The following is a 112,578-nucleotide window of genomic DNA, read 5'->3' on the forward strand; positions in this document are numbered from 1 at the left end:
CCGGATCAGGCACGAAATGATGCTGTCGGAACAGCACGACGGAATCGTCGCCGCACGACTCGTACAGCTCCCGGAAATCGATCTGGTCGTAGTCGTAGTGGGCGTCTCCGGAGCCGCGACCGCGGAAAGTAGGCGCAAAGAGAATCTTCCTCTTGCCTTTCGCCGTCGGGAACTGCTTCTCGAAGTCGACAAGGACCTCTTCTGCACGTCCTTCTCTAAGGAAACCGTCGATACGGGGCAGACCGGTCGCGAGGACTGCTTCTCTCTCGATGCCGAAAGCTTCGCTGTAGACATCCCGCAGGTGCTGGGAACCGCAGATGGCATACGAATAGAGGCGATGGGCGTTTCGCAGATTCGGTGAACCGTACTGCCCGAACCGGCTGTAACCCACTGACTTGAATCCGCTGCCGGCATGCCACAGCTGGATGATCTTCTGTTCGTCTCGGTTGCCCAGGTCCTTGAGGATGGCGAAGTAGTCATCGATGAGGATGGTGTTCGCTTTGCCCATCTCCCAGGCCAGAGCGAACGCACTCTGACGGCTGCTGGTGCGGCCGGTACGGAACGAATAACCGAAGTTGAACTGCGAATCGAGACCGCGTTCGAGCATGCGGTCATGTACGGCCTTGAGGTTGCCCTGCATGTTCGGACGGGCCTCGGAGGCGAACAAGATGTTGCTTCCGTCAGACGGCCGTTTGTAAGCAGAGATGGCGAATACGGTGCGCAGAGCCTTCCGCTTGGTCTTCGTCCACTTCTTGCGAGCCTTCGACTTCAGGCGTGCCACGGTGGACGAGGGCTTGCCTCCGGAACGTCCGAAGGAATACGCACGCATGAGGAAATATGGAGCCGCCTCGTCGTCGGAGATGCCGAACGTCACGGTGTATGCGGAGAAGTTCTTGTTGTAGACGAATGCTCGTGAAGCATCCCCGAGCTCTTCAGCTCTCGCCAAGGGGTAGGCGGCAGGAAGGTTCTCTTCCCCGCGTCGAGCCACGAGGTAGTACGTCCCATTGGGAACCTGAGCACGACGATTGAACTGGGTCACGTTGATCGTAAGCTCGAAACGCCCCTCCCCCAGAGGTTCCGCACGAACCGGGAGTTCGACCTCATAAGGTCGCGAGTTCGGGGTCAGGAAGAACGAGTCAGGGGCATCGCCGGAAACCCTGACGACAAATGTCAGAATCACACGTTCCCACGAGATTCTTTCAATTGTCAGCTCATCTACCACAGGTTCCCCTCACCAGCATGATTTTGAAATGCTGACGCAACTCGTTCACTCTCAATTAACGTTGATAGCCTAGCAGTTTGCCTGTGGCAGTCGGTAACTTAACGACACGCCCGCGGACCGCATCCGAGCCGATGGCTTCGTGTTCTCATGGGCAGTCATGAAACGATATTCTGGCCGAGTCGTCGGTTGCATCTAAGGCATTGAGCCGTTGCGAATCCGAATTCACAACTGCAAGGAGTTCGAACAGTGGCTAACCCGGTCCGATGGGTCGCACGCACCGCGGTGCGTTCTAGCGCGTGGAAACGCACCAGCAAATGGATCAGGGGCGCTGAGAAGTGGAACCGCCTCGAAGACGAATATGACGGCAGCTATGTCAAAGCCGAAGTCGTCGTCTACTTCGGCGACCGCAGCTCGAAGTTCTACCAACTCGAACAGTGGATCCCGGTCCTCGAGCAGCTCCATAAGGAGCACAGGGTCGTCATCGTCGTACGAAAAGGTTCAGCCTTGACCAGCGTGCTGGAAACCACTCACCTCCCCGTGGTGTTCAAACGAAAGTTCGATCCCTTACAGACCTTCTACCACGCCAATGACTTCAAGCTCGCTCTGTACGTCAACAACGGAATGACGAATTTTCAGTCGCTCAGCTTCGCTCCGATGGTCCATGTCCATGTCAATCATGGCGAGTCCGACAAGCTGAGCATGGTGTCCAATCAAGCTAAGGCCTATGACAAAGTCTTCGTTGCCGGCGAGGCCGCTGTGGAACGACACCGCAGGGCACTCATCGACTTCGACGAATCCCAGCTTGTGCGAGTCGGCCGGCCCCAGTTGGACATCAAAAGGCCGCTCGAGCTCGAACCTTCGTCGGCTAGGACGATCATGTATGCGCCCACGTGGGAGGGCGAGAATGATGCGAACAACTACACCTCGGTCGATCGCTTCGGTCCGGAGATCGTCGAAGCCGTCCTCCGGATTCCCGGTGCGCGTCTGATCTACAAACCCCATCCGCGGGTCGAAACGTCCAAAGACCCGGACATGGTAGAAGCGAATGCTCGGATCCTCGACCTCATCGAGGCGGCAAATGTGTCGATCACCGACGAGACTCAGCAGCACCAGGTGCTCATGCAGGGAGACATCCTCGGCATGTTCGACACGGTCGACCTGCTCATCACCGATATCTCCAGCGTCGGCCTCGACTTCCTCTATCTCCACCCGAATAAGCCGCTCGTGCTCACCGACCGTCGCAATGACGCCGAATCACTCAATGCCGAGGCGCCGATCAGCCGCGCCGCGCCGCTCATCAACGATGAATCGATCGGAAGTGTCGAATCTCTACTCAAAGAGATGCTTGAGCGCGATTCTTCTGCAGAAATCAGGCATGAACTCCGCCACCACTATTTCGGCGACGGCGAACCCGGATCATCGACCGTCCTATTCACCGATGCGGTGTCCACTCTAATCGCCGACCGTGCGGTTGAATTGGAGAGCTTCCACACCGAGAGCGTCAACGCCGAGTCCGACGACGAATAGTCGCGACCGGACTCGGCCAGCGGGTCATCGCCGCAGTCAGCGCGTCATCGGAACGTGCGGACGCCAGAAGCTCGAATTACTTCCGAGCTCTCACCGAGAGGTTCCCGTGCTTCGTCGCATACCATTCGCTGGCTGTCGCAGTCGTGACGCGGAATCGCTTCGGAGTGCTGATTCTCCGTTTCGATGACCACAGATCATGGGGTCGGCGAAGATAGACGTCGAATGTCTCACCAGCGGACTCGGAAAAGCTCTCATCGTCCACGTCGAACGTAAGCACCGTTCGGTGCCCGAACCGGCGGAATGAGATCTCGGACTGGTCGCAGAGGAAGAACGTACTGAGCTCTCTGCCTGCGACGACCAACTGAAGTGTCTCTGCAACCGACTTGTGGATCCCGCCGATCTCGACCTCGACTCTGCATCCTCCCGTTGTCGGTGTGCAGGTCAGCTTCCTGGCCCTGACCGACGGAACCTCATATTCGCTGCCGACCGCGGGGAGATCAGCTAGCCTCATTTCGGCTAACGCTTTCCGCCAACGAAGGTATCCGGCTTCCGGGAGGTAGCGTTCGACGGAGCTCACCGCTGCCCGACGCATGGACTCGACTTCGCTGGGCTCCAGGGAGAGAAATTCCTCTATCTGGTCGGCCAGTGCGTCGATGTCGCTCCACGGCGTGATGAAGCCGTTGTCGCCCTGATCGATGAGATCTTGCGGCCCGTAGGTGATGTCATAGACGATGGGAACACAGCCGGCGCCCATCGCCTCCAGCAGGGACAGCGGCAGACCCTCGCTTGTGCTGGTGAGCGTGGAGAACGACGCCGACGTCAATCGTTCATGCACATCATTGACGTACCCAGGCAGTGCGACGCGATCGCCGAGGTCGAGTTCATCGATGAGGGTTTCAAGCTTCGGCCTCGCGGGTCCCTCTCCGAGCACGGTCAGGGAGACTGCTATACCGCGGTCGCGCAGCTTCGCGACCGCGCGAATCGGGTGCTCGATGCGTTTGAGGTCAATGAGGTTCGCGACCATTACGGCATTCCCAATGTCTCGCCGCATCGGCGGATCAGAGACGACTGATCCTTGCGGCAGCTCTCCAGTCAGCAGCCCGATGTTGTCGCCGGAGAAGCCCATCGCTCGAATTGCTTCGGCCTGTTGCTGTGTCTGTACTCCGACGATGTCGAATCGGTCGAAGTTGCGCATCGTATCCGTACGAGCCCTCAGTGGCTGCCCGTGATCGCCGTTCCACGGTCGACGGAGATGACTTCCGTGGAGGAAAAGGATGAGCGCGAAGTCACGGTCAGAGATCTCATGGATGAATTCACTGACCTTCTTGTCATCGACGATGACAGCTGCCGGCGACTTCGTCACGGTCGCTGTGATCCACGCATTGTAGAAGTCGCGCGGACGACGCCATTCGACCATCGGCTCCCCCGCCGGGGATTGCAGGATGAACCGTCTGCCCAGTTTCGGATCCTCGATGTCAGCTAGCAGCAGACTTCCGTCGCCCCGCAGGTAGTTGCGCCGGATGACACGACCGGTCCGCGAGTTTCGGAACACGTCGTAGAAAGCGTTGATGTTCTCGAGTTCGCCGTCTTCGTCGGGGATCGGCATCCTCGGGGGCTCACCCTCAAGGCGGGTCAGTTCGGCTTCGCTTCGTCCTCGAAGATCCTGCCAGATATTGACCAGTTCAACGTCCTCTCGCATCTTCCCCTGTGCGATCAGACGATCCCTGATCTCATCTGTCTCCATGCGCGGACTGAACGTGAGAATGGTCTGCGAGAGCGGGCTGCCAAAGTTCTGGAAGCTCCGAATCCGACGCAGCGCAGCCGTCGTCATGCCGCCCATGGACTCCGGAATGCCCCACAGCACGTTGTATACGTGGACTGCGTCGGTCCCAAATGCGGGACCGTCTGGTTCAACGTCCCGGCCGTTGCCGTTTGGGTTCGTTCGGGCTCGCAATCTCACAAGTGGTACCTTTCCTCAACGCTCATCGACGACAAACGGGCAATCAGCGCGTCAGCGCCATACGGCCGAAGTGGCGAGCCTGACGGCGCCAATTGACGATCTTGGGAACGTCCGATGCCTCCCACTGGGCTTGGATGTTCCAGTCATCGCCGAGGTCGGCATACCGGTCTCTCACGATCATCTGCATCGCATCGATATAGCTGAGGCCATTCTGCTGCACGAGACCGAGGACTCGTTCTACGACATCTTCGCTGCGCAGTCGAGCCAGATTGAGCACGGCAATCTGCGGATCGAACGGCACGAAGTCTTCGCTCATCCCTGCGTGGCTGGCGAAAACGAAGTCGAGGGCGCCCGTGTGATCGTCACCGAACGAGCTCGCGATCCGCCGCATCAGTGTGAGACCGCTGGAGCGATTCTTCCTGACGTCATGTTTCGCAGCCAGCAGCGTGTCCTTGAAGTCGACGGTCGAGAGCTCGGTGATGTCTGCGGATACCTCGGCGGCCGCAGGCACAACGACGACACGCTCATGGTCCGCAAACAGCGCAGGCAGAACGACCGACAGAACTTCGGACCTGTTCTTCTCGTCGCCCAATTCCACCGCCGGAAGGATGTCGATGCTCCCCTGGGTGAGCTCGCCTCGGATCTCGTCGACCTTGGTTGACGTCAACACACCGTTCGGCAGCCACACTCGGTATGCGGCTCCCGCGTGGGTCTCGATACTGCGGAGAGCCTGCCCGACCAAAGGCGCCTCGCCCTTCTCAACGGTCATGAAAATGTCGGTGACCTGCGCTTCGGGTACGGGCCGTTCGATCCCGTTCAGCGCCGAGACAACGGACCTGCTTTCCGCGACGGGTAGTCGGGCAGTGGCCAGGTACTCGTCAGCCAATGCCATCGCGTCTGCCGTGATCTCGACCCACTTCGCGTAGATCTCGTCTTCGGATGTGCCCGTTGCGATGAGGGGCAGCAGCACTGAGAGCTTATCGAGGATTCCATTGCGAATGGCATCGAACTCGGCAGCGTCGATGCCGATGAGTCCGCCGAACCGCGAATCGGACTTGTTCTTAGGTTCGAAGTCGACGTCGGCGCCGACCGATCGTGCCGGCAGATTCGCGTGCAGGCGGGAAGTGAGGACGTGCTTGTATTTGTAGGCATAGTCAGCAACCCAGTTGCGTGCGAGTTCCAGGTTCTCCGGGAACGATTTGTCGCGGATCGCGGTGACGGTCTGCTTCTTCTTCGGCCCCTTGTTGTCCTTCGTCCAGTCGACTCGCAGCGTTCCCGAACGACGGTCGGGTGAGGGTGCAGGGAAGAGAGTGTCGACCGTCGTCGTCAGGCATCCGGAGAAGAATGCGGGCACGCCGACTGCGCGCAGCACGGCGACGGACTGCCAGTCGCGGCAACCGACCGGTCCGTACTTCTTGAGGTAGGCGATGGCTTCGGGAGTGAGCATCTCGGGGTAGCGCACGAACACGGACAGCAGGATCGGGCGCAGATTCGGGTGGAACGGGATGTTAAACGACTTACCGAAGATGTCGTGCATGTACCAGCCGAACGCGATGTACCAGGTGTCTTCCGGAATGTCCTGATAGACGTTGCCGTCTCGATAGACCTCGACGAGGTTCAATTCAGCTTCAGGTCCGTCGTACTTTCGTTCCTCTTTGACTGACTTGCGGAACTTCTTGAAGAGCTCGGTCAGTCCCTGGTCACCCGAGAAGCTGAGATTTTCGTACCGCAGAAGATGGCCGATCGACGCGATAGTCTGGATGTAGTCGCCGATGTTACGCGAACGGATCCCCGGCTGGTCGTAGCTGAGGACACCGAAGTTGCGCTTGCCGGCAGTCGTCGGAAGCGATTCGAGGTGTTTTCCTCCCGGGAGCCAGTCGCGCATGCGGTTGAGTTCGTAACGCACGGCCGGATCCGCCTCGTCATCCATCTGGTCGAGACGCGTTTCGACAAGAGTCCGGACATGGTCGAAAGCGTCGATGCAGAAGGCCGATTCGGCGGTGCGCAGCACTGCCTTCGCACTCCACCGGCTGGTCTCGCCTGATTCTTCCGCACTCTCCAGGAGCGGGATTGCGTCGTGTCCGAGCGTGTCGATCGCGGTTGGGTAATACTCCTCGGCGGCCGCAACGATGATGTCCCGGTCATCGATCTTCTCGAACTGCGCCCAGGCGACCTCGGAGTCCGATGACCGCTGGTAGGCCATGCCTAGGAGAACCCTACCGGCTTCCTCGGTGGAGGGATTGCTGCGGAGGTTGAGCCCGATAGACACGGTGTCAGCCAGGTGCCCGGCAGCGACGAGTGACCGTCCAACCTGCACGGCTGCGGGACCGAACGATGATCCCTGAGTCAGTGCTTCGGACAGTGCCGCGTGCGCCTTGAGGCGCGCCAGCTGCCGTGCCTTGGTGTCGACCTCTCGAGTCGACGGCGCAACGGTCCATCCGTCGGTGTCCTCTGCTGTCGCTCCGCGCAATCCTGTTGCCAGTTTCCGGTAGGCACGAGCGGTCTCGGTCGCGATCTTCTTCGGTTTGCCGGACGACTTGCCAGTGCCGCCGGTTGCGCGCTCGCGCACGTATTTCGTTCCTGAGGCCCGCTCGACCACGGGCAGGGCACGACGGGCGATTCCGTGGACGACTGGCTTGACCAGTTCGCGTCCTTTACTGAAGTATCGGTCGGCAGCGTTTCGTCCAGTGGTCACTCGTTCAGTCCTTTGCAGAGGTTTCGGTGATCGGTCGTTCGTAGCAGTCGGTGGTCAAGAGCAATCAGGCACACGGTATACGACTTGACTGTCAGTTCGTTGAACCGCAGCGGTCTCAATCGAAGGTGCCGAGGCCCGTCTTGCGGAGGCTAGCGTCGAATTGCGGGGCAAGGGTCTGCGCATAGGTCGCGGTGATGTGGGCGGTGTCGAAATAGGTGATGACGCCGCCGATGACAGGCTCGCAGCGCCCCTCGGGGCAGAACCAGTCTTGAGGGTAGATAACCGACATCTTCTTCGAATCTATGGTCTTCGCGGAGGCTGCGAGCGGATCCATCCAGTGCCATGATTCCGGAGTTCCGGAGCACTCTTCGAGGTCGTCTTCATGCTTGGCAACGCAATCCGGCACGGTGACACCTGCCCCGCCTGGGTATGGGGTATCCCGAATGACCACAACATCCAAATCAGCATCGACCCAGCGCTGCAGGATTTCACGATGTCCTTCAGGCGCCTTCTTCTCTGTTTCTTCCCAGTCCATACCTTCCAGCGGCGTGGACTGCCGCTCGGAGGTGATCACTGCGTCGAATCCTCCTTCGGTCGTTCTCTTCGAGACCCAATCGGCGTAGTCCTGACACCCCTTGGTTTCGTCCGGCGTCGAAAGGTCCTGAGGCAGGGTAGAGATGCTGCAGTTCGAGGCGAGGAAAGTGGTGATCGTCAGATCTTGTTCATCTGCCAAGCGCTCGAGCGTCGGCAGCCAATGACCGGCATGTGAATTTCCAACCAGCGCGACATGTTTCGACCCGTCTCCATAGGTGCATTCCGGTTTGCTTGCGTATGGGGCACTGGCCCAACAGCCATCAGCGTAGGCTTTTGACTTGTCCTTCTTCGCCGCAGCGGGCTCCATCTGCAGCGAGTCCTTGTCTTCGCAGTTGGGATTGTCCTTGGCACTGGGGAGGAGAATCCCGGCGCCGAGGCAGGAGTCGGGATCGTCCAACTGGGCCCGCAGTTTGTCTTCGTTCTGCTCGACGATGGTGTTGGCGATGACCATCTGGCTGAGCCCCAGGGCAGCGACGAGCGCCATCGCCAAGGCTGCAAACGCGAAGGTCTTGTTCGAACTGCTGAAGAACGACGACTTGCGGAATCGGTTCTCGACCCAGGTTGTCGAAGCCCAGGCAGCGATGATCGAGACCAAGATGATGGCTATATTGTCCAGGACGCCGAGACTCTCCGAGCGTCCAAGCTTGGCCGAGAGGTATGGCACGAGGACGATGAGGGGCCAATGCCAGAGGTAGACGGAATACGAGATGTCACCGAGAAAGCGCACGGGACGCAGTGACAACAGTGGAAGCACAGACGCCCGGCCCCGGGAGTCGGCGATGATGACCAGTGCAGTCGACACCACCGGGACCAGCGCGATGTAGCCGGGGAACGGCATGTCTGCGCGGACGAGGAAGGTGGCAGCCACAATTCCGGCGAGACCGATCCACCCGAGCACTGAACTGAATGGAAGCCGCTCTGGTCGAACATAGAGCACGAAGACGGCGACGAGGCCACCGGTGGCCAGTTCCCACATCCGGGTTGGGGTGATGAAGTAGGCCATTGCAGGTTCGTTGGCGGTGTACCAAACAGAGAAGACGAACGAGGCCAGAAAGATCCCGAGGACGGTGAATCCGACGAACTTCTTGGACCGTCCGAGTTTCGTCCCTATGAGGAAAGCCAAGCCGATGATCATCGGCCAGACGAAATAGAACTGTTCCTCGACCGACAGCGACCAGAAATGCTGAACGGGCGACGGGGCGTTGTCCGCAGCCAGGTAGTCGACGCTGGAAACGGCGAAATCCCAATTGACGACGTAGAGTCCCGCGGAGAGGATCTGTCGTCCGGTGTCGGCCCAAATCGATTGTGGAGCAACGAGGAAGGTTGCGATGCCCACAAAGAACAGGACGAGCAAGGATGCTGGCAGCAATCGCCGAACCCGTCGTGCCCAGAACTTTGCCACGTCCCCCCAGCTCTGTGGCGGGGACTTGACGAGGTGGCTGGTGATCAAGAAACCGGAGATGACAAAGAAAACGTCGACACCGACGAACCCGCCGACGAACCGGTCGGGCCACAGGTGATAGAGCAGAACGATTCCCACGGCCAGGGCTCGCAGCCCCTGGATATCGGAACGGAAGCCCGAGGTTTTGGGCACGCTCGACCTCTGTGGGGAGTTTTCAGCGACGGGGGCTGTCGACTGCATCAATCGGCTCCACTCAGTTTCTCAGCCGGTTGGTTCGGACCCGACTGCGGTCCCTGTCATTACTCGCTTCTTTGGTACGCGGCAGAAAGCATGTTCCCCGGAGGCTCCTCCAGTTTGATTGCTGCTGTATCGACGCGCGCTGTTCCGCCGTAGCGGCGTGAGGTCACACGATGGGCGGCCGGCCGTGCCGGGACATTCGAAGTACACCTCTTCTTGACAGCTTCTGCCTGTCTTCGTCCTGACCCCACGGGTCGAGACGCCATCCGGCACGCCATCCTTCCATCCACGCTTTGAGTTGGTGTGGCTTATTGGCCCACTTGATGAACTGCATCAATGTCCATGAACCCACATAGGCCCAGCTGAACGGCCACGGCAGATTACGCCGCGCCAGCCATACTCGGTTTCTCGCATTCATGTAGAAGTATTCGTCGTGGCGCCTCGGGTCGATCACCGGGTGGGCGACGGCGAGGTCACCCATGTACCAAACGATGTAGCCGGCGTCCCAGACTCTCCACGCGAGCTCGATTCCCTCGTGCGCGTACCAGAACGGTGCCGGCCATCCTCCGCACTCGTCGAAGGCCCGGCGCTGCATGCAGACTGCGCCTTCCCACACCGAGAACACATTCGATGAATGGTCGGCGCTTCCCTTCTTCAGTCTGGGAATCCACCGTTTCGGTGCATCTGGCCCACCGGGCTCCTCAACCCTTGGCTGGATCAGTCCGATCTGCGGTTTAGTCCGCATCAGTTGTGCCATGCGCATCAGAGACGTGTCGTCCGGCAGCCATGCGTCATCGTCAAGGAAGAACAGGAACTCGCCGTCTACGTGAGGGACTCCGGCATTGCGGCCGGCAGGGATTCCGAGGTTCTCTGGCAATCCCAGTTTCTTGACCTGGTCCGGTATGCCTTCCGGCTCCCAGCCGTTTCCTACGCAGACGATGTCGAGATCGACGCCCTTCTGCGCCAGCAGTGACTCGAATCCTCGGTTGAGGTCGTCCAGCCGCTTGCCTTGGCTGAGAACGACAACGCCGAAGGTGTAACGTCGATTGTCTTCGAGTCGCTGGGAGAGGATCCTCGATGACTCGCTCATGACAGCCTCCTTGATGCCATGATCGACATGAAGTGGCCGATGACGGAGAGCAGGCACAGCGGAGCCATGATGAGGACGAGCCACCTTTCGCCGAATAGCGGCTCAGCTCCTGCCGATACTGCTATCGCGGTGACGATACTCGCCGCCAGTGCCATCAATGACATCTCTACCGAGTGGAAGATGCGGTGGAAAGGCACGAACCGAGCGATTCGTTTGAGAGTGGCAACAACTCCGGGGTTCAGCGCTGTGGCTTCCTTTGAATCCGCGAGCTTATCGAGTCCGTTGAATGCACGGGACACGTGAACCATGTCGTTGAGGGCTTTGTTGAGAAGCACCAATCCTGCCAGAACCGTTCCGGCAAGCAGGAGCGGATAGGAACCGGCGGGGTCGTCGATCAGATTGTTCCACTCGCCCACAGCTCGGATTCCGAGCGCAACCGCAACCAGGCCTTCGGTCGTATAGTGGCCGACCTTGTCCAGAAAAACACCTTTGGCGCCGCTGGTTCCGCGCCATCGGGCGACCTCACCGTCACAGCAGTCGATGTACATCTGGACTTGCGAGAAGAAGACAGCAAGGACCGCTCCCCAGATGCCCGGAATCAGAAGGCTCAATGCGATACACCAACCAGCCAAGATCATCAGGCCGGTGACGCCATTTGCGCTGATCCTCGTGCGCACGAGCAGCATCGTGAAATAGATCGAGATATGGCGGAGGTAGAGCTGTGCCGACCAGTGTTCCGCATTCTTGCGACTGCGAACCTCGATCGGCTGTGCTTTCGCCCGAAGCTCCGACAGCGTCGGATGTTTCGCCGGAGACTTTTCGGGCACGTCCGTTCCTCTCAGATCCATGGATGATGTCCAGCAACGATAGCGCGAAGTTCGCGCCGTTGCTGTCAGGACTTGCCCAGCTCGCTCTTGATCCGAGTGGTTGAGATCTCGGGCGTGCGTTCCAGATAGACGACTTCACACTTGTCTTTGAGGAAGTCGAACTTTCCGGCCCAGTCGTCCCCCATGACGAAGGTGTCGATATGGTACTTATCGATATCCGTCGATTTCTGCTCCCAGTTGTCCTCGGGCACAACGAGATCGACGTAGCGGATAGCTTCGAGCATGTGTTTGCGCTCTTCGTAGGAGAAGTAAGACTTCTTGCCCTTGCCAGCATTGAATTCGTCACTCGACAGCGCAACTACCAGGTAGTCGCCCTGATCCTTGCAACGTTGGAGCAGTCGAATGTGCCCATAATGGAGCAGGTCGAATGTCCCGTAAGTGATGACTCGTTTCATTGCTGATTCCGTCCAGAGGTCGAAGCTCACCTCGTGAGCCGCAGAATTAGTTCCGCGTTAGTTTATCATTCTGTTACTTCAGGTTAAGAAAATGTCATACGGCTCACTGAGCGTACTTCAGACGACGTTCTTCCGAGCGATCTCGGATCACGCGTTCGCTTGATTCGATGAATCGAGCAGTCTGCGCGCCGTCTGTTGTGTCGCCCAGATAGAACTGCGCTAGTTCTGCAACCGATCCACTGCGCGAGACGGCCTCGTCAATGAGATCGACAACACTCTCACGGCTCTTCGGGTCGACAGCTGGACAGCGATCCAGGAGCCCGCCATCGAGAACTTCTGCCTGGGGATCGTGCGGCTTGACCATGACCAGAGGCTTTCCGGAGGTTAGCCAGTCGAATGCCACGGATGTCATCTCGACGACCGCAAGATCCGCCTCATCCAACTGCCAGGACACGTCAGGTGATTCGTCGAGGAATCCTCGCGGATCGGATCGGACGATCTCGGCCACGTTTTCCACGGCCTTTTCGAACTCGCTGCGCATCACTCCCGTGCGGGGGTGAGGCCGGAAGATCACCCGGTAGCCGGCTTCCAGCAGCGAGGTGACGATATCTTCGCCGTTGTAGGCGATGGTTCCGTACGCCATCGCCGGGGAGTCTCCCTCCCAAGTCGGCGCATAGAAGACCACTTTGCCATCTGAGTTGTTCGTCTTGAACTCTTGCCATTCGGACGGGACCGATCGCGGACGGTCCAATTGTGGCCGTCCGACGTCGAGCATTCGATCATTACGCATTCCGTACAGCGTCTGCTCGATCCGATCTCTCGCGGCCTGGCCGGCGGTGAAAACGTAGTCGTATCCCTTGAGTTGGTTGGAGATCATCGAGATCTTCTCGCTCTCACCATGGCTCAAATGGACATGAGCGGGTTCCGGATAGCGCAGTGCCTGGAAGTTGCTTGTTCCCTGGTTGACGTAGAACACGGCTCGCAGGCTCGGTGACTGCATGAACTTGTCGAGTCCCTTGGTGAGCCGCGAGAACCGAACCGGAAAATCGGTAACGCCTTTGAGGTGTTTCGCGACCACAGCATTGCGGACGATGATGCCGAAGGGCTGCTTGCTGTGTCCCAGTTCCTTGAGACGTGCCTCAAGCTGCTTGAAGGGCCACAACCACTGTTCGAGCTGATAGACCGAGCTGAGATCACCGGCGAAATAGGCAGCCACAACGAACTCGTCGTCGTCCTGAGGGTGAAATTCGTCCGGCAGCCGTGATTCGCGAACACGCTCTCGGAGTCTCAGCGCAGCGAGTTTTGCCACCGATTGTGCAAAGTTGGCACCACGGACTGCGGTGTGCGGCAGATCTGCCGGTAGGAAGGTCATGGAGACTATTGTGCATGCCTATCTGTGTTCGACCTGAACTCGACCTCCGTTCCAGATGAACCTCAGTTTCATGGCAGTCGACTCTCACAAAGTCTTTCCGCTAGTTTTGGTTGGGATTCTGCGAAAGGGAGCACATGTCACCTGAAAGCCGTCAGCGGTTCGATCGACCGTCATTGCGGAAGCGCGCAGCGGTGCCCTCTCAAGAAACCGCGCCTCGGGCGGCGACACTATTCAGTCGCAGGATCGTCAACAGTGAGCCCCAAGATCTGCATGCCTCATTTACGTTCAGCGATGCATTGTCTGCACACACTGCTGATCGCTCTGATTCAGACTCGACAGGCACGATCACGCAGGTCGTCATTCCGCGGTCGACCCCTGAGCTTTTGGCCGATATCGCTTCATTCTGGGACCTGCATCCGGTGCTCGTCGACGACCTCTTCCACGCGAACCAGCGGGCCAAAGTCGAGCGCTACGGTGAGGTGCTCTTCGTTGTCTTGAAATCAGCTGTCTACATCGACGCGAAAGAGGAGGTCGAGTTCAACGAGTTCCACCTGCTGATGAAAGACGATGTTCTCGTCATCATCTGCCAGGGAGACCGGTTCATCGACGGTACCCCGATTCCTGATGAGACCAGCGGTGTCGAGGAGTACTTCACGAACGAGAAGCGCAGCTGGACGAAAGACCGTGATCTGCTCGCACTCGGTCCAGAGGCACTCATCTATCGTCTGCTCGATACCGCTGTAGACGGGTACTTCCCTGTGCTCGACGGGCTTCAGGACGACAAAGACGGGATCGAGAGGCAGGTCTTCAGCGGAGACACTGCTGCGGCCGAGCGCATCTATCTCCTCAGCCAGGAAGTCATCGACGTCCTTCACAACTCCACCCACCTCAATCGACTGACGCAGGCGTTGGGCAATGGGGCGGCCAAATACGCGATTCCCGATGACCTTCGTGCCTACCTCGATGACGTCACGGACCATCTCACCAGAGTCCTTGCCGAAGCCGGAGAACTGCGCGAATCTCTGTCGCAGATCCTCAACGTCAATTCCACCCTGGTCGCTCAACGTCAGAATGAGGATATGAAGAAGATCTCCGGATGGGCGGCGATCCTCTTTGCGCCAACTCTGATCGGTGCAATCTACGGAATGAACTTCGACGATATGCCTGAACTCCACTGGGCCTTCGGCTACCCGATGGCATTGGGGCTCATGCTTGGCCTAGGGGTCGTTCTCTACGTTGTCTTTCGAGTCAAGAAGTGGATGTGAGATCCATTCGGACGAGGCGACCACTGAAGTTCCCGTGCTTGGTCGAATAGAGATGCACCTTGTCTGAAGACTTGATATGGGAGTCTTCGACGCAGGCGGTGCGTAGTCGTTCAAACCCTCTCTCGAAAACGAGGTCAAGGGAGAAGTCAACGTATTCTTCCGTCATGTGTTCGATCCGAGAATGTGGAATCTCGGCCGTGATCAGGTCTCCACTCCGGCGAGCTTCGACTCGCCCATAGAAGGTGCCAGCCCGCGACTTCCAGGAGACGAACATCTGGCTGGGTGCGCTCTCCCCCAGGTCAAAGACTCTCAGAGTGATCGAGATTCCGTCGGCAGTCACTTCGGCAGATTGGACCTCGGCGCGCGCGTCCTCGGCGCGGATGATCGGAGCAAACGACCGTGCGGCCAGTGCCTCTCCCCACCGTCGAATAATGGGACGTTCGAAGAAGTCTGCTGCCCGGGATACGGCATTTCGGCGCATCGCCGAAACCTCGTCTTCGGACAGGGACAGGAATGTCGAGATCGCGTCGGCCAGTCCGTCGACGTCGCCCGGGTCGACGAGAAAGCCATTGACACCGTGCTCGATGATGTCTGCCGGGCCAAAGTCCACCGCGTAACAGATAGGAATGCAGCCCGCCGCCATGCTCTCCAGCACCACCAGCCCTTGCCCTTCGTATCGACTGGTCAAGAGGCTGAACGAGCTGGTGAGGAAGTTTGATTTCGCGCCTTCAACGTGGCCGTGCAGTAGGACTCGGTCGACTGCGTTCTTGCTCTGGATAAGCTCGCTGAGCATCGGCCTGTCCTCGCCGTCGCCGTATATGTCGAGCGTTACTTGCCTGCCATGGGCTGCGACGTCGGCAACTGCGACGATCGCGTCTTCCACGCGTTTCTGAGGAGCCAGACGAGCGATCATGGAACCCTTGTGGCGGGTCCGCGGTCGGTACGGATCTCCATGCAGGTCGTCCGTCAGGTTTGAAACCGTTGTGAGTTTTCCTGCCGACAGGTCCAGCCCCTCCATTGCGACTCTCTGCGAATCGGTGAGTGTGGTCGCCAAGTCGAAGCCGTCAAGATGACGGAGGTAGCCGAATTTGTCTTCAGCCAGTGCTCCGGTGGGCTCATCATTCGCATCAGCAAGAAAGTGATTGTGGTTGACGATGCAGAGAATCACATTGTCCCGCCGATATTCGTGGATGAAGTTGCCGACGAAGGCCGAGTCGCAGATGAGGTACGAATGCTTGTCCCCGATGACGACATCGAGCCAGGCCTGATAGAACTCACGAGCCGAGCCCCATTGGGCAATCACCTTCTGGTCACGGTCGAACAGTGTGATCCGGCGCCCGCCTCGGCGTCCGGATTTCTTCATGTCCTGACGATCGATGACAAGCAGATGCCCGCGATCGTGATATCGGTCAGCCTGGAGTAGGCGGTCGCCAGAATCTTTCCTCAGCTCGGTCCATTCCTGACCGGCCCGTTTGATGGCGTCATCGGCTGCTGTCGGATCGGGATCGACCGTGCCGACCATTCGACGCAGCTTCCTGTCGGGCCACGCGGTGAGGTCCTGCCACAGATTGTGAATCTTCACCTTGCGGTCGATGGTCCCCGACTCGCGGAGCTCACGCTCCCGATCCAGTTCTTTCATCTCCGGGCTCAGAGTCAGAATCTCAACACGGCGGTTGTCGAGCCGAGCGAAAGCGGAGCTCCGTTCAAGCGCGACTGTGGTCATGCCGCCGAAGTCGTAGCCGATTGTCCACGTCAGAGTGAAGTAGCTGCCTTCGGGCAGGAGTCCGCGATGAGGGAATCGGTGGGGATAGGAGTGGTTTGGGGATGTTTCGGGGATGCTGTTCACTACAGAAATATAAGTCGAACGCGGCAACGGCCACCGTCGACACACCACAACCGAAAAGTGATGCGCATTTCACGAGGGACCTTTGCAGATTCCGACGCACACTACGGTTCATTGCGCACCCGGCCGGTCGAAGAACAGTCGGCGTTCCTTGACGAGGATGATCGCCGAGAGGACGAGCATCAGGCCGGTCTGAATGATCTTCGAGTCAGGATCGGTCATGAAGATCTCCGCGGACATATTCGCAGAGGCGTGGAAGACCACCGGAACCAGGATGCTGCGTCCGCACCGGTAATACAGCCAGTTCATCACGAGGACGAACGCCACCATCGAGACCGGGAAGTTCAGGGTCTGCAGCACTCCTGATTCGACGACCTCGTTCTGGTAGTAGCCGTCGATGAATGACAACGGCACATGCCACAGCGCCCAGATGAGAGTGAAGAGCATCGACGCCGAGAACACCCGCATCTTCCTCACCAAGGTGTCAGTGCCGTAACTGTGCCAAGCAAGCTCTTCGATGACAGCGGCACCGATCAGAGTCACCCACACCGGCATCAGCCCCGTTGAGAACGTGAACCCGCCCCGAAGCTTGAACTGGCCGGGATCGTAGCCGAAGAACAGTGACAGCCCCTGCGCAGCCATGAGAGTGACGGGAACGAGGAACACCGCGGCGACAAGGAACGGCCACCGCGCGGAACTCGGCCACTTCAACCTGCTGACGATGTCGGCTCGCAGCTCCGGGCGGTGCCGGACGAAAGCGACGACTACGGCAAGAGGGGCGAACAGTCCCGCCAATGACAGCACCAAGGTCGCGACGAGCACCCCTTGATTCTGCTCAGGCAGATGACTGAGATAGGCGGCCGCGAACCAGAACACCCAGGGCAGCACGGTCGCCCACACATAGAACGCAACCGGGCGATCGTATTTGTGCAGAACCGCTTCGTCCTGGCGACCCCGTGTGATGTCGGGGTCGACCGGAACTCGGCCGAGGGCGGGGTCGGTGACCATAGCGCAAAGAATAGAGTCCGGCCGGGGCCGAAACCAGGGATGCACGTTCCTCAGCTCGATGCCCGCGAAGCAGGCGGACGGCAGTGGGGGCCGCCTCGGCGAGGTCAATCATTTCCCACCCGTTCGTCCACTCGGCCGATGACGTTCACGGCGGCTTCGCCACACGATCACTTGGGCTTCGTAGCGTCGCGGACGTGAATACACAGACAGAGACATCCACACGCACCCGTCCGTACACGATTCTCGCCACTGCAGTTCTCGCGGCCTCAGCCACTTTCGGCGCCGGCCTCGCCCCCGCGGCAGCCGCCGGGCTCGGCTCCGCCGGTGAAGCACCAGGACTCGGCTCCCCCAGCGGCTTCACCGCCCCGGACAAGGTCGCCGACATCGAATTCCCGACCACGATCTCCCACCGAGGCGGCGCCGACGTCTATCCGGAAGAATCCATGGAAGGATTCACCGCCTCGGCGAAGGACGGATTCCTCCCCGAGATGGACATCCAGTTCCTCGAAGACGGCACCCCTGTCCTCATCCACGACGACACCGCCGACCGCACCCTCAACGGCGCGACCGGACCCATCCGGGACCTCAGCAGGGAGGAATGGGACGCGGCCACGATCAAGCACCCGACCGGCGGAGAAGAAGCCGCCACCGTCACCCTCGACGAACTCCTCGACGAGATGGGCGGCGAGGTCGTCATGGTGCCCGAGATCAAACCCGGGGCCACCCCCGAGGAGGTCGACCGGGTTCTCGACGAATTCGACGAACGCGGGTTGAAGGATTCCCTCGTCGTCCAGTCTTTCGACTTCGAAGCGGCGAAGACGATCGCCGACCGCGGATACACCTCGCTCTACCTCATGGGCTCGACCATGCCGAAGGAATCACCGGCAGAGATCAAGGACGCCGGCATCGAATGGGTGGGACCGAGCAAGAACCTGCCGACGAACAAGATGCGCGAACTCGACAAGGCCGGCTTCCACGTCGCCCCGTACACACTGGCGACCGCGAAGGACGGACACCGTCTGCCAGGGTTCATCGACGGCTATTTCACCGACGACGCTTGGAGCAACTGAGTAGACTGCACGGATGGAGCCACTCGAACGCGGTGCCCCGATCCCGGACCCGCTGACACCCTATCTCGATGTCGACCGCACCCAGCCGCGACACGAATGCTGGGTGACCGGTCACATGGTGGCCGGTCTCGACGGGACGGCTGCCATCCACGGACGCGTCGGCGCACTGTCGACAGAACCCGATCAGGACCTGTTCCGACGGATGCGGCAGATCGCCGATGTCGTCATGGTCGGCGCGCAGACGGTCCGCAGCGAAGGCTATGCCCCGATGCGGCTGAGCGAGTCCGCCCGAGCGCAGCGTCGAACGCGGGGACAGTCAGAGATGCCGCCGGTGGCGGTGGTCAGTCGCAGCCTCGACCTCGACTGGTCCTCACAGGTCTTCGCTGCAGCACCCGAGCACGCGCGCACCATCGTCATCACGTGCGCCGGGGCCGATCCGAAGCGGCTGGCAGCCGCGGAAGAGGCCGCTACGGTCATCATCGCCGGTGACGACCGGGTCGAACCGGCGAAGGCTCTGCAGGCTCTCGCCGGTCTCGGGTATCAGGTCGTCCTCTGCGAAGGCGGACCGAGGTGGCTCGGGGAGCTCGTCGCCGCAGACCGCCTCGACGAACTGTGCCTGTCGATCTCACCGATGATGGGCGGCGATCCGCTGCCCGTGAGCGTCGCGCCGCCGGGAGCCGACATCGCACAGTTCTCTCTGAAATCGACGATGATCGCCGACGACACACTCTTCCTCCGCTACGAATCGAAGACGGCAGACGAGGGTCGGTCATGAGCACCCCCGGGCTCGACGACCTCATGGGATCGGTCGATTCCCCGCTCATTGTCGTCACCACCTCGGCGGAGGGTGAACGGGCCGGCTGTCTGGTCGGTTTCCATTCGCAGGCGAGCATCGATCCGGAGCACTACTGCTTCTGGCTGTCGAAAGCCAACCACACCTACCGGGTGGCGCTGCGTTCAGACCATTTCGCCATTCATTTCCCCACCACCGCGGGCAGTGAGCTGGCCCGGTTCTTCGGGTCGCGCTCCGGATCCGAGACGGACAAGTTCGCGGGACTTGACTTCACCGTCACCGAGGATGGGGTGCCGCTGCTGACTGCCCTGCCGAACCGCCTCATCGTCGAACGCATCACGATGCTCGACGACGGCGGCGATCACGTCTGCCTCACGGCCCGTGTCGCTTCGGTGGAGGTCGCAGGCGTTTTCACCGCTCTGCGTCAGTCTCAGCTGGGAGATCTCACCCCCGGTCACGGCAGCGAGGAACGGGCGGTCCACCCGTCGTACCCTTCGCAGTAGGGCTCGCCTCAGAGCCAGGGGCGCATCGGCACCAGGGCACGTTCGGCCAGCTTCGTCAGTCGGTGGCGATTGAGCCAGTCCCTGCCGAGCTCGGTGCAATGCGCGGAATCGCTGTCGAACACCTTCTCCATCTCGGCAGCAAATTCGGCATCGATGACTTCGACATTCGTCTCGTAGTTGAATGACAGTGACAATCTGTCGATATTCGCCGTGCCGACCGTCGACCATTCGCCGTCGACCGTAGCGACCTTCGAATGGATCATGCTCGCGGTGTAGAGCAGGATCGTGATCTTCGAGTTGATCAGCTGCTCGAAGAAGCCCCGGGACAGCCAGTCACCGAGGATGTGGTTGGACTGCTGCGGCACCATGAGCCGCACATCCACGCCGCGTTCGGCCGCCTCGATGAGGGATCGCAGCAGCTGCTGGTCGGGGATGAAATAGGGAGTCGTCAGCCAGATCCGCTTCCGCGCGCGGGCGAAAGCATTGATGTACATATTGCGAATCGGGTAGACCAGTTGGATCGGCAGATTCGCCGAGACTCGCACCTGCGATTCCCAAGCAGCGGGCCGGACCCAAGAGATCTGTTCGTCCGCAGGGTGGTAGGCGTTCCACACCTGCGCGACGGACTGTCGCAGCGCCCACGCACCGGTTCCGACCGAGCGCAGATGGGTGTCACGCCAGTGCCGGGCATAGAGAGACCCGATGTTGAACCCACCGACGAAGGCCACACCATCATCGACGACGAGGATCTTCGAGTGGTCGAATCCTGAATGGCGCAGAGGTCCTCTCCAGAACTTCCTCGTCATTGTCGGCATCCGGAACACATGGATATCGGCGGCCAGTTGGCGGTAGAAGGAGGAGGGGACAGCCAGATTGGCGAACCCGTCATAGATGAGGTGGATGTCGACGCCGCGGGCAGAGGCCGCGTTGAACGCGTCGATGAACTTCTGCCCCACCTCATCGTTCTTCCAGATGAACGTCTCCATGAGGATCGATTCCTGCGCGGAGTCGATCGCGGCGAGCATGTCTTCATACAGGGTTGAGCCATCGGTGTAGATGTCGAGCTTGGAGTCCTCGACCTGCGAACTGAATGTTCCCGGCCTGGGTGCCACCCGCGACTTCCGTCCTCGCTTCTGGATGAGATCGACGGCCATCGAAACAGCGACCGTCGCCGGGACTGCACTGGCCAGACCTGCGGCCGCCCAGGGCACGAGGCGCCGCAGACGGTCGAAACGGCCGACGGACTGAGTTCTCAGTGGAGACATCTGCTCACTCTAACTCGTCCGTCCTCCCACCACCTTCACCCGACCACAACTCGAAGATGAGCCTTTACACTGAGGCCGGAGCTGAATTGTTCTGACCATTTCGAGGCGAGGAGCCAGCCATGCCCCACAGCGTCTCACCGGCGAATTTCCTGCGGCGGCCCGAGTTCACCACCGATCTGCTCCAGATCGCCAAGGGAGTGATCGCCGCCACCGGCGCCTGGTGGCTGTCCGACAACGTGCTCGACAGCCAGATGCCTTTCCTCGCTCCATGGACCGCGCTGCTGACCGTGCACGCGACGGTCTACAGGTCGTTGTCTCGCGGAGTGCAGACGACGGTGGCGTCGGCCATCGGAGTCGGTGTCTCTTTCCTCATCGGCAGCTACCTCGGAGTCGGCCTGTGGACGTTCGCCTTGGCTATGCTCGTCGGTCTGGCCGGCGCCCGACTGTCGTGGATTCGTGACGAAGGCGTCGCGATCGCGACGACGGCGATCTTCGTTCTCGGTTCCGGTTTCGATTCGCAGCAGCCGCTGCTCGCTGATCGGCTGCTCGAGATCGCCCTCGGCGTAGCGGTCGGCATCGCGGTCAATCTCATCGTGCTTCCGCCTCTGCGCGACCGCCAAGCGAAGCGCTACATCGACAGCGTGAACCGCCAGATGGGTGAAGTCCTCATCGACATGTCGAAAGAGTTCACCAGCTCGTGGGACACGGATTCGGCCGAGGACTGGTTCGAGAGGACCGAAGCGATGAGTCGTGAACTCGACTCGGCCTGGCAGACCGTGCGGTTCGCCCGCGAGAGCCGCCGCGTCAATCCGCGGACGGCGATCCATGCGGAACGGCGAAATCGCCAGTCGAGTGCAGGAGAGGCGCCTGAGAAGGAAAGCTATGAGAACATCCTGCTCAGAGCCGATGAGGGCATTTCGCATCTGCGCAACCTCGCCCGAACTCTGCGCGATGCCTCATCGGCCGAAAGAGACTGGGATGATGAGTTCCGGGAGGAATGGGCGGCGATCGTCGCCGATGCGGGCCGTTCCATCGCTGATCCGGATGCCGAGGTCGGTCCGATCTTCGACCGCCTCGAGAAGCTGTCGGCGAGCATCTCTCAGGACAGGAGACTGTCGACGACCTCCTGGCCCATCTACGGCTCCCTCATCACCAGCCTGCGTCACATCGTCGTTATCGTCGACGATGTCGCCTCGGCGCGCAGCACCCGCGAATCCGTGTGAGTGAGCGACTCATCCGGACAGCACCTCGGTGCCGAAGCCGTGAAAGTCCTGTCGTCGGACGGGGCAACAGCGTTACCCTGAGTGACAACGTCAGACGGAAGGAAACTGTTCCACCATGCCGAAGACAACGAAGTCAGGTAAGCCGAAGAGTTCCGAACTGCCCTCGACCCTGAAGAAGTCGAGCAGTAAGGCTCAGCGGACCTTCGCCAAGGCCTTTGACTCAGCTCTTGCCGAATACGGCGATGAGCAGCGAGCGCACCAGGTCGCCTATGCCGCTCTCAAGCACAGCTATGAGAAGGTCGGCGACGAATGGGTGACCAAGGAAACGCCCGGTCCCTCGGACGCACAGAGCGCCGGCGGAAAGAACACCGACGGAGCAACGGCCGGCGGGGTGAACGCCAACGCCACGAAGGACCACCTCTACCAGCAGGCGAGAGATCTCGGCATCGCAGGTCGATCGACGATGACGAAGAGCGAACTCGTCGACGCCCTCGAAAAGGAAAGCAGCCGGAGGACGAAGAAGAACTCCTGAGACCGTCTGCTGCGGCACCAGTTCTGATCGCTTCGGCAATGCCGATCAGCGCCGACGGTCAGGTGGGAGTGCCGCCGAGCATACCGGCGACGAGCCCGAGCACCGCCAGTGCGGCCAGGACGATAATGACGACACGTTTGCGCATGGCCCAGATTCTACCGTGGCACACCTGGCCGCAGTCGAGTCCCGCCGATAAGCCGACCGTCACCACGGGTTGGCCTCCTGCCAGCGGGTGAACCAATAGCGGTCACCCTGGTAGTGCGATTTCTCCGGCTTGCACCCTTTGAGATCCGAATGCTCGCCCAGCCACGTCCGCACCAGCGGCATGACCTCGTCCAGACGATCGACCCAGTCATCGAGCGGCAGCAGCAGAACCGAACCGTCGTCGGAGTCCAGTCGACACGAATAGTTCGGCAGACCCTCGGTGATCTGCGAATGCGTGTACCTGATCTGATCGCAGCCGGTGGTGAGATAGAAGCGGATGAACTCACCGCAGACGTAGGAGCACAGCGTTTTGAAGTTCCGGTAGCGGATCATCCACGCCGGAGGATCATATTCAGACATGTGTTCTATTCTAGGTCTTCGATCTGACAGGGAACAGCGGATCAGTAAAATTGGTCCTACACTATCCCCCTGCCGATCCCCACTCACGGGACCTCGGCCCTCATCGTCCCTCGGAGGAATCTGTGCTCAGGTCGGAACGCGGCCCCATGTTCTGGCTCGTGCCCATCTGCATCGTCGCCCTCGCCGCCGTTCTCATCGGCGTGGTCGTCATCAACAAGGACGACTCCTCCGGCTCCGCTGCCTCGGAGACATCCGATGGTTCTGCTGATTCGTCCGGTGCGAGCGGCTCCGGGGATGGAACCGGTCAGACGAGCGACGAACCGGACTTCAGCTTCCTCGAACGCCACGACGCGGAAGACACTCGTGCCGTCGGCGATGACGACGCCCCGGTCACCCTCATCATGTACTCGGACTACCAGTGCCCGTACTGTGCGACCTGGAACGACGAGACCCTGCCGGAGCTCATGGACTTTGTCGACGACGGTGATCTGCGACTGGAGATGCGCGACCTCGCGGTCTTCGGCGAGGCCTCCGGAACAGCCGCCCGCGCTGCCTTCGCCGCCGGCGAGCAGGACGCCTACCTCGAATTCCACAATGCTCTTTTCGAAGACGGCAAGCACCGGTCGGAATCGAAGCTGTCCCAGGATGCACTCATCGCCCTCGCCGAGGACCTCGGCCTCGACGGGCAGCAGTTCCACCAGGACATGAACGCGGTTACGGCCCACGACGACCTCGACACCAATTCGTCGGAGGCCCAATCCATCGGGGTCACGAGCACGCCCGCGTTCATCATCGGCGGCACCCCCATCCTCGGGGCACAGCCGACGCAGGAATTCGTCGACGCCGTCGATGAAGCCCTCGCCGAGGCGGAGGCCACCGACAGCGCGGACGGCGCGGTTCGCGATGACGCAGACGGACAGTCCTGATGGCCAAGCACGCCGCACCCAGGGTGCACGTCCGGTGGTGGATCCCCGTCCTCGTCATCGCCACGGCCGCCTCCCTCATCGCCCTCATCCTCGTCAACGACACCGGTGAGGACTCCGCTTCCACCGCAGGATCGACCCCGGAACCGAACCCCGTCGTCACCGAGGTCGAAGACCCAGAACAGGCCGACGTCGACCAAGACGCCACCGCCAAGGACGATGACCCGCTGGCCGATGGACCGGCCGACGCCCCGGTCACCCTCGTCGTGTTCTCCGACTATCAGTGCCCGTTCTGCGCCGCCTGGAGCAAGGACACTCTGCCGAAGATGCTCGACTACGTCGACGAAGGGGATCTGCGCATCGAATGGCGCGAGGTCAATGTCTTCGGCTCCGCCTCGGTGCAGGCCGCGAAGGCCGCCTATGCGGCCGCCCTGCAGGACAAGCACTGGGAGTTCCACGCCGAACTCTTCAAAGACGGTGAACCCCGCTCCCCCGGTGAGCTCACCCCCGAGGCACTCATCGAGGCGGCCAAGACGGTCGGTCTCGACGTCGACCGGTTCACCAAGGATATGAACGCGAAATCCACCGCCGAGGCGGTCGAGGAGAACGCGTCCATGGGCACCGACCTCGGTGCGTTCTCCACCCCGACATTCCTGCTCAACGGCCAACCGTACGTCGGTGCGCAGCCGACCGACGTCTTCGTCGACGCCATCGAAGAGTCGAAGAAGGGAGCCAACTGATGGACATCACCCTGCTCAGCGCGTTCCTCGGCGGTGTGCTCGCCCTGCTCAGCCCGTGCGCCGCCCTCCTGCTGCCCGCGTTCTTCGGTTCCACCGTCGGCACCGGCTCGAAGCTGGTCGGCCATGGTCTCGTCTTCTACCTCGGCATGCTGCTCGTGCTCATCCCGCTGGGCATGGGCGCGGGCACGCTCGGGTCGCTGTTCTCCGACCATCGCAGCCTCATCGTCGGCATCGCCTCGGCCGTGCTCATCATTTTGGGGCTGGTTCAGTTCTTCGGGTTCGGCTTCGATCCGGCGAAGTATCTTCCCGGCGCCGAGGCGGCCCGCACCAGATCGTCGACCGCGACTGGGTGGACGAAGACGTTCCTGCTCGGGGCCACGAGCGGGATCGCCGGAGTCTGCGCGGGACCGATCCTCGGTGCCGTTCTCACCTTGGCCGCAGCCAAGGGGCATATCGTCCTCGGCGGGCTCATGCTCGCCATCTACGGGGCGGGCATGGTAGTGCCGCTGTTCATCATCGCCGCACTCTGGTCCCGGTTGGGTGCCCGCGGGCGGAAGGTGCTGCGCGGCGGTTCGATCACGGTCTTCGGTCGTCAGCTGCCGGTCGTATCGATGGTCACCGGGCTGCTGCTCATCCTCATCGGCGTGGTCTTCTGGGTCACGAACGGCCTGGTGTCGGCACCGTCGGTGGTGTCGACGAGTTCGCTGGCAAGGATGCAGGAGTGGGTCGGTTCGTGGTCGTCGACGACCGTGGACATCATCGTCGTCTGCGTGCTCGCCGCCGCCGCTCTGGTGTGGTGGTTCCTCCACGAACGCCGCCGGATGCGCAAGGCCGCTGAGGCGAGGCACTGATGCGCACTCGCAGAAAGTCCGGCCTGGCGGCCGGAGCGGCGACGCTCGCTCTGGTGCTCAGCGGGTGCTCCTTCGGCAATGCGCCTGAGGACTTCGACCGTACCCCGGAGGCAGTGGGCACCGACCTCAAAGCGGCCGATACCTCGGATCTGCAGCTGCCGCTCATCGTCGAACCGCTCGAGCTCGTCGAACCGGGCTGGGATCTGCCAGTGCAGTCAGCCGGTTCCGTCTTTCTGTCCGCCGAGTCCGGCGAGGAGTCACTGACGTACTCGGCGGTGGACACGAAGGGCAGGCAGCTGTGGCAAGCCGAGCGTCCGAGCGGGTGCACCGGCTTCACCGTCACCTCCGACGGAGACACTCCCCTGGCGGTGCTCACTGATTCGGAGTCGAGCACGGACTGCGATGACGATGTCACCGCCAACGCCTATGACCTCAAGTCCGGCAAGAAGGCGTGGGGCCCCGTCGACGTGCCCGGCCCGCTGCGTGGTCCGGGCACGGTCTTCGCCCCCGAGGATGCACCCGCGGACGAAGCGGTTGTGCTCGACCCGGCCACCGGGGAACCGGTCGACGATTCGGACGGCGAGGACGCTGGCGGGGTGCGCCACCTCGGCGAGTATCAGGGTCTGGTCCTCGACATCACGGGCGGCAAGCTCGTGGCCAGCGAGGATGGGACGACCGTGTGGGAGCATTCGCTGGCCGACAACGGCTGGGACGCCGAGGCGCTCACGGCGGCTGCGGGCGCGGCGACCGGGGAGGACTTCATCCACCTCGATGCCGGTGAAGGGGTCGGACCGGTGTTCGATCGGGAAACCGGCGATCTGCTCGATGACGATGCGCGCGGGGTTGCCCGTGATGCGAATACGCAGGCCGTGGTCACGCTCGGGAAGTCGGGGATCACGGTCATCGACGATCTCGGGAAGAACGAGCTGCCGGTGTCGGTGCCGCAGTCGGTGCACCTCGAGGCGGCGGCCGGTGGGCTGCTGTATCTGCGTGAGGGCGGGAAGCTGCGAGTGCACAATGCGACCACGGGCTCGTTGGCGCGCGGGTACAAGGCCGGCGAGTCGGGCATCGTCGCGATCCCCGATGTCTTCACAACTGCGGGCGTGGGCACCCTGCGCGCGGGCGATCGAACCCTGCTGGCCACCGATCGCGTGGTCGAGGAGTCGGGCGAGGGGTAGTTGCCGCTGGCAGTGGCCGGGGCCGCGCTGTCACCGGCGTTTGTCGTCAGCGGCGGGAACTCACACGAATGAGGATGAACGCGAGGATCACGCACAGCACATAGGTAGCACCTACGGCGATCCAGCCGAGGACGAACCCGCCGGGTGAGCCGACGATGATGCCCATGAGCAGCGGGCCCAGGGCGAAGCCGAAGAACATTCCGGCCGTGACCATGCCGCTGGCCGAGACCATCGAGGATGCCGGGATCGCGCGCATGAGTGCGGCCATGAGCACGACCGAGACGCCGAGCGCGGAGATGCCGTGGAAGGCCACTGCAACCCAGACGAGCAGGGCCCACCCGGCCGCGTCGGCGATGAGGAACAGCACCGCTCCGACCAGGGCGATGAGGGCGAGGACCAGAAGCAGGCGCGGCCCCGAGGCGCCTTTGGCCATGCGTCTGGCCCAGGTGACGCGGGCGATGACGCCGATGACGCCGGCCAGTGCAGCCGTGGCACCGCCGAGGACGAGGTTGAACCCCATCTCCCGCACGGCGAAGAGCGGTATGTACACGTTCGTCGCCTGCACGCCGATGCCGTTGATGAGCCCAAACAGCGCCAGGGCCCACACCATGCCGGGGTGCTTGGCCGGACGGGTGGGGGCAGGTTCGGGTTCGGTGTGGGCCGCCTCGGCGGGGGTGTCGGTTGTGTCGGTCTGGGCGTTGTCGTGGTCGGCTGCCTCGTTGGCGGTGTCGGTTGGGGATTTCGGAGCGGTCAACAGCGGGGTGGTGCGCAGGGAATACCAGGTCATCGCGAGCAGGATGAGCGGGATGATCGCGACGGTGAGTGCCGCGCCGCGCCAGCCGATGCCGAGCGCGAGGACGGGGAAGGCGAGGCTGGCGACGAGCTGGCTGACCTGGACTCCGGACTGTTTGATGCCGACCCAGCCGATGCGTTTCGAGTCCGGGACGCGTTCGAGGAGGATCCGATTGGTCACGCCGTTGGGGAAGGATTGGGCGATGCCGGACAGGGCGGCGGCTGCCAGCAGCATCCAGAATCCGTCGGGCACGGCCACAAGCAGGAGGGCGAGTGCGGCGAGGACGAAGATGAACGCCATGAGCGAAAGGTCGGAATGCCGGTCGGCGAGACGGCCGAGGGTGGCGTTGCCGATCGCGGCGGCGCCGAAGCAGGTGGTGGCGAGCAGGCCGAAGTGGGCTTCGGAGATGCCGAGCTCGGCGATGATGGAATCGCTCGTGGCGCTGAGGCCGTAGAGCATGATGGGCCCGGCGGCGACGGCGCCGAGGAGGACGGCGAGAAGACCGATGCCAGGTGTCTTCTGATCCGGTTGCTGGCCCTGGTCGGCCATTGTCCACCTCCTGTCGCCGGCATGCTTCAAGTCAGCATGCTAGCCGGAGGCTGACGACGGGTGTTGCGGTGTCTCAGGAGCGGTTATGCAACCGCGGTGGCACAGCGCTACGGGGGCAGAACGGGTGCAGGTTTGGGCAGGTCTGTCGCGGATTCCTCCGCGGTTCAGCTTTTCGAGCGCCGCACCGAAGATCGGTAAGCCAGGGCGATGTCAATGGCGAGGATGCCCGCACCGCCGACGAAGACGGCGAGCGCGACCGCCACCGGGTGCGGTTCATTCCATGCCAGCAGCCCGCACAGTACGGAGGCGAAGATGACGATGAGGGCACCGTTGCGGAATCGCCGGACCAGGCCGGCCTTCTCATCCGAGTTCTCAACGGCCTGCAGCGTGTAGGTCATCGTCACTCCATCTCGTTGTCGGCATCTCCGCCAGGTGCGGTCGGAATGCGCCGGGGTCTGTCAGCCGCGCCCGTTCCAGTCACACCGGACAGGCACCGACAGCAAGATTAGCCTGCGAGTTCGGGCTCGGATTGCCACATGAAGAAATTGTTGAATGTTTCAGAATTTTCACAAAAGCCGTACTACCGCGACCGGCTGGGCCGGACGCCTGCTCGCCCCTGGCAAACGTCCGATCGATCGTTATGACTGTGTTACCGAATTGCTGAGGGTTCGGGGTTCAGCGCCGAGGCGACCCGCAGAGCAACCGTCTGACAGGAGCAGCCACCAACTCCCGTCAGACGGTCGCCGTGTCCATCACAGCGTTGAGCGCCGTATCGACATCGGCCTCGTCGTTGAAGAGGTGGAAACCGAAGCGCATATTCCCTCCGGCCTGCGAGTACCTGACCCCGGCCGCGTCGAGTCGGTCGGGGGCACCGGGCCAGGACCGGTCAACGATCCCGAGGTCGATCGACACGATCGCCGAGTTCGACCCTGCAAGGCCGAGCCCGGTTCTGAAACGGTTGGCCAAGGCGAGGTCGTGAGTGTGGATCTGATCGACGCCGACGTCGAGCAGCAACTCGAGCGCTGGAGCCGTACCGACCCACGAGTGCCAGGCCGGTGAGATGTCGAAGGCACGAGCACCGTCGGCCAGATGCATCGGCATCCCGTAGCTGGCAGCTCCCCCGGCTGCGAACCAGCCTGCGGCCAGAGGCTTGAGCCGGTCGAAGAACTCCGCACGGCGAGGATGGGAGCCGTCGGCGGCTATCGCTTGCGACGGCATCGTGAGGAACGCTGTCCCGCGCGGGGCGCACAGCCACTTGTAAGCGGCGACGGCGAGGAAGTCGACCTCGGAGGCGTTAAGCGGCAGCCATCCGGCCGCCTGCGTGCCGTCGAGGACGGTGAGCGCTCCGACTTCGCGGGCGGCGCGGGTGATCGCTGGGATGTCGGCGACTTCGCCGGTCGCGGACTGTGCGGCGGAGAAGGACACGAACGTCGTGGACTCGTCGACCGCCTCGGCGAGGGTATTCAGCGGCGCGGTGCGCACCCGCACCCCACGGTCGGCGTGGACGGCGAACGGGTAGACCCCAGAGGTGAACTCGATGTCGGGGACGAGGACCTCCGCACCGTCGGGCAGCGCCGCGGCGATCGGGGCGAGCAGTTGGGATACGGCGGCCCCGGTGGCCACCTGAGCTGCAGGAACGCCGACGAGGCGACCGAAGAGTTCACGGCTGGTGTCGACCGATTCCGCCCATCGCGGCCAGGGCACGCTTCCGACCCGCCACTCGTCGAGGGACCGTTGCAGCGCATCCCATCCGCGCCGAGGCGGCGGACCGTAGGAGCAGGAATCAAGGAAGGCCGTCTGCACGTCCCATTCGGTGTGTGCCTGCGCGATGGTCAGGCGGGAGGTGAAGCCGGTGGGATCGTCATTGATGTCCATGCCAGCGAATCTAGCACCGGAAAGGCGGGGCCGCCTCGGGGAATTCAGGCCACGCGTTCTGGATACGAGTACGCGTTGAACTTGCCCTTGCGGTTGAAGCCGATAACGCTCACGCCGACGTCCTTGCCGTAGTCGACAGCCATCGCCGAGGGGGCGCTGACGGCCGACATCATCGGGATGCCTGCCATCGCGCATTTCTGGACGAGTTCGAACGATGCCCGCGCGGACACCTGCAGGACGGTCGATCGCAGCGGCAGGCCACGGTTGGCCATGGCCCAGCCGATGACCTTGTCGACGGCATTGTGCCGGCCGACGTCCTCGCGACCGACGAGCAGTTCGGGTTCTGTGTTCGGGTCGTCACCGACGGCGAAGAGCGCCGCAGCATGGACTCCGCCGGTCTTGTCGAAGATCTCCTGCGTCTGCCGCAGCCGATCGGGCAGCTCACCGATCCGGGCGGCGGAGAGCAGCTGCGGGAACTCGTACTCCCCCTGGTCCTCGACATGAAAAGCGGCGGGGATGAGCGGGAACGCGGAGGTCTTCGTCACCGCATCGGCGGCCGCGGTTCCGCAGATCCCGCACGAGGATGAGGTGTAGACGTTGCGGGCCGGAGCCGTCTCTGGATTCCAGATCCCAGGAGCCAGACGCACTTGGGCGACGTTGTAGTTCCGGCTGCCATCGGGGGCGAGCCCGGCGGAGAAATTGACCTCTTCGATATCGTCCATCGAGGTCACGACCGCCTCGGAGAGCAGATAACCGGCGATGAGTTCGACGTCGTGTCCGGGGGTGCGCATGGTCACGGTGTACTGCTCACCGTTGAGCTGGATCTCCAGCGGCTCCTCGCCTGCCAGGGAATCCGGACCGGCCGAGATCTCACCGGTGGCGTCGAACTTATAGACCCGGGCTCGCACGGCCTTGCGCATCTGCATTCTCCGTTCCTCTCTCAGACCCGGGGGCCGTGGTCGGTGGTGTCCTCGACGGAGGTCTGAATGTGCTCAAGGAGGTCGTCGATGACGGTGATTCCGTCCTTGACCCCGCCCTTCGAACCGGGGAAGTTGATGACGAAGCTGCGTCCGCGCACTCCCGCGACTCCGCGGCTCATCACCGCCGAGGATGTCGACTCGAGACCCTTGCGCCACATCGCATAGATGAGGCCCGGGGACTGGCGTTCGAGAAGTTCGGCAGTGAACTCCGGAGTGCGATCGTCGGGAGCGAGCCCGGTGCCGCCGCTCGTGACGATGACGCGAGGACGGTCGGCTTCCGGAGTGTCGACGAGGAGTTGCTTGAGTGCGTCGCCGACGGGTTCGCCGTCGCGGACGACGATAGCCTCGGGAGTCTCATAACCGCGGCCGCGCAGCCAATCGACGAGGGTGGGGCCCGTCGTGTCCGCGGCCTCTCCCCTGGCCGCCGAGGTGGAGGCAATGATGACCGCAGCCTTGCGTCCCGCCCCGAGGAGCTCGCTGTTCTCTTCGCTCACCTATCTGCCCTCTTCCCAATCAGTTTCAATCGCACCCGTAAGCGGCACATCTGGTACGTGCGCCTGCTCGCGATCCCTTGCGCTCACCCACGAGGCACGGCTACTGCCACCATTGTCCCACTCCGGTCGGGGATGACCAGAGACGGCACGACCCCGGGTCGCGGGGAAGAGACGGCAGCGCAAGGGACGAATCGTTGAGGGCCGCTCTCGCTGCATTGCCTCGTTGGCGATAAGGGATTGCCAGCGTATTGCCATGTTCGGCACATACCGTGTGATTACAATTTCAACCAATCATGGAGATCACCGTGTACGCAACGACCGGACTGCCGACCTTTGCCCGCGACATCATCACTCTCATTGCCCGGATCGGCCTCGGCGCGATCTTCATCGCCCACGGGTGGCAGAAGTTCAACGAGTGGACCATCGCCGGAACGAGCGATTCGTTTGCTCAGATGGGAGTGCCGATGGCCGATATCGCGGCCCCGGTCGCGACCTTCGTCGAACTCATCGGCGGAGCACTGCTCATCCTCGGTGCGCTCACTCCCATCGTCGGATTCCTGCTGGCAGCCAATGTCATCGGCGCCCTGATCATCGTCCACCTCACCCCGACCCCGTTCGTCGATCAGGGAGGCTGGGAGCTCGTCGCCTCACTGGCCGCAGGCGCTCTGCTGATTGCCGCTGCAGGTCCTGGCCGTCTGAGCGTCGACCGCCTCCTCTTCGCCGGCAAGGCAGGAAAGGCAGGCAAGGGACGTAAGCGCTCGAGCGCATCTCGCGCCGTGGCCGCTGACGCCTGAGCCACAGCAAACGCCAGGCACTTGGCTTGCCCAACGCCGTCACCACCCTCGCCGCGGACCATTTCCGACCCCTCGCACGCCGCAGGTAATGTGAGGGCAGGTCGGGATGGCCGCTCGCGGCGATCACGACGTCAGCGGCAGCTACGCGATCAGCAGAAGGAGAAGCGGTGGATGATCTGAGCCTGAGCACGCTGATCTGGCTGCGCATGGCCCGCTTCGTCCAGAACAGCAACCAGCTCTCCAATGAGCACCTGCGGCAGTTCGGGCTCACCGTCGCCCAGTTCGAAGCCCTTGCCCATATCCGCAATTTCGAGCCGATCACACAGTCCGCTCTCGCCGAAGGACTGACCGTCAGCAGCGGCGGGATCTCCCGCATGCTCGCCCGGCTCGAGTCCGAGGGCCTGATCTCTCGCGAACAGGACTGGAAGACCAAACACATCTCGCTGACACCCAAGGGCCGCGAACTCCTCGAACGGGCGTTTCCCTCGCAGCAGGAACAGCAGGCGTCTTTGTTCGACGATTCCTTGAGCGAGGACGAGAAGGTGCAGCTGCACGCACTGATGAAGAAGCTCTACGACACCAGCCGGAAGCGCGGCGAGAACCCGCGGGAATAATCCCGCAGCCGTCTCAGTTGACATGGCAAATGACATTTTCGTCACCGTCACGAGGAGACACCTTGAGCGAGTCCGCGCAGCTGCACACCACCCCTCAGCAGCATTCCGAAACGACTGAATCCCTGCCGTCACAGCAGCCGAACTATATGCACGAATTCGGTTTCGACCAAGGCCAGGGACTGCAGTTCGGCATCTACAGCCTCGGCGACCATCTGCCGGACCCGCATGACGGATCACGCGTCGACGCCGGCCAGCGCGTCCACGAGTTCATCGGCTACGCCCAAGCCGCCGAGGCAGCCGGACTCGACTTCTTCAGCCTCGGCGAGAGCCATCAGGAGTTCTTCGCCTCGCAGGCCCATGCCGTCATCCTCGGTGCCATCGCCCAAGCCACGGATACGATCCGCATCGGCAGCTCCTCGACGATCCTGTCGACCTCGGACCCGGTCCGGGTATTCGAGAACTTCGCGACGATCGATCTCATCTCCGGCGGTCGTGCCGAGCTCGTCGCCGGTCGCGCCTCCCGGGTCGGTCTGTTCGAGCTCCTCGGCTACGATCTGCGCGACTACGAGGAGCTGTACGAGGAGAAGCTCGACCTGCTGCTCAAGATCAACCGCGAGAAGCAAGTGACCTGGTCCGGGCAGTTCCGGGCACCGCTCAACGACGCCGAGGTCCTCCCCCGCCCCACCGGCCAGGCGCTGCGCATCTGGCGCGCCGTCGGCGGGGCACCGGCGAGCGCGGTGAAGGCGGGACTGGCCGGGGTTCCCATGGTCATGGCCCACCTCGGCGGGACCACCTCGGTGTTCAAGGGCACCGTCGATGCCTACCGTCGCGCGGCCGCGCATGCCGGATTCGATCCGGCCACATTGCCGATCGCCACGGCGGGATTCTTCCACGCCGCGGAGACCTCGCAGGAGGCGCTGCGTGCGATGTATCCGCACATCAACGAGGGGATGAAACGCACGAACGGGCAGGGCATGCCCAAGCAGCATTTCGCGCAGAGCGTCCACCCGGCGAGCATCGCGAACATCGGCAGCCCGCAGCAGATCATCGAGAAGATCCTCCACCAGCATGAGGTCTTCGGTCATCAGCGCTACCTCGCGCAGGTCGATTTCGGGGGGATGGCCTATGCCGACGTGATGAACCAGATCGAGATCATCGGCACCGACATCCTGCCCGCCGTCAAGAAGTACACCGCGACCGCGCCGACCGATAAGCAGACCGGGGCCGCCGGCTCTGCGTTCGACTCCGCCGAGGAGGCACTGTCATGAAGCTGGTTCTGCTGTCCGGGTCGAACGTCGGGACGAAGACCCGGACCGTGATCGATCACCTCGCCGAGGCGGTCACCGCCTCCGACCCGACCATCGAGCTGAACGTCATCGATCTGGCCGAGGTGGACATGGTCTTCGCCGACGGTCGGAACTTCACCGAGTACACCGGTGATACCGGTCGGGTGGCCCGGGAACTCATGGACGCGGATGCGATCATCATCGGCACCCCGATCTTCCAGGCGTCGATCCCGGCGGCGCTGAAGAACGTCTTCGATCTGCTGCCGACGAGTGCCTTCCTCGACAAGGTCGTCGGCGTCATCGCCACGGCCGGTTCATCGAAGCACTATCTCATTCCGGCCCAGCACTTGCTGCCGATCCTGACGTACATGAAGGCGCAGGTCGTCCAGCCGTATGTGTTCGTCGGCGAGAGCGACCTGCACCGCGGCGAGATCGTCAGCCACGACGTCCTCCAGCGCCTCGACCGTCTCGTCGAGGACACGATCGTGCTCACCCGCACTTTTGCCTCGATTCGGGAGGAGCGGGACGCCGCCTACGGGTTCTGATGAGAAACCTCGGCACCTTGTTCCTCGCTGGCTGGCCCGCTGTATGGAGCAGTGAGCGGCGGCGGTAGTGGTCCTTTGATTCTTCTGGCACCCTGACGCTCTTCCCACGCATGTGCCAGGATCCCCACGGATCGACTGAGCACGAAGAGTCCACGTGCGAGCTCAGCCGGACAACCCAACGTCGCATAGATGATTGCAGTCGCCCCGTCGATATTCATCGGAACCGGAGCCTTTCGCCCCTCGGCCAGCGCAGCCTCGAGCGCAAGGCCGCAATCGAGCACCTCAGAAGCAACGTGGCCTTGCTCAATCGCCTCCTCAACCAGAGCAATCAATGCGTCTCTGCGCGGATCTCTGGTATGGAAGCGATGCCCGAAGCCTGGGATAAAGGCTTTGCGAGTTCGATAGTCGGCAACGATCGAGCGCGCCACATCAATCGCGTCTCCCTCTCCCGCGGTGATTCTGCCTCGCATCTGTTCGAGTATTTCGACGCACTGCTGCCCAGCACCGCCGTGGACGTCACCGAGGGTATTTGCTCCGTTGGCCATCGCATTGTTGAGTCCCACTCCACAGGTGATCGCCATCCGCGCGCTCGCAATCGACGGGGCCTGGGGACCATGATCAGCCGCTGAGAGGAGAGCCGCGTCCAACAGTCGAGCCTCCCCCGGCGCCAGCTCACGCCCCGTCACCAACAGCCAGATAACCTTGGTGAAAGTCGAACCTTCGATCAGAGCTTCGATCGGTCGGCCGCGATATTCGATCACATTCGGTTCGATGCGACTGACAGAGGTCGCCCACCACTGGCGCACCTTTTCCACCTGCTCAGCGGCTGGGTCATTGGTCTTCACTGACTCTCCCGCACCTTGAGTCATGCGATACCTCCCTGATCACGCATTTCGTCGATCTGCTCTTGGCCGAGTCCCGCCTCGGCGAGAACCTGTTCTGTGTGTTCGCCGAGGAGAGGCGGACCCGAAAGCGGGGCGCTGATGTGCCCATTGACGCGGATACCGTTGCCGAGGACGGAGAGCGGATTGTCTTCGTCGACCGGATTGGGAACCTCGTGGATGAGGCCACGTCTGACGACGTGTTCGTGACTGAGCACCTCTTCGACCGTCAGCACGCGGCCAGCGGGAACACCGATTGCGGCAAACTTTTCTTCCCATTCCACAGCCCCCTGTGATGCCAGGGCTTCTTCAAGCTCGGAGGTCAGTTGCCCGCGATTAGTCTTGCGCTGTTCACGCTCAGAGAATCTCGGATCGTGAATGAGGTCCGCCCGGTTGAGACACCGGCACAGGTCTTCGAACTGTTCCTGCTTGTTAGCGGAAATGTTGATCTCACCATTGCCGGTCCGGAATGTTCCTGACGGAGCTGCCGTGAAGTTCTCATTGCCCAGTGGAACCGGAGTCGTGCCCGCCACCAGATAGTTCGAAACCACCCACCCCATCGCTGTAATGGCCGTCTCGAGCATGGACACGTCGATGGCGCTGCCACGCCCGGTCTGACCGCGATTGACCAGCGCCGAGGAAATCGCGAAAGCCGCAGCCATGCCCCCGAGAGTGTCGGCGACTGGGTATCCAGCACGCAACGGACCAGTCTCGCTCGTGCCAGACGACGCCATCATTCCCGACAGGCCCTGAACAATCTGGTCATAAGCCGGGCGGTCCCGAAGGGGACCAGACTGGCCGAACCCGCTGATCGCGCAGTAGACGATCCGCGGGTTGAGTTCGAAGAGCTTCTGCTCGCCGAACCCCAGACGATCAAGTACTCCTGGGCGAAAGTTTTCCAGCAGAACGTCGGACTCTTCGATCAAAGCAGTGAGGGCCTTTTTTCCGGCTTCAGTCTTGAGGTTGATGGCAATGGAACGCTTGCCGCTGTTCTGAGCAACAAATGACGCCCCGAGACCCTGGGAATTCAGAGGCTCTGAAGCTCCAAGAGTCCGAGCGAGATCGCCGCCTCCCGGAACTTCGACCTTGATCACATCAGCACCGGAAAGGCTCAGCTGATAGGCCGCAAAGGGACCGGCGAGGACATTTGTCATGTCGAGTACACGCACGCCGGTGAGTGCCCGATGGGAGGACGTCATAGATCGGATCCTTTCTTCTGACGCAGTTTCGTGATTCCCGCAATGATTACTGCGGCGATCATCACGAGGTAGAGGACTATTGATATTCCGCTGTCGAACAGTGCGCCCACTGACCCCTCGCTCACAGCCAGGGTTCGTCGCAGCTCGGTCTCCGCCAATGGGCCAAGGATCACAGCGATGAGCACGGGCGCCACGGGTACGTCGTACCGTCTCATCAGCAAACCAACGAGTCCGACGCCCAGCATCAGCGCGACATCGACGACGGAGGCGCTTGTCGAATACACCCCCAACGCGCAGAACATAGCGATTCCCGCGTAGAGGTACGGCCGCGGAATCAGCAGAAGCTTCGCCCACAACGGAGCGAAGGGAAGGTTGAGGATGAGCAAGACAACCAGTCCGATGAATAACGAAGCAAGAAGTGCCCATGTCAGGTCGCCGTTACGCTCGAACAGCAACGGCCCAGGCTGCATCCCATATTGCTGAAATGCTGCCATCATGATGGCAGCAGTCGCCGAGGTGGGAAGTCCCAAGGTGAGCAGAGCTCCCATGGCCGTGCCAGAGGTCGCGTTGCCTGCCGCTTCAGGTGCCGCGACACCTCGGATCGCACCGCGCCCGAACTCGGGCTCCGACGATTTGCGGTCGATGCGCCGCTCGTTTCCATACGCGAGGAATGTCGGAATCTCCGATCCGCCCACGGGGATGACGCCGAAAGGCAATCCAAATGCGGTCCCGCGCAACCAGGCCGGAAGAGCCTTCCGAAATTCACCGCGTGAGAGGAATGGGCGACGTCCGGCAGAGAGCGAACCGGTACTGGAGCTGCGACCGCCACGGGACGCGACATAGAGCACTTCGCCAAGTGCAAGCAGGCCGACGGTGATGACGATGATGTCAATTCCGTCGAACAACTGTGGGACGCCGAAGGTGAACCGAGACGCTCCCGATTGGGAGTCGATGCCGACGACGGCCAACGCCAAGCCGAGGACGAGCGCGGCCAGTCCCTTGACAAATGATTCTGCGACGACTGCCGATGTCGCTACGAACGCGAAAACTGCCAGTGCGAAATATTCGGCTGGACCGAAATAGGTAGCCAGCACCGCCATCGCCGGCGCCATGAACGCAACAATAGTTGTTGCGATGAGTCCGCCGGTAAAGGCCCCTATCGCTGAGGTGGCGAGCGCTTGAGGAGCACGCCCGGTCAAGGCCATTCGGTGGCCCTCGAAAGTCGATGCGATCGCCGAGGAGTTCCCGGGGGTATTGAGAAGGATCCCCGAGATCGAGTCGCCGAAGAGTCCGCCGTAGTAGACACCGGCGAACATGATGAAAGCCCCTGTGGGATCGAGGGTGAAAGTGATCGGCAGCAGAAGAGCGACTGCCATTGCTGAGCCGAGTCCGGGGAGCACGCCGACTGCGGTGCCGAGCAGAGCACCGATGAAGACCCACAGAAGGTTGATTGGTGCGAGAGCAGTCTCGAACCCGCCGAGGAGATGAGTAAGGGTATCCATGTCAGAAACCTCCGAGGAATCCGGTCGGAAGTGGCAGTCCGAGTCCACCCACGAACGCCAACTGCACAATTGCTGACATTGTCAGAGAAACGAAGGCCGAGGTGAACATGCTCTTAGCGCCGAGCCCCGTGGCTACTCCGAAGACGAGCAACGCTGCGCTGAGCAGCCATCCCAGCACGTTGAGAAGAAGTATGAAGGCAATGAAGCTGATGACGACGATTGAGATCATCTTCCAGTTCATCTGCTCGTCCTCGCCCTTGCCGTCACCGCTCTCTGATGAGTCCGCCGTTGAGATGGTCGCGTCACTGCTCACCAAGCCACCAGACACACTCAGTTCTGACGGACGACGAACAGCAACTGAGCGTCGGTCGGCGAGGAATTGCCGCATGCTCTGGACGATGAGCACAAGGACTACGGCGTAAGCGACGACGGTGATGATTGTGGGAAAGAAGCGAGGACCGGGTGATGCCACAGACTCCGGCACGTTCATCGTTACCAGTCCGATGGTCAGGTAGATCGCGACACCGAGAACCAACACCGTCAACGGAAATGAAGCTCCGGCGTATTGTTTTTCGCTCATAGTCCCAGCTCCTCGATGGTCTTGGTGACCCGACTGGTCTCGCTCTCGACGAACTCGCGAAACTCTTTGCCTTCCTGATAGGCATCGACCCATTTGTTCCTCTTGAGAGCGTCCTTCCATTCCGGTGTCTTCACGGTCTCGGACAGGATGGCCGTTAGCTCAGCCGCGTCTTCGGCGTCGAGGCCAGCAGGCGCCACTGCTCCTCTCCAGTTGGGGAGGTACGCCTTGTAGCCGGCCTCGGAGAAGGTCGGGCCATCAACGCCAGCAACGGCTTTGGGCGACGCGATGCCGAGAAGCCGGAGATTGCCTGCGGTCACCTGATCGGCGAACTCGTTATACCCGCTGACTCCTACGGTCACGCTGTGAGAGAGCAGCGCGGACACCGCTTCACCTCCACCAGCGAAAGGAACATAGTTTACTTCGGAAGGATTCACACCGACTTCCTGTGCGAGTAGTCCGGCGAGCAGATGGTCAGTTCCGCCCAGAGACCCTCCGCCAAAGGACACGGCCCCTGGGTCTTCCTTCAGCGCGGCTACCAGATCGTCGAGTGTTTTCAATGACGAATCGGCTGGAACGACTATGGCTTCGTAGTCGTCTGCGAGATGGGCGATTGGGGTGGTAGCAGTGAGATCGTGCGGCGAATCGTTGACCACGACTCCGCCGAGCATCACAGTCCCGGTGATCATCACAACATCACTTTGTCCGCGCATCTGCAGAAGCTGCTCCAACGCAATCGTTCCCGCGGCGCCGGGCACATTGACGACCTGCGGATTCGAAACGATGCCGTTTTCGCGCATTGCTGCTTGCAGTTCACGGGCCACTGTGTCCCACCCTCCCCCGGGTGCTGCACCGACCAGCAGTGTCAGCGCTGTGCGCGCCCCCGAGGCGGATCCGCTGATCGCGGCTTGAGTGCCCGCCGCCAATGTCAATGGAATGCTCAGACCGACGGCTAGCCATTGGCGTCTGGTGATTGCCATTCCTGTTCCCTTTCTCGTCTGGATCTTCATTGCCCATTCGTCTTGGCAACGGTTAAAGTGGAGCACACGTTCCGAATAGTGATCAACAAATTCCGTACAACGGAACTCTAGGAGTGAGCAATGACAGTCCTGTGCGTAGTCAACGACAGCGATCTGGGCGTGGAGGTGCTACGACTCGGACACCTCGCCGCCGAGTCAACGGGGCAGCCGCTCATTGTCGCGGCAGTCGAACGGACCCGGCACCCGAAAACCCCTGATGCCGAAGTTGTCTTCCTTGCCGAACATCAGGACGAGTCCGACGCTGTCCTCGATCTCGCAGCAGAGCACGACGCGAGCCTGATCGTCATAGGCGTCCGGAGACGTTCACCAGTCGGAAAATTCCTCTTGGGAAGCGCGGCTCAGAAGATAATTCTCGAAGCACCGATTCCGGTACTCACCGCAAAGGAACCAATCCGTGGCTGAGCCGTCCAACGCCTCCACTATTCGGAGCATTTCGCGCGCATTCGCCCTCATTCGCTGCTTCTCCCCCGGAGTCGAGTCTCTTACATTGCAGGAACTCGCCGCGCAAGCCCAGATCCCGAAAAGCACTGCAGTGCGGATTCTCGGAGCACTTCGTGCCGAAGGCATGATCGAGCATGATCCGCTTACTCGCACATATGCCCCGGGGCTCGGATTCCTCCATTGGGCCCAGATTGCCGGGCATCGGTGGGGAGTCCCGGCTGCGGTGAAAGCCCTCATGAATGACGCGGTCGCCGAGCGCGGGGAGTCTGTCAGCCTCTACATCCGCTCCGGAGATTCGCGCATTGCGATCGCACACGTTCCCGGCACACGGACTTTGCGACACGTGATCTCAGTCGGCGAACCTATGCCGCTGAGCGCGGGCGCGTCCTCATGGATACTGCTCCAGTCGGCACCACCGGAGATTGTCGAGCGAGTTGAACGTCAGCTCCGCGACCGCCGAGCTGATTTCACCGCACAGGAGAGAATTGCGCAGAGCATCAGACAGGGGTACGCAGCCAGTCGGGGCGAGCGTGAAATCGGCGTTGCCGGAGTCAGCGTGCGCATCGATCTCCCCGACGGACGACCTGTAGGTGCCTTGACCTTTGGAGGCCCCACCACCAGGATCGGTTCATCGGAGGCAGCAGAATTCGCGAAATGTCTGCAGCAAATAGCACCACAAGTAGGTGAGCACCTGAGCACCCGCGGCAGTGTTGCCGACCAGTGAGCTGCAACAGCCATCGGCGAACGAGAACTCAGGTTTCGAACTCGACGTGGACCGAATGTTCGAAAGATGCCTGAAACTGTTCATCGCAGGCCTTGCAGATGCAGAGCCAGAAGCTCGCGAGCACGCTCGGGGGCCAGGACCTCGGGGTGCAGCGCCGAACGCAGGGTCAACCCGTCGATGAGGGCAGCGAGCGTCTCGGCTTCGGCTTGAGCGTCGAGGCCCGCGTGCAGGACCCCGCGGGCACTCATACTCTCAACGACTCGGGCCATGAGATCACGAGTGCCGCGCACGGACGTTTCGAAGACGTCGGCAAGCTCTGGTGTCGTTCGAGCCTCCTCTTCGAAGGCCAGCCACACCACCGACTCCCGCCGCCGTGTCTCGTCGAGCGGCAGCAGTTCGGAGAGGAAGTCGACCGTCAGCTCTTTGGCCTGATCGTGATCGATGTTCCCTGAATCGAGTTTGGGAAGCATGTCGGCCAGTCGTGTTTCCAGCCGAGCCCCGACACGCTCGACGAGGGTTTCGAGCGCGAAACGCACGATCCCGTCGGCGCCGGAGAAGTAGTGCCTGATGGAGCCGATGGCCAAGCCGGTTTCATCGGAGATCGTCCGCAGCGAAACCTTGGAGAGTCCCTGTCTGAGGACGATGGCGAAGAGCGCATCGGCGATGAGCTCTCGGCGCTGAACAGGGTCGACGAATTTCGGCATAGATCTTTTATAGCACACCTCTGCCACGACGTGCTATCGTTTTAGCACGCACCTGCTAACAAATCAAAGGAGATCGCCCATGTCACCCCTCCTCATCGCCCTCGGAGTCATAGCCGTCCTCGCCGTCGTCATCGTTCGGCGCTTCTGCGGAGAGCCCGTCGACGCCAAAGATCTCGCAATTCCACCGCTGATACTGCTGGGGCTGGCCATCAAGGAACTGTGGGGATTCAGCCATTGGACACCGGCGAACGTCACTTTCTTGACCGCCTCGGTGGTGGTCGGTGTCAGCTTCGGAATGCTGCGCGGGGCTTCCACGGTCCTCTTCGAGCGAGACGGGGCTCTCCACCAGAAATACACGGTGAAGACGATGATCATCTGGGCATGCAGCCTGCTCGCAGGGCTGGGCCTGCATTTCGGAGCTCAGCTCATCGGCGCCGAAGAAGCCGTTCACCCCATGACACTGAGCATCGGATTGAGCCTGCTCGGCGAAGCGATCACCTGCGGCGGGCGGGGTCTGCAGTCGGGCATTCCATTCAGCAACCGCGACGCGATGCGCAACGGCTCCGACACATCAGCACTGAGCAGCCTCGTCGACCGCGCGCGACGGAAGTGATCGGCAACGTGGTGGCTGGCGGCACGGTTGAGAACGAGCAGCACTGTTTCAAACGTGGGCTGCTCAAACTCAATAGTGCCGTAGCGGCCACTCGATCCAGCGAATCGATACACCCTGCTCTGAATTTCACAGCAAGGAAAGTGGCCATTTCCGAGGACCCTATGCAGAACCAGAACGTGCGCTCCGACGAAAGGCTCGCGCCCACCAACGCGCACCCCAATTTGGCCGACGGCGCGCTCGAGCCGCACCCGCACCCCAAGCCATCCGGTGCCCCAGATCACCAGATTTGCCGGGCCAGGCGGGCCTGGATAACCTGAAAGCGGAAGGAACCAGTCGGGACGACCCGGCTGCGTGAGACTCACGATGAGGACGGCCTCAGAGACAGGAAGACCTTTCATGACCGCCGCCCTCCGCACCATCATCACGCCGACCGCAATTCTGCGACTCGTCCTCGGCTGGGGCGTGTTCATCGCCCTGCAGTTCATGGGCTCTCTGCTTGCCCCGCCGGTCCCCCTGCCGCTGCTCGTGACCGCACTCGTGGTCATCATCGCGGTCATCCTCATCTGCGCCTTCGGAGTCGTCACCGAAGCCGAGCACTTAGCGAACCGCCTCGGCGATCCCTACGGCTCGCTCGTGCTGACGATCTCGATCTGCCTCATCGAGGTCATCCTCATCGCCGCGGTCCTGCTGGGCCCCGGCGACCACGCGACGATCGCCCGCGACTCGGTGATGGCGGTGTCGATGATCATCCTCAACGCCGTCATCGGTCTCTGCCTGCTCGTCGGCGGACTGCGCCACGGCGCACTCACCCACAATCGCACGGGTGTCTCGAATTACCTGGTCATGATCGTCGTTTTCGCCGCCCTCGCCTTCGCCGTGCCCGCCCTCATCGGCACCCCGGACGGGGCCTACGAGACCTGGCAGGAGATCCCGATCATCGTGGTCACCGTCGGCGCCTACGTCTTCTTCCTCTACCGACAGATGGGCCCGCAGGCTCACGAATTCACCGAGGTGGCCCCCGTCGGGTCTGCTTCGGCGGGCGCCTCATCGACTGCCGGAACGACGCAGTCCTCCCCCACCGAGGCGGCCGGCCGGCCCGAATCAACCCGACCCGAGGCGGCCGACCAGACCGACGACGCGTCTCGCGGAATCGTCGAGATCCTCTCAACTCACCGCGTGGAGATCGTCCTCCGGCTGGTCCTCCTCGTCGCCACGGTGCTGCCGATTGTGCTGCTCTCCCACGACATGGCCACGTTGCTCGATGACGGCCTGGGCCGCCTCGGCGCTCCGGTGGCACTATCCGGGGTGGTCATTGCGATGATCGTGTTCCTGCCCGAGACCCTCACCTCTCTGCGGGCGGCCTGGAATGGCGAGATCCAGCGAGTGAGCAACCTCTGCCACGGTGCACAGGTCTCCACGGTGGGACTGACGATACCGACGGTATTGGTCATCGGTATGCTCACCGATCAGCAGATCGTACTCGCCGAGTCACCGATCAACCTCGCGCTGCTGGCGATCACGCTCCTGGTCTCCATCATCGGGTTCGCCGGCAAGAAGGTCACCGCCGTCCAAGGTGCCGCTCATCTCATCATCTTCGTCGTGTTCGGTCTCGCGCTCTTCGCGTGACCTGCCCAAACAGCGCGTGAGCTGCTGAACCGACGCGTGAGCAGCCTACGGCTTCGCCAGAGCGCCGGGGCCGGGAGGACTTACGCTCTCACTTCTGCACCGGGGCCGGGCGCTGTCTGGCCCTCGCTCGGCGAGGTGAGCTCGTGGCCGGCCGCGCACATGACTTTCGCCTCGACCGGTTCGCAGCAGTCGCGGTGCGTCACGTCTACCGGAGGGCCGTCCGGCCCTGAGCAATGCCTGTCGCCCCACTGGAGAAGTGCGATGAGCACGGGATAGAGATCGCGGCCCTTGTCAGTGAGTCGATATTCCTTTCGCGCTCGCCGACCCGGTTCACTGTAGGTCGCGGGCTCGAGGAGACCGGCCGCGACGAGTGTGCGGAGACGTTCGGCGAGCACCGGATCGGAGACCCCGAGGTGGTCGCGCAGCTGATCGAATCGCCGCACACCGTTGAACGCATCCCGCAGGATGAGCAACGTCCACTTCTGTCCGATGACATCAAGACTGCGTCGGATCGAGCAGGCAGCGGAGTCGTATTCGAGCCATTCCATGTCCCCCTCCTTCGGTTGACCGTCGTCGACGCCCTAGGCTAACTTCATAATAACAAGTCAGATCGAAGGAGAACACATGACTGATGACGCGCAGGCCGCCCAGACCCCCGATGTCTCGCTGGAGAAGGCAAGTCGATTCGTCGCGGCTTCCGGTTTCGTCGTCGAGGAGGTGACGGCCACCTCGGTGCGGGGATATGCCGAACTCGACGAGAATCACCACACTCCATGGGGCGTCATCCACGGCGGCGTGTACACGACCATCGTCGAAAGCGCAGGCAGCATCGGCGCTTCATACGCCGTGGCTGAGCGCGGCGAGTTCGCCGTCGGCGTCCACAACGCCACCGACTTCCTGCGCCCGAGCACGGGAGCCCGCGTCAATGTCGAGGGCAACGCTCTTCACCAGGGACGCACTCAGCAGCTCTGGGAGATCATCATCACGGATGCGGCCAGCGGCAAGCAGCTCTCACGCGGCCAGCTGCGCATCCAGAACGTCCCCATGCCCGAAGGGAGCAACTGAGATGAGCACCGGGGCTGAGCCGAAACTTCGCGAAACGACCGTGACCTGGGGCGATCCGGCCATCGGTCTCAAGCAGCTTCCCCACCTCGACGGATTCGACTTCCTCCAGAAGATCGCCGACGGCGAGATTCCCGGCGCTCCCATCGGAGCACACATCGGAATGGAATTCACCGAGGTGGAGCGGGGCAAGGTCACTTTCACCTGCCATCCCGACGAGTCCCACTACAACCCGATCGGAGTGGTCCACGGCGGTCTGGTCTGCACCCTGCTCGACTCGGTCCTCGGATGTGCCGCGCATTCGCTGCTGCCCGCAGGTATGGGCTACACGTCGATCGACATCAACGTCAGCTACCTGCGGCCCGTGACCGCCGACAGCGGCCCTCTGGTCGCCACCGGCAGAGTCACCAAACCGGGACGCCGGGTCACCTTCGCCGAGGGTGAGGTCGTTGACGCAGCAGGCAAGACCGTCGCGACGGCAACGAGCAGCTTGTTGGTCTTCCCTCTCGAATCGGCCTGAGCCTCAGCTCCCAGCCATCTCCCGCAGTGCGTTCTTGCGGATCTTGCCGGTCGACGTCGTCGGCAGCTCGTCGACGAATTCGACTCCGGCCGGAGCCTTATAGGAGGCGATTCGGGTCTTGACGAATGCGATGAGATCGGCTTCGGTCGCCTCGTTGCCGGGCGCAAGGACGACGTAGGCCAACGGTCGCTGTCCCCACTTCTCGTCGGGCATTCCGACCACGGCCGCCTCGGCGACGGATTCGTGGGCGACGAGAGCCTGCTCGACCTCGATCGTGGAGATGTTCTCTCCGCCGGAGATGACGATGTCCTTGGCACGGTCGAGGATCTGGACATACCCGTCGGGGTGCATCACGGCAAGATCACCCGTGTGGAACCAGCCGCCGCGGAACGCCTCGGCGGTGGCTTCGGGCGCGTTGAGGTAGCCCTTCATGACGTTGTTGCCGCGCATGACGATCTCGCCCATCGTCACCCCATCGCGAGGCACGTCGGTGAGCACATCGTCGTCGCGCAGCTCGACCACGCGCATACGTTCGGCGCTGATCATGCCGACCCCCTGGCGGGACTTCAGCTTCGCGCGCTCCTCCACCGGCAGGCCGGTCCATCCGGGCTGCGGTTCGCACGAGGAGTACGGGCCGTAGGATTCGGTAAGTCCGTAGACGTGGATGACCTCGATGCCGAGGCCCTCCAACAGGGCGATCGTCGTCGGCGACGGCGGGGCGCCGGCCGTGGTGATGGACAGCGATCCATCCAGGTCGTGGGCCTCCTTGGCCCCGGCGATGGTGTTGAGCACGACGGGAGCACCGGCCATCCGCGTGACCTTCTCCTCGTCGATGAGCCGCCAGGCTTCTGGTCCACGCACGGCTCGGATGCACACGTGCGTGCCCGACACCGCGGTCAGCGCCCAGGTCGTGCACCAGCCGTTGCAGTGGAACATCGGCAGCGTCCACAGGTACTTGGTCAGAGCCGGGAAGTCCTGCGTGATGACCTCGCCGAGCGAGTTCAGGTACGCCCCGCGGTGGGTGTACATGACGCCCTTCGGCCGCCCCGTCGTGCCCGAGGTGTAATTGACGGTGATCGTCGCCGTTTCGTCTTCGACTTCGTAGGCTCGCGGGGATTCCGGCGCCGAGGCGGTCCAATCGGCATACGCTTCCACGCTGAGATCCGCGGCGGCCACCTCACCTGGGGTGCCGTCCTCGTCGGGGTGTACGACGATGGTGTCGACGGCGTTCGCAGCCCCGGCATCGATGACCGGCTGGAGGAGTCCGGCATCGCCGAAGAAGAACTTCACTTCGCTGTGGCCGAGGATGTACTCCACCTCGGGCGGCGCCAGTCGGGTGTTGAGCATGACGAGCACGCCGCCGGCCAACGGGACCGCGTAGTGGGCGATGAGCGCCTCGGCACTGTTGGGTGCGAGCACTGCCACGGTGTCGCCGGCATTGAGCCCGCGTCGGACCAGTCCTTCGGCGAGGTTCTGCACGGTCTCGGCCATCTGCCGGTAGGTGAAGCGGCGGGGCCCGTCGACGATCGCCTCCCGTTCGGGGTGGGCTTCGAGCGAGCGTTCGAGGAAGCGCAGCGGAGTCAGGGCGGTATCGAGTCCCGACATGGGGATTCTCCTCTTCGTCGGTGGTCGTGGCGGCCGTCGACAGGCGCAGCTGCGACGGTGTTCGACTTCAGATTACCGAGCGACTGTGACCTCGTGCACACCACCCCTCGCCGAGGCGGCCGATCGTCAGCGCGACCGCTCCCTGTCCGCGCTTCGGCTCCATGCGACGATGAGCGCGACGCCCCCGCTATTCGCAGCCGATTCCGTCGCCGTCGCGGTCGAGGTGGGACCCGTATCCGGGGTCGCCTCGGCGAACGGGTGCGGCACCGGCTTCGCGGGCGGCCGTGCAGTTCTCGAAGTAGGACGACGAGCCGGAGCTGCTGGACGATCCACTCGTGGTTCCGCTCGACGACGAGCCCGAGCTCGATGAACTCGATGAGCCCGGGCTCGAGGATTTCTGGTTCGCCGGGCGGGTCTCTTCCTTCGTGGTGACATTGTCGCCGTCACCGGGGCCGGGCCAGTCGACATCCTCGGCGAAGGCGGGCTGGTCATCGCACTTCGCCAGCACGCGTTCCATGGCGGACTTCTCGGCCGGGACCACCCACAGCTCGTATTTGTGCTTCACGGCGATCTGTCGGGCGACGTATTCGCAGCGGTAGGACTTGTGCGGCGGCAGCCAGGTCGCGGCGTCGCCGTCGCCCTTCTGTCGGTTGAGGCTTGAGCTGACGGCGAGCAGATTGAGTGGGTCGTTGCCGAACTCTTTCAGCGTCTCGTCATCGAATTTGAAAGCCCCGGTCTGCCAGGCGTTCGAGCGGGCGACGACATGGTCGATGTCGACGGCGTTCGCACTGCGGTCGAAGTCGTAGGTCTCCCCGGCATAAGGGTCGTCAAGCGTTCCAGCCAGCACGATGCATCCGTGAGTTCCGGCCTTGAGGGTGATGGTCGTGAGGTCGCGGCGGAGCACGTCGTTGCGGGTGTCGCAGCCGTTGTGGTCGGTGTCCGACCGCCATTTGAACAGGTCACCGTCGTACCCGGTCTTCGGCGCCCGGCCCTTGACCGTGAGTTCAGCCAACATCGCCGAGGCGGTCCCCGTCGCCGCGCTGCCCGCGCGGCCTTCGTCCTCTTCGCCGGCTTCGTCGGTGTCATCGCTTGTCGCCGATGTCGAAGGGTCGGCGCTCGGCTTCGGGGCCTTACGTGTGGGTGTGGGGTCGGCGGTGCTGGATGAGGCGGTGTCCACGGCCGGTTGGGCATCCTCGGCGCATCCGGTCAGGAGGCCGAGGGACAGGACTGCCGCGAGTGCCGCGAGTGTGCGGCGTGAGGAAGAGAGCAAGGGCATGGGCTTTCGGGCGTGCAGGCTCGCCACTGGGGCGAGGTGGTTCAGACGTGGTCGTGGACCGAGCCGACACGAATGCCGCTGCCCGATCCACTCCGATCAGTGTAGGGCGGGCCGGGCGGCGATGGCACGGGATCGGCCGGAACGTATCCCATTCGTTAGATACGAGGAAAACTTGCCAGCAGACCTCCCACTGACCTTCCCATCTGACCCCACCGGCGGGCAGGTGCATGATGGGAGGGAAGGGTGGGCGGCCTCGGCGAGGAGGATTTTCGATGCGACACGATGAGGAGCGTCCGCGCACCAGCGGGTTCCTTGCCGATGGGACGGTGCCGGGGCACTGGACGCAGGTGCTCGGGTCGATGCGTGCGAATCCGTTCACGCGTCTTTCACTGGATGAGGTGCGCGCCGAGGCGGCATACCTCCTCATCGTCGCGCCCTCCCCCGAGGTGGCCCGTGCGTGCTTCGGGGAAATGCTCGATGAGTTCGGGGACTCGATTGAGATCGCAGTCGTCGACGAGGTCACGCCGGATCACGTCCCCGCTGGGACGTGGGTGTTCCTGCCACATCGGCAGGACGGGTGGACGGATCTCGAGGACGCCTCGGCGAAGGTGCGGGCGGCTTTGGTCAAGGAGAACTCGTCACGAGAGGCCTCCCACAAGCTGGTTCTCATGGAGTACGGGATCAACCTGTGGATGTGGGCCGAGCCGCCGTCGAGCGGAGGCGACCCCGTCTGCCATGCCGGCGAACTCATCAGCTGGGAAAGCGCCTGGGCGTTGGGGGCGGAGGCTGGTCCAGGTGACGCGGCCGTCGCCATTGGTGCTGGTCACCACCCCGGCAACGGAACTTTCGCAGACTCCGGCGCTGGCATTCCAGAGACTTCACCACTGACTGCCTTGGCCCGCCCGCCGATCTACTTCGGCCTGCCGCCGATCCTGCGCCGGCGCCGTTGGGATGGCTGAGCATATTCTCTGGCCCACCTTCGTAGGCAGCTCGAGTGAGCCTCGAGCACATAAACTATACGGCGAGCGGTCGACGCTGAAGCAAGCTGTCGGTGTGGACCCACGTGGCCGAGGTGAGCGCTCAGCGCTCATGCGAGCGGTCGGTGGCCAGGAACATGGCTGAGGCGAGGCGTCGAACAGCCTCGGTCAACCGGCCCGGTGGATCGTCAGGTCCGTGCGCCCGGGATGGACGCTGTCGATCAGCGCCCGAGTGGACCGGTCGTAGTCTCCGCCCAGCATTCGGCGGTAGGGACGCGCATGCTCCTCGGGCAGTCCCGTGATCCGAGAGGTCAGGCGCGCGGCCTCCCGTTCTCTGCCGTCGGCACCGAGCCCATCCGCGTCATAGACGACGTGGAGGTCGAGGGTTTCGATCCCGACGTACCACAGTGCACCGTGTGTCAGCGGAAAGAGCAGTGATTCGAGGTCGCCGCTGATTCCGCGTGGACCCAGTGTTCGACTATCGTCTCCCGCTGTGACGATGATCAGTGCTTTCCTGCCCATGAGCCGACCGTCGCCATATCGTCTCGGCAGACCGGTGGAGTCATCGATGTCGCCTTGCGCGAAACCGGTCTGCAGCACGCGGTCGATCCATCCTTTGAGCATCGCGGGAGGCCCGTACCACCACAGCGGAAACTGGAGAACCAGAAGTTCGGACGCCGCCAGCCGCTCCTGTTCGCGTCTCACCTCCGACTCGACCTCACCCCGGGCATATGCTTCGCCGGTCAGTTCCGCCAGGTTCCCACAGGCGCCGGACAGACTTCCGAGATCATGCTCACCGAGCGTCGGGTTGAAGCGATCGGCGTAGAGATCCGACACTGTGAGTTCGTACTTTTCGGCCAGCGCGGATCGACCGGCTTGGAGCAGGTGCCTGTTGAGCGAATCTGCTTGCGGATGCGTGTAGACCCAGTGGGCGTGACCGGAGATCGGTTCATGAAATGAGTTCATGAATCAATTACATACGAGGCGCACGAGACGGAGAATAGGTGGCACGATCAGATAGATGCTCCATCGTCTAAAATGGCAACGTGGATGCTCTGACAAATGTGCTCACACATATCCGGTCGTCCGGCGCGCTGCTGGGTAGGACTTTGGCGAATCCGCCATGGTCTGCAGTGTTCGCGGAGAAGTCCTCTCTTACGCTCGTCGCCATGATCCGGGGTGATGCGTGGATCGTCGATGGTGGACAGTCTCACCGACTCAAGCCCCATGACATCGCCGTTGTCGTCGGACAGGCCCCTTTCGAGGTCACCAGTGACCCCGGAATGTCTCCTGATCCCATGTACGTCCAGACGGAGTCGGGAGTCTGCCTTGCCGCAGACGGAGGTGTGGCCGACAGCATTGCGCTGGGGACCCGGACCTGCGGCACACAGTTGGATGCCGATGACACTATGCTGACCGGATCATTCACTGTGAACGGTCGCGTAGCCGACCGCCTGCTGACGACACTCCCTCGGGTATTCGTCGTGCCGCACGAGTCACAGCGCACGAAGACGCTGGGTCTTCTTGAGACGGAGATCATGCGCGAAGAGCCCGGACAACAGGTCATCCTCGATCGACTGCTCGACGTCGTGCTGGCTGCGGCGCTGAGGGACTGGTTCGCAATGCCCGAAGTTCAGGCCCCAGGCTGGTACCGCGCGAGCTCCGACCCGACCGTGGGCGCCGCGCTCAACGCCATCCATGATTCCCCGCAGCACCCATGGACCATCGCGACTCTGGCCGAACAGTCCAACGTCTCGCGAGCGACGCTGGCGAGACGTTTCACCGAACTGCTGGGAGAGCCCCCTCTGACATACCTGACGAGCTGGCGTCTGTGCTTGGCCGCCGACCTCCTTGAACAGAGCGACTCGACAGTCGAATCCGTGGCGCTCGAAGTCGGCTACTCCAGCGGATACTCACTCAGCACTGCCTTCTATCGCGAGTACGGGATCCGCCCCAGCCGGTATCGCAGGGCGTCAGCAGACGCCTGACTGCACCTGCTTCCTCACGCCACGGCGACGACCACCCCGGCCGCCACAAGCAACACGAAATACCCCCAGGCGTGGAGGATCTCGGGGATCTTCGGCACCCGACGGCGCAGGAACACGATGATCGGCAGTCCGCCGATGAGCAGCGCCGCGGCCGCCACCAGGTCGAGTGATCCCACGATGCCCGGGGCATCGATCGCCGCCGGGGTCAGGATCGTTACGAGCACGGCCGGGCTCATGATCACCAAGGTCAGGGGGTTGGCCAGGGTCGTGGCCACGGTCATCGTGGCCCCGGACCGGCGCATCATCGGTACCGTCATCACCGACCCGCCGACGCCGAGGAACGACGCCAGCCCACCGATCGGCACACCCCAGACAGCGGCGATTCCTCGGCCTCCCTCGCTGACTTCGCCAACGTCATCGACGACCGCGGCCTTGCGTCGGAAGAATCCGGGCCGGGCGAGCAGATCGATGGCAGTGGCCGCGATGTACGCGACGAACCCCCACTGCAGCAGCGCGTCCGGTGCGAATCGTCCTGCGAACGCACCCAATCCCCCGCCCAGCGCGAGCAGCCCGAGCAGCCACCATCGCCCTTTCAGGTGGGCGAGCGTGGATCGCTTCGTCGACACCGTCGCGACGATCGCGTTGACGAGCATCACCAGCGCCGAGGTGGCCGCCGCCACCCGTGCCGTGTCATGTCCGAGATCCGCATCGACGAGGGTGATGATCGGGACCGTGACGAAGCCGCCGCCGAACCCGAAGAGCACGGTGGTCAGGCCGACGAGGCAGCCGATGAGGACGAGTCCGAGGAATTCCATGACTGGCGGGAAACCTCAGAGCCGGGCGATGAGCAACGGCTGGGTCACCGATCCGACATATCCGTGCTCGTCGGCCAGATCACCGTCCGTGACACCGCGCCCATCAGGGCCGACGTGGGTGCGGGCATTCATGTTCAGCCACTCCGACCGCGGTTCGCGAGCGAAGGTCAGCGACAGTGACGGTGGAATGAACGTCCACTCGCCGAACGGAACCGCCGCCGAGACGCCGTTCGCCGAGTCCGCAGCGATGACGAAGCGTTGGATCGGGCTCGTCTCCTCACCAGCGACGAGCGGGATGCGCGGTCGCACCCAGACGTCGGCCGCCCCGAGTTCCTGGAGGCCGCCGGAGACGAAGCGCCACTCGATGGCACGCCCATAGCCCCAGTCGGGGCTGATGCCGGGGAAATACTTCTGCTCCTGCGGTTCCGGCACCGCCGAGGTGTCGAAGGTCGAGGCCACTTCGGCGCTGGATTCCGGGGTGGACCGCATCCTCCACGCTGTCGCGGTCACGGCGAGGCGGTCCTCGGCCCAGAGTTTGGCCTCGACGAGTTCGATGCGCTTGCCCGGACGCATGATCGTCGCCTCGGTGCGGATACGGCCCTGCGGGATGGGGCCGAGCATGTCGATCGTCAGCCGCCCGATGCTCATCGCCTCGTCCTCACGGACTCGTTCGACGGCCCTGGCCAGCAGCGCGGCGGGCGGGCCGCCGTGCTGCATCGCCTCATCCCACGGGCTCGTCGTCGCACGTGTGGAGTCGAATTCGTCCTCGCCGCGCGGAAGGTAGAAGGCCTCGGGAAGCGGGCTGACCTCGTTGTCTGTCATGCAATTTCCTCAGTCGTTGAGCGTTTCCACCATTCTGCCCGACCTCAGACTTTGCCCTCGGGGTCTGAGTCGCCCGAGCCGGGGTCGGCAGTCTCGTTCTTCGCGGCGAAGGCGAGCGCGAACTCCTTCTTGCTATCGGCAATCGCCTGCGCCTCGAAGGTGTTCTTCCACGTCCGCAGCAGTCGCTTCTGCTGCGCGATGACGGCCCGATCGGCGCGTGTGGTGTCGCGCAGCAGCTCGAGTGCGCGCTCCTCGACCGACCCGTCGACGGAGTCGTTGAGGAAGCCGCAGGCGAGCATGTCAGCGGCGGAGAAACAGTTGCCGGTGAGCACGAACTCTGTCGCCTTCGTCCAGCCCATCAGGCGGTGGAGATTGACCGATTCGAGCACCGAGGGGATGCCGATGCGCACCTCGGGCATCGAATACCAGGAGTCCTGGCTGCCGATGCGGAAGTCCGCGGCTGCGGCGATCTCGGCGGCCCCGCCGATGCAGTAGCCGTCGATGGCGGCGGCGACAGGAAGGGCGCAGTCCTTGATCGCTTCGCACACCTCGCCGAGGCGGCTGATCGTCGCGTACGCCCGCGACGCACTCGTGTGCGCGAATTGTGCGGTGTCCATTCCGGCTGAGAATCCGCGTCCGCCGGCCGAGGTAAGCAGGACCGCGCGCAGGCTCTCGTGAGCACCCGCCTCGGTGAAGGCGTCGATGAGCTGTCCGAGCATGTCCTCGGTGAGCGCATTCGCCTGCCCCGGATTGTCGATGGTGACGGTAAGAATGTCGTCGGTGCGGTCTTGCCTGATCATGCGGGCTCCTGCCTGTGAATGTGTCGCTTCCTCAACCTTATTCCGCCCCAAGGCTCGCCAACGCCGACTCAACAAAGGCCGACGCCGCCGGGCTCGGATTGAATTCGCTCCAGGCGAGGTATTCGACGCGCTTCGGCCCGTCGACCACGGGCACGGTGATCAGTCCTCGCCCCTCCGGCACAACTGCCGGGGCAAGCAACGCGATGCCGAGGTCGTGTGCGACGAGGTCGAGCATCATGTCCACAAGCATCGATTCGAACGCGACCGTCCGGGTCAGTCCCGCCTCGGCGAAAGCCCGATCCGACTGGGACCTGCCGGGGCTGTCGGCTGGGAAGTCGACGAATACCTCGTCGGTAAAATCGGCCAGCCGCAGGCGCTTGCGCCGCGCGAACCGGTGCCCGGGACCGAGCACGGCCACGAGCCTCTCCCGAGCCAGCACCTGACTTGCCACCCCGGTCGGCACCGCCGCCTCCGGCAATCCGAGGACTGCCGCGTCGAGGGACCCGGCACGGATCCGCTCGATGAAATCGACGCTGCCGCCCACACTCAATCCGACGCTCACCTGCGGATACGTCCGATGAAACCGTCCGAGCACGGCGACGAGGTCGAGTCGGGTCACCGTCGGGATCGCCCCGACCGTCAGATTTCCACGCATCTGCCCTGTCGCCGCGACCGCCTCGGTGACAGCCCGATCCGCGGCGTCGAGAGTCGCCCGGGCACCGGCGACGAAGGCGTGCCCGGCTTCGGTGAGTTCGACCCGTCGGCTGGTCCGGGCGAAGAGTTGGACACCGAGCTCGCGTTCGAGAGCCTTGATCTGATGGCTGAGTGCCGATTGCACGACATGGGTTTTCTGGGCCGCTCGGGTGAAATTCCGCTCCTCGGCGACGGCGAGGGCATAGCGCAGCTGCTGCAACTCCATTCATACATGATGACAGTTCATGGATTCGATGAAAACTATGTGTTGGACTCATGGCACGATTCAGGCAGACGCTGGAGTCATGACAACGACGACCACACTCACCCCATCCACCCCGACTCCGGCGAGCTCCCGGGTCGGCACCACCGTCCTCACCGCCCTCGCCCCTGCAGTGTGGGGCACGACGTACCTTGTGACCACGGAATTCCTGCCGACGGGCCACCCGCTCTTCGCCGCGCTCATGCGCGCCCTGCCCGCGGGCCTCATCGGTCTCCTCATCGCCCGCCGCCTGCCCACCGGGTCCTGGTGGTGGAAAGCAGTGGTGCTCGGGACCCTCAACATCGGGATCTTCTTTCCGCTTCTGTTCGTCGCAGCCGCTCGCCTGCCCGGCGGGGTCGCTGCGACTCTGGGAGCCGCGCAGCCGATCCTCGTCACCGTCCTCGCGGTCATCGTCCTCGGTGAGCGTCTGTCGGTGTGGCGATTGGGCTGGGGGTTCGTCGGCGTTGCCGGCGTCGGTCTCGTCGTCCTCGGCCCCGGTGCCGGCTTCGATCTGGTCGGCATCGCAGCGGGCATCCTCGGTGCCGCCTCGATGGGAACCGGCGTCATCCTCGCCAAGAAATGGGGACTGCCGCCGGGCATCGGACCGGTCGGGTTCGCGAGCTGGCAGCTGAGTGCCGGCGGACTCGTCCTCCTCCTGCCCACCCTGCTCATCGAAGGCGTCCCCGCACAGGTCGACGCCCCGGGCATCGCCGGCTATCTGTGGCTGGGCGGCGTCGGCGGACTGCTCGCCTACACCCTGTGGTTCCGCGGCCTCGGACGCCTGCCGGTCACCGCGACCGCCCTGCTCGGACTGCTCTCCCCGCTCGTGGCTGCCGGACTCGGCATCGTCTTCGCCGGTGAGAGCCTCAACCTCGCGCAGATCGCCGGATTCGTCCTCGCTCTGGCAGCACTAGCCTGCGGACAGCTCTCCCCGACCGCACTCAACCGTGCACGCACATCAAACCACACAGAGAAGGAACCCGCAGTATGAGGATCACCGTCATCGGAGCCACCGGAATGGTCGGCTCCCGCATCGTCGCCGAGGCGGCCGACCGCGGCCATGGCATCATCGCCGCCTCCCGCCACCCCGAACACACACCTCGCCCCGAGGTGCATCCGCTGGCGATTGACGCCAGTCGTTCGCAGGACCTCGACCGTGCCCTGCGCGGTGCCGACGCAGCCGTTCTCACTGTGCGCGCGACACCCGGTCAGACACAGCAGTTCCTCTCCATCACGGAGGAAGTGCTGCAAGCGACCGCTCACGCGAGGGTGCCGCTGCTCATCGTCGGCGGTGCCGGGCCGCTGCGCTCCCCGAACCGGGCCGACATCCTCGTAGTCGACGACCCGGAGTTCGTCGCCGCCGAGTGGAAGGAGCTCGCTGCCGCCAGCGTCGCCCAGCTCGACGTCTGCCGCAACCAGGGCGGAGACCACTGGACCTACCTCAGCCCGCCGGCGGTGCTCGAACCCGGCAACCGCCTCGGCGAGTACCAGCGCGGAACGACAGCCCTGCTCATCGGGGCGGACGGCCAGGCGCGCATCAGCGCCGAGGACCTCGCCGCTGCCGTCATCGACGAACTCGAATCACCAGAGGGCGACCGGCACTTCACCGTCGCAAGAGTCTGAGGTTCGCGCGGTCAGGCGAAGGGCATCGGCCGGCCACCACCTCGGTCGTCCCTGTCTGTCCCACCTGCGATCGCCTGTTGTATCCAAGATGGATCCAAGTTAACGTGGACGCACACTGACCACCACGACGACGTGAGACCACCATGACCAGCCACATCCGCGAACAGGCCAAACTCATCACTGCCCAGCTCCTCTCGGGAGCCGGCATCGCCTCCGGGTATGCCGTCGGCGGACTGCTCGCCGAGGAGATCACCGGGCAGACCTCGATGGCCGGTTTCGCGCAGATGAGCGTCATTCTCGGCGCCGGCCTCATCGCCTATCCTCTCGCCGTGCTCGCCGGTCACTCCGGTCGTCGTAAGGCGCTGACCTTGGGCTTCGGCATCGGCACGCTCGGCGCCGTGGTCGTCCTCATCGGCGTCGCCCTGCAGTTCCTCCCCTTGTTCATGCTCGGGATGATGATGTGCGGATCCTCGACCGCCTCCGGCCTGCAGGCTCGTTACGCCGCCGTCGACCTTGCCGACCCGGCCGCCGCAGGCCGAGCGATGTCCCTGGTGGTGTGGGCGACGACCGTCGGCTCCGTCCTCGGCCCCAGCTTCACCGCTCCCGGAGCCCACCTCGGCGAAACACTGGGCATGAACGGATTGGCCGGGCCCTACCTCATCTCCATGGTCGCGTTCGCCCTGGCGACGCTGTCGGCCTCGACGCTGACGAAGTCGGTGGCCGCCGGAACCGACCATCCGGGCGAATCCGGGGTCGACGACCCCGGCCACGATGGTGAAGGCACGACCGAGGACAGCGGCGGGGCCGCCTCGGCGAAGGATTCCGCCTCGACCAACAGATCCACCACCACATCCGCCACCGAGGCGACCGCCCCTCCCCCGATGAAACTCGGCGAAGCGCTGCGCTTCGCCCTGGCCCGCCCGGTGCCGCTGTTCGCGATGATCACGATCATCGCGGGGCAGATGATGATGACCAACGTCATGGTCATGACCCCGGTGCACATGGATCACCAGGAGTTCAGCCTCGGCGCCATCGGCATCGTCGTGAGCATCCACATCGCCGGCATGTACGCCCTGTCCCCTGTATTCGGCTGGATGGCCGACCGGTGGGGTTCGGGCGTCGTCATCGCAGGTGGGGCCGGTATCTTCGTTCTCACTATCGTCCTCGGCGTCATCGATGCGGTGGCCCCGGAGTCGTCGATGGTGCTGCTGTCGACCGCGCTGTCGCTGCTCGGAATCGGATGGTCCATGTTCCTCATCGGCGGCTCGTCCCTGCTCACCGCCTCGGTGCCGGCGCATGCGAAGGTGCCGCTGCAGGGCGCCTCGGATTCGGCGATGAACCTCGGCGGGGCGCTCATGGCGGCGATGGCCGGGTCCGTGCTCGGCGCCGGCGGATTCCTGTGGATCAACCTCATGGCCACGTTCGTCCTGCTCGTCGCCGTCGGATTCTCGATCCGCGCGATTCCGCTGATGAGCTGGCCCGGACGCCGCGCACCCGCTCCCGCCGAGGCGGCCGACCGGCCCGCTGCCGCCGCGAGACAGGACGGGGTGGGGAAATGAGCACGAATACACGATCCTCGAGAACGACGACGGAATCGATGAGCGCGGCCGAACGCGCCTATTCGGTCATCCGCGGGCAGATCCTCAACGGCTCTCACGTGCCCGGGACGATGCTCGGCGAGGCGGCGCTGGCCACCGAGATCGGCGTCAGCCGCACCCCGGTGCGCGTGGCCCTGGCCAGGCTGCAGGACGAGGGGTGGATCCACATCTACCCCAAGCGCGGCGCGATCGTCCAAGGCATCGACGAACGCACGGTCTCCGAGCTCGCCGATGCCCGTTATGTGCTCGAGACGACCGCTGTCGAGCGGGCATCCGAACCCATGCGGAAACGGTTGGCGGAGAAACTCGGCGCTCTCATCACGCAGCATCGAGCCGCTTTCGCAAAGGGGGACGTCGCCCGATTCATCGAGCTCACCCTGGAGTTCCACCGCGGCTTCGTCGAGGCAGGGGACAACCGGGTGATGCTCGAGATGTACTCACTGCTCTCCGACCGGCACAGATTCACCCTATTCATGAACAGCCGACACCTGCTCGATCGATCGGACGATCTCATCGCCGAACACGAGGCCCTCGTCGCACATCTGCGCTCCGGCGATTCCGCGGCATTCGCGGCGACTCTGCAGGGCCACATCGCGGAGAACGCCGGCCCGGCGCACTGACGGACGGATGCACCGGGCCCCTGTGGCGATTCGACTCGACGTCTCCTCGTAACGGCACAGTCTGAGTTGAGCAGCCCATGTTTGAACATGGGCTATCCACCTCGAACTGGGCCGCGACCGCACGGGCCGGCCGCTCGCGCTCGCTGCGCACTCACCGGTGGACTGAGTCCCGCCTCGGCGAGGGGTTCCCCACTTCCGCGCCCAGTCGTAGGCTGAGGTCATGGAGCACAGATATCTGGGAAACAGCGGACTCAAGATCTCCGAGATCACGTACGGCAACTGGCTCACGCACGGTTCGCAGGTGGAGAACGACACCGCCACGAAGTGCGTGCACGCCGCCCTCGACGCGGGCATCTCCACCTTCGACACCGCCGACGTCTATGCGAACACCGTCGCCGAACAGGTCCTCGGCGACGCGCTCAAGGGCCAAAGGCGCGAATCGCTCGAGATCTTCACGAAGGTCTACTTCCCCACCGGACCCAAGGGACACAACGACACCGGCCTATCGCGCAAGCACATGATGGAGTCGATCAACGGCTCGCTGCGCCGACTCGGCACCGACTACGTCGACCTCTACCAAGCCCATCGCTACGACTACGAGACTCCGCTCGAGGAGACGATGCAGGCCTTCGCCGACATCGTCCGCTCCGGCAAAGCTCTCTACATCGGCGTGAGCGAATGGAACGCCGACCAGCTGCGCGCCGCCCACCACCTGGCCAAGGACCTCGGCATCCAGCTCGTGTCGAACCAACCGCAGTACAACATGCTCTGGCGCGTCATCGAGGAACGGGTCGTCCCGACGTCGAAGGAACTCGGCATCTCGCAGATCGTCTGGTCCCCGATCGCGCAGGGCGCGCTGACCGGCAAGTACAAACCCGGCCAGCCGGTCCCCGCCGGCTCCCGAGCAACCGACGAGGACGGCGGCGGCGCTGAATCGATCAGGAGCCGCTATCTTCACGACGACAAACTGACGGCAGTGGCGAAGCTCGAACCGATCGCCGACGAGCTCGGAATCACTATGGCGCAGCTCGCGATCGCCTGGGTGCTGGCCAACGACAACGTCGCCACCGCCCTCGTCGGCGCCTCCCGTCCCGAGCAGATCGCCTCGAACGCCGAGGCCGCCGGGGTCACCCTCGACGCGGACGTCCTCACGCGCATCGACGACATCCTCGGCGACCTGCCGGAGACCGACCCCAACAAGACCCAGTCGCCGGCCACCCGCCTGACCTGATCCCTCACCGAGGCGGCCGACCGTCTTGATTCCGACCGCGGTCCCTTGGTGGGGCCGCGGTCGGAATCTTCCTCACCGGCGACAAAAGCTCCGCGGTGACGGGTGTCCGTCACCCAACCGGGAGATGAACTCGACGAATCTCACACCGACCCGGGGCCGCCTCGGCGAGGGTGGTGGGTTAAACTGCATGAAACGGTTATATAACCAAGGAATTTATTTCCGGGCGCAAAGAGGGGCCGATTCAGCGCACCTCCGCGGGCGGGCTGTTGCTGGAAGACAAGAAGAGACACAGACGACGAACAGGTGAGGGGATGCCATTGGCGAACGGAGACGACTTTCAGAAGGACCCGTCAGAAGGCACCCCGGTCAACCGGAACCTCGTGCTTGCGGTTCTCGTCTCAGGCGCGTTCGTCATCATCCTCAACCAGACGCTGCTCAACACCGCCCTGCCGGCATTCATGCACTACTTCGACATCACCTCCGGCGCCGCACAGTGGGTGACGACGAGTTTCATGCTCGTCAACGGCATCATGATTCCGGTGACCGCGTTCCTCATCGAGAAGTTCACGACGAGGGGCCTGTTCTTCACCGCCATGGGTCTGTTCATCATCGGCACCATCGTCTGCGCGATCGCTCCGGTCTATCCGGTGATGCTCATCGGCCGCGTCATCCAAGCCTCGGCCGGCGGAATCATCATGCCGCTCATGCAGACGATTCTCTTCGCGATCTTCCCCGTCGAGAAGCGCGGATCAGCCATGGGCACCTTCGGCCTCGTCATCGCCTTCGCACCGGCCATCGGCCCCAGCCTCTCCGGTTGGATCGTCGACCACCTTCCGTGGCAGACGCTGTTCTACATGATGCTGCCGATCGCGATCATCGATCTCATCGTCGCCTATTTCCTGCTCAAGAACGTCACCGAACGCACCTTCCCCCGACTCGACGTCCTCTCGATCATCCTCTCCACCCTCGGCTTCGGCGGACTGCTGTTCGGCTTCGGCACCGCCGGTGACGCCGGCTGGCTCAGCGCCGAGGTGCTCATCCCGCTGGTCATCGGCGCGATCTCGCTGACATTCTTCATCACCCGTCAGTTCAAACTCGAACAGCCGATCCTCGAGTTCCGCATCCTCCGCTACCGAATGTTCACGCTCAACACCCTGCTGGGCATGTGCGTGTTCATCGTCATGGTCGGCGGCATGATGGTCCTGCCGCTGTACATGCAGAACATGAATGACTTCTCGGCCATGGAGTCGGGCCTGGTCCTGCTTCCCGGCGCCGCGGTGATGGGACTGATGTCGCCGGTGACCGGTCGCGTGTTCGACGCCATAGGCGCCAAATGGCTCGCCATCGCCGGCTTCGTCCTGCTCACCGGAACCACGTTCCTCTTCGCTCGGCTGGAACCGGACACCTCGTTCGTCTACCTCGCCGTCGTCAACACGGTCCGCATGTTCGGTGTCGCCATGGTGATGATGCCGGTGACCACGGCCGCGCTCAACCAGCTGCCCTCGCACCTCATCCCCCATGGCACTGCCCTGAACAACACGCTGCGCCAGATCGCGGCGTCGGTCGGCACCGCGGCGCTCGTGACGATCATGGTCTCGGCCGCGCGGAACCCGGAGACCTACGGCATGGCGGGCCTGGTCCACGGCGCGAACGTCGCGTTCTTCGTCGCCGCCTGCGTCGGCATCCTCGGCGTCATCGGTGCGTTCTTCATCAAGAACTCCCACGGACTCGAACCGGGGCAGAAGAAGGTCGCCGGCAAGTGATTCCGGGGCACCGCAGGTGCCTCACCGCCATATAAACAGATCCGGCCCAGCCCCTCAGCGGCCCAGCCCCTCAGCGGCTCCTGTCGGCGCCCTCGACGAGGTGGCCCGCCACGATGCGCGCCTGTCTGAGTGCGTCTTCGGGCTCCACTGCTCCGCTGAGCACCAGAGTGGCGTATCCGTGGACGAGCGACCATGCCGCCACCCCGAAGTCGGAGTCCGGCCCCGATCTGGTCGTCGCCACTCCGACCGAGAGCGCCGCCCACGCCCGCTGACGGGCCGCAGTCAGTTCGCCGTCGTCATCGTGGAGCAGCCGGGGTTGGAACATCACCGTAAAGTGGGATGGGCAGGCGAGCGCGAATTCGACGTACGCGACTCCGCGGTCGATGAGTCCGCCGCCTTCGTCGACTCCGGACATCGCCTCCGCCAGGCGGTCGTATCCTTCTGTCGCCAGCGCCGTGAGCAGACCGGATTTGTCACCGAAATGATACGTCGGAGCGGCGTTGGAGACGCCGGCCCGCTTCGCCAGCGCACGCATGCTCAGTTTGGCCACGCCGTCTTCGGCAATCGCCGAGGCGGTCTCCGCCAACAGGGTTCGACGCAGATCCCCATGATGATAAGTCACAGTCCGATCGTACCGGAGCAAACTTTTCATTGACAAGATGCTTGTCGGCGATCTATCTTTTCACTGTAAAGATTCGTCGCGGCCGCAAGGCCTCGCTCATCGAAGGAGCCTCTCATGGCACCCTTGCTCTTTCTCCTCATCACCACTCTCGCCGTCTACGCCGTCGGACGCTTCAACTCGGCGGCGGCCGAACATGGCCTTGGTACATGGCCGGCGGCAATCCGGTTCGGGCTGGCCGTGATGTTCATCGTCACCGGCATCTCACATTTCGTCGGCATGCGCGAGGCTCTCATCGACATGGTGCCGCCATGGCTTCCAGCACCAGCTGCGCTCGTCACCGTGACTGGGGTGCTCGAACTGCTCGGAGCCTTCGGCCTGCTGCTGCGCCCGACTCGCCCGTGGGCGGCCGGCGGGCTGGGGCTGATGCTCATCCTCATGTTCCCGGCGAATGTGCATCTGGCGCTGACCGGCGAGAATCTGCCGTGGGACGATCAGCTGGTGCCGCGCACAGTAATGCAGGCCGTCTTCCTTGCCGCGGTCCTCGCAGTGCTCATTCCGGAGATCCGGGCACAACGGGGAGCACGAAGGCAGCGCACGTCGGGCACTGTGACGACATCGGACTCTGCGGCGGGACCGTCCGGGCGCTGACGTCCCGGGCTTATTTGTAGTAGCCCTCGCGGAGGTTGATTCCGTGCTCGATCCAAACCTTGAGAGCCGAGAGCATTCCGGTCCAGCCCATGCAGTTGCCGAAGGCGCCCTGAGCTCCGCCCTCGGTGAGCTTCCAGGACTTCTCCGTGATCGTCACGAGCGTCCGCGCACCGTCATCGACGGGAGTGAACTCGAAGGTCGTTGTCGTGTCACTCTCCACGGAATCGTCGGAACCCTCCCAGCGGATGACGATCTTCTCGTCCTGGAAGTTCTCGACGACTTCGACTGGGAATCGACCCGGGAAGTCAGCGAAGTCCCATGTCACGTCGGCCCCGGCCTCCAAACGGCCGCGGGCGCCGCCGGTCGTGAAGTAATGCGAGAGCTGCTCGGGATCAGCGACCGCCTCATAGGTCTCATGAGGAGTCTTCGAGATGTAGCCGGTGACCGTGAAGGACAGCTCCTCCAATGGACGGGACTGATCGTTCTGCTCGACGGGTGTGTTCTGGGTGCTCTGCTCATCTGTCATGTGATATATTTACCACATGTCACGGGAGTTGGGAACAGGCTCGGATGAATCCGACGATGCGGTCTTCAAGGCCCTGGCCAACCCCAACCGCCGACGCGTCCTCGACCTGCTGCGGACTCGACCGCGGACGACCGGTGAGGTCTGCGAGGCGTTTCCCGACCTCGATCGCACGACTGTGCTGCAGCATATTCGAGTGCTCGAGGGCGCTGAGCTGGTCACCGGCCGCAAGGAAGGACGCACCCGACTGCTGGCTCTGGCACCGCTCCCGATCAAACGGATCCATGATCGCTGGATCGGTGAGTACACACGTGCGGCCGTCGGACTGCTCGCGCAGCTCGATGAGGAGTCCCCGCACTGACGATCCAGCCCTGCCCTTCAACCACAGGCTCAGTCGCACCCCGCAGTCTCCGGGTCAGCAGCGCCCGCACTGACAGCTCAGCCGTGCCCGCACTGACAGCTCAGCCGTGCCCGTTGTTCCGCCTCTGCAGAGTCCGCGCGATCCACGACAGGGCACCGGTGAACAGCAGAAGCAGAGCACACACCAAGAAGGTCGACGACGACCCGAGATAGGTGAAACCGAGCCCGCCGACCACACCTGCGACGGCCAGCCCGATGTCGAAGTTCATATTCCATGCGACGCTGGCCCGGCTCGGCGAACTGACCGCGGCGAAGGCCATGACGAGACTTGCCGACTGCATGGCGCCCAATCCCAGTCCGATGACGAGCATCGAGGCGAACAGCGTCCCACCGTAGGAGACGACAGCGCAGACCAGCCCGATCGCCGTCAGGACGAGGCCCAAGATGTTGAGGGCGAACGGCGGGAAGCTGTCCGAAACGGCCCCGACGACGAAGCGTCCGATGACCGCCGAGATCTGCATCCCGGCGATGAACAGTGCCGCTACGGCGACGTCCTCGCCCGGACCGAAGCCGACGATGATCCCGAAGACGATCATGCCGACGAGGAACGGAGAGAGCATGAGGACGAGCCCGAGCGCTTCCCCCGCCCAGCGTCCTGCTTTTCGGAGGCTCCGCTTCTCGTTGCGTCCGGACCGAACCCCGACCGTCTCGTTGCCGCTCGGCGATGCTCCCGAATCGTCATTCCCACGCCGAGGCGGCCGACCGGGTACGTATTTGAGCACAGTGGGAATGGCCAGGAGGAGACAGGCGCAGACGATGATGCGGAAGGTCCAGATCGGGATCGTCTCAACCAACCACAGCCCCAGCGGAGCTCCGACGGCCGCGGCCAGGGAAGTGATCCCACCGAAGAAGCCCAGCGCCTTGCCGGTCCGTCCCGGCGCGGTCGTTCCTGGGACCGCGGCATTGGCGAGGACGACGAAGAGCCCGAACCCGACGCCTCCGCAGAGTCCGGCGAGGACGAGTGCCAACAGGGGCGGGGTGACGAAGAGTCCGAGGAGCTGGCCGAGGAACTGCAGGACTAGAGCCAGCATGAGCGAGGCCTTGAAACCGAAGACGCGACCGGCCCACGGGGCGAAGGGCTGGGCGACGATGACACCGATCATCATCGTCGTCAGCACGGACCCGCCGGTGACGGTCGACAGTCCGTCCGTCGCCGCAATCGTCACCATCGTCGAATAGCTGAAGAAGAAGGCGGAGAACCCGAACATCGCCGTCCACACCAGACCCAACAGCGCCGGGGTGTACGTCGCCTGAGACGGATGTTCGGGGTCCATAGTCCGAGGTTACGACATCGGCACTGCATCTGCCGTGCCCGCACCATCTGCCGTCCATCTGGTGCAGAAGTGTTCACCTCCACGTCAGAATGATCGCCTACCATCGGTCCATGAACTCATCGGAACTCGGCTCGGACCTCAAACGCGACGCTCCCAGTGGCACCATCGACACCGCATTCGTCCTCAAATTCGAACCGCTCTATGCCCTCACGGACCTCGAGTCGGAGATCTTCAGTGATATCGGCCCGAAGACGAAGGTCCGCGAATCGTTCAAACGCAAGCATTTCCTCAAGGTCGCCGAGTGGAAGGCCATCGGAGTTCTGCCGAGCCTCGAGGAGATCTCGTCCGATGACATCGACTTCGTCACCGGCGTCGCGCTCGACGATGACACACCCAACCGCTTCCGTCTGCCTTTGCTGCAGATGCTGCCCGGAGTGGGAATTCCGATGGCCAGCACCCTGCTCACCGTGGTCAATCCCAAGAAGTTCTCCATCATGGATTCCCGGGCGCTGACCGTTCTGCACGATTTCGCTCTCGTGCCCACGGACAATCCGGCGCAGATGGACTATCAGACCTACCGCAAACTCATGAAGTCCCTGGCCAAGGGCGCCAACTGCGCCCCGATCGACCTGTACCGGGCGCTCATCGCCTATTCGCGGCAGGAACGAGACTAAGTCTTCACCCCCACGGGGCGGATCTGCCGACAGCCAGCGGACACGATGCTCTGCCGGCGGCGTGGGAACGGAACTCTCTCAGGCGGCCAGCTCCTGCAGACGCCTCTGCCAGAACACGATCTCCTCGGTCAGTCGGGCCGGGTCGAGACCATCCGCATACTGGGTGAGCTCGTCCTCCTGCGTCGGTGACATGACTCCCGCTGCGCGCAGACGTTCGAACGGTGTGCGCGGTTCGTCGTAGATTCGCCGCTGGTCGCCGTCACCGTCATCGGCCCAGCCAGCCGGTTTGCGCGTGGGAGTGAAGTAGTTGAGCCGGTCATCGACCGCGCGCCAAAGTCCGTTGAGTGCAGACCGGGCCTCTTCGGTGTCATAGCGGCGGATATTGCCGTACTCATGGACGAGATGCTGATGCCGCGAGGCTTCCGGAAGCCGATCGCGGCGGAGATCTTTGAGCACCGGACTGAAATGGATATCCAGTCCCCGCGCCCACCGGTCGGTCGCCTCGTGGACGGTGTCATCGGCATTGCTCAGCTCGATGGCATTGACCCAGAAGGGAATCCCCTGCACCTCATCGAGCGACCACTGCAGCACGTCCACCATGGTGTCCGGAGCGTTGTCGGCGAGGCTGTGGGTGAAGACCCAACCGGTGTGCAGGCAGGAGGCGCTGATCGTGAACACACAGTTCGAGGCTCGGGTCGGTCCTGCGTGGGCGATGGTGTCGACGAGGAAGTATCCGGGTTCGTGCTCGTTCGGCCCCGAAGCGAAGTCGAGGAAGTCTTCGCTGGGACTGGTGAATCGTTTCGTCGACACTCGACGATCTCGGAAGTCCTCGGCTCGCGCGGTGCGCAGATACCGGTCGATCGACGCCGGACTGACGGCGAGCAGCTCGGACCGGACCTTGAGGCTGTAACCATCGCGGTCGGGCACCAGGGCGCCGTGTCGCTCGGCCGCATCGAGCAGCTGCGGCATCACAGCGGCCAGGTACTTTCCACTCTGGAACCCCGACCACTCCCAGATCCGGACGAGGAGTGCTCGCGATTCGGGTGAGTATTTGCAGCACCTCGACGACGGCTGGTCGGCGGGCGGATCGTCGTAGGCATCATCTTCTCCGATGCGGAAGGCCGCCAGGCGGCGCCGCGCATGGTCACGTGACCAACCGGTGAGGATCATGACCTCGTCGAGGATCCACCCTTTGTCCTTCTTCCGTGCCGACGAATACAACTCGAGATAGTCATCGACGTCGAATTCTGCTTCAGTTGTCTCTGTGGAAGGAATGCTCTGAATATTCTGCTGATCGTGCATCAATTTTGTTAGTTCCTCCGAATTCGGGGAAGCCACTTCTTTGTTTTCGCTCTGCCCCGGAACGATTTGCATAATGCTATTCTGAGTTCAGGCAGGAGGTCTTCCTAAACGACAGAAGACGCAGAGATGTCACAGACTGCAGCACGGCTGCTCGGGTTATTGTCACTGTTGATGGTGCCCCGAACCTGGTCGGGAACCGAATTGGCAGATCGCCTGGGAGTGAGCCCGCGGACCATCCGGAACGATATCGGCACGCTCCGCGATATCGGCTATTCGATCGACGGCACACGCGGAAACGAGGGCGGATATCGTCTCTCCTCCAACGGCGTGGGCATCCCGCCGCTCATGTTCGACGCCGATGAAGCGGTGGCGGTCGCCGTCGGCCTCCACTCGGGGCTGAGCTGCATCATCGGCGGAATGGAAGAGACTTCGGCACTGGCACTGGCGAAGCTCGAGACCATTCTCCCCACCGCAGTCCGGACACGGGTGCAGAGCCTCGCGCACTTCACTGTCCCGGTCGTCGGCAATCAGCCGATGCCGATTGTCGACCCCAACCTCATCGTCACTCTCATCGACCACTGTCGCCGACACGAACGCCTGCGCTTCACGTATCTCGGTGAACCGTCCGACCGCTCACCCGGCGGCACAGGCGACTCATGCGCCACCAGCCCAGTTACAGCCGACCCAGACACCGGCGACTCTCTCCTACCGAACGACCCGAGCAGCACCTCGGCACACGAGGTCCATCTGGAAGTCGAAGCCTACCGACTCGTCAATCGTCAGCACCGCTGGCACCTGCTGGCCTTCGAACCCCAGGCTGAGGACTGGCGAGTCTTCAGCGCAGAACGCATCGTGCCGAAGACCCCGAGCGGCCGCAGCTTCACTCCACGTCCGCTGCCGGCCGACGACATCGGAGAATTCGTCGAACGACACGCCACGGAACCCAGGTGGCGGCATTCGGCCCAAGTCATCGTCGATGCACCGGCGCCCACAGTGATGAAGAAGCTCGCGTCCGCCGAAGGCACTGTCGAAGCACTCGAGGACGACCGCTGTCTCGTCACCGTCGGCGGCCAGAGCCTCACCACGATGGCCCTGGCCCTGGCGCGCTTGGACACCGACTTCACCGTCATCGACAGTCCCGACCTCCGCGAATGCCTCCACCGACTCTCGGTCCAGCTCGGTCGGGCTGCCGAGGGCCATGCGGCACCCGACCTCGCACCTTCCCGAGCGAAGAATGCGGCTCCCCGAGCAGCGAAATAGGGATAAGGTCACAACCCGACATAAAAGCCTTTGTGCGAGTATGTGAAATTTCGCGGGCATGACCCGTGAGTCATGTCCATTCCTTGTCGCCCGAGAACACCGAGCGGTAACTTTCCTGGATACGTTTCAGGTATCGGTTCGCTTGATGGCGACTAATCCATTCGGGCCGCCGCCGACCACAATCCCTAATCCTCTGATCGGAGAAATGAGATGCTTCTGCCGTGCTTCGGCACAGCAACGAGTCCTCGTACCGCCATCCTCGATTCCGACGGCGGGCCGCAGTGACAGCAACAGATGACGGACGGTCGATGACGACTGGAAATCTCCGCAGCGCTGACGTCCTCGCCGAGCGCATCCGCCGCACGAACATCACCTATGCCCGCCTCTATGGGCCGCTGGTGGTGCTGGTGATCGCCGCTTCGTTCTTCCCCTACTACTCCCCCGAACCGGACAGTTCGGTCACATACGGGAACCTGTGGCAGGAAGTCCTCAGCATCGGACGGGGAGTCGACGTCTTCGCGCTCTTCGCTCTGCTGTTCACCACCGGGCTGCTGTGCCTGGCAGCGGTGGGTCGCACGACAATCGCCGTTCTGATCGCGATTCTCACCGGCGCGATCGTCATCGGCTGCACCCTTCTGCAGGCACCCGGCTATGTCAGCCCACCGGCGCTGACGATCTTCGGCATCATCGACATCTCGCTGAGCTTCCTCATCGCCGCGATCACCGTGGTGCATTCCCTGCACCTGTTCACCCTCGACCTCGGGTTCCAGCGTCGCACCGCATGAGACCAGCGCTGCCCAGCGTGAAAGCAGCATCGCACCGCGCAAGACGACGGCGCTTCACTCGGTCAACCAACCGATCTCCCCGCGGCCTGCAGCGCCGGGATGACCTCGTTGCGGGTCAGTGGCGCGAATTGGCGGATACCGGTGTCCGCGGGCAGCGGGTCGATGGGAAACCATCCGGCTTCGGCGATCTCGGCCAGATGCGCGATGTTCTCCACATCGAGTGCTGCCGGCAGACCGTCATAGCAGAACACGTCGCCGATGACACGGTGATCGGCTTCGTTCGCCGCCGCGGCAGCAAACGTGCCCAAAGCGTGCAGTCGGTGACGGTCCAGATCGAGTCCAAGCTCCTCGGCGATCTCACGGACGATGGTGTCCTCAGCGGTCTCCCCCTCTTCGGGTTTGCCGCCGGGCAGCATGAAGGAACTGGTCCCGGCCTTGCGCACCATGAGCAGTTCCCGGCGTTGCGGGTGGAGGAGGACGAGTGCGGAGACGCGGATGTCATTCATTCCGACCACACTCCGGACGCTCCTCGGCGGTGGGAATCGAGCAGGTGCGTATCGACCATGCCGATGGCCTCCATCAGCGCATACATCGTCGTCGGTCCCACGAAGCGGAACCCCTTCTTCTTCAGCGCCTTCGACAGCGCCACGGATTCCGGTCCGGTCGTCGGGATCTCGGCAATGGTACGCGGTCGCGGGGTCTGCGCAGGTTGGAACGACCACAGGAACGCATCGAGTCCGCCGTCTTCACGCAGTTCGATCACGCGAGCGGCATTGTTGATGCAGGCTTCGATCTTGCCGCGGTGGCGGATGATCCCGGAATCGGTCAGCAGCTGCTCGATCTCGCTGTCGCCGAAGCGGGCCACGGCGTCGGGATCGAATCCGGCGAAGACCTCACGGAACCGACTCCGCTTCTTCAGAATCGTCAGCCACGACAGACCGGCCTGGAATCCCTCGAGGCTCATCCGCTCGAACAGCCCCGCCTCGTCATGGGTGGGCAGACCCCACTCGCTGTCGTAGTAGTCCAGCAGCATCGGGTCGCCGTACGCCCACGGGGTGCGGGCAAGTCCGTCGTCGCCGGTGACGGCTCCCCCGGATGCACTCGGCTGTGATTCGTCGTCCATCCTGCAACCGTATCGCGTCGCACTGACATTGCCCGCGCACCCCCACGCTCCGGTCTCCTGCGGCAACGGTCCAGCCCCGTGTCAGATGTCTCCGATAGGGTGCGGCCATGACTTCAGTGCTCCTCCTCGGCTTCGGTGCCATCGGCCGTCACGTCGCCCGGCTGCTCTCTCCCGAGCTCGAGTCCGGGGCGTTCAACCTGACCGCCCTGGTCTCGGATCGAGCCAACCACAGAGGTCGCCCGAATCACGGCGCCGAGGTAGTCGACCTCCCCACGCTCACCACCCCAGTTCACGAACCGGCCCCATCGTTGCCTGCTGCGTCATCGACGCAATCACCGTCGCCGAGGATGTTCGACCGCTTCGATGTCATCGTCGAATGCGCCGGGGTTCCCGCCGCCGCCCGATTCGGCCCCGCCGTCATCGCGGCCGGTCGCCCATTCGTGCTCACCAGTGTCGGAGCCATGGCCGATCCCGGCACCCGTGCGGGTCTGCTCGCCGGACCCGGCCGCCTGCATGTGACCAATGGGGCGATCGGCGGACTCGATGTGCTCGAGGCGGCGGCTCAGTCCGATGGCCTCGACAGCGTCGAAATCACCACCTCGAAGGAGGCGAGCGGACTCATCCGACCGTGGATGTCCGAGACCGAAGCCGAGCGTCTGCGTGTCCTCCGTCCTGAGGACGGCCCTCTGACGGTGTTCGAGGGCAATCCCGCCGAGGCGATCGAGAAGTTCCCCGCCAATGTCAACATCGCCGTCGCCCTCGCTTGGGCCACCCGCGGACTGAGTCGAGCTGCAGCGGCCTCAGACTCAGGAGCCAGAGCGGCGTCGACCGACACCGCACCTGAACGCACCGATGCCGACTTACTCGGTGCCTCGTTGGAGAGGGTGCGGGTCGTGCTCCAGGCGGTCGCCGGTCAGACCCAGTCCGCCCACCGAATCCGGGCGTCCGGGTCCGCAGGGGAATTCGCGTTCGACATCCGGTCGACGCCGAGCCCGGAGAACCCTGCCACCAGCGGGCTGACGGCTCTGTCCGTCGCCCGAACCCTGCGCACCGTGACGGCAAGGTGATCACCTGGCCGCCCCCGAGCCCACCACGCAGCGTCCGCCGGCCTCGGCGCTTGAGATCGACGCATCCTCGGTGCGAGAAATGACGACGCCCGGGACCGCCGACCGTCAGGCCAGGGATCCCGGGCGCCGCACTCACCCGCCGGAATCAGTCATCCGGACATCGCGATTCAGTCATCGCGGTGGGTGATGTTCTCCTGGAGTTGGAGGAATTCGACGTGACGTTCGTACTGGTCGAGCACGTCATCGATGATCTGCTCCTTCGAGAAGCCCATGATGTCGTAGCCCTGACCGGTGCCGCCGTCGAGGTAGACCTCCATCCGGTAGTAGTCCTCGCCGGTTCCGCGGGGGACCATTCCGCCGAATGACGGCACGCTGACCTTGTGCGGCCACACCTGATAGCGGAACGGGTATTCCCCGTCTCCGTCGACCTCGAACTGGAAGAGTTCGCCGTCGTCGACGAACACGCCTTCGGAGTCGACGCGACCGCAGCGTGACGAGATTCCGCGGCCCTCCATCTCTTCGGCCACCTCGTGGAGGGTGGGGATGAGGACCTTCTGCTCGAACTCCTCGGCACGCGCCTTGTTCGGGAAGGACAGCACCCGCCCGAGCTGACGCTGCCATGTCTCGTGGCCGGGACCGCGGGAGCGACGGGCCAACGAGCCGGGCAGGGTCGTATCGACGCTGTCGACGCGGTTCGCCTCGACCCGCAGGGCCTTGTACAGGCCGATCATGACGAGGATGACGACGAAGGCGAAGGGCAGGCCCATGATCACCGTCGCGTTCTGCAGCGCGCCGATGCCCCCGACGAGCAGCATCGCCACCGTCAGGGCACCGGTCGACAGCGCCCAGAAGATGCGCAGTCCGGCGCGTCCGTCTTCGGCGGGATTGCGCAGGTTCGACGACAGGTTCGCCATGACCAGGGCCGCGGAGTCCGCTGTAGTGACGTAGAACAGCAGCGCCGTGATCGTGGCCAGAGCGGCGATGACGGCGAAGGCCGGGTAGCGTGAGAGCAGGTCGTAGAACCCGCCCTCAGGACTGAGCATGACCGACTCACCGAACTTCTTGTCTCCGCTGCGGATGATGTCCAGGGCCGAGTTTCCGTAGATCGAGATCCACATGAAGATGTAGATGAACGGAATCGTCAGGGTGCCCAGCACGAACTGGCGGATGGTGCGTCCGCGGGAGATGCGGGCGAGGAAGAGTCCGACGAACGACGCGAAGGCGATCCACCAAGCCCAGAAGAACAGGGTCCAGTCGGTCATCCATGTTCCGGTGTCTTCGAAGGCGAAGGTCTGTCCTGCCATGTTCGGAAACAGGCGGACGAAGTCCGTGACATTGAGGACGAAGGCGTTGAGCAGGAACTTCGTGTTTCCGGCCACGAGCACCCAGAGGCTCAAAGCGATCGCGAGGACGACGTTGAGGATGGAGAGGAACTTGATTCCCTTGTCCACACCTGAGACTGCCGAGAGCGTGGCGACACCGACTCCGACGACGACGATGCCGACCTGGGTGCCGACGCCGATGGGTATTCCGAGGACAGTGTTGAGGCCGACGTTGACCATGACGACGCCGATGCCCAACGAGGTGGCCACACCGAAGATCGTGCCCAGCAGGGCGGCGAGGTCGACCGTCTCACCCAGAGCACCATGGACGCGCTTGCCGAAGATCGGGGCCAGCGCCGAGCGGATCGCCAGCGGCATATTCATCCGGTAGGCGAAGTAGGCCAGGGCCATACCCATGAGTGCGTAGAGTCCCCAGCCGCTCAGGCCGTAGTGGAAGAGCGCCCACACAGTGGACTCGCGGGCTGCGTCGACCGTTTCGGCTTCGGTGCTCGGCGGGGTGAGGTACATCGTGACCGGTTCGGCCACGGCGAAGAACATGAGGTCGGTGCTGATGCCGGCGGCGAAGAGCATCGACGCCCAGGCGATGAGCCCGAATTCGGGTTTCGAGTGTTCGGGGCCGAGCTTCGTATTGCCGTAGCGGGAAGCCGCCAAGTAGATGACGAAGACGAGGACGGCGAGGACGAGAAGGACGTAGAACCAGCCGAACCAATCGGAGGTCCAACCGACGACGGCGCCGAGGACCGACTCGGCATTGGTCGGTGAGATGAGGGCCCATACGGTGATGGCGAGCGCCACCAGTGCTGCCGCGAGGAACACCCGCTTATTCACGGGTGGCAGCGACGGCTTCACCTTGCCCTTCGCCTCTCCCTTCGGTTCGCCCGGCGGGGTGTCGACTGATGCTGACATGGTTGTGCTCCTTATCCGGACGCTGTTGCGTCGTGGCATCGGACCCGGTCGAACAGGGTGCTCAACCGAGCATGATCAACGGCTGTTGCTGAATGAGATTCCGTCCTCGCCGATCCCCCGGATCCCCGGGGACGGCCAACAACGGAGGTTACCACATAGACACTTCCGGTCACTTATCCTGTGATGCCACGCGAATCTGCAGATCAGCGACTCACCCTCGCCGAGGTGGGGCTTCACCGACCGTGTCATCGTCGGTGAAGGCCCGCCTGCCTCGGTGTGACGTTCGCCGAGCCTCAGAGGGAGACGAAGAACAGCGCGGCAGCCATCACCACCCCGGAGCCGAGGAATGTGATGACGGTGTAGCCGAGGATGTCGCGCATCTTCAGTCCGGCGATCGCGAGCACTGGCAGCGCCCAGAAGGGCTGGAGCATGTTCGTCCACTGGTCGCCGTAGGACACGGCCATGATCGCGATCGACGGGTCGACGCCGAGCTGGTTGGCCGCATCGAGCATGATCGGGCCCTGCACGGCGAACTGGCCGCCGCCGGAGGGGACGAAGAAGTTGACGAGTCCGGCCGAGAGCAGGGCGAGGACGCCGAAGGTCGTGGTGTTCGAGATCGAGACGAAGGCGTCGGAGAACACTGCGATGAGTCCGGTGGTCGACATGATGCCGAGGATTCCCGCGTAGAGCGGGAACTGCAGGAGGATCTCGCCGACGTTCGACGCAGCCTCCTTCGTCAGGTGGATGAGCTCGAACGGGTTGCGCACGAGCAGGAGGATGAGCGCGAGGAACGACCAGTTGACGATGTCGAGGGTGAGTCCCCCGCCTTGGGCGAAGTGGATGATGAGATAGGCGACGAGAGCGAGACCGACGATGAGGGTGAGCACTCGTGAGGCGTCGATCCGGTCGGCCGGAGTGACGACCTCCTCGTCGACCTCGCTCTGCCCCTCCGAACTCACCGAGGCGGGGAGTTCGTAGACGGTGGCGCCGGACTTGGGTGCGACGAGGAAGAAGAGGAGCGCGCAGACGATGATGACTCCGGCGATCGCCAATAGGTTCCAGCCGGCGAAGATCGTCTCCGACACCGGAACTGTCTTCCCGCCGAGGGACTCGGAGAGGAAGGAGTCCGGGGTGGCCGCGGTCAGCGGACCCGATCCCGAATACCCCATGTGCCAGACGACGAATCCGGAGTAGCCGGCGGCGACGAGCAGCGGGAAATGGACCTTGATTCCGCGTTCGCGGGACTGCACTGCGATCTCACGGGCGAGCAGGGCGCCGACGACGAGGCCGAGTCCCCAGGTGATGAGGCTGGCGAGCGCGGCGACGATGAAGACGAAGACATAGGCGAAGGTGGCGTTTCCGGGAACTCGCGCGAGCCGGGCCAGCAGCTTCCGCACCGGTCCGGTGTTGGCGAGGATGTGCCCGAGCAGGAGGATCAGACACATCTGCGTCATGAACTCGAGCAGACCGGCCAGTCCCTCACCCCAGCCGGTGACGACGTCCGTCGGTCCGGCGTCGGTGAAGATGAACGCGAGGACGGCGACGATGAGGGTGAGGACGATGGCGAAGGTCAGGGCCGAGGGAATCCACTGTTCGAGGAATCGGTTGACCGGCCGCATGATCCCTTTTGAGGCTGCGGCGTTGACCTGGGTTGACGGCTTCGGTGCCGACATGGGATGACCTCCCGCTGAGAATTATGAGAATTGTCTGTGCGTGGTCTCAGCATACAATCAGGGCGCTGTCCCCGTAAGAGACAGCGCCCTGAGCGCGATCACAACCCGGTCACGATCGGAACCCGGATCCTCGGGCTCTGGTCGTACCGATCAGTCCTGTTTGTACACGAGCTGCTTGTTGACGAATTCGTCCATCGCCAGCGGACCGAGTTCCCGGCCGACACCTGAGCGCTTGACTCCGCCGAAGGGCAGGTATTCGCGGCTGCCTTCCGGAGCATTGAGGAAGACCATGCCGGAATCGATCTGGTCGCCGACGCGTTCGGCACGGGCGATATCGGTGGAGAACACGGCGGCCCCCAGGCCGAACGGGGTGTCGTTGGCGAGCTCGACGGCTTCTTCCTCGCTGCTGACCTTGTAGACGATGACAGCGGGTCCGAAGAGCTCTTCGTAGTATCCGCGCATACCCTTCTGCACATCGGTGAGGACGACGGGTTCGACGTAGGCTCCGCCGCCGTCGTACTTCTTACCGCCGGCCAGCAGGGTCGCGCCCTCGCTGACGGTGTCCTGGACCTGCTCGACGAAGCGGTCGGCGGCGGCCACCGACGACAGCGGGGACAACCGGGAGCCCTCCTCGCCGGGAACGGCGGGGGTGTTCTTCTTGGCCGCCTCGGTGATGGAGGAGACGAAGTCGTCGTAGATGTCGTCCATGACGATCATCCGCTTGGGCGAGTTGCAGGCCTGGCCGGTATTGCCCATGCGGGTGTTGAAGAACGTCTTCGCGGATTTCTGGACGTCGTCCGTGTCGAGCAGGATATAGGGGTCGGATCCGCCGAGTTCGAGCACGACCTTCTTGAGGTTCTTTCCGGCCTCGGCAGCGACGGCGGCACCGGCGCGTTCGGATCCGGTCAGGGACACTCCGTGGTTGCGCGGGTCGGGCAGGATGATGTCGGCGACCTGCTCGTTGCTGGCGTAGATGTTGATGTACGCACCTTCGGGCAGGCCTGCCTCGATGAAGATCTCTTCCATGATCTGTGCCGAGCGGGGGCACTGCGGGGCGTGCTTGAGCAGGATCGTGTTGCCCAGGGCCAGGTTCGGGGCGGCGAAGCGGGCGACCTGGTAGTAGGGGAAGTTCCACGGCATGATGCCCAGCAGCGAGCCGACGGGCTTGCGGCGGATCATGGCGGTGGCGTCCTTGGGTCCGCGCAGGGGTTCGTCGGCCATGAAGGCTTCGGCGTTGTCGGCGAAGTACTTGTAGATCATCGAGCTCAGCTGGACTTCGCCCTTGCCCTCGGGCACGGACTTGCCCATTTCGAGCTTGATGACTTCGGCGAGTTCCTCGGCGCGCTCGGCGTAGATCTCGGACACTCGTGTGAGGATAGCGGCGCGCTCGGCCACCGTGGTCCGGCTCCACTCGTCGAATGTCGTCGCCGAACGATCGAGGGCGGCGAGGATCTCGGCATCGGTGGCGGTGGGGAATTCTTCGGCGACTTGGCCGGTCGCCGGGTCGGTGACGCGATACATGGTGGTCATGGCTGTCCTCTTTCACTTCGACGGGGTTGAGGCGATCACCGATGGTGTGATCGCAGGTCCAACCCCCACGCTATGGCCGAACCCCGGCGTCGGCAACGGCGGTCTCACCTCCTGGGCAGATTCCCAGCCATCACCGAGGCGGCCGACCCGACCGGCTGCGTGTCCAGGGACACCGCCGGTCGGGTTCGTCCCGATCCCTCAGCCGGTGACGCCGGTGAGTTCGTTCGGTGCGTGCGGCAGCGACTTCTCGGCCATCACCTCACCGGATTCGAGATCGACGATGTGGATCGACTTCTCCGCCGGATCGCTGACGTAGGCGACCTCGCCCTGGACGAAGAGCGTCGGGCGGGCCTTCTGCCATTCGACAGGCTCTTCCCATTCGTCGATGACCGAGTACTCCTCCGTCACCGAGGCGGTCGCGGGGTCGATGATCTTCAGCTTCCCATCCGTGGACAGGACGACGCCCTCCCCTTCGGGTCCGCGGCCCAGTGACCGGAAGCTGTAGGAGGCGCCGAGGTCGACGAGCGAGAGCTTGCCGGTCTTCGTATCCGTGACGCTCACCCGTTCGGGACGTTCGAGCTCGGCATCTTCGTCGACTTTGTAATCGCCGAGGATGTACTGCGATTCGTCGCTTCCGGACTGGTTGCCGATGCGGCCGAAGGAATCGGGAGCGACGATCTTCTCGAACTTCCCCTCCTTGTACAGCAGGATTCCGTTCTCGCAGCCGAGCGCGATGACCTCGTCCTTCGCAGCGGCTTCGCCGTGGACTCCGGGGCACTCGTCGCTGCTCGCGATCTCTTTGCCGGAGCTGTCGACGACTTTCGCACCCGAGCGTTCGTCCTCGGTTCCGACGGTGTGCAGCATCGACCCGTCAGCAAGTTTCACGGCGACACCGTGGTGGGGTTCGTCGACCTCGGCGACCTGGGGCTTCGGGGCGCCGTCGGAGAAGTCCTCGGTGTCGAAGGTCTGGATCTTGCCGTCGCCGTCACCGAAGAGCACGGTGGCCTCGCCGTGGTTGACGACGTGTCCGGGCAGTTCGGTGTTGAAGACGGTGTCGGTGAGCTGCGGGTCGGCGGCGTAGCTGTGGGTGTGGTCGCCGTGGGGCTGGGTCCAGACTCCGGCGTCGAAGAGGCGGAAGCCTTCGGCGACGGAGACCATGAGGTGGCGGCCGTCACCGACGGGATTGAGGCGGTTGAAGCCTTCGAGCTTCGTATCGTCGATGACGTCGAGAGTCGTCGCATCGAGAGTGAGGATCCCGCCGTCGTAGGTTGTCACGAGCCGCGGCTGGGCGGCGGCGAGCTCCTGGGCGTGCCCTGTGTCCTCCTTGTCGTCTGCGGCGCCTGCGGTCTTCTTGTCCGAACTGCCCGCGTCATAGTCGGTGGCGTCGTCGCCGGCTTGGCAGCCGGTGAGCAGCAGTGCAGAGGCGACCACCGCCGATCCGAGCATCGTGTGGTGTCGTTTCATTATTCGCACTCTCTAGTTAGTGAGACTCGTTATCATTAGCAGGTCGATACTAACCCGATGAGGGACAGATATGCGAAATGAGGTCGCCGTCGGCGACGAAGGGAGACCCGGCGGGCCAGCGAGGACCAAGGGCCGGCCCGACTATGACATGAGTCACTGTTACGGTAGTGCCATGGCCAGTGTGACTGAACTCGTGAAGCGCTACTACACCACCGTCGATGCCGGAGATGCGGACGCCACCTCGGTGCTGTTCGCCGCGGACGCCAGCTATGATCGGCCAGGCTATCCGACGATGGTCGGCCGGCAGATCACCGACTTCTACCATGGCGAACGCGTCATCGAGTCCGGTGCGCATTCGCTGCAGGAGATCCTCGTCGACGGTGATCGCGCTTCCAGTCGCGGTGTCTTCAGCGGTCGTCTCAAGGACGGCTCAGAGGCCTCGGTGGGCTTCGCGGACTTCTTCCTCTTCGACACCGAGGGCCTCATCGCCGAACGCACCACGTACTTCTACCAAGCAGCGGTCTGAGCAGCTGCGGCTGATCACATCGTGTTGACGATCAATCCGATGTGCGTGTAGAAGTTCATCGCGCCGAAGAGGACGAACACGATTCCGGTGATCGTCCAGACCACGCCGGTCACGGAGATCGCAGCTCCACCGACTTGCGCGTCGACCGGGGTGCTCAGCACCTTGCGCACCGCGAAGGGGAACAGCACCGCCCCGAGACCGACCAGGGCGAAGAGCAGTGACATGAATGTGGCTTCGATGACCGGGTAGTCAGCAAAGGCACCGGAGATCGGCTCCTGCGGCGGAGCGGCGAAGAGCTGGTAGACCGTTCCCGCGAGTGCGATGGCGAAGAGGGCGAGTCCGAGCGCGGCGATGAAGATCGACAGCGGCTTCACCGTGCTTGCCGCCATCCCCAGCGGATCGGCATCGGCCTTGAGGTCGGCCCCGCGCTTCCACAGATACCAGGCAGCAGCGAGCATGAGCACGCCGAAGGCGAGGCTCGTCTCACCGAAGATGACGTTGTCGAAGGCGAATCCGCCCGCTGCCAGCGGCCAGGTCAGCGTCATGTGCAGACCGGTCAGGGTGAGGATGAGTCCCAGCACGCCGAAGATCAGCGCCCATCCGTCGGTGCTGAGCGCGTGTCTGCCTCCGCGCCATTTCGATCCTGCACTGTCAGCGACTCCGGCCGTCCCTCCGGCACGGCGCAGCTCCCGGTAGAACAGGACGACGGCGAGCAGTCCGGCTCCAACCGCCACTGACATGATCGTGTTGTAGGTGGGCATCGTGGCCCAATCGATCATTCCCGGCGATTCGACGCCGGTGAAGAATCCGCCCATGGTGATTTCCTCCTGAGGTGATCGCATTGCGGCATCCGGGGCAGGTTGCCCCGGAGCCCCAATGCACTTGTACTCAGCACAACACTGGGAGTCACCTCAAAGATTCCTTATCCATCCTGGTGAGAGTGTCTGTCTCGTCACCAATACGGGCCAACGGTCACCACGTGGGCAGACGTCTCAGTGCCACTGACCGCGGGCCTCGAGCACCGCCTTCTGGATCCGATCGCGGACGGCCGCTGCCTGTGGGGTCGGGGTCGGGCCATAAGCGTCTTCGACCTGTTCGAAGACGTCCTCCATACCTGCGGGATCGATATCGACCGGCAGGTCCTCGATGGCGGCGAACGCCGGTCCGATATGGTCCATGAAACCGCGGATCCCGGCCTCTCCCCCGCCGAAGTGCATGCCTTCGAACTGGCCGATGGCCGACCAGCGCAGGCCCAGCGAATTCTTCATCACCGTGTCGAGCCCCTCGGCAGTGACAACGCCGTTCTGCACGAGCGAGATCGCCTCTTTCATCAGCGCATTCTGCAGCCGGTTGCCGACGAATCCGCGGATCTCGCGCCCCAGCACCACCGGTTCGCGCCCGCAGCTGCGGTAGAACTCGACCGCGGCCTCCACGGTCTCCTGGGAGGTCTGCGGCGACGGCACGACCTCGACGAGAGGCATGAGGTGCGGTGGATTGAACGGGTGGCCGACGATGACGCGGGAGGCCGCGGACTCGGGCAGTGCGGCCGCGATCGTTGAGGCCGGGATCGTCGACGACGATGTGGCGAACACGGCCCCGGCCGGAGCCGCCTCGGCGATCTGAGAGAACAGCACGGGCTTCGATTCCGGATCCTCGGGACCGGATTCCTGGACGAAGACGACACCTGCCACCGCGGCCTCGACGGATTCGGCGAGTTCCACGGTGCCGACTTCAGAGGCCAACTCATCTTCGGCGGAGGCATCAGCGGTGACGTCGGCCTGTAAGCCGGCGACCACCTCGGCGAGGTCGGGACGCGGGTCGAAGACCCGCACCGTGTACCCGCTGCGGGCGAAGAGGAAGGCGAACGATCGGCCGATGGTTCCGGCGCCGATGACGGCGACTGTTGAGCTCATGCGACCAGGCTATACCCGCCCCACCTGCTCGAGCGGCGGAGTTCACTGGGGCGTGCGAGGGCATTCACCCAAGCGTGCGGCGGCAGACACCGGCCCGTTCGCCGTAGTCGAATCGTTGCCGTGTGCCTCCCGCCGAGGTCGCGTCCTGGTGGCACAATGTCACCATGAGCGCGAACCCAGAACTGAGAACAGTGGACTCGGAGATCATCGCCCTGGCGGAGGACGAATACGCCGCCGCGGCCGAGACCGCACGCATCGAGGTGCGCGAGATCCACACCGCCGACGAGGCGGCCAAGGCCTCACTGCTGCTCGACGAAGTCTGGAACGTTGACGAGACCGGCACGAACGTGTTCGAACCCAGCCTCATCATCGCCTTCGCCCACGCCGGCAACTATGTCTCCGCTGCGTACAGCGTCGACGAACCCGACGAGATGATCGGTGTGACCATCGGCTTCTTCGGCCAGCCTCTGGGTTCGGTCATGCATTCGCATATCGCCGGAGTCCGCCATCAGATCATCGGCCGCGGGGCCGGATCCGCGATGAAGCTGCACCAGCGTCTGTGGTGCCTCAACCTCGGCATCACCGAGATGACCTGGACTTTCGACCCGCTCATCGCCCGCAATGCGTACTTCAACTTCCAGCGTCTGGGCGTCGGAATGGTCGAATACCTCGAGGACTTCTACGGGCAGATGCGCGATGGGGTGAACTCCGGCCAGGCCAGCGACCGGATGATGGTGTCCTGGCCGCTCGACCGTCCGGCACGCGCCTCGGTCGTCGATCCCGGATCGGCGTTCCCCTGCCTGCGCGCCGATGACGACGGGGAGCCGCTGCTGAGCGAGGTTCCGAAGGAGACCGAGTTCGTCTCGCTGGATTTCCCCTCCGACATCGAGGACCTGCGCGGACAGGATGCCGATCTCGCCAGCCGCTGGCGACTGGCGCTGCGCACGGCGCTGACCGGGCTCGTCGGCGACGGCTGGGTCGTCGACACCTGCCTCAAGGGCGGCACCTACCTCCTCCACCACCCCTGAGCGTTCACCTTCGCTGCCCGTTCGCCCGGCGCGGCGAGCCTGCTCGCGCTGCCGGCAGCTGTCCCGTTCACCTCGGCGTCACCTGATACGTGTTCACTGAGGTGTTCACCTGAGCGAAGCGGAGGACCGATGAACAGTGATACGGCGGCCACACAGCCGCCTGGGCCGGCACCCCTCGCCGAGGTGGCCGGATCGTTCCTGCGTCTGGGCCTGACGTCGTTCGGCGGTCCCGTCGCCCACCTCGGGTACTTCCGCGAGACCTTCGTCAGCCGCCGTTCTTGGCTGGACGACCGTGAGTACGCCGACCTCGTGGCCCTGTGCCAGCTGCTGCCCGGCCCTGCGTCGAGCCAGGTCGGCATGGGACTCGGGCTGCGCCGTGCGGGCCTGCCCGGGCTCGCGGCCGCGTGGGTGAGCTTCACTCTGCCGTCGGCGATTCTGCTCACCCTCTTCGCGTTGGGGCTCTCGGCCTTCGGTGACCTCGGGGATGCCGGGTGGCTGCTCGGGCTCAAGGCCGCCGCGGTGGCCGTCGTCGCCGGTGCCGTGCAGTCGATGGCGAAAACTCTGACCCCGGATGCTCGTCGTGCGAGCATCGCCGCTGCCGCCCTCACCCTCATGCTCGTCATCCCGGATTCGATGGTGCCGACGGCGCTCATCCAGATCGCCGCGATCGTCCTCGGCGGAGTTCTCGGCCTCGTCTGGCTGAAACGGCCCGACGAAAGTGGGAAAGAGCAGGAAGCCTCCGCCGAGGCGGCCGCACCCTACACAGCGGTCGATTCCAATTCAGTTTCCGCCTCCGAGTCAGCAGCTGCCGCGGTCGGGCCCCATTCCCCCGAGAGCCGCATCGCCTCCCGCGGTGCCAGACGGTTGGGCATCGCCTCCCTCATCGCCTTCGCCGCTCTGCTCCTCGGACTGCCCGCGCTCACCGCGGCGACCGGGGATGCGACCATTCGCCTCATCGATATCTTCTATCGGGCCGGGGCCCTGGTCTTCGGCGGCGGTCATGTCGTCCTGCCGCTGCTCGAGGCCGAACTCGTGCCCACCGGTCTGGTCGGCCACGACACGTTCCTCGCCGGCTACGGTGCAGCACAGGCCGTTCCCGGTCCGCTGTTCACCTTCGCGGCGTTCCTCGGAGCGTCGATGACGACGGGACCGAGCGGCATCCTCGGTGCCGGTATCGCCCTGTTGGCGATCTTCCTTCCGGCGGGTCTGCTGGTCGTCGGGATCCTGCCGTTCTGGGAACGGCTGCGTGCCTGGGAACCGGCGACGGCGGCACTGACCGGAGTCAATGCCGCCGTCGTGGGGCTGCTGGGGGCCGCGCTCTACGATCCTGTGTTCGTCGAGGGGATCACCTCGCCTGCGACCCTGGCGCTGGCCGTCGCCGCCTTCGTCGCCGGGACCATGTGGAAGGTCCCGGCGTGGACGACGGTGATCGGCGCCGGGGTGCTCGGCTGGCTGCTGCTGTGATCGGTCAGGCCCGGGGCTCGACCGATCGCTGCCCGGATCAGCCTTGTGATCAGGACTGTTCCCAGTCCTTGCGCAGCAGCTTCTTGTCGAGTTTGCCCACCGAGGTGCGCGGCATCTCCTCGACCACCCTGACCTCGTCGGGCATCTGCCACTTGGCGAAACGAGCACTCAGCGTTTCGACGATCGAGTCCCGGGTCACCTCGGCGCCGGGGTTGGCCACAACGTAGGCGACGGGACGCTCATCCCACTTCTCGTCGGGGACGCCGATGACGGCGGCCTCGCTGACGTCGGGGTTGTCGAGGATCGCGTTCTCCATGTCGATCGACGAGATCCACTCGCCTCCGGACTTGATGACGTCCTTGAGTCGGTCGGTGATCTTCAGGTAGCCGTACTGATCGATGGTGCCGACATCGCCCGAGCGCCACCACCCGTCGAGGAACCGGTCGGCGTTGTCGGGCAGCTGGTAGTAGGACTCGGTGATCCAGGGTCCGCGCATGAGGAGCTCGCCCATGGACTTTCCGTCGCGTGGCAGCTCATTGCCCTCGGGGTCGACGGTCTTCATTTCAACACCGATGATCGGCAGGCCCTGCGAGCGCTTGAGGTCCCACTTCTCTTCCTCGTCGAGGTCGAGACCGGGACGGATCTTCCAGTTCGTCGACGCCAGCGGGGTGGTTTCGGTGGCACCGTAGCCGTGGATGACGTCGGCCCCGGTGACCTCCTTGAACCCGCGCATCATGGACAGCGGCGGCTCGGACGACCCGGAGACGAGACGGACGCCGCTGAGGTCCGGGGCCTGCGGCATCTTCTTCATCATCTGCAGCATCGGCCCGAAGATGGCGGGGGCGCCGTTGGCCAGGGTGACCTTCTCCTCGACGAAGGCTTGGGCGATGGCACCGAACTCTTCGGCGGCGAACTTGCCGGGCAGGACGAGCTTGGCGCCAGCGGCCACGGCGTTCTGCGGGAAGCCCCACGACAGCACATGGAACATCGGGGTGATGGGCATGACGCAGTCGTCGAAGTTCGCGTGGAGTGCGGCCAAACCGCCCATCGTGTGCAGGTAGATCGACCGGTGCGAGTAGTACACGCCCTTGGGGCGGCCGGTGGTGCCGGTGGTGTATCCGGCGTAGGCGGCGGTCTTCTCATCGACAACGGGCCAGTCGTAGGTCTCGGGCTTGTCGGCGATGAGGTCTTCGTAGGAGACGACGTTGGTCAGGCTCGTCTCGATCTCGGCGATGGGTTTGTCGGTCATCACGACCCAGCCCTTGACGTCGAGCTTCGGGGCCAGCGATTCGGCCACGGTCAGCAGCGATTCGTCGACGAAGATCCAGTCCGACTTCGAGTGGCTGACGACGTAGGCGAGGTCCTCGGGAGCCAGGCGCAGGTTGAGCTGAAGCATGGTCGCGGCCACACCGGGCACGGCGAAGTAGAGCTCGAGGTGGCGGCGAGAGTTCCAGTCGAGGACTCCGACCATGGAGCCGGCACCGACGCCGAGGTCGGCGAGGCCGTGCGCGAGCTGCGCCATGCGCTTGAACTCGTCGGCGTAGTTCGACCGGCCCCAGGATCCGTCCGAACGGCGGTAGACGACCTCGGCATCACCGAAGACGGTGGCTGCATGGCGGATGAGGCTGGTGGTGTTGAGCTGGTAGCTGTCGCCCAGGGTGGACGGAATTCCTGTCAGCATGAGACTCCTTCGTTCGTGCTCCGGTCCCTCCTCGTCGCTGTGGCTGCGACGGGAGAAGAATCGTGATCGCCGGTTTCGTGGTGGGCGGTCGTCACCATCACATCAGGTGCGGAGGCGGTGCGGATGCAGATGCCTTGATTCGTGGTCAAACAGTTATCAACCGGTCTGCGGTCCGGCCGCTATGGACCAGCGTGCGGTCTGGCAGTCATGAACCGTTTCGTCCGCGCCGACCCACAATCATTCCCCGGTGAAGCCGGGTGCCCTCTTGTCGAGGAAGGCAGCGACCCCCTCGGCGAAGTCGTTGCTCGCACGCAGCGCATCCTGTCCTTCGACCTCGCGGGCGAAGGACGCGTCGAGTTCGGCCAGGCTGGCCCGGTTGATCGCTCGCTTCGAAGCGGCCAGGGCACGGGTGGGGCCCTGAGCGAAGACCGCGGCGACTTCTCCGGCACGTTCCAGGTGGCTTCCGGCCGGAACGACCTCGCTCGCCAATCCCCAGTCGAGGGCATCGGCGGCCTGCAGCTTCTCTCCCGTCAGCGCCAGGCGCAGGGCCCGGTGGCGTCCGGCCGAGGCGGCGACCAGGGCGGTCGAGCCCCCGTCGGGCATGAGCCCGATCTTCGTGAACGGCAGCATGAGATAGGACTTCTCGCTCATCACCAGATAGTCGCAGGCCAGGGCGAGGGAACAGCCGATGCCCGCGGCCGGTCCGGACACCGCCGCGATCGTGGGGATGGGCAGGTCGAGGATCGCAGCGATGATCCTATTCGCTCCGGCGAGGTCGATGCCTTCGCGCTTCGCCACTCCTCCCTGGAGATCCGCTCCGGAGCTGAAGGACCGTTCGCTGCCGGTGAGGATGATGGCACGGGATTTCGCGGCCGCCTCGGTGACAGCCGTGCCGATGGCCTGGAATGTCTCCTCGTTGAGCGCGTTGAGGCTCTCCGGACGGTTGATGGTCACGGTCGTGACATCGCCGCTGACTTCGGTGAGAACGCTGGTGGACAATGCGACTCCTTCGTACGAATCCGATGATCCGGGTAGCTTTCGGGGCTTCTGCTTCCGTCCGCTCTCGGGCGGGCGGAAGCATCTACCGTCACTTTAACGTACGTTAAGTTGATCTGCGTCACAGACCCGAGCAGCTTCGTTCTTCGCCGAGAAACGGGTCAAGCGTCGAGAAACGCCCGCGCAAACCCGTGTCTCGACACGCAGCCCGCTTCTCGGCGGAATGCGTCGTGCTCAAGCCAATGTGGCGTCGAGCTGGGCGGCGGTGAGTTCCCGGTCGGCGAAGACCAGGCGGACGGCGGTCGGGTCGGGATTGCCGGCGTCGGGTGCGCGGTGAACGAGTTCGAGGCCGAGCCTGCGAGCGACCTCCGCCGAGGCGGTATTGACCTCGAGCAGATACGCCACGACCGGCAGCTCCGGGTCGATGTCTGCCGCGGCCTCCATCGCCTCCCGCGAGACCGCTGTCGCCAGGCCACGTCCCTGCGCTTCGGGCCGGAACCGGTATCCGAGGTTCCAGAACGCTCCGGGTGTGCCGCGTGAGGCACCGGGGCCGGAGACTCCACGCAGCGAGCAGCCGCAATGGCCGAGGATGTCCCCGCCCGGAATCTGCCGCACCATCCAGGGTCCGATTCCGTCGAGTTCCCACTGCGAGGCCAGTCGGACGAGGATCGCTTCGGCCTCTTCCTCATCGGTCAGACGTCCGCTGGGCAGGTGCGTCCAGACCCGCGGGTCGGAGTCGATGGAGAAGAACTGGTCGAGGTCGTCCGCGCTGGGTCGGTCGAGCACATAGTCGGGCGTCTGCCTCATCAGGCAAGGGCCGCCTCGAGGTCAGCCCAGAGGTCGTCGAGGTTCTCGATGCCGACGCTCAACCGGATGAGCCCCTCGGGCACTGTCGCCGGTTCCGAGGGGTGTCGGCGGCGCCGTTCGATGAGGGATTCCACCCCGCCCAGGGAGGTCGCCGGCGTCCACAGTCGGACCGCCTCGGCGATGGCGGTGGCCTTGTCCGCGGTCGCGAGGGTGAAGGAGATGATCGCGCCGAATCCGTTCATCTGCGCGGACGCGCGGGCGTGGCCGGGGTCGTTCGGCAGGCCCGGGTAGCGGGTTTCGACGACGGCCGGGTGGGCGGCGAGGCGCTCGGCGATGACCTGAGCGTTGGCCTGCGCGCGGTCGAGGCGCACCGCCAGGGTGCGCAGTCCGCGCAGGGCCAGCCAGACCTCGAAGGGACCGGCGATTCCGCCCCGCATGGATCGTTCCGTGTGCAGTTCTTCGCGCAGTCCGGTGCTGCTGGTCACGACCGCACCGAGGACGACGTCGGAGTGCCCGGCGAGGTATTTCGTCACCGAGTGCACGACGATATCGGCGCCCAGGTCGAGCGGGGTCTGCAGCAGCGGGGTGGCGAAGGTGTTGTCGACGGAGACGAGGAATCCACGGTCCTTGGCTGCCGCGGTCAGCGCGGGAACGTCGGCGACCTCGAGCATCGGGTTCGTCGGCGATTCGATCCACAGCATCCCCGGGGATGCGGCTTCGCCCGCCGTCGCGTGCCCCGCTTCGTCGAGGGCGGCGATGACCGCCTCGGTGTCGGCGATATCAACGGTGACGAGGTCGAAGTTCTGCCGCCCAGCGATCTGTTCGGCTGAGGCGAGCGCTCCCTGGTAGCTGTGGGTGGGGATGATCAGGGTGCCTCCGGCGGGCACGAGGCTGATCACGGCCGAGATCGCCGCCAGGCCGGAGCCGAAGACCAGTCCGGGCAGGCTCGCGTGTTCGAGCTGACCGAGCGCCTCTTCGAAGGGCGTCCATGCGGGAGTGTCGAAGCGGGCATAGGCATAGGGCGAGTTCGAGATGTCGCCCGCGCTCACGAAGGTCGAGGACAGATCGATCGGCGGGTTCACCGAGGCGCCATCGACGCGCTGAGGTCGTCCGGTCTCGACGACGATGGTGTCCGGAGCGAACTCGGGATGACGGGCGGGAGAGGAGGCTGGCTCGGGCTGTGTCATGTCCCCAATATATGCCTCACCGCATCACACGGAATCGACAGCGATATTTCGGACACTTTTCCGAAACTCTGAAGGGTTCGCCCGGTGTCCGCTGCTTCGGACGGCGCGGAGACTTCGACCTGCTCGAGCCCCCTTCACTTAGGCCCCTTCACTCGGGTCCCGTCGTTCGGATCCTGTCACTCGAGGCTGTAGACCATGTGCTCGAGCAGCAGACGTGCCCCGGGTGACTGCCGCCGGCTCCTGGCCCATACGGCGTGGAGTTCGCGGGTGAGGTCGACGTCGTCGGCCACCGGCAGCGGCACCAGACGCCCCGCCCGGAAATCATCGCGCAGAGCGAGTTCGGACAGCACGGCCGGGGCCACGGATGTGGCGGCGGCGATGCGCAGGGCGGAGTTCGATCCGTACTCCCCCGCCACGCGCACTCCCCCAGCTCCGACCAGTGCCGCGTCGATGACTTCCCTGGTGCCCGAACCGATCTCACGTACCAGCAGCGGCACCTGCGCCAGCTCCTCGGCGCTGATCGGCTTCGTCCAGGCGTGAGCGAAGTCCGGGGCACAGGCGATCATGAGTCGGTCACGGCCGACCTCCTCGGCGTTGAGGTCCTGCGGCAGGGACACGGATTCGATGAGCCCGAGGTCGCAGGTCTGCCGGCGCACCCGGTCGATGACGGTCGCGGAGTTCTCCACCGACAGACCGATGTCGATCGTCGGGTGTGCGGCGCGGAAGGTCGTGAGGTGGTGGGGCATGAGGTATTCGGCGACCGTCAGAGAGGCGCTGACCTTGACGGTTCCGGCGCGGGCGTCCTGGATGGCGCGGGCCCCGGCGTAGAGCGTGTCGTAGGCTTCGATGACCTTCGATGCCCATTCGGCGACGGCGCGGCCCTCGACGGTGAGTTCGGTGCCCCGCGGAGAGCGCCGCAGCAGCGGCACCTTGAGATCGCGTTCGAGGTTGCGCAGGCTGCGGGAGGCATTCGGCTGGGCGAGATCGAGCTTCGCCGCGGCCTGGCCGATCGACCTGGCGTTGCCGCTGAGGGCCACCAGCAGCCCCAGAGCCTGGAGCTCGGGCCAGTTCTTCATATTCCCGAGGTCGTGCATATGCTCATCATGACATATCAGATCCATATGGGTTGCTAAGAAATCACCGTCTACTGCGACCGTGCAGGCGTTGACAGACTGAAGTCATGAACCGCTTCGTCTCCCTCTTACCCGGACTCGCCGTCGCCGCTGCGGCCACGGCCGTCGCGTGGCCGATCTCCATGCTCGCTCCCGTGCTCTCACCGCTGCTCGTGGCGATCGTGCTCGGAATCCTTCTGGGCAATCTCGTGCCCAACCTGCCCGAGGCGTTCATGCCCGGACTCAACTTCGCCGCGAAGCCGCTGCTGCGCCTGGGCATCGTCGCCCTCGGCGCGCAGGTGGTGCTCGGCGACATCCTCGACCTCGGGTGGCTCGTTCTCGTGCTCGCCGCCGTCATCGTCGCCGCCGGAATCCTCTCGGCCCTGGCCCTGGCCGGACCGCTCAAGGTCGACCGCCCCCTGGCCGTGCTCATCGGCAGCGGATTCGGCATCTGCGGTGCCGCCGCCGTCGCCGGAGTTGAGTCGACTCTGAAGTCGAAGAAGGAGGATGTGGCCGCCGCGATCGGCCTCGTCGTCCTCTTCGGCACCCTGATGATCGCGATCGTGCCCGGACTCTCGACCGCCCTGGGTCTGTCCCCGGAGACCGCCGGAATGTGGGGCGGTGCCGCTACCCATGAGGTTGCCCAGGTCGTGGCGATCGGCGGGATCATCGGCCCCGCGGCCCTCGAGATCGCCGTCCTCGTCAAACTCGCCCGCGTCATCATGCTCGCCCCCACCGTCGCCGTGTTCAGCTACGCAGTGCGCCGCAGCGAGGGCAGAGCACTGACGAACACCGGCACCGAGGCGGCCGCCGGTTCCACCGAGACCTCCGCAGCCGCAGGCCGGGGTGGAGAGAGCAAGGGGTCGGGCGCATCGGCCGCGGGGGCAGTGTCGACCGGTGGGCCGGTGTCGACCGCGACGAAGCAGACTCCGGCTCGGGGCAAACGTCCGCCGATCGTTCCGCTCTTCGTCGTCGGCTTCCTCGTCATGGCGGCCCTGCGCACCTTCGGCCTGCTGCCCGAGATCGCGGTCACCGGACTCAGCTGGATCCAGACAGTATGCCTGGCTATGGCGATGTTCGCCCTCGGCCGCGGAGTGCAGTGGCGATCACTGAAGAACCTCGGCGCCCGGCCGATCGCCCTGGCCGCACTCGTCACGATCATCGTCGCCCTCATCGCCCTCGGCGGATCTCTCCTCCTCACCTAACCCCTCCCCAATTGCTACCTGACGGCGGCCCAGCAACCTCGCGCTAGAGTGGTCCCCAATAGTTGGACTGCTGTGGGGTCAGCATGAAGCAGTTGCCGGCTGTTCGGCTGTGGCGGTCTTGGTCCGATATTCCATCGGGGCAAGGCCGCCTAGTCGCATCGAGATCCTCTCAAAGTTATACCAATGAATGTACTCATCGATCGCTTTCTTCAGGTCCTCGATCGAGTCGAATTTCTGCAGATAGAACATCTCGGACTTCAACTGCCCGAAGAAATTCTCCGCCATCGCGTTATCCCAGCAGTTTCCCTTCCGCGACATCGACGGTGTGGCACCGTGTTTGGCCAGGATCGCCGCCCACGACACGTGCTGGTACTGAAACCCCTGGTCCGTGTGCACCAACGGTTTCTGTCCCGGCCGCAGCCCCTGACACGCATTCGTCAGTGACTCGTTCGTCAATGCCGTGTTTGGTGACATCGACATCGAGTACGACACCACACTGGTATCGAAGAGATCAATGATCGGCGACAGGTACAGTTTCTGATCCGCCACAGGAAATTCCGTGACGTCAGAAACCCATTTCTCATTCGGTTCATCTGCGGTGAATTCCCGGTTGAGGACGTTACCGGCAACGCGGCCGATCGTGCCGCGGTGGGAGTTGTACCGCTTCCTGCGCACCTTGGTCTTGATGCCCATGTCCTGCATCAACCGCAGCACAGTCTTCTTCGCGATCGTGATGCCTTCTTTGACCAAGACTGCCCAAATCTTGCGGTGTCCATAGCATTCGCGACTGCCGGTGAAGATCTCCCGGATCCGGCCTCTCACCTGCACATACGGGTCAGGCTTCTGACCGAAGCGTTTCTGGTGATAGAAGAACGTCGACCGGGCCAAACCCGCAATTTGCAGCAACACGGGCAGGGGGTAGTTCGCCTTGAGACTGGCAACAATGCGTGCTTTTACAGCTGCCCGTTCTGCCTCAAGGCCTTCAGTTTTTTTAAGTACGCGTTCTCCGCTTCGGCCCGCAGCAGTCGGTCTTGTAACTGGCGGTACTCGGCCAGGCTGATGTCCTCGACACGAGCCTTCTTCGTCAACACGTCCGGCTTCGCCGGGACCTGTTCAGCATCCGGGTCCTGCCCGTTGTCCATCGCCCGCATCCGAGCTGTCTTCCCCTTACCCGATGCTTTGCGGGGGGTGAAGGCGTCCTCGCCTTTGTTCCGGTACTCCTTGGCCCAGTCCAGGATGGGACGTGACGAGGCTAGACCGAGTTCCTTGGCGAGTTCGACTTTGTGTTCGCCGTTTAGGTACCGTTTCGCGGTCGCGATCTTCGTCTCTTTGGGGATGCGGCGGCGTTGATACGGTTCCATGACCGATATTGTTCCACGCACTAACCATCGGTCGTGGAGGAGTTTGAGCGTGGGTTTATGGACGTCGAGCTTGGTCGCTGTCGCGGCGTAACCCAGGCCTTGGCTAAAGAGTTCGATCGCGGCATGAGCTTGATCGTTCGTGATCAGACAGTCCTGACGCATGGAGTGGTCCCTTCAAGTTGGTTTGTGTTGATCACAGTCCAACTTTCGGGGACCACTCCAGCGCGAGGTTGCTGGGCCGCCGTCAGGTAGCAATTGGGGAGGATTTTCCGTATATCGGGACTTTCCGACGGTTCGGACACGCCTCAGCGGTACCCGCCGGTAACACTGGTAGTCTCTCAGCGAATCAGCCAGCGATGCTCAGTGTCGCTTCAGCCTTCGCAAGGACATCATGCTCACTCAGATCATTGCTCTGCTCATATTCGTCGCCCTCTTCGCCATCGGCGCTGTCCGCGGTGTGCAGATCGGCGTGCTCATGCTCGTCGGCGCGGCCGGAACCGGGCTCCTCTTCACCGATATGGCCGTCGACGACATCGTCGCCGAGTTCCCCTTGGACATCATGATCCTGCTGGCCGGGGTCACCTATTTCTTCGCGATCGCGCAGGAGAACGGGACCGTCGACAAGATCATCGACTGGGCCCTCGAACGCGTCGGATCCTCGGCGGTGCTGCTGCCCGCGGTGTTCTTCGTCATCACGGGCTGCATTGCGGCCATGGGCGCACCGTTGGCGGGACTGGTGATGATGCCCGTGGGAATGCAGGTCGCCCGCAAGTACGGCGTCGACTACGCGCTCATGGGACTGGCGATCTGCTTCGCCATCGGCGCCGGCGGCTTCGCCCCGACCAGCCTCTACGGAATCGTCACGTACTCGACCGCCCACGATGCCGGCATCGACCTCTCCCCATTCCTGCTCTTCGGAATCGCCGTGGCCGTCTACCTCGTTATGCTCGTCGTCGCCTACTTCATGTACGGTCGGTCGCTGTTCTCGAAGACGACGGTGGCGGCCGCCGATCATGCTTCGGCCGGGAGTGCCCAGTCGAAGATCTCCCGCGGCTCCGCCTCCGCATCAAGTGTCGCCTTCGGTGAGGACGATGAGGACGAAGCTCTCTTCGACTCCTCCACCACCGACGAGGCGGGAGAATCCAAGCCGTTCACCTTCGTGCAGATCCTCACCGTGATCTTCATGGTCGGCCTCATCGGCAGCGTGGTCGTGCTCGCGGCCCTCGGTCAGGAACCGGACATCGGCCTGCTCTGCTTCATGTTCGGAGCGATCCTCGCGCTCGTCGACCCGAAGACGGGCAAGGCCGCGATCCCGAAGATCGACTGGCCGACCGTGCTGCTCGTCGGCGGCATCATCACCTTCGTCGGCGTGCTGCAGAACATGGGAGCCGTCGACCTGCTCGGTGAAGGCGCCGAGTCGATCGGTTCGCCGCTCATCGCCGCTTTCGTCCTCTGTATCGTCGGCGGCCTGGTCTCGGCCTTCGCATCGACGACGGGCATCCTCGCCGCGCTCGTGCCGCTGGCTCTGCCGCTCATCGCCGCGGGTGGGGTTCCCGGCTGGGCACTCATCGCGGCTCTGGGCGTGTGCTCGGCGGTCGTCGACGTCTCACCGTTCTCGACGCTGGGTGCCACGGTCGTCGCGACCGCCCCGGTCGAGGACAAGCCGCGCCTGACCCGCATCCTCGTGAAGTTCGGCATGTCGATGGTCGTCATCGGACCGGTCGCGCTCGTCGGCGGCCTCGTCGTGCCCGCCATGATGTTCTGAGGCTGGGTTCCGGGCCAGGCTCTCGGACCGGACTCCAGACCCAGGCTCCAGAGCCTCCAAGAATAGGTCAGCATCGGACACTTTTCTCCAACAGAAGTGTCCGATGCTGACCTATTTTCCGGCTGCACCCCGTTCTTCGGCTGCAACCCGTTTCTCACCTGCAACCACGCTTCTGCCGCCCCTCACCTCAAGGGCTTGGCCAGCAACACGAATTCCAGGTCGTCGACCTTCGGCAGACCGAAGCGTTCGTCGCCGTAGGGGAAGGGCTCGATTTCGCCGGTGCGCACGTAGCCGCGGCGCTCGTAGTAGGCGATGAGTTCGTCACGCTTATTGATCACGCTCATCCGCATCGACGTCGCACCCCAATGTTCGGCCACCCACGCCTCGGCGAGGCCGATGAGCAACGACCCCAGCCCTTTGCCCTGTCCCAGCGGAGAAACGGCGAGCACCCCGAGGTAGGCGGCCCCGTCTTCGGGCTCTCGCACATAGACGCTGGCCACGGCGCGACCCTGATCATCGCGGGCGAGCAGGATCTGGGAGTCCGCCTCGGCGAGCATGTCCTCGGCCATCGGACCGTCGAGCCGTTGTCCCCCGAGCAGGTCCGCCTCGGTGGTCCACCCCTGTTTCGATCCCTCGCCGCGGTAGGCCGAAGACACGAGCTCGACGTAGTCGGGAATGTCGGCGGACGTCAGTTCGGTGACCTCGAATCCGACTGCGCGCAGCTTCTGGCGGTGCGCGTCGACCAGGGTCGCCGAGGGGTGTGCGGTCATAGGTGGGACTCCTTCAAGATCGTCCGGTCGGCTGCGTCAGACCAGGCTAGTCGCTTCCTCAGAAACAGAACTATAGTGTCAGTTGTCAGGACAGCGGCGATCGCCGATCGAACGCCGACGACCATCGCGCAGTGCCGCCGGCACGGACATTCGGGAGGAATGACCATGGACATCGACATCTCGGGAGAGACCTTCACCATCACCGAGGATGCTGCGGCCAAACGCTTCACCGTCTCCCACTCCGGAAAGGTCATCGGTCTCGTCGATTACATCGACCGTGAGGCGAGTGCCGATGACACCGCCGACGGCCCGGTGCGCATCTTCACCCACACCGAGGTGTCCCCCGAGTGGGGCGGCCGCGGCTTGGCCGCCAAGCTGGTGCGCTATGCACTGGAGACCAGCGCCGAGGAGGGGCTGAAGTTCCGGACGACGTGCTCCTACGTGCAGAATTTCCTGGTCAAGAACGACGAGTTCGACAAGTTCGTCGCCTGAGCGTCACGCTCGGTCTCGTCAGCTCCCTGCCCGGGGACGTCAACTCGCACCCCAGAGTCGTCATTACGCAGTGACCGGGCCTGCTTCGCTTAATTTCGCGGGCGTCAGCGGTTCGCCGCTGGCGCCTTCTTCTGCATTGCCCACGATGTTCGCGCTCTCGACGATCTCCTGTTGACGGTCGCGTCCGGAGACGAAGCGCAGGACGAAGATCGCCCAGGCGGTGACTGCCACGATGACCGCGGCGACGAGTGACCACAGCAGTCCTGGGTCACTGACTGCCAGCTGTGGGATCTCTCGTCCGGGGACTGCAGCGGCAAAGATGCCTGCAATCAGTGCACCCAGATAGGAGCCGACCATCATTCCGATGTGGCGGCGGACATTGCCACGGCGGATCGCGATGACGCCGAGCGTGGTGGAGATGAAGGTCCAGATCGCCAGGGCGTGGAAGAGCGTGAAGGAACCGGTGAGCGAGTAGATGAACATTCCGCTGGTGCACACGAAGTACATGAGAATGACCCAGGACCGTCCGATGAAACGGTGCTTGCGGTCCTTGGTGCGGCGGATGATCTGGATGGGTCCCAGCAGGACGGCACCCGTGGCGGCGATGGCATGGATGGCGATGAAGAGTGAGAACATGTCATTAAGATAGTGTCACTAACCAAGTGTGGCAACGTGGATAGTGAACGCCGCTTCCACTATCCATTCACCGTCGTCGAGGACGAAACCTGCAGAAGCAACCCGCAGAAGGAGGGGCACAGTGAAGCTCAGCGCATTGGCAAAGGCCGCCGGCGTCTCGGCTGCGAGTATCAAGTACTACATCCACGAGGGGCTTCTGCCGCCTGGACAGAAGAAGAATGCGACGACGGCCGTCTACGACGCGACGCATCTGCACCGGCTGGCGCTCATCCGCTGGCTGCGCGAGGAGCTGGCCACTCCAATCGCCGACATCGCCGAACTCACCCGCGCCATTGACGACGAATCGCTGCCGACGATCGAGCTGATGGGCGTATGCCAGGAGCTCGCCTTGCGCGGGAATTCCGGACTGCCCGCCTCGGCGCAGCGCGCACCGGGTTCCCCGCCGTTCGCCCTGCGGGCCTCCGGAACACATCCGACCGCAGTCTCCCCCACCCCTGACCGCTTCGATGATCTGGTCTCCGAGGTGATCGACCGCCTCGGCTGGCCCGATGAGGAATCTGCAGCGAGGAATGCACTGGCACGTGTTGTCGCGATGGTCGAGGCGGGTGGATACCCGGTCACCGTCGATTCGATCGTCGCCCAGTGCCGGGCCATTGCCCCTATCGCTCAGTCTCATGTCCGCCCGATCAGCGTCGAGCACAGTCGCGACAGGGTCTGCCTGAGCGTGATCCGCGGCATCACGATGTCCAATCGTCAGCTCATCGCCGCGAGTGCGCTGGCTCATGCGTCACTGTCGATGATGTCGCGCGGCCTCGATGACTGACCGATTCTTACGCCCAATCCCGCAGACCGACCGCTGAAAATGCCCGTGTGCGCTATTGAGTCACGCCTGCAGATCCACCCACTGCTTCACTCCGGGCCGACTTGCTCTTCTCCTCGCGAAAAATTCTGGCAGATCATTGAGCGAAAGGCCCGGGCCCACTATTCCTTCAGACGGCAGTTCGTTGAGCATCGCCACCGCTGTCGCCATGTCATTCGGATGTTCGTAGATGAAAGAGCCACGAATGCTCAGCTGCCGTTGGACGATATCGAAGCTCGACGCGCCGAGGCGGTCCTGATCCTCTCCGACGATTGTGACCTTTGCGAAAGGAGAGAGCTGGTCGACGACTGCGGCGAGTCCCTTTGAGACTCCGGCCGCATCGATGACGACCTGAGGTGCCGGGCCGGCGCTGGGGACGAATGCCCGGGCTCCGAGCTCGACCGCTAATCGGAGCCGGGTCTCGTCCGGTTCACTCACCCAGGGACGATAGCCGAGATCCACGAGAACGAGTATTGCCAATAGTCCTTGAGCTCCGGCACCGATGATGAGGACGTCTTCCCCTCCATGCAGCTCGGTACGTCGGATCGCCGCAGCAGCAACCGCCAACGGTTCGGCGCATACGGCGCGCTCCACAGGTATCCCAGCCGGCACGCGGTGGCAGAATCCGCTGGGATGGTCGACCACCTCGGCGAGGAATCCCGGCTGAGTGAGCACGCCGGCGCTCAGCCGGGAGACACATGCCGAGGTCATGCCCCGAAGACAGTACTCGCACCGCCCACAGGTGATGTTGGGTTCAAGCGCGACTCTGTCGCCGATCGCCCATCCCTCGGCCCCGCTCCCCACCTCGGTGATCTCTCCGACGCCTTCGTGTCCGAGTCGCCACGGCAGCTCGGGAGGCGTCCGCGAACCGGAGGCCAGGCTGAGATCGGTGCCGCAGATTCCCACCGCGAGCATCCGCACCCTCACATGCCCGGAGGCAGGGCGCCCAGGCGGTCCCGGTCGAGTGAGGACCTCGACGCGACCTGGCGCGGTGATCTCGACAGACCGGATCGTTCCGCTCGAGACAGACTTCGCTTCGACGCGCTTCTCAGCGGTCGGCATGGCGGCGGCGAAAGAGGGGCGGCGAACCATCAGGCGGACACGACCTGAGTGGATTCGACAGTGGAGCGTTCGGCGCGGCGGCCGATCTGCCATTTGCGCACGAGGTGCATGGCGATCGAGATCGAGATGAGGCAGCCTCCCCCGAGGTAGGCCGCCACGAGGTACCAGGTCCCGTTGCCGAGCCCGACGAGGAATGTCGCGATGAAGGGGGTGAAGCCGCCAGCGATGGCACTGGCGAGCTGGTATCCGACGCCCGCTCCGCTGTAGCGGAATTCTGGGCTGAACATCTCGGCGAACAGCGGCTGCTGGACGCTGACGACGGCATCGTGGGCGATGTTGATGAGCAGCACGGCGAAGATGACGATGCCGACGATGTTGCCGGCCTCGAGGAAGAGGAAGAACGGGACCGCGCTGACGAGGCCGATGACGCCGCCGGTGAGGTAGACCCGCAGTCGTCCGTAGCGGTCGGAGAGGTAGGCGAAGGCAGGGATCGTGACGATGCCGAGACCGCCGACGAGGAGCGTGATGTTGAGCATGATCTGTCGATCGAGCCCGAGCTGCTCGGTCGAATACGACAGAGCGAAGGTCGTGACGATGTACATGGTCAGCAGTTCGATGAACCGCAGGCCGACGATCTGGAAGATCTGTGCGGGATAGCGTTTGAAGGCCTCTAAGATCGGCAGCTTCGCGGTCTTGTCGGTCTTCGCATTCTTCACACGCTCGACGTACTCCTCGGATTCCTCGACGCCTGCACGGATCCACAGCCCGACGAGGACGAGGACGGCGCTGAAGAAGAACGGAATGCGCCAACCCCAGGCGAGGAATGCCTCAGCGGAGAAATTGCTGCTGAGCAGAGCCACGAGCCCGGTGGCCAGCAGCAGGCCGAAAGAATATCCGATCTGCACTCCGCTGGAGAAGAATGCCCGCAGCTTCGACGGTGCGCTTTCGACGGCCATGAGCGCCGCACCGCCCCATTCCCCGCCGACGGCGATCCCCTGGATGCAACGCAGCAGCACCAGCAAGGCAGGAGCGAGCCAGCCGACGGATTGGTAGGTCGGCAGGAATCCGATGAGAGCAGTGGCCACGCCCATGATCGTCATCGTCCACACGAGCATGGACTTGCGCCCGAGGCGGTCGCCGAAGTGGCCGAAGATGATGCCGCCGAGCGGGCGGAAGATGAATCCGACGCCGAAGGTCGCGAATGCGGCGAGTGTTCCCGCATGGGAACTGTAGTCGGGGAAGAAGAGCTCCCCGAAGACCAGTGCGGCGACGATTCCGTAGAGGAGGAAGTCGTACCATTCGACGACTGCGCCGATGAACGACCCGGCGGCGGCCCGCCTGGCCCGCTTGAGTTCCGCGGAGGCTCCCGCGTGCGTGCTGTCCGGTGCTGACATGACATTCCCCTTCGAATGATGGCCTCGCGGTTCCTCCGCGATGAGGGCGTGCTCGTGCTTGTCGCAGATCACAGTATCACGATGTGCGGTAAACGTACATATGTGCACATAGCGCACAATGCAGAATGGATCGGACCTTGCCGATACCCTGGGACGGTGAAGTCAGAGAAGAATTCAGGAGCAGATGCGTCGACCGGCGACCATTTCGTGAAGTCTGCCGAAAAGACGCTGTCGGTGCTGTTGGCGTTCACTTCTGACGATCCGCGACTGACGGTCACTCAGGTTGCCGAGGCGACGAGTCTGACTCGGGCTGCTGCCCGCAGGTTCCTTCTCACGCTCGTCGATCTCGGGTATCTCAGCAGTGACGGCACCCAGTTCTCGCTCACCCCGCGCGTGCTCGACATCGGTGCAGGGTTCCTCGCCGGGCTCGACCTTCCGAAGGTCGCTCAGCCCCATCTCAACCGGCTCGCGAACGATCTCGACGAATCCGCGACGCTGAGCATCCTCGATGAGGACGATATCGTCTACATCGCCCGCGCCACTGCTCCGCGGCTGCACACCGTCACCGTCAATCTCGGCAATCGACTGCCCGCCTGGGCGACGTCGATGGGCCGGATCCTCGTTTCCGAGCTGCCGCCGAGGGATCGGCAGGCTTTCCTCGACCGCACCGAGATCTCCACATTCACCGACAGGACAGTGTCGTCCAGGGAGGAGCTCGGCAGGGAGCTCGAGCGCATCCGCGAACAGGGATGGTGCCTCGTATCGCAGGAGCTCGACGAGGGGCTGCGAGGATTGGCCGTGCCCGTCCGCCGAGGCGATACCACCTTGGCCGCGCTCAATGTCTCATTGCACACGTCCCATCTGCGTGGACTCTCGATCGAGGACGACGTCGTCCCACGCCTACAGGCCGTCGCGGCGTCGATCGCTGAGGACTTCGGCGGGCGCTCCCAATGACGAACAGCTGCCCCGCCGCAAGGGTGGTCGTCCGGGTTCATCCGTGATCCTGCCGGAGGTCCGAGATCCTCGGATGATCACGATTCGCCGAGGCGGCTCCCTCACCGATGCCGACCACCGTCTTCTCGCGCTGTGGGCCGCCGACTGCGCCGAACACGTCCTGCCGTTCTTCGAAGCCGTCTGCCCCGAGGATGAGCGACCTCGCGAAGCCATTGCCGCCGCCCGGGCGTGGGCAGCTGGTGAAATGCCGATGATGGAGGCTCGCGCTCTCGGCGGTCATGCCATGGGTGCGGCACGACCCTTGCGTGGGCCACCCCGGTTCGCCGCTTATGCGGCGGGGCAGTCGGCCTGTGTCGGACACGTCGCCGAACACGATCTGGGGGCGGCGGCCTACGCGATCAAAGCGGTCCGAGGGACATCGGGGAAGGACCTTGGGGCCGGTCGTGCCGAACGCGACTGGCAGCGTGACCGGCTGCCGAATGAAGTCCGCGAACTCGTGCTGGAAGATCAGGCACGCCGCGATGCGATCTGCTGGTCGGTCTTCAGCGCCTGATCGCTGGCGGCACCCTCCACGGCAGACAGCACGCTTTAGAACGGGTGCTATCTGTCGTGAAGCTGGCTGCCAGTGACTCACCCTCGTGGACACCGTAACCCTGGCATGCAGAAGCCCCGCCGATTGGCGGGGCTTCTGCGTCGGCATCGCGAAATCCGTGCGGACCTCGCTTCAGCGACTTCGGGGCTTCACGCGCGCCGGCGAGCGAGAACGTCGTTGACTGCACCGAGGTCGGCGGCCTTCGTCGTCCGGATCGCCTTGCGCCCGTGGCCAAGGGGTCCTTCCTCGCGGGCGGAGTCGCTGAGTTCCGGCCGGTAGCCGAGCTCTTCGGCGAACTGAGCCGCGATATCTTCACGGCTGCGGGCCTCGGTTTCGTACGAGCTGGCATCGGCCGCCGATGCCGAGGGCACCGGATGCTCGGCTTCGGGTGCGTCGACATAGCTGGGCACCGGCAGCGGAGTCGGCGACCAGCCGTCGCGCGATTTCAGGCGTTGCATGAACGGGTCATCGACCGTGCGAGCCGCCGCATCAAGTGCAGCGTGCACATCCGCATCGACTTCCTTTCGACCGGCCGCATCTGCGACGGTTTCGGTCTCAGTGAGGAGGTCGGCTCCGAGCGAGACCGGGGTCTTGGTGGACTCGGTCCGAGCCTTTTCTGCAGACGTCGCCGAGGCGGCGTCGGCATCGTTCTCGCGGTCGATGTTGGTACCCGTCGCCTTCGGCTCTGCCGTCGACGTTGATTCCGCGGTGACGACGGTGCCCGACGTCGAGGCGGCCTCCGAGCCGGCGGCCACCTCGGCGGAAGTCGCGTCACCGTCTGCGGTGGCGTTCTCCTTCACGACCGGGATCGGTCCGGTGAGGAGGACCTGGCGCGTGGTGTGGCCCTCGGCGGCTTCCTTGCGGATGCGCACGAGCGGGATCTCTCCGGTGTCGGCCTCTTCGCGGGACTTCTTCGCCGCGGCGGAGCGGTTCATCGCAGCGCGAGCCTGCGCGGCCTTCGCCGCCGCGCTTGTGCCCTGGGCGGCCGCGGCGATCCGGGCAGCGGTTCCGCTCGAGGTCGATGCCGGGGCCGTGCGAGGCTGCTGCTTGACCGGAACGGTCTGCGACTTCGCGGACTTCGCGCCCGTGCGAGCTGGCTGCGATCCAGCTACAGGCTGAGCATCAGTCGTCCTGGCTGTGGCAGTCTGTCGTGCCGTGGCAGTCGACGGTTCGGCCGATTTCGGCTCGGCGGCACGCTCGACCTTGGCGGCGTGCTCCGGCTCAGCGGCACGCTTCGGCTGGCCCGCTGACCGTGACCGTGCGGTCTCCTGCAGACGTCGCAGCTTCTTCTTCGTCTCGCGCTTGCGCAGATTGAGCGTGCGCACGAGGAAGAGAGTGACGACCGCGAGCCCGAGGAAGACACCGGCCAAGGCGATGTGCACGACCGAGAAGGCCGCGAGCACACTTGACACAAGGATGCCGAGAACCGAGGCGAGGAAGACCAGGGAGAAGCCCCTGACCATAGTGTTCAGCGACTTCAGTGACTCCCGCAGGGTCGTGGCTTGCTCGGTCATCGCATGTTCCTCATCGGTTCCGATGGTCGGATTGGAAATCTGTCGGTTCTGTCCATCTGTGCCGGCCATCCCCTCGCCGAGGTGGCCGCCGCGTCCCGTCCGGGACCGGCCTTCACGTGGTCCGCCTCCGTGAGGAGCTGGACCGGCGCCGGCCGAAGCCATCCGGCTCGTCGACGCCTTGTGCCCCGCGCCGGTCGAGTGCGGCGGATGGGCCCGTGGCGAACGGCCCTGTCTGTCCGACGGCCCGACGGAGCGGCCGCTGTCGTTGAAGACGGCATGGACCGCGGGGTGGAGCAGTCGCACATTGTCAGTGGCAGCGCCTGCACGAACACCTGTGTCAGTGCCGACGCCTACGCTGGAAACGACAACACCGCGACCGACGGCCGCATGGTCGGCGGACAGGGAAGAGTAAGTTTCACCGACCGCAACGGGAAGGACGTTGAGCTGGGCGTGCTCGGCAGCCTCGGTGATGGTGTGTGCTTCGGCGTGACCGTCGATGACGGCGAGCTCGGGAGTGGAGGCCGAGAGACTCAGCTTCGGGGCCTCGACTTCCTGTGAGACGTCCGGGGTCGGAACCGACGGCACCTTCCGAGGTTTGTCGTGGAAGACCTGGATGCGCTCCGAATGGTCGTGCCCGGGGATGGCTGTCTCGGCGGAGACGACGGCCGCATTGTCCGGAACCGTGTCGATTTCGACGCGCGAGAGATCCGTCGCGGACTTCCGAATCATTGCGGGCACAGCAACGGCGAAGACCACGACGATGGCGATGACGACGATGATGCTGGTGTCCACAATGCCACCCTAAGTTGCAGGCATCAGGGAAGTCGTGAAGACGCGAGGTGTGTCGGTCAAACTGGGGCGAAGTTCACCGAATTCCCAGGCGGCGGCTGGACGTCCCCGGTTCGCGCCTACCACCCGCCGGTGCCGTGCCTGTATGCGGCCAGCAGACCCTGAGGGACCTCCTCGGCGAGGAGGGCGAAGGTGCGGTGGTCGCACCACTGCCCATCGATGTGCATGTACTTCTCGCGCAGCCCCTCATCGCGCAGACCCAGCTTCTCGACCACGCGCAAGCTCGCGGTGTTCTCCGGGCGGATGTTGATCTCGATGCGGTGGAGTCCGAGGGCGAAGAAGCAGTGGTCGGCGGCCATCGCCACGGCGACCGGGGTGATACCGCGACCGGCCACGCGCGAGTCGATCCAGTAACCGATCTGCCCGGACAGAATCGAACCCCAGCTCAGTCCCGATACGGTGATCTGTCCGCGGAAGTTCCCGTCGACCTCGATGGCGAACGGCACGGTCTGCCCGCGTTTGGCCTGTTTGTCCTGCATCCGCACCATCGTGCGGAACCCCGGCAGCTCCTGGCCCGGCGCAGGCAGGGTCGCGTCCCACGGGCGCAGCCAGTCGCGGTTGAATCGGCGGACTTCTCGCCAGGCCTCTTCGTCGCGGCGGCGCAGCGGTCGCAGCACGATATCGGACTGTCGATCAGTCAGGATGACAGGCCACACGCGGCTGCCCTCGCTCTCGGGATCAAGGTCGGTCTGCCCGGGTGGGCTGAACCAGGACGGTCGGCTCGGTCCTGTGTCGGCGCTCAGTCCAGCGTCGGCACGAACTCGCGCAGCCACGCTTTGAGATCGTCGCCGAGGTCTTCCCGGTCGCACGCGATCTGCACAACGGCCTTGAGGTAGTCGAGCTTGTCTCCCGTGTCGTAGCGGGCGCCCTTGAACACGACTCCGTAGACGCCGTGGCCCTCGTCGTCTCCGGCGAGCTCCTGCAGGGCATCGGTGAGCTGGATTTCGTTGCCGCGTCCCGGCTTCGTCGTCTCGAGGACATCGAAGATCTCCGGCGCCAGCACGTAGCGGCCGATGATGGCGAGGTTCGACGGAGCATCCTCGGTGGCGGGCTTCTCGACGAGGTCGGTGACCTTGACGACCTCGTCGTCAGCAGTGGACTCGACGGCGGCACAGCCGTAGAGGTGGATCGCCTCGGGCGGAACTTCCATGAGGGCGACGACACTGCCGCCGGTCTTCTCCGCGACCTCGATCATCTTCGGCAGGATCGGGCTGCGCTCATCGATGAGGTCATCACCGAGGAGGACCGCGAACGGCTCATTGCCCACATGCTGACGCCCCTTGAGCACGGCATGGCCGAGTCCCTTGGGGTCGCCCTGGCGCACATAGTGGATATCAGCGAGTTCCGAGGGATGGCGCACCGCGGCGAGCTTCTTGTCGTCGCCCTTCTGCGCGAGCGCTGCCTCGAGCCCGTCAACCCGGTCGAAATGATCCTCCAGCGGCCGCTTGTTCCGACCGGTGATCATGAGAACGTCCTGCAGACCGGCATCGACGGCTTCCTCGATGACGTACTGGATCGCCGGCTTATCGACGACCGGGAGCATCTCTTTGGGGGTGGCTTTCGTGGCGGGGAGGAACCGAGTTCCGAGACCGGCGACGGGGATCACGGCCTTGCGAACGGTGCGCTGCACTTCATCACTCATGAAGTCATCTTAACGAATCCGCCAACCCCGGTTAGTCTGAAATGCGTGGACTCACAAACTTCGAAGGCGCAGCTGCGGTCCCGCATCCGCGCAGCTCGCGCAGACCGCTCCCTCATCGAGGCGACTCCGGGGACCACGGCGGCTGCGGGGACGGTGGCGGCCGCTGCGTGGGACCTCATCCGAGAAACACCGGTTCGTTCCCTTCTTGCCTATGCGGCGCTGCCCGGAGAGCCGGACCTCGACCCGGCACTCGATCAGTTTCTCGCATCCGGCGGCACCGTCTACCTACCCGTCGTCACCAAGGTGGGCGAACCTTTGATGTTCGGCCAGGTCACTGGTTCAATGGCCAGCCTGAGACCGCAGGGCCGATGGGGAATCCGCGAACCGGCCCGGGATGGTGAGCTGCTCACCGCCGCCCAGCTGCTCTCCCCCACGATCGGCCTCGACTTCGTCTTCGTCCCCGCCCTGGGCTTCGGCGCCGATGGTGCTCGGCTGGGAAACGGAGGCGGCTTCTACGACAGGACCTTCGGCCCGCACGGGGCCGAGCCTCTCGGGTCGGGCGTTTTCGGATCGGGACGTCCTGGTTCCGAGCCCCCTGGTTCCGAGCCCCCTGGTTCGGAACGCAATGGTTTGGCAGCTTCTGGTTCGGCAGCTCCTGGCTCGGGTCCCCGCGTTGTCGGGGTGTGCTTCGCCTACGAGCTCAACCTCAAGGGTCTCGCCGCAGAAGTCTGGGACCTGCGCATCCCGGAGGCCGTCACCGACGACGGAACTCACATCTTCACGGCCTGACCGTCGGGAATCAGCACCCACTCGCGCGTGTTGATATGTGGATAACCTTGTGCATATCCCGGACCGGTGCTCCGGGGAGGTTCCGACGTGCACTATAATCTTGTCGTCGAAGAAAGGTCTCGAATGCCCGTCTACTCCTACGCCTGCAAGAGCTGTGGTCACGCCTTTGATATTCATCAGGACTTCAGCGATGACTCGCTCACCGTCTGCCCGGAATGCCAGGGCCGCCTGAAGAAGGTCTTCGGCGCCGTGGGCATCAGCTTCAAGGGATCCGGCTTCTACGCCACTGACTCCCGCTCGAGCAAGTCGAGCACCGTCAGCTCCTCGAGTTCAGACTCCTCCTCGAAGGAGTCCTCGAGCTCGTCGTCGAAGGAATCCTCCAGCACGTCGACTTCGTCATCGAGCAGCTCCTCGGCAGCGAGCACCCCAGCCGCAAGCTGAACAACGCCGGTCGCCGGCGCACCTTCCCAGCCGCTAGCCGACCGAATGCCGCGACGAACCGCCTCTCGTCACTCAGACACCGATCGCCTGTGGACGGCACGAACTGTCCACAGGCAAGTTCCGTACCCTTGCCGCGGGCCGCGCACCGCCGCAGACTCGGCGCATGGGCATCTTCCACCGCATCCGGTCCACGTCATCTGGCTGGTCACGGCCGTCTCACATTCGGCCGCAGCGCATCCTCGCCGCCGTCTGCCTCGCGTGCGCCTGCGCTCTTGCCGTCTGGACGCTCACACCGAGCAGCGCAGGAACGGCGATCGTCGTCGCGAAGTCGGACCTGGCGCCCGGAACCGAGCTCAAGGCCCAGGACCTCACTCTCACTCAGTTCCCTTCCGACCTCGTCCCCGACAAGGCATTCAGGTCCGTTGAAGAGGTGAAGGGACGGGCAACCTCGGCGGGGTTGTCGAAGGGATCACCTCTGACCTCGTCGATCGTTCTCGATCAGCAGGCGCTGCCGAAAGGCAGTCGCGATCTGCTCATGCCGATCCGTCTGGCCGATGACGCCTCGGCGGCACTGCTCCAGCCGGGGCAGAAGATCCGACTCTTCTCGTCCCTGCCCGACGGCGGGTCGGAAGTCGTCGTCGAGAAAGTGACGATCGCCCGCCTCGTCGACAAACCCGAAGGAATAGCCGCGGAGTCAGGACAACTTGTTTCCGTGATCCTCTCCGCCGATGATGCCGGGCGTGTCGCCGAGTTCGCCGGACTCCCCATCAGCTTTGCGATCCTCCCTCGCTGAACCATGTCATCGCCGGGCCGTTCGCCCTGCTGATCTGCGGTAGTCGGAGACGTCTGCGTTCACCCGACCGACGCTCATCACTGCAAACCGATTGCCCGGAGCATCACAGCGATTACCCGAAGCGTCAATACGATGATCAGACTCGCAGAACATTTCTGCTGACAATGAGTTACCCATGTGTACTATTGGAACGTAATTGAGCTATTCGATAACAGCATTTCAGTGAACACACACCGAAAGGGTTTCTCTAATGCTTAAGGGATTCAGAGACTTCATTCTCCAGGGGAATGTCGTCGAACTCGCAACAGCGGTCATCATCGGCGGCGCTTTCACCGCCATCGTCACCGCCTTCTCCGACAAGATCATCAACCCGCTCATCGCCGCTGTCGGTGGTGCTGAGGGACCGGCCCTGCAGATCCCGCTCAAGGAAGGCGTGCCCGAGGCCACCCTTGATATCGGTGCGGTCATCACTGCGGCCATCAACTTCCTCATCGTGGCCGCCATCGTCTACTTCATCATCATCGTGCCGATGAACAAGCTCAACGAGCTGCGCAAGCGCGGAGCTCCCGAAGAAGAAGTTCCTCCGACCACCGAGGATCTGCTCGGCGACATCCGCGAGATCCTGCGCAACCAGGTTGCCTCGCCTGCCGGACCTGCCGAGGGTCCCGCTACCGACGGTCCGATCGATCCGAACCAGCCTCCGCGGCACTGATCACCAGCCGATCGCGAAGAAGGCCCGCTCTCATCCGAGAGCGGGCCTTCTTCATGTGTGAAACCTCTCCAGCCCGCTTGAAACCTATCAGCCTTTCTGAGACCGATCGGGCGCAATTGACCAACCGGATAGGGCGGGTTCGACGTCCGGACAGATCGAAGCCACTAGACGGAACAGGAGCTATGACCAGTGTGGGGGCTTCTGCGAACGGTAGTAGTCCTCGCTGAAGCCGCCGCCACCGGAGTCGGCTTCATTGCGCAGAGTCGCTCGATATCGGCGCTTCGCCGCTTCGATCCGGGCCCTCCGAGACTCATCAGTTTCGGTATCCCCGTCGCCATGTGACGGCTGCGCCGGCTCAGCGCCGGACTCGCCGTCGCCGTGCAGTGGCTCGTCCAGTTCAGTGCTCGACCCGCTGACTCTGGGATCGACTGCTTCTCGGTCGCTGCCGCCAGTTTCTCGATCGCAATCAGCATCCTCGGCGCCGGCGGGCCGGTCAGGCATCGTCGTTCTTCGACCCCGACTTCGCCGAGGCGGTCCCGTCCGTCCCGGATTCAGCCGACTCCGACTCCCCCGACTCCGCCTCGGCCGAATCCGACCCGCCAAAGTCAGCGGCGGTCGAATCCTCGTCGGCCGAATCCGAGTCTGCGGACTCGGCCCCAGCCGCGCTGGCGGCCCCAGCGTCGTGCGTGGCAGTTGCCTCCGCGGACGAACGTGCACTGTCCTCACCGGCACTGTCAGACTTCGCATCAACCGAATCAGCGTGGGCGGACTCGTCGGCCGCCTCGGGGACCTGGTCATTGCTTGCGGTCTGCACGAGGCCGGCGGAGCGGAGCTCATCGGCACGGATCTTACCGGTGTCGAAGGTCGGCAAGATGTCGTTTTCGACAGGGCCGGCCGAGTTCGACCGTGGGATGAACACCTCAGCGCCCGTGACTTTCTTCGCCTGCGCATGGCGTTCGCGGTAGCGGTCCACGGCGGCCTGCAATTGGGAATCGCCGCGGCTCGAGTTGCCCTTCTGCGCCAGCGCGGTGCGCAGCAGATCCTTGATCTCACCGTCGCCGCGCACGACCGCATCCGACTGGATCCAGTCGATCATCTGATCGAGGCCTTCGGCGGAGTACTTGTGCATCGGCAGACCGGGCACGAGCTTCGGTCGGCTGCCGGTGCGGCCGACGACCACCGAGGCGGCACGCGCCGCATTGAGAACGGCCTGCGGGCTCATCGTCTCCACGGTGGCACGCCAGGTCTCGAAGATCTTCTCGGTCTCGGTCTGCGGGTCGACGAACGCATCGGTCGACCACACGCGCATGAACTTCCAGCCTCGGCGGCTCAGCTGTTCAGGCAGCACCCGGTCCCGCTGGCGCAGGCTGCGCATCGACGCGTATTCGGGTCCGTCACCGGCGACGGCGATGATCATTCCGTGCTCGTCCTCGGTGGAGTTCGCCACGGCCAGGTCGATGCCGTTGTAGTGCTCGTGAGCGACGACGCCGAGCTGCAGCAGCCGGTCGGCGATGTCATTGAACAGCGGATCGTAGATCTCGCCGTGCGGTCCGGGCTGGTGGACGCCGCCGGTCGCGACCTCCTCGAGCAGCTGCGGGAGCATGACCGCTCCCCCGTTGAGTTTGCTGCGATCGAAGTCCTCGGCCTCGATGCTCGAGACCAGGGTCAGCCGCTTACGGGCCCGCGTCATCGTGGCCGCGAGGATGCGACGACCGTCCGGCCCGGAGAGCGGACCGAAGTCGTGGATGACGCGACCGTGGACGGTGCGGCCATAGCCGAGGGTGAAGATCACGGCATCGCGCGACATGCCCTGGACGCGTTCGGCGTCGGTGACGACGAATGGTTCCTTCGAAGAATCGTTGAAGAACGCCGCCACATACGGCAGATCCTTCATCGCCCGCGAGATCGCCGTCGCCACTCGCTGCGCATGATGCGGGGTGAGCGCGACGACGGCCAATGACTCCCGCGACCGATTCCGCGCGTGCTTGAGCACCAGATCGACGACGCGTTTGACCTCGGCGTCGGGGCTCTCGACCCGACCGGTCCCGATGTCCGTGGGGCCCCTGCCGTCGGCGACATAGGAGAATTCGAGGCCGCTGCCCTCACCGGTATGCGCGGTCGGCAGCGTCGAAATCGTCGAATCGTAGAAGTGCCGGTTGGCCAGGTCGATGAGCCCGACCGGGGACAAGCGGTAGGAGTTCGACAGTCGCATCCGCGGCAGGAACTCGCCGAGGCGGTCCTGCACCGAGCGGGGATGTTTCCCGTCGTCCATGCCGAAGCGATCGACCGCGATCGAGAACGGGCGCGGTCCGAGCAGGCGGGAGTCTCCGAGGGAGATGACCTGACGGGCTCGGGTGATTCCGGGGACGACATCGGCGACCGAGAGCCGTCCGGCATCGGCGATGACGACCGCATCGAAGAGAGGCAGAGCGGAGAAGAGTTCGGGCACCGTGTACGGGCTGCCCATCCACACCGGGGCCAGAGTCGTCAGCAGTTCGGGTGCCTGCGTGGAGATCCGCTTCGTCGAGGTGTGCTTCGACAGCAACTCCTGTTTGATGACTCCGGCGGCGATCGGGTCGGATTCGATTCCGCGCTTCCATGCCTGCGCATGGTTGTAGCGCAGTCGGGAGGCACCGGCGGCGACGAATGCGCGGTCGTTCTCGCGGAAGCCTTCGGCCACCTGGTGGAGAGCTGCACCGTCGTGGCGGCCGATCGCAGGATCTTCACCGGCCATGGTCTGCAGTACGGAGGCCCAATATGCGAGGTCGAACTCGGGGCCGACGAGTGACTCGTCGACCTTGCGCCTGCGCAGATCGGCCATGAGATCGCCGAGGCCCTCGCCGTCGAGTTCACGCTGCAGGCGGGACCGTTCGGGCAGATCGGCGAGGTTCTCCGAATCGCTGCCCATCGCTTCGGCACGTGCCTGAAGTTCCTCGATGAGCATCGATCCGAGGTCCCCGCCGTCCGGCGTCGTCTCGAGGATCGGGGCGAGCTTGGCCATATCGGCTTCGACGCTCTGGAGGATCTCGTCGGCTTCGAGGACGCCGCGCGGGATCTGCGGGCGGCCGTCATGTCCGGCGAGGTCCGAAAGGATGACCCGCTGGGCGCGGACGTCGATGAGTGCCTCGTGGAGGTCAGCCACCTCGGCGCCGGGCCGGAGGAACTCCGCGGCCGACTTCTTCAGCCGACGGCGCTGCATCATGCCCATCTCGACGCCGACATCGGCCCGGTATTCGGGTGTGCCAGTGGCGGCGATGAGGTCATCGAGGCGGTGGTCGTAGATGTCAGGTGCGAAGTTGTCGAGCGTCTTGCGCACGCGCAGGAGCACGCGGACGGCGCGGGACCAGTCATCGACATTGCGGCGCGGATTGAGTTTCGCCTTCTGCAGCACCGGTTCGGCGGCAGCGACGAGGTCGGGGATCGTCCGACCGATGCGTTCGGCCACGGTGCGTGCGGCTTCGGCCTCTTCGACGGATTTGAGATCGGCTCCGAACCAGACGGTGTCTTCGACATCGAGGGTGAAAGCACCCAGTCCGGCGAGTTCACCGAGTTTGCCGCGCAGGATGTTCCGGCGGTCGTCGCTGGCGCCGAGGATATCGTCATCGAAGCGCACCGGTGTCTGCGGGGAGTCATCACCGGAGGTCAGTTCGGCGAGGTGCTGCATGGTTTCGTAGACGGAGACGTCCCACGGCTTGCGCCTGCGGTGCAGGGAGGAGACGTGGTCGGCCAGGGTCGCCCGCTGTTCGTTGAGTTCGGTCAGCAGTTGAGACAGGTCCGGGCGTTCGGACTTCTCTGCCGAGGCGATGAGACCGATGAGCTGTTTGCGGATGTCTTCCGAACCAGCGCGGGTGTCGACCGCGAAGTCGGAGAGTCCGACCTCGCCGAGGCGAGCAGAGAAATCGTCGAGCGCATCGGAGGTCTGCGCGAGGAAGAGGACGCTCTTGCCGGTGTGTGCCAGTGTGGTGGCCACGGCGACGGCAACCTGGGTGGCACCGGTTCCGGGCGGGGTGTCGACGACGACGGAGTGACCGGACACGGCAGCGTCGACGACGGCCTGCTGGTCACCGTCGACGTCGATGACGAGGAATTCCTCCTGCGGCTTCCGGTCGGGAAGAGGGGTGATCGGCTCCTGAAGCGCAGCGGGTACGACGTCTTCACCGTCGGCTTCAGCCGCGGGTGCTGTCTTCTCAGACTTGGTCGCCGATACAGCTTCGGCATCGGTCGACGTCTTCTCGTCGTCGGTGGTCGTGTCGACGGCGGACTCGGCGGCAGTGACCGGCTCTGCGGCATCGAGTGGTTCGTCGGTGATCGGCACGGTCGGCTGACCGTAGTCCTCATCGGCATCGGCATCCGCTGCATCAGCGGCACCGGCAGCTGCCTCGGACGAAGCATTCTCGGCCGCAGGCTTCTCGGACGCAGCTTTCTCACCGGTCTTCTCGCCGCTGGTTGCCGACTCAACAGCGGACTCAGCAGCATCCTCGGCGCGGTCGCCTTCTGCCGTTTCCGCAGTCTTGGTCTCAGCTCCTGACTTCGCTGCGTCCGCGGAGGTCACTTCAGGCGCCGACTTCTCGCCGCCTGCGGGTTCGGTGTCCTTGTCTGCGGACTCGGCGGCAGCGGCGACGCCGGCGACTCTCTTCGCTTCGGCTCGCTTCTGCTCGGCTTCGGCCTTCTCGGCGGCGGCGATCTTCTCGTCCGGGAGCACGCCCGGCTGCGGCACATACGAGGGCCCGCCGAGGGAGGCACGCACGTCCTCGTCACCGGCCAGCGCCCGCAGAACGGGATGCTGGGTAGGCAGGTAGTCGGTGGAGAACGGGTTTGCGATGTTCGCGAACGTCGAGATGATCAGGCGGTGGTTGATCCGCAGACCGGGCACGTTCTGCCCCAGATCGCGCAGGCGGTCGAGAGCCGGGCCGGGGTCGAAGCCGTGCGGTCCGCCGGTCGCGTCGACCCATTCGTCGACGGGCACGTCGAGGTCGTATTCCTCGCGCAGATGCTGGACGAGAGCGGGGTTGATCGTGATCTCGTTGTCGAGCACGATCTCGTAGTCCTCGACTCGGGACCCACGAGGCACCAGCGTGATGTGGCGCATGACGACGGGGGCGTTGAACTTGAACTTCGCGTCCTTTTCCGTCCACGAAGCAAATCCGAGCGCCAGGTGGGCGGTGCGGATGCCGCGTTCGTTGTCGAGCTGCTCTGCCTTCGACCGGATGGATTTCGCACGCCGACGCGCGTCCGTGAGGATGTCGTGGTCGCGGATGAGGCTGGAGAGTCGGGTGGCGCGACCTGCCAGCAGCTGTGCCAGGCCGGAGGGGTGGGCGCCGGAGAGGTCGATGCTTCCGTCACGGGAGTCCCGGAAATGAAGCATGGTGTCGCGACCGCCCAGATGGGC

General features: G+C 63.9%; 108 protein-coding genes (2 of these 108 cut by a window edge). 49 read left to right on the plus strand and 59 right to left on the minus strand.

Annotation, left to right across the window (positions count from 1 at the left end):
- Window positions 1-1,039, minus strand: the 5' portion of a protein-coding gene (locus ACVZTU_RS14120) for a CDP-glycerol glycerophosphotransferase family protein (RefSeq protein ID WP_420095670.1). 557 nt of this gene lie to the left of the window's left edge; the window shows 1,039 of its 1,596 coding nt (coding positions 1-1,039); the start codon lies at window positions 1,037-1,039; its stop codon lies beyond the left edge, outside the window.
- Between the two features lie 429 nt (window positions 1,040-1,468).
- On the opposite strand from ACVZTU_RS14120, the gene ACVZTU_RS14125 reads away from it, so the two are divergent.
- A complete protein-coding gene (locus ACVZTU_RS14125) occupies window positions 1,469-2,749 on the plus strand; it encodes a CDP-glycerol glycerophosphotransferase family protein (RefSeq protein ID WP_482400651.1) in 1,281 nt (426 codons plus the stop codon).
- A gap of 76 nt (window positions 2,750-2,825) precedes the next feature.
- Here ACVZTU_RS14125 and ACVZTU_RS14130 read toward each other — a convergent pair whose 3' ends face one another.
- From ACVZTU_RS14130 to ACVZTU_RS14160, 7 genes are all read right to left on the minus strand, one after another.
- Window positions 2,826-4,493, minus strand: coding sequence for a glycosyltransferase (locus ACVZTU_RS14130; protein WP_482400652.1), 1,668 nt, complete (start codon window positions 4,491-4,493; stop codon window positions 2,826-2,828).
- Between the two features lie 259 nt (window positions 4,494-4,752).
- A complete protein-coding gene (locus tag ACVZTU_RS14135) occupies window positions 4,753-7,404 on the minus strand; it encodes a glycosyltransferase family protein (RefSeq protein WP_482400653.1) in 2,652 nt (883 codons plus the stop codon).
- A gap of 115 nt (window positions 7,405-7,519) precedes the next feature.
- Complete coding sequence (locus ACVZTU_RS14140) at window positions 7,520-9,640, minus strand: acyltransferase family protein (protein ID WP_482400654.1); 2,121 nt, start codon at window positions 9,638-9,640, stop codon at window positions 7,520-7,522.
- A 163-nt stretch (window positions 9,641-9,803) separates the two neighbouring features.
- Window positions 9,804-10,727, minus strand: coding sequence for a glycosyltransferase family 2 protein (locus ACVZTU_RS14145; RefSeq protein WP_259357547.1), 924 nt, complete (start codon window positions 10,725-10,727; stop codon window positions 9,804-9,806).
- A complete protein-coding gene (locus tag ACVZTU_RS14150) occupies window positions 10,724-11,554 on the minus strand; it encodes a CDP-alcohol phosphatidyltransferase family protein (protein WP_482400655.1) in 831 nt (276 codons plus the stop codon). Before ACVZTU_RS14150 ends, ACVZTU_RS14145 begins: the two co-directional genes overlap by 4 nt.
- Window positions 11,555-11,619: 65 nt before the next feature.
- A complete protein-coding gene (gene tagD / locus ACVZTU_RS14155) occupies window positions 11,620-12,009 on the minus strand; it encodes a glycerol-3-phosphate cytidylyltransferase (RefSeq protein WP_376905759.1) in 390 nt (129 codons plus the stop codon).
- Between the two features lie 103 nt (window positions 12,010-12,112).
- Window positions 12,113-13,381 (minus strand): CDP-glycerol glycerophosphotransferase family protein, encoded by a 1,269-nt coding sequence (locus ACVZTU_RS14160; protein ID WP_376905760.1) that lies wholly within the window; start codon window positions 13,379-13,381, stop codon window positions 12,113-12,115.
- A 296-nt stretch (window positions 13,382-13,677) separates the two neighbouring features.
- On the opposite strand from ACVZTU_RS14160, the gene ACVZTU_RS14165 reads away from it, so the two are divergent.
- Complete coding sequence (locus ACVZTU_RS14165; RefSeq protein ID WP_376905761.1) at window positions 13,678-14,646, plus strand: magnesium and cobalt transport protein CorA; 969 nt, start codon at window positions 13,678-13,680, stop codon at window positions 14,644-14,646.
- Here ACVZTU_RS14165 and ACVZTU_RS14170 read toward each other — a convergent pair.
- The gene (locus ACVZTU_RS14170; RefSeq protein ID WP_482400656.1) at window positions 14,630-16,492 is read right to left on the minus strand and encodes a glycosyltransferase; all 1,863 of its coding nucleotides are present in this window, start codon (window positions 16,490-16,492) and stop codon (window positions 14,630-14,632) included. The two genes, ACVZTU_RS14165 and ACVZTU_RS14170, sit on opposite strands and share 17 nt — an antisense overlap.
- 108 nt (window positions 16,493-16,600) lie before the next feature.
- The gene (locus ACVZTU_RS14175) at window positions 16,601-17,497 is read right to left on the minus strand and encodes a CPBP family intramembrane glutamic endopeptidase (RefSeq protein ID WP_482400657.1); all 897 of its coding nucleotides are present in this window, start codon (window positions 17,495-17,497) and stop codon (window positions 16,601-16,603) included.
- A gap of 194 nt (window positions 17,498-17,691) precedes the next feature.
- On the opposite strand from ACVZTU_RS14175, the gene ACVZTU_RS14180 reads away from it, so the two are divergent.
- The 3 genes from ACVZTU_RS14180 to ACVZTU_RS14190 are packed head-to-tail and all read left to right on the plus strand — an operon-like array spanning window position 17,692 to window position 19,863.
- Entirely contained in the window at window positions 17,692-18,567 is an 876-nt protein-coding gene (locus tag ACVZTU_RS14180; protein ID WP_482400658.1) for a glycerophosphodiester phosphodiesterase, read from the plus strand.
- Between the two features lie 13 nt (window positions 18,568-18,580).
- Window positions 18,581-19,342 carry a pyrimidine reductase family protein gene (locus ACVZTU_RS14185; protein ID WP_482400659.1) on the plus strand — a complete coding sequence of 254 codons (762 nt, stop codon included), beginning with the start codon at window positions 18,581-18,583 and terminating at the stop codon, window positions 19,340-19,342.
- Window positions 19,339-19,863 (plus strand): flavin reductase family protein, encoded by a 525-nt coding sequence (locus tag ACVZTU_RS14190; protein WP_482400660.1) that lies wholly within the window; start codon window positions 19,339-19,341, stop codon window positions 19,861-19,863. Before ACVZTU_RS14185 ends, ACVZTU_RS14190 begins: the two co-directional genes overlap by 4 nt.
- A gap of 8 nt (window positions 19,864-19,871) precedes the next feature.
- Here ACVZTU_RS14190 and ACVZTU_RS14195 read toward each other — a convergent pair whose 3' ends face one another.
- Entirely contained in the window at window positions 19,872-21,128 is a 1,257-nt protein-coding gene (locus ACVZTU_RS14195) for a phospholipase D-like domain-containing protein (RefSeq protein WP_482400661.1), read from the minus strand.
- A 119-nt stretch (window positions 21,129-21,247) separates the two neighbouring features.
- Between ACVZTU_RS14195 and ACVZTU_RS14200 the strand changes: the two genes are divergently transcribed.
- Together ACVZTU_RS14200 and ACVZTU_RS14205 are read left to right on the plus strand one after the other, a co-directional pair.
- Complete coding sequence (locus ACVZTU_RS14200; RefSeq protein WP_482400662.1) at window positions 21,248-22,351, plus strand: FUSC family protein; 1,104 nt, start codon at window positions 21,248-21,250, stop codon at window positions 22,349-22,351.
- 115 nt (window positions 22,352-22,466) lie between these two features.
- A complete protein-coding gene (locus ACVZTU_RS14205) occupies window positions 22,467-22,883 on the plus strand; it encodes a ChaB family protein (protein WP_446656960.1) in 417 nt (138 codons plus the stop codon).
- Window positions 22,884-22,941: 58 nt separating this feature from the next.
- Here ACVZTU_RS14205 and ACVZTU_RS14210 read toward each other — a convergent pair whose 3' ends face one another.
- The gene (locus ACVZTU_RS14210; RefSeq protein ID WP_482400663.1) at window positions 22,942-23,091 is read right to left on the minus strand and encodes a hypothetical protein; all 150 of its coding nucleotides are present in this window, start codon (window positions 23,089-23,091) and stop codon (window positions 22,942-22,944) included.
- Window positions 23,088-23,447 carry a hypothetical protein gene (locus ACVZTU_RS14215; protein ID WP_181270670.1) on the minus strand — a complete coding sequence of 120 codons (360 nt, stop codon included), beginning with the start codon at window positions 23,445-23,447 and terminating at the stop codon, window positions 23,088-23,090. Before ACVZTU_RS14215 ends, ACVZTU_RS14210 begins: the two co-directional genes overlap by 4 nt.
- A gap of 122 nt (window positions 23,448-23,569) precedes the next feature.
- On the opposite strand from ACVZTU_RS14215, the gene ACVZTU_RS14220 reads away from it, so the two are divergent.
- From ACVZTU_RS14220 to ACVZTU_RS14235, 4 genes are read left to right on the plus strand one after another with little or no spacing between them, the layout of a single operon-like run.
- The gene (locus ACVZTU_RS14220) at window positions 23,570-24,373 is read left to right on the plus strand and encodes a DsbA family protein (protein WP_482400664.1); all 804 of its coding nucleotides are present in this window, start codon (window positions 23,570-23,572) and stop codon (window positions 24,371-24,373) included.
- Window positions 24,373-25,110 carry a DsbA family protein gene (locus ACVZTU_RS14225; RefSeq protein ID WP_482400665.1) on the plus strand — a complete coding sequence of 246 codons (738 nt, stop codon included), beginning with the start codon at window positions 24,373-24,375 and terminating at the stop codon, window positions 25,108-25,110. Before ACVZTU_RS14220 ends, ACVZTU_RS14225 begins: the two co-directional genes overlap by 1 nt.
- Window positions 25,110-25,961 carry a cytochrome c biogenesis CcdA family protein gene (locus tag ACVZTU_RS14230; protein ID WP_482400666.1) on the plus strand — a complete coding sequence of 284 codons (852 nt, stop codon included), beginning with the start codon at window positions 25,110-25,112 and terminating at the stop codon, window positions 25,959-25,961. Before ACVZTU_RS14225 ends, ACVZTU_RS14230 begins: the two co-directional genes overlap by 1 nt.
- On the plus strand, window positions 25,961-27,139 hold the full coding sequence (locus ACVZTU_RS14235) for a hypothetical protein (RefSeq protein ID WP_482400667.1): 1,179 nt from the start codon (window positions 25,961-25,963) through the stop codon (window positions 27,137-27,139). The genes ACVZTU_RS14230 and ACVZTU_RS14235 overlap by 1 nt, the downstream gene beginning before the upstream one ends.
- A gap of 46 nt (window positions 27,140-27,185) precedes the next feature.
- Here the strand turns inward: ACVZTU_RS14235 and ACVZTU_RS14240 are convergent, their stop codons facing one another.
- From ACVZTU_RS14240 to ACVZTU_RS14260, 5 genes are all read right to left on the minus strand, one after another.
- The gene (locus ACVZTU_RS14240; RefSeq protein WP_482400668.1) at window positions 27,186-28,481 is read right to left on the minus strand and encodes an MFS transporter; all 1,296 of its coding nucleotides are present in this window, start codon (window positions 28,479-28,481) and stop codon (window positions 27,186-27,188) included.
- Between the two features lie 164 nt (window positions 28,482-28,645).
- Window positions 28,646-28,879, minus strand: a complete 234-nt coding sequence (locus ACVZTU_RS14245; protein ID WP_139468239.1) for a hypothetical protein — start codon at window positions 28,877-28,879, stop codon at window positions 28,646-28,648.
- 334 nt (window positions 28,880-29,213) lie between these two features.
- On the minus strand, window positions 29,214-30,356 hold the full coding sequence (locus ACVZTU_RS14250) for an aminotransferase class V-fold PLP-dependent enzyme (RefSeq protein WP_482400669.1): 1,143 nt from the start codon (window positions 30,354-30,356) through the stop codon (window positions 29,214-29,216).
- Between the two features lie 44 nt (window positions 30,357-30,400).
- Window positions 30,401-31,282, minus strand: a complete 882-nt coding sequence (gene fdhD / locus ACVZTU_RS14255) for a formate dehydrogenase accessory sulfurtransferase FdhD (protein WP_259357491.1) — start codon at window positions 31,280-31,282, stop codon at window positions 30,401-30,403.
- A 14-nt stretch (window positions 31,283-31,296) separates the two neighbouring features.
- Window positions 31,297-31,830, minus strand: coding sequence for a MogA/MoaB family molybdenum cofactor biosynthesis protein (locus ACVZTU_RS14260; RefSeq protein WP_482400670.1), 534 nt, complete (start codon window positions 31,828-31,830; stop codon window positions 31,297-31,299).
- 293 nt (window positions 31,831-32,123) lie between these two features.
- Here ACVZTU_RS14260 and ACVZTU_RS14265 point away from each other — a divergent pair, with 293 nt between their 5' ends.
- The 4 genes from ACVZTU_RS14265 to ACVZTU_RS14280 all read left to right on the plus strand — a co-directional run bounded on the left by ACVZTU_RS14265 (window position 32,124) and on the right by ACVZTU_RS14280 (window position 35,069).
- On the plus strand, window positions 32,124-32,624 hold the full coding sequence (locus ACVZTU_RS14265; protein WP_482400671.1) for a DoxX family protein: 501 nt from the start codon (window positions 32,124-32,126) through the stop codon (window positions 32,622-32,624).
- Window positions 32,625-32,791: 167 nt separating this feature from the next.
- A complete protein-coding gene (locus tag ACVZTU_RS14270) occupies window positions 32,792-33,238 on the plus strand; it encodes a MarR family winged helix-turn-helix transcriptional regulator (protein ID WP_172170475.1) in 447 nt (148 codons plus the stop codon).
- A 62-nt stretch (window positions 33,239-33,300) separates the two neighbouring features.
- Window positions 33,301-34,506: an LLM class flavin-dependent oxidoreductase gene (locus ACVZTU_RS14275; RefSeq protein ID WP_482400672.1), complete on the plus strand. Its 1,206-nt coding sequence runs from the start codon at window positions 33,301-33,303 to the stop codon at window positions 34,504-34,506.
- Window positions 34,503-35,069, plus strand: a complete 567-nt coding sequence (locus ACVZTU_RS14280) for an NADPH-dependent FMN reductase (RefSeq protein ID WP_482400673.1) — start codon at window positions 34,503-34,505, stop codon at window positions 35,067-35,069. Before ACVZTU_RS14275 ends, ACVZTU_RS14280 begins: the two co-directional genes overlap by 4 nt.
- Here ACVZTU_RS14280 and ACVZTU_RS14285 read toward each other — a convergent pair.
- From ACVZTU_RS14285 to ACVZTU_RS14305, 5 genes are read right to left on the minus strand one after another with little or no spacing between them, the layout of a single operon-like run.
- Window positions 35,057-35,914 carry a citryl-CoA lyase gene (locus ACVZTU_RS14285; RefSeq protein ID WP_482400674.1) on the minus strand — a complete coding sequence of 286 codons (858 nt, stop codon included), beginning with the start codon at window positions 35,912-35,914 and terminating at the stop codon, window positions 35,057-35,059. The two genes, ACVZTU_RS14280 and ACVZTU_RS14285, sit on opposite strands and share 13 nt — an antisense overlap.
- A gap of 20 nt (window positions 35,915-35,934) precedes the next feature.
- A complete protein-coding gene (locus ACVZTU_RS14290; protein ID WP_482400675.1) occupies window positions 35,935-37,149 on the minus strand; it encodes a CaiB/BaiF CoA transferase family protein in 1,215 nt (404 codons plus the stop codon).
- Window positions 37,146-38,651, minus strand: a complete 1,506-nt coding sequence (locus ACVZTU_RS14295; RefSeq protein ID WP_482400676.1) for a tripartite tricarboxylate transporter permease — start codon at window positions 38,649-38,651, stop codon at window positions 37,146-37,148. The genes ACVZTU_RS14290 and ACVZTU_RS14295 overlap by 4 nt, the downstream gene beginning before the upstream one ends.
- A gap of 1 nt (window position 38,652) precedes the next feature.
- Window positions 38,653-39,231 (minus strand): tripartite tricarboxylate transporter TctB family protein, encoded by a 579-nt coding sequence (locus ACVZTU_RS14300; protein WP_482400677.1) that lies wholly within the window; start codon window positions 39,229-39,231, stop codon window positions 38,653-38,655.
- Window positions 39,228-40,238: a Bug family tripartite tricarboxylate transporter substrate binding protein gene (locus ACVZTU_RS14305; protein ID WP_376914345.1), complete on the minus strand. Its 1,011-nt coding sequence runs from the start codon at window positions 40,236-40,238 to the stop codon at window positions 39,228-39,230. The genes ACVZTU_RS14300 and ACVZTU_RS14305 overlap by 4 nt, the downstream gene beginning before the upstream one ends.
- A 90-nt stretch (window positions 40,239-40,328) precedes the next feature.
- On the opposite strand from ACVZTU_RS14305, the gene ACVZTU_RS14310 reads away from it, so the two are divergent.
- Both ACVZTU_RS14310 and ACVZTU_RS14315 read left to right on the plus strand, forming a co-directional pair.
- On the plus strand, window positions 40,329-40,670 hold the full coding sequence (locus ACVZTU_RS14310) for a universal stress protein (RefSeq protein ID WP_376905864.1): 342 nt from the start codon (window positions 40,329-40,331) through the stop codon (window positions 40,668-40,670).
- The gene (locus ACVZTU_RS14315; protein ID WP_376905865.1) at window positions 40,663-41,433 is read left to right on the plus strand and encodes an IclR family transcriptional regulator; all 771 of its coding nucleotides are present in this window, start codon (window positions 40,663-40,665) and stop codon (window positions 41,431-41,433) included. The genes ACVZTU_RS14310 and ACVZTU_RS14315 overlap by 8 nt, the downstream gene beginning before the upstream one ends.
- 80 nt (window positions 41,434-41,513) lie before the next feature.
- Here ACVZTU_RS14315 and ACVZTU_RS14320 read toward each other — a convergent pair whose 3' ends face one another.
- Window positions 41,514-42,137: a TetR/AcrR family transcriptional regulator gene (locus ACVZTU_RS14320; protein ID WP_376905866.1), complete on the minus strand. Its 624-nt coding sequence runs from the start codon at window positions 42,135-42,137 to the stop codon at window positions 41,514-41,516.
- Window positions 42,138-42,216: 79 nt separating this feature from the next.
- Here ACVZTU_RS14320 and ACVZTU_RS14325 point away from each other — a divergent pair, with 79 nt between their 5' ends.
- The 3 genes from ACVZTU_RS14325 (at window position 42,217) to ACVZTU_RS14335 (ending at window position 44,376) form a co-directional block, all read left to right on the plus strand.
- Window positions 42,217-42,750: a hypothetical protein gene (locus ACVZTU_RS14325; protein ID WP_482400678.1), complete on the plus strand. Its 534-nt coding sequence runs from the start codon at window positions 42,217-42,219 to the stop codon at window positions 42,748-42,750.
- Complete coding sequence (locus tag ACVZTU_RS14330) at window positions 42,747-43,067, plus strand: hypothetical protein (RefSeq protein WP_482400679.1); 321 nt, start codon at window positions 42,747-42,749, stop codon at window positions 43,065-43,067. The genes ACVZTU_RS14325 and ACVZTU_RS14330 overlap by 4 nt, the downstream gene beginning before the upstream one ends.
- A 79-nt stretch (window positions 43,068-43,146) precedes the next feature.
- Complete coding sequence (locus ACVZTU_RS14335) at window positions 43,147-44,376, plus strand: calcium:cation antiporter (protein WP_482400680.1); 1,230 nt, start codon at window positions 43,147-43,149, stop codon at window positions 44,374-44,376.
- Between the two features lie 80 nt (window positions 44,377-44,456).
- Here the strand turns inward: ACVZTU_RS14335 and ACVZTU_RS14340 are convergent, their stop codons facing one another.
- On the minus strand, window positions 44,457-44,924 hold the full coding sequence (locus ACVZTU_RS14340) for a winged helix-turn-helix transcriptional regulator (protein WP_259357483.1): 468 nt from the start codon (window positions 44,922-44,924) through the stop codon (window positions 44,457-44,459).
- Window positions 44,925-45,000: 76 nt separating this feature from the next.
- On the opposite strand from ACVZTU_RS14340, the gene ACVZTU_RS14345 reads away from it, so the two are divergent.
- Both ACVZTU_RS14345 and ACVZTU_RS14350 read left to right on the plus strand, forming a co-directional pair.
- On the plus strand, window positions 45,001-45,441 hold the full coding sequence (locus tag ACVZTU_RS14345; RefSeq protein WP_482400681.1) for a PaaI family thioesterase: 441 nt from the start codon (window positions 45,001-45,003) through the stop codon (window positions 45,439-45,441).
- Between the two features lies 1 nt (window position 45,442).
- Window positions 45,443-45,958: a PaaI family thioesterase gene (locus ACVZTU_RS14350; protein WP_482400682.1), complete on the plus strand. Its 516-nt coding sequence runs from the start codon at window positions 45,443-45,445 to the stop codon at window positions 45,956-45,958.
- A gap of 3 nt (window positions 45,959-45,961) precedes the next feature.
- Here the strand turns inward: ACVZTU_RS14350 and ACVZTU_RS14355 are convergent, their stop codons facing one another.
- Both ACVZTU_RS14355 and ACVZTU_RS14360 read right to left on the minus strand, forming a co-directional pair.
- Window positions 45,962-47,563 (minus strand): AMP-binding protein, encoded by a 1,602-nt coding sequence (locus tag ACVZTU_RS14355; RefSeq protein WP_482400683.1) that lies wholly within the window; start codon window positions 47,561-47,563, stop codon window positions 45,962-45,964.
- A gap of 187 nt (window positions 47,564-47,750) precedes the next feature.
- A complete protein-coding gene (locus ACVZTU_RS14360) occupies window positions 47,751-48,839 on the minus strand; it encodes a GmrSD restriction endonuclease domain-containing protein (protein WP_482400684.1) in 1,089 nt (362 codons plus the stop codon).
- A gap of 272 nt (window positions 48,840-49,111) precedes the next feature.
- Between ACVZTU_RS14360 and ACVZTU_RS14365 the strand changes: the two genes are divergently transcribed.
- Window positions 49,112-49,798 carry a hypothetical protein gene (locus ACVZTU_RS14365; protein ID WP_482400685.1) on the plus strand — a complete coding sequence of 229 codons (687 nt, stop codon included), beginning with the start codon at window positions 49,112-49,114 and terminating at the stop codon, window positions 49,796-49,798.
- Window positions 49,799-49,984: 186 nt separating this feature from the next.
- On the opposite strand, the gene ACVZTU_RS14370 is transcribed toward ACVZTU_RS14365, so the two are convergent.
- The gene (locus ACVZTU_RS14370) at window positions 49,985-50,782 is read right to left on the minus strand and encodes an NAD(P)H-dependent oxidoreductase (RefSeq protein ID WP_482400686.1); all 798 of its coding nucleotides are present in this window, start codon (window positions 50,780-50,782) and stop codon (window positions 49,985-49,987) included.
- An 80-nt stretch (window positions 50,783-50,862) separates the two neighbouring features.
- Here ACVZTU_RS14370 and ACVZTU_RS14375 point away from each other — a divergent pair, with 80 nt between their 5' ends.
- Window positions 50,863-51,804 carry an AraC family transcriptional regulator gene (locus ACVZTU_RS14375; protein ID WP_139468224.1) on the plus strand — a complete coding sequence of 314 codons (942 nt, stop codon included), beginning with the start codon at window positions 50,863-50,865 and terminating at the stop codon, window positions 51,802-51,804.
- Window positions 51,805-51,818: 14 nt separating this feature from the next.
- Here ACVZTU_RS14375 and ACVZTU_RS14380 read toward each other — a convergent pair whose 3' ends face one another.
- From ACVZTU_RS14380 to ACVZTU_RS14395, 4 genes are read right to left on the minus strand one after another with little or no spacing between them, the layout of a single operon-like run.
- Complete coding sequence (locus ACVZTU_RS14380) at window positions 51,819-52,619, minus strand: sulfite exporter TauE/SafE family protein (RefSeq protein WP_139908880.1); 801 nt, start codon at window positions 52,617-52,619, stop codon at window positions 51,819-51,821.
- A 15-nt stretch (window positions 52,620-52,634) separates the two neighbouring features.
- On the minus strand, window positions 52,635-53,441 hold the full coding sequence (locus tag ACVZTU_RS14385) for a thioesterase family protein (RefSeq protein ID WP_482400687.1): 807 nt from the start codon (window positions 53,439-53,441) through the stop codon (window positions 52,635-52,637).
- A gap of 44 nt (window positions 53,442-53,485) precedes the next feature.
- Window positions 53,486-54,241 (minus strand): enoyl-CoA hydratase/isomerase family protein, encoded by a 756-nt coding sequence (locus tag ACVZTU_RS14390; protein ID WP_139468221.1) that lies wholly within the window; start codon window positions 54,239-54,241, stop codon window positions 53,486-53,488.
- Window positions 54,242-54,278: 37 nt separating this feature from the next.
- A complete protein-coding gene (locus tag ACVZTU_RS14395; RefSeq protein WP_482400688.1) occupies window positions 54,279-55,160 on the minus strand; it encodes a LysR substrate-binding domain-containing protein in 882 nt (293 codons plus the stop codon).
- A 79-nt stretch (window positions 55,161-55,239) separates the two neighbouring features.
- Between ACVZTU_RS14395 and ACVZTU_RS14400 the strand changes: the two genes are divergently transcribed.
- The 6 genes from ACVZTU_RS14400 (at window position 55,240) to ACVZTU_RS14425 (ending at window position 62,031) form a co-directional block, all read left to right on the plus strand.
- Window positions 55,240-56,187: an EamA family transporter gene (locus ACVZTU_RS14400; RefSeq protein ID WP_482400689.1), complete on the plus strand. Its 948-nt coding sequence runs from the start codon at window positions 55,240-55,242 to the stop codon at window positions 56,185-56,187.
- The gene (locus ACVZTU_RS14405) at window positions 56,184-56,819 is read left to right on the plus strand and encodes an NAD(P)-dependent oxidoreductase (RefSeq protein WP_482400690.1); all 636 of its coding nucleotides are present in this window, start codon (window positions 56,184-56,186) and stop codon (window positions 56,817-56,819) included. Before ACVZTU_RS14400 ends, ACVZTU_RS14405 begins: the two co-directional genes overlap by 4 nt.
- Window positions 56,820-56,962: 143 nt before the next feature.
- The gene (locus ACVZTU_RS14410) at window positions 56,963-58,378 is read left to right on the plus strand and encodes an MFS transporter (protein ID WP_482400691.1); all 1,416 of its coding nucleotides are present in this window, start codon (window positions 56,963-56,965) and stop codon (window positions 58,376-58,378) included.
- Complete coding sequence (locus ACVZTU_RS14415) at window positions 58,375-59,037, plus strand: GntR family transcriptional regulator (RefSeq protein WP_482400692.1); 663 nt, start codon at window positions 58,375-58,377, stop codon at window positions 59,035-59,037. The genes ACVZTU_RS14410 and ACVZTU_RS14415 overlap by 4 nt, the downstream gene beginning before the upstream one ends.
- A gap of 220 nt (window positions 59,038-59,257) precedes the next feature.
- Window positions 59,258-60,268 carry an aldo/keto reductase family protein gene (locus ACVZTU_RS14420; RefSeq protein WP_482400693.1) on the plus strand — a complete coding sequence of 337 codons (1,011 nt, stop codon included), beginning with the start codon at window positions 59,258-59,260 and terminating at the stop codon, window positions 60,266-60,268.
- Window positions 60,269-60,579: 311 nt separating this feature from the next.
- Window positions 60,580-62,031 (plus strand): MDR family MFS transporter, encoded by a 1,452-nt coding sequence (locus ACVZTU_RS14425; protein ID WP_434591386.1) that lies wholly within the window; start codon window positions 60,580-60,582, stop codon window positions 62,029-62,031.
- A gap of 70 nt (window positions 62,032-62,101) precedes the next feature.
- Here ACVZTU_RS14425 and ACVZTU_RS14430 read toward each other — a convergent pair whose 3' ends face one another.
- Window positions 62,102-62,653 (minus strand): TetR/AcrR family transcriptional regulator, encoded by a 552-nt coding sequence (locus tag ACVZTU_RS14430; RefSeq protein WP_139468213.1) that lies wholly within the window; start codon window positions 62,651-62,653, stop codon window positions 62,102-62,104.
- A 114-nt stretch (window positions 62,654-62,767) separates the two neighbouring features.
- On the opposite strand from ACVZTU_RS14430, the gene ACVZTU_RS14435 reads away from it, so the two are divergent.
- Window positions 62,768-63,301, plus strand: a complete 534-nt coding sequence (locus ACVZTU_RS14435; RefSeq protein WP_482400694.1) for a DoxX family protein — start codon at window positions 62,768-62,770, stop codon at window positions 63,299-63,301.
- Window positions 63,302-63,311: 10 nt separating this feature from the next.
- On the opposite strand, the gene ACVZTU_RS14440 is transcribed toward ACVZTU_RS14435, so the two are convergent.
- Complete coding sequence (locus ACVZTU_RS14440) at window positions 63,312-63,827, minus strand: SRPBCC domain-containing protein (protein WP_139468211.1); 516 nt, start codon at window positions 63,825-63,827, stop codon at window positions 63,312-63,314.
- A 16-nt stretch (window positions 63,828-63,843) separates the two neighbouring features.
- Here ACVZTU_RS14440 and ACVZTU_RS14445 point away from each other — a divergent pair, with 16 nt between their 5' ends.
- Entirely contained in the window at window positions 63,844-64,185 is a 342-nt protein-coding gene (locus ACVZTU_RS14445; RefSeq protein WP_181270692.1) for an ArsR/SmtB family transcription factor, read from the plus strand.
- Window positions 64,186-64,285: 100 nt separating this feature from the next.
- Here ACVZTU_RS14445 and ACVZTU_RS14450 read toward each other — a convergent pair whose 3' ends face one another.
- Entirely contained in the window at window positions 64,286-65,518 is a 1,233-nt protein-coding gene (locus ACVZTU_RS14450) for an MFS transporter (protein WP_181270693.1), read from the minus strand.
- 110 nt (window positions 65,519-65,628) lie between these two features.
- Between ACVZTU_RS14450 and ACVZTU_RS14455 the strand changes: the two genes are divergently transcribed.
- Complete coding sequence (locus ACVZTU_RS14455; protein ID WP_434591395.1) at window positions 65,629-66,192, plus strand: hypothetical protein; 564 nt, start codon at window positions 65,629-65,631, stop codon at window positions 66,190-66,192.
- A 78-nt stretch (window positions 66,193-66,270) separates the two neighbouring features.
- On the opposite strand, the gene ACVZTU_RS14460 is transcribed toward ACVZTU_RS14455, so the two are convergent.
- Window positions 66,271-67,494, minus strand: coding sequence for an integrase (locus ACVZTU_RS14460; RefSeq protein WP_181270695.1), 1,224 nt, complete (start codon window positions 67,492-67,494; stop codon window positions 66,271-66,273).
- A gap of 126 nt (window positions 67,495-67,620) precedes the next feature.
- Here ACVZTU_RS14460 and ACVZTU_RS14465 point away from each other — a divergent pair, with 126 nt between their 5' ends.
- Together ACVZTU_RS14465 and ACVZTU_RS14470 are read left to right on the plus strand one after the other, a co-directional pair.
- The gene (locus tag ACVZTU_RS14465; RefSeq protein WP_139468206.1) at window positions 67,621-68,754 is read left to right on the plus strand and encodes a helix-turn-helix transcriptional regulator; all 1,134 of its coding nucleotides are present in this window, start codon (window positions 67,621-67,623) and stop codon (window positions 68,752-68,754) included.
- Window positions 68,755-69,062: 308 nt separating this feature from the next.
- The gene (locus tag ACVZTU_RS14470) at window positions 69,063-69,539 is read left to right on the plus strand and encodes a hypothetical protein (protein ID WP_482400695.1); all 477 of its coding nucleotides are present in this window, start codon (window positions 69,063-69,065) and stop codon (window positions 69,537-69,539) included.
- 62 nt (window positions 69,540-69,601) lie between these two features.
- On the opposite strand, the gene ACVZTU_RS14475 is transcribed toward ACVZTU_RS14470, so the two are convergent.
- Both ACVZTU_RS14475 and ACVZTU_RS14480 read right to left on the minus strand, forming a co-directional pair.
- Entirely contained in the window at window positions 69,602-70,045 is a 444-nt protein-coding gene (locus ACVZTU_RS14475; RefSeq protein WP_139468204.1) for an NUDIX hydrolase, read from the minus strand.
- Window positions 70,042-70,662 (minus strand): DNA-3-methyladenine glycosylase I, encoded by a 621-nt coding sequence (locus ACVZTU_RS14480; RefSeq protein WP_482400696.1) that lies wholly within the window; start codon window positions 70,660-70,662, stop codon window positions 70,042-70,044. Before ACVZTU_RS14480 ends, ACVZTU_RS14475 begins: the two co-directional genes overlap by 4 nt.
- Before the next feature lie 107 nt (window positions 70,663-70,769).
- Here ACVZTU_RS14480 and ACVZTU_RS14485 point away from each other — a divergent pair, with 107 nt between their 5' ends.
- Window positions 70,770-71,729 (plus strand): aspartate dehydrogenase domain-containing protein, encoded by a 960-nt coding sequence (locus ACVZTU_RS14485; protein WP_482400697.1) that lies wholly within the window; start codon window positions 70,770-70,772, stop codon window positions 71,727-71,729.
- Between the two features lie 167 nt (window positions 71,730-71,896).
- Here ACVZTU_RS14485 and betT read toward each other — a convergent pair whose 3' ends face one another.
- The 4 genes from betT to aztD form a co-directional block, all read right to left on the minus strand.
- Window positions 71,897-73,978 (minus strand): choline BCCT transporter BetT, encoded by a 2,082-nt coding sequence (gene betT, locus ACVZTU_RS14490; RefSeq protein ID WP_482400698.1) that lies wholly within the window; start codon window positions 73,976-73,978, stop codon window positions 71,897-71,899.
- A gap of 293 nt (window positions 73,979-74,271) precedes the next feature.
- Window positions 74,272-75,651, minus strand: a complete 1,380-nt coding sequence (locus ACVZTU_RS14495) for a short-chain fatty acid transporter (RefSeq protein ID WP_139908903.1) — start codon at window positions 75,649-75,651, stop codon at window positions 74,272-74,274.
- Between the two features lie 150 nt (window positions 75,652-75,801).
- Entirely contained in the window at window positions 75,802-77,181 is a 1,380-nt protein-coding gene (locus tag ACVZTU_RS14500; protein ID WP_259357452.1) for an NAD-dependent succinate-semialdehyde dehydrogenase, read from the minus strand.
- A 198-nt stretch (window positions 77,182-77,379) separates the two neighbouring features.
- Window positions 77,380-78,645, minus strand: a complete 1,266-nt coding sequence (gene aztD, locus ACVZTU_RS14505; protein WP_482400699.1) for a zinc metallochaperone AztD — start codon at window positions 78,643-78,645, stop codon at window positions 77,380-77,382.
- A gap of 172 nt (window positions 78,646-78,817) precedes the next feature.
- Here aztD and ACVZTU_RS14510 point away from each other — a divergent pair, with 172 nt between their 5' ends.
- The gene (locus ACVZTU_RS14510; RefSeq protein WP_139468197.1) at window positions 78,818-79,171 is read left to right on the plus strand and encodes a nuclear transport factor 2 family protein; all 354 of its coding nucleotides are present in this window, start codon (window positions 78,818-78,820) and stop codon (window positions 79,169-79,171) included.
- Window positions 79,172-79,185: 14 nt separating this feature from the next.
- Here ACVZTU_RS14510 and ACVZTU_RS14515 read toward each other — a convergent pair whose 3' ends face one another.
- Together ACVZTU_RS14515 and ACVZTU_RS14520 are read right to left on the minus strand one after the other, a co-directional pair.
- Window positions 79,186-80,013 carry a DUF981 family protein gene (locus tag ACVZTU_RS14515; RefSeq protein ID WP_434591420.1) on the minus strand — a complete coding sequence of 276 codons (828 nt, stop codon included), beginning with the start codon at window positions 80,011-80,013 and terminating at the stop codon, window positions 79,186-79,188.
- Window positions 80,014-80,163: 150 nt separating this feature from the next.
- A complete protein-coding gene (locus tag ACVZTU_RS14520) occupies window positions 80,164-81,084 on the minus strand; it encodes a 3-hydroxyacyl-CoA dehydrogenase NAD-binding domain-containing protein (RefSeq protein WP_482400700.1) in 921 nt (306 codons plus the stop codon).
- Window positions 81,085-81,248: 164 nt separating this feature from the next.
- Between ACVZTU_RS14520 and ACVZTU_RS14525 the strand changes: the two genes are divergently transcribed.
- Both ACVZTU_RS14525 and chrA read left to right on the plus strand, forming a co-directional pair.
- Complete coding sequence (locus tag ACVZTU_RS14525; RefSeq protein WP_139468195.1) at window positions 81,249-82,112, plus strand: hypothetical protein; 864 nt, start codon at window positions 81,249-81,251, stop codon at window positions 82,110-82,112.
- Between the two features lie 129 nt (window positions 82,113-82,241).
- Window positions 82,242-83,576, plus strand: a complete 1,335-nt coding sequence (gene chrA / locus ACVZTU_RS14530) for a chromate efflux transporter (protein ID WP_482400701.1) — start codon at window positions 82,242-82,244, stop codon at window positions 83,574-83,576.
- A 49-nt stretch (window positions 83,577-83,625) separates the two neighbouring features.
- Here the strand turns inward: chrA and ACVZTU_RS14535 are convergent, their stop codons facing one another.
- From ACVZTU_RS14535 to ACVZTU_RS14555, 5 genes are all read right to left on the minus strand, one after another.
- Entirely contained in the window at window positions 83,626-85,257 is a 1,632-nt protein-coding gene (locus tag ACVZTU_RS14535; RefSeq protein WP_139468193.1) for a long-chain-fatty-acid--CoA ligase, read from the minus strand.
- Between the two features lie 237 nt (window positions 85,258-85,494).
- On the minus strand, window positions 85,495-86,256 hold the full coding sequence (locus ACVZTU_RS14540) for an enoyl-CoA hydratase (RefSeq protein WP_482400702.1): 762 nt from the start codon (window positions 86,254-86,256) through the stop codon (window positions 85,495-85,497).
- A 231-nt stretch (window positions 86,257-86,487) separates the two neighbouring features.
- Window positions 86,488-87,060 (minus strand): GNAT family N-acetyltransferase, encoded by a 573-nt coding sequence (locus ACVZTU_RS14545; RefSeq protein WP_259357441.1) that lies wholly within the window; start codon window positions 87,058-87,060, stop codon window positions 86,488-86,490.
- Entirely contained in the window at window positions 87,060-88,247 is a 1,188-nt protein-coding gene (locus ACVZTU_RS14550) for a trans-sulfuration enzyme family protein (RefSeq protein ID WP_139468190.1), read from the minus strand. The genes ACVZTU_RS14545 and ACVZTU_RS14550 overlap by 1 nt, the downstream gene beginning before the upstream one ends.
- Window positions 88,248-88,423: 176 nt before the next feature.
- On the minus strand, window positions 88,424-89,341 hold the full coding sequence (locus ACVZTU_RS14555; RefSeq protein ID WP_482400703.1) for a LysR family transcriptional regulator: 918 nt from the start codon (window positions 89,339-89,341) through the stop codon (window positions 88,424-88,426).
- An 86-nt stretch (window positions 89,342-89,427) separates the two neighbouring features.
- On the opposite strand from ACVZTU_RS14555, the gene ACVZTU_RS14560 reads away from it, so the two are divergent.
- On the plus strand, window positions 89,428-90,564 hold the full coding sequence (locus tag ACVZTU_RS14560) for a YeiH family protein (RefSeq protein WP_482400704.1): 1,137 nt from the start codon (window positions 89,428-89,430) through the stop codon (window positions 90,562-90,564).
- Between the two features lie 78 nt (window positions 90,565-90,642).
- On the opposite strand, the gene ACVZTU_RS14565 is transcribed toward ACVZTU_RS14560, so the two are convergent.
- Entirely contained in the window at window positions 90,643-91,509 is an 867-nt protein-coding gene (locus ACVZTU_RS14565; protein ID WP_482401739.1) for an IS3 family transposase, read from the minus strand.
- An 8-nt stretch (window positions 91,510-91,517) separates the two neighbouring features.
- Window positions 91,518-91,925 (minus strand): helix-turn-helix domain-containing protein, encoded by a 408-nt coding sequence (locus ACVZTU_RS14570; RefSeq protein WP_482400705.1) that lies wholly within the window; start codon window positions 91,923-91,925, stop codon window positions 91,518-91,520.
- 391 nt (window positions 91,926-92,316) lie between these two features.
- Between ACVZTU_RS14570 and ACVZTU_RS14575 the strand changes: the two genes are divergently transcribed.
- Window positions 92,317-93,690 carry an SLC13 family permease gene (locus tag ACVZTU_RS14575; protein ID WP_482400706.1) on the plus strand — a complete coding sequence of 458 codons (1,374 nt, stop codon included), beginning with the start codon at window positions 92,317-92,319 and terminating at the stop codon, window positions 93,688-93,690.
- A gap of 182 nt (window positions 93,691-93,872) precedes the next feature.
- Here the strand turns inward: ACVZTU_RS14575 and ACVZTU_RS14580 are convergent, their stop codons facing one another.
- Complete coding sequence (locus tag ACVZTU_RS14580) at window positions 93,873-94,460, minus strand: GNAT family N-acetyltransferase (protein ID WP_482400707.1); 588 nt, start codon at window positions 94,458-94,460, stop codon at window positions 93,873-93,875.
- 165 nt (window positions 94,461-94,625) lie between these two features.
- Here ACVZTU_RS14580 and ACVZTU_RS14585 point away from each other — a divergent pair, with 165 nt between their 5' ends.
- The gene (locus tag ACVZTU_RS14585) at window positions 94,626-94,952 is read left to right on the plus strand and encodes a GNAT family N-acetyltransferase (protein ID WP_139468185.1); all 327 of its coding nucleotides are present in this window, start codon (window positions 94,626-94,628) and stop codon (window positions 94,950-94,952) included.
- Window positions 94,953-95,015: 63 nt separating this feature from the next.
- On the opposite strand, the gene ACVZTU_RS14590 is transcribed toward ACVZTU_RS14585, so the two are convergent.
- The gene (locus tag ACVZTU_RS14590; RefSeq protein ID WP_458311846.1) at window positions 95,016-95,588 is read right to left on the minus strand and encodes a DUF2306 domain-containing protein; all 573 of its coding nucleotides are present in this window, start codon (window positions 95,586-95,588) and stop codon (window positions 95,016-95,018) included.
- A 121-nt stretch (window positions 95,589-95,709) separates the two neighbouring features.
- Here ACVZTU_RS14590 and ACVZTU_RS14595 point away from each other — a divergent pair, with 121 nt between their 5' ends.
- A complete protein-coding gene (locus ACVZTU_RS14595; protein WP_482400708.1) occupies window positions 95,710-96,411 on the plus strand; it encodes a MerR family transcriptional regulator in 702 nt (233 codons plus the stop codon).
- A 60-nt stretch (window positions 96,412-96,471) separates the two neighbouring features.
- Here the strand turns inward: ACVZTU_RS14595 and ACVZTU_RS14600 are convergent, their stop codons facing one another.
- Both ACVZTU_RS14600 and shiA read right to left on the minus strand, forming a co-directional pair.
- Entirely contained in the window at window positions 96,472-97,539 is a 1,068-nt protein-coding gene (locus ACVZTU_RS14600) for a zinc-dependent alcohol dehydrogenase (RefSeq protein WP_482400709.1), read from the minus strand.
- Entirely contained in the window at window positions 97,539-98,903 is a 1,365-nt protein-coding gene (gene shiA / locus ACVZTU_RS14605) for a shikimate transporter (RefSeq protein ID WP_420095619.1), read from the minus strand. Before shiA ends, ACVZTU_RS14600 begins: the two co-directional genes overlap by 1 nt.
- Before the next feature lie 156 nt (window positions 98,904-99,059).
- On the opposite strand from shiA, the gene ACVZTU_RS14610 reads away from it, so the two are divergent.
- The gene (locus tag ACVZTU_RS14610) at window positions 99,060-99,857 is read left to right on the plus strand and encodes an IclR family transcriptional regulator domain-containing protein (protein WP_482400710.1); all 798 of its coding nucleotides are present in this window, start codon (window positions 99,060-99,062) and stop codon (window positions 99,855-99,857) included.
- A gap of 73 nt (window positions 99,858-99,930) precedes the next feature.
- Window positions 99,931-100,410 (plus strand): putative immunity protein, encoded by a 480-nt coding sequence (locus tag ACVZTU_RS14615; RefSeq protein ID WP_482400711.1) that lies wholly within the window; start codon window positions 99,931-99,933, stop codon window positions 100,408-100,410.
- Between the two features lie 188 nt (window positions 100,411-100,598).
- Here the strand turns inward: ACVZTU_RS14615 and ACVZTU_RS14620 are convergent, their stop codons facing one another.
- The 3 genes from ACVZTU_RS14620 to galU form a co-directional block, all read right to left on the minus strand.
- Window positions 100,599-102,755, minus strand: coding sequence for a hypothetical protein (locus tag ACVZTU_RS14620; protein ID WP_482400712.1), 2,157 nt, complete (start codon window positions 102,753-102,755; stop codon window positions 100,599-100,601).
- A gap of 116 nt (window positions 102,756-102,871) precedes the next feature.
- Window positions 102,872-103,468, minus strand: a complete 597-nt coding sequence (locus ACVZTU_RS14625; RefSeq protein WP_139468299.1) for a GNAT family N-acetyltransferase — start codon at window positions 103,466-103,468, stop codon at window positions 102,872-102,874.
- Window positions 103,469-103,551: 83 nt separating this feature from the next.
- Window positions 103,552-104,454 carry a UTP--glucose-1-phosphate uridylyltransferase GalU gene (galU, locus tag ACVZTU_RS14630; RefSeq protein WP_139468177.1) on the minus strand — a complete coding sequence of 301 codons (903 nt, stop codon included), beginning with the start codon at window positions 104,452-104,454 and terminating at the stop codon, window positions 103,552-103,554.
- A gap of 45 nt (window positions 104,455-104,499) precedes the next feature.
- Between galU and ACVZTU_RS14635 the strand changes: the two genes are divergently transcribed.
- From ACVZTU_RS14635 to mscL, 4 genes are all read left to right on the plus strand, one after another.
- A complete protein-coding gene (locus ACVZTU_RS14635; protein ID WP_482400713.1) occupies window positions 104,500-105,243 on the plus strand; it encodes a 5-formyltetrahydrofolate cyclo-ligase in 744 nt (247 codons plus the stop codon).
- A 123-nt stretch (window positions 105,244-105,366) separates the two neighbouring features.
- A complete protein-coding gene (locus ACVZTU_RS14640) occupies window positions 105,367-105,684 on the plus strand; it encodes an FmdB family zinc ribbon protein (protein ID WP_139468176.1) in 318 nt (105 codons plus the stop codon).
- A gap of 163 nt (window positions 105,685-105,847) precedes the next feature.
- Window positions 105,848-106,477 (plus strand): SAF domain-containing protein, encoded by a 630-nt coding sequence (locus ACVZTU_RS14645; RefSeq protein WP_482400714.1) that lies wholly within the window; start codon window positions 105,848-105,850, stop codon window positions 106,475-106,477.
- A 250-nt stretch (window positions 106,478-106,727) separates the two neighbouring features.
- Window positions 106,728-107,189: a large conductance mechanosensitive channel protein MscL gene (mscL, locus tag ACVZTU_RS14650; protein WP_062862383.1), complete on the plus strand. Its 462-nt coding sequence runs from the start codon at window positions 106,728-106,730 to the stop codon at window positions 107,187-107,189.
- A gap of 493 nt (window positions 107,190-107,682) precedes the next feature.
- Here the strand turns inward: mscL and ACVZTU_RS14655 are convergent, their stop codons facing one another.
- Window positions 107,683-112,578: the 3' portion of a DUF4011 domain-containing protein gene (locus ACVZTU_RS14655; protein ID WP_482400715.1), read on the minus strand. The gene runs 72 nt beyond the window's last position; 4,896 of the gene's 4,968 nt are visible here — the last part of the coding sequence; its start codon lies beyond the right edge, outside the window — the gene reads right to left on this strand; the stop codon is at window positions 107,683-107,685.

The organism is Brevibacterium sp. OS20 (genome assembly GCF_056837565.1).

Excerpts from the sequence above, each read along its gene's own strand:
- ACVZTU_RS14130 (WP_482400652.1), bottom strand. The coding sequence starts at position 4,493 with ATGGAGACAGATGAGATCAGGGATCGTCTGATCGCACAGGGGAAGATG.
- ACVZTU_RS14140 (WP_482400654.1), bottom strand. The coding sequence starts at position 9,640 with ATGCAGTCGACAGCCCCCGTCGCTGAAAACTCCCCACAGAGGTCGAGC.
- ACVZTU_RS14145 (WP_259357547.1), bottom strand. The coding sequence starts at position 10,727 with ATGAGCGAGTCATCGAGGATCCTCTCCCAGCGACTCGAAGACAATCGA.
- tagD (WP_376905759.1), bottom strand. The coding sequence starts at position 12,009 with ATGAAACGAGTCATCACTTACGGGACATTCGACCTGCTCCATTATGGG.
- ACVZTU_RS14160 (WP_376905760.1), bottom strand. The coding sequence starts at position 13,381 with ATGACCTTCCTACCGGCAGATCTGCCGCACACCGCAGTCCGTGGTGCC.
- ACVZTU_RS14175 (WP_482400657.1), bottom strand. The coding sequence starts at position 17,497 with ATGGTCACCGACCCCGCCCTCGGCCGAGTTCCGGTCGACCCCGACATC.
- ACVZTU_RS14185 (WP_482400659.1), top strand. The coding sequence starts at position 18,581 with ATGGAGCCACTCGAACGCGGTGCCCCGATCCCGGACCCGCTGACACCC.
- ACVZTU_RS14190 (WP_482400660.1), top strand. The coding sequence starts at position 19,339 with ATGAGCACCCCCGGGCTCGACGACCTCATGGGATCGGTCGATTCCCCG.
- ACVZTU_RS14195 (WP_482400661.1), bottom strand. The coding sequence starts at position 21,128 with ATGTCTCCACTGAGAACTCAGTCCGTCGGCCGTTTCGACCGTCTGCGG.
- ACVZTU_RS14200 (WP_482400662.1), top strand. The coding sequence starts at position 21,248 with ATGCCCCACAGCGTCTCACCGGCGAATTTCCTGCGGCGGCCCGAGTTC.
- ACVZTU_RS14205 (WP_446656960.1), top strand. The coding sequence starts at position 22,467 with ATGCCGAAGACAACGAAGTCAGGTAAGCCGAAGAGTTCCGAACTGCCC.
- ACVZTU_RS14215 (WP_181270670.1), bottom strand. The coding sequence starts at position 23,447 with ATGTCTGAATATGATCCTCCGGCGTGGATGATCCGCTACCGGAACTTC.
- ACVZTU_RS14225 (WP_482400665.1), top strand. The coding sequence starts at position 24,373 with ATGGCCAAGCACGCCGCACCCAGGGTGCACGTCCGGTGGTGGATCCCC.
- ACVZTU_RS14230 (WP_482400666.1), top strand. The coding sequence starts at position 25,110 with ATGGACATCACCCTGCTCAGCGCGTTCCTCGGCGGTGTGCTCGCCCTG.
- ACVZTU_RS14235 (WP_482400667.1), top strand. The coding sequence starts at position 25,961 with ATGCGCACTCGCAGAAAGTCCGGCCTGGCGGCCGGAGCGGCGACGCTC.
- ACVZTU_RS14240 (WP_482400668.1), bottom strand. The coding sequence starts at position 28,481 with ATGGCCGACCAGGGCCAGCAACCGGATCAGAAGACACCTGGCATCGGT.
- ACVZTU_RS14245 (WP_139468239.1), bottom strand. The coding sequence starts at position 28,879 with ATGACCTACACGCTGCAGGCCGTTGAGAACTCGGATGAGAAGGCCGGC.
- ACVZTU_RS14250 (WP_482400669.1), bottom strand. The coding sequence starts at position 30,356 with ATGGACATCAATGACGATCCCACCGGCTTCACCTCCCGCCTGACCATC.
- fdhD (WP_259357491.1), bottom strand. The coding sequence starts at position 31,282 with ATGCAGATGCGCAAGGCCGTGCGAGCCCGGGTCTATAAGTTCGACGCC.
- ACVZTU_RS14265 (WP_482400671.1), top strand. The coding sequence starts at position 32,124 with ATGGAGATCACCGTGTACGCAACGACCGGACTGCCGACCTTTGCCCGC.
- ACVZTU_RS14280 (WP_482400673.1), top strand. The coding sequence starts at position 34,503 with ATGAAGCTGGTTCTGCTGTCCGGGTCGAACGTCGGGACGAAGACCCGG.
- ACVZTU_RS14290 (WP_482400675.1), bottom strand. The coding sequence starts at position 37,149 with ATGACGTCCTCCCATCGGGCACTCACCGGCGTGCGTGTACTCGACATG.
- ACVZTU_RS14295 (WP_482400676.1), bottom strand. The coding sequence starts at position 38,651 with ATGGATACCCTTACTCATCTCCTCGGCGGGTTCGAGACTGCTCTCGCA.
- ACVZTU_RS14300 (WP_482400677.1), bottom strand. The coding sequence starts at position 39,231 with ATGAGCGAAAAACAATACGCCGGAGCTTCATTTCCGTTGACGGTGTTG.
- ACVZTU_RS14305 (WP_376914345.1), bottom strand. The coding sequence starts at position 40,238 with ATGAAGATCCAGACGAGAAAGGGAACAGGAATGGCAATCACCAGACGC.
- ACVZTU_RS14310 (WP_376905864.1), top strand. The coding sequence starts at position 40,329 with ATGACAGTCCTGTGCGTAGTCAACGACAGCGATCTGGGCGTGGAGGTG.
- ACVZTU_RS14320 (WP_376905866.1), bottom strand. The coding sequence starts at position 42,137 with ATGCCGAAATTCGTCGACCCTGTTCAGCGCCGAGAGCTCATCGCCGAT.
- ACVZTU_RS14325 (WP_482400678.1), top strand. The coding sequence starts at position 42,217 with ATGTCACCCCTCCTCATCGCCCTCGGAGTCATAGCCGTCCTCGCCGTC.
- ACVZTU_RS14335 (WP_482400680.1), top strand. The coding sequence starts at position 43,147 with ATGACCGCCGCCCTCCGCACCATCATCACGCCGACCGCAATTCTGCGA.
- ACVZTU_RS14340 (WP_259357483.1), bottom strand. The coding sequence starts at position 44,924 with ATGGAATGGCTCGAATACGACTCCGCTGCCTGCTCGATCCGACGCAGT.
- ACVZTU_RS14345 (WP_482400681.1), top strand. The coding sequence starts at position 45,001 with ATGACTGATGACGCGCAGGCCGCCCAGACCCCCGATGTCTCGCTGGAG.
- ACVZTU_RS14350 (WP_482400682.1), top strand. The coding sequence starts at position 45,443 with ATGAGCACCGGGGCTGAGCCGAAACTTCGCGAAACGACCGTGACCTGG.
- ACVZTU_RS14355 (WP_482400683.1), bottom strand. The coding sequence starts at position 47,563 with ATGTCGGGACTCGATACCGCCCTGACTCCGCTGCGCTTCCTCGAACGC.
- ACVZTU_RS14360 (WP_482400684.1), bottom strand. The coding sequence starts at position 48,839 with ATGCCCTTGCTCTCTTCCTCACGCCGCACACTCGCGGCACTCGCGGCA.
- ACVZTU_RS14365 (WP_482400685.1), top strand. The coding sequence starts at position 49,112 with ATGCGACACGATGAGGAGCGTCCGCGCACCAGCGGGTTCCTTGCCGAT.
- ACVZTU_RS14370 (WP_482400686.1), bottom strand. The coding sequence starts at position 50,782 with ATGAACTCATTTCATGAACCGATCTCCGGTCACGCCCACTGGGTCTAC.
- ACVZTU_RS14380 (WP_139908880.1), bottom strand. The coding sequence starts at position 52,619 with ATGGAATTCCTCGGACTCGTCCTCATCGGCTGCCTCGTCGGCCTGACC.
- ACVZTU_RS14385 (WP_482400687.1), bottom strand. The coding sequence starts at position 53,441 with ATGACAGACAACGAGGTCAGCCCGCTTCCCGAGGCCTTCTACCTTCCG.
- ACVZTU_RS14390 (WP_139468221.1), bottom strand. The coding sequence starts at position 54,241 with ATGATCAGGCAAGACCGCACCGACGACATTCTTACCGTCACCATCGAC.
- ACVZTU_RS14395 (WP_482400688.1), bottom strand. The coding sequence starts at position 55,160 with ATGGAGTTGCAGCAGCTGCGCTATGCCCTCGCCGTCGCCGAGGAGCGG.
- ACVZTU_RS14400 (WP_482400689.1), top strand. The coding sequence starts at position 55,240 with ATGACAACGACGACCACACTCACCCCATCCACCCCGACTCCGGCGAGC.
- ACVZTU_RS14405 (WP_482400690.1), top strand. The coding sequence starts at position 56,184 with ATGAGGATCACCGTCATCGGAGCCACCGGAATGGTCGGCTCCCGCATC.
- ACVZTU_RS14410 (WP_482400691.1), top strand. The coding sequence starts at position 56,963 with ATGACCAGCCACATCCGCGAACAGGCCAAACTCATCACTGCCCAGCTC.
- ACVZTU_RS14415 (WP_482400692.1), top strand. The coding sequence starts at position 58,375 with ATGAGCACGAATACACGATCCTCGAGAACGACGACGGAATCGATGAGC.
- ACVZTU_RS14420 (WP_482400693.1), top strand. The coding sequence starts at position 59,258 with ATGGAGCACAGATATCTGGGAAACAGCGGACTCAAGATCTCCGAGATC.
- ACVZTU_RS14425 (WP_434591386.1), top strand. The coding sequence starts at position 60,580 with ATGCCATTGGCGAACGGAGACGACTTTCAGAAGGACCCGTCAGAAGGC.
- ACVZTU_RS14435 (WP_482400694.1), top strand. The coding sequence starts at position 62,768 with ATGGCACCCTTGCTCTTTCTCCTCATCACCACTCTCGCCGTCTACGCC.
- ACVZTU_RS14440 (WP_139468211.1), bottom strand. The coding sequence starts at position 63,827 with ATGACAGATGAGCAGAGCACCCAGAACACACCCGTCGAGCAGAACGAT.
- ACVZTU_RS14445 (WP_181270692.1), top strand. The coding sequence starts at position 63,844 with ATGTCACGGGAGTTGGGAACAGGCTCGGATGAATCCGACGATGCGGTC.
- ACVZTU_RS14450 (WP_181270693.1), bottom strand. The coding sequence starts at position 65,518 with ATGGACCCCGAACATCCGTCTCAGGCGACGTACACCCCGGCGCTGTTG.
- ACVZTU_RS14455 (WP_434591395.1), top strand. The coding sequence starts at position 65,629 with ATGAACTCATCGGAACTCGGCTCGGACCTCAAACGCGACGCTCCCAGT.
- ACVZTU_RS14460 (WP_181270695.1), bottom strand. The coding sequence starts at position 67,494 with ATGCACGATCAGCAGAATATTCAGAGCATTCCTTCCACAGAGACAACT.
- ACVZTU_RS14465 (WP_139468206.1), top strand. The coding sequence starts at position 67,621 with ATGTCACAGACTGCAGCACGGCTGCTCGGGTTATTGTCACTGTTGATG.
- ACVZTU_RS14470 (WP_482400695.1), top strand. The coding sequence starts at position 69,063 with ATGACGACTGGAAATCTCCGCAGCGCTGACGTCCTCGCCGAGCGCATC.
- ACVZTU_RS14475 (WP_139468204.1), bottom strand. The coding sequence starts at position 70,045 with ATGAATGACATCCGCGTCTCCGCACTCGTCCTCCTCCACCCGCAACGC.
- ACVZTU_RS14480 (WP_482400696.1), bottom strand. The coding sequence starts at position 70,662 with ATGGACGACGAATCACAGCCGAGTGCATCCGGGGGAGCCGTCACCGGC.
- ACVZTU_RS14485 (WP_482400697.1), top strand. The coding sequence starts at position 70,770 with ATGACTTCAGTGCTCCTCCTCGGCTTCGGTGCCATCGGCCGTCACGTC.
- betT (WP_482400698.1), bottom strand. The coding sequence starts at position 73,978 with ATGTCAGCATCAGTCGACACCCCGCCGGGCGAACCGAAGGGAGAGGCG.
- ACVZTU_RS14495 (WP_139908903.1), bottom strand. The coding sequence starts at position 75,651 with ATGTCGGCACCGAAGCCGTCAACCCAGGTCAACGCCGCAGCCTCAAAA.
- ACVZTU_RS14500 (WP_259357452.1), bottom strand. The coding sequence starts at position 77,181 with ATGACCACCATGTATCGCGTCACCGACCCGGCGACCGGCCAAGTCGCC.
- aztD (WP_482400699.1), bottom strand. The coding sequence starts at position 78,645 with ATGAAACGACACCACACGATGCTCGGATCGGCGGTGGTCGCCTCTGCA.
- ACVZTU_RS14510 (WP_139468197.1), top strand. The coding sequence starts at position 78,818 with ATGGCCAGTGTGACTGAACTCGTGAAGCGCTACTACACCACCGTCGAT.
- ACVZTU_RS14515 (WP_434591420.1), bottom strand. The coding sequence starts at position 80,013 with ATGCGATCACCTCAGGAGGAAATCACCATGGGCGGATTCTTCACCGGC.
- ACVZTU_RS14520 (WP_482400700.1), bottom strand. The coding sequence starts at position 81,084 with ATGAGCTCAACAGTCGCCGTCATCGGCGCCGGAACCATCGGCCGATCG.
- ACVZTU_RS14525 (WP_139468195.1), top strand. The coding sequence starts at position 81,249 with ATGAGCGCGAACCCAGAACTGAGAACAGTGGACTCGGAGATCATCGCC.
- chrA (WP_482400701.1), top strand. The coding sequence starts at position 82,242 with ATGAACAGTGATACGGCGGCCACACAGCCGCCTGGGCCGGCACCCCTC.
- ACVZTU_RS14535 (WP_139468193.1), bottom strand. The coding sequence starts at position 85,257 with ATGCTGACAGGAATTCCGTCCACCCTGGGCGACAGCTACCAGCTCAAC.
- ACVZTU_RS14545 (WP_259357441.1), bottom strand. The coding sequence starts at position 87,060 with ATGAGGCAGACGCCCGACTATGTGCTCGACCGACCCAGCGCGGACGAC.
- ACVZTU_RS14550 (WP_139468190.1), bottom strand. The coding sequence starts at position 88,247 with ATGACACAGCCCGAGCCAGCCTCCTCTCCCGCCCGTCATCCCGAGTTC.
- ACVZTU_RS14555 (WP_482400703.1), bottom strand. The coding sequence starts at position 89,341 with ATGCACGACCTCGGGAATATGAAGAACTGGCCCGAGCTCCAGGCTCTG.
- ACVZTU_RS14560 (WP_482400704.1), top strand. The coding sequence starts at position 89,428 with ATGAACCGCTTCGTCTCCCTCTTACCCGGACTCGCCGTCGCCGCTGCG.
- ACVZTU_RS14570 (WP_482400705.1), bottom strand. The coding sequence starts at position 91,925 with ATGGAACCGTATCAACGCCGCCGCATCCCCAAAGAGACGAAGATCGCG.
- ACVZTU_RS14575 (WP_482400706.1), top strand. The coding sequence starts at position 92,317 with ATGCTCACTCAGATCATTGCTCTGCTCATATTCGTCGCCCTCTTCGCC.
- ACVZTU_RS14580 (WP_482400707.1), bottom strand. The coding sequence starts at position 94,460 with ATGACCGCACACCCCTCGGCGACCCTGGTCGACGCGCACCGCCAGAAG.
- ACVZTU_RS14585 (WP_139468185.1), top strand. The coding sequence starts at position 94,626 with ATGGACATCGACATCTCGGGAGAGACCTTCACCATCACCGAGGATGCT.
- ACVZTU_RS14590 (WP_458311846.1), bottom strand. The coding sequence starts at position 95,588 with ATGTTCTCACTCTTCATCGCCATCCATGCCATCGCCGCCACGGGTGCC.
- ACVZTU_RS14600 (WP_482400709.1), bottom strand. The coding sequence starts at position 97,539 with ATGGTTCGCCGCCCCTCTTTCGCCGCCGCCATGCCGACCGCTGAGAAG.
- shiA (WP_420095619.1), bottom strand. The coding sequence starts at position 98,903 with ATGTCAGCACCGGACAGCACGCACGCGGGAGCCTCCGCGGAACTCAAG.
- ACVZTU_RS14615 (WP_482400711.1), top strand. The coding sequence starts at position 99,931 with ATGATCACGATTCGCCGAGGCGGCTCCCTCACCGATGCCGACCACCGT.
- galU (WP_139468177.1), bottom strand. The coding sequence starts at position 104,454 with ATGAGTGATGAAGTGCAGCGCACCGTTCGCAAGGCCGTGATCCCCGTC.
- ACVZTU_RS14640 (WP_139468176.1), top strand. The coding sequence starts at position 105,367 with ATGCCCGTCTACTCCTACGCCTGCAAGAGCTGTGGTCACGCCTTTGAT.
- ACVZTU_RS14645 (WP_482400714.1), top strand. The coding sequence starts at position 105,848 with ATGGGCATCTTCCACCGCATCCGGTCCACGTCATCTGGCTGGTCACGG.
- mscL (WP_062862383.1), top strand. The coding sequence starts at position 106,728 with ATGCTTAAGGGATTCAGAGACTTCATTCTCCAGGGGAATGTCGTCGAA.